The organism is Novosphingobium barchaimii LL02, from assembly GCF_001046635.1.
In the GTDB taxonomy this organism is placed as follows: domain Bacteria; phylum Pseudomonadota; class Alphaproteobacteria; order Sphingomonadales; family Sphingomonadaceae; genus Novosphingobium; species Novosphingobium barchaimii.
This window is the reverse complement of record NZ_KQ130462.1, coordinates 2,501-108,028: the sequence shown is the minus strand read 5'-3', so window position 1 is coordinate 108,028 and position 105,528 is coordinate 2,501. Positions and strand designations below refer to the sequence as shown.

81 protein-coding genes, 1 tRNA gene and 1 rRNA gene (1 of these 83 running past the window's edge) are annotated in these 105,528 nt (G+C 64.4%); 26 read left to right on the top strand and 57 right to left on the bottom strand.

Translation table 11 applies throughout. The annotated features are described in order from the left end of the window. Positions 1-3: 3 nt before the first annotated feature. The 6 genes from V474_RS24065 to V474_RS24040 form a co-directional block, all read right to left on the bottom strand. Positions 4-80: transfer RNA gene (locus tag V474_RS24065), tRNA-Ile, on the bottom strand. 185 nt (positions 81-265) lie between these two features. Beyond that, positions 266-1,754, bottom strand: a 16S ribosomal RNA gene (locus V474_RS24060). 375 nt (positions 1,755-2,129) lie between these two features. Next, on the bottom strand, positions 2,130-2,726 hold the full coding sequence (locus V474_RS24055) for a hypothetical protein (RefSeq protein WP_059153699.1): 597 nt from the start codon (positions 2,724-2,726) through the stop codon (positions 2,130-2,132). 74 nt (positions 2,727-2,800) lie between these two features. Continuing rightward, on the bottom strand, positions 2,801-3,001 hold the full coding sequence (locus V474_RS24050; protein ID WP_082057694.1) for a hypothetical protein: 201 nt from the start codon (positions 2,999-3,001) through the stop codon (positions 2,801-2,803). Between the two features lie 189 nt (positions 3,002-3,190). Next, positions 3,191-4,114: a fumarylacetoacetate hydrolase family protein gene (locus V474_RS24045; RefSeq protein WP_059153698.1), complete on the bottom strand. Its 924-nt coding sequence runs from the start codon at positions 4,112-4,114 to the stop codon at positions 3,191-3,193. A 44-nt stretch (positions 4,115-4,158) separates the two neighbouring features. Continuing rightward, the gene (locus V474_RS24040) at positions 4,159-5,292 is read right to left on the bottom strand and encodes a cupin domain-containing protein (RefSeq protein ID WP_059153697.1); all 1,134 of its coding nucleotides are present in this window, start codon (positions 5,290-5,292) and stop codon (positions 4,159-4,161) included. Between the two features lie 121 nt (positions 5,293-5,413). Between V474_RS24040 and V474_RS24035 the strand changes: the two genes are divergently transcribed. Together V474_RS24035 and V474_RS24030 are read left to right on the top strand one after the other, a co-directional pair. Continuing rightward, entirely contained in the window at positions 5,414-6,379 is a 966-nt protein-coding gene (locus tag V474_RS24035; protein ID WP_059153696.1) for a carbon-nitrogen hydrolase family protein, read from the top strand. 7 nt (positions 6,380-6,386) lie between these two features. Then, positions 6,387-7,022, top strand: coding sequence for a flavin reductase family protein (locus V474_RS24030; RefSeq protein WP_059153695.1), 636 nt, complete (start codon positions 6,387-6,389; stop codon positions 7,020-7,022). An 82-nt stretch (positions 7,023-7,104) separates the two neighbouring features. Here V474_RS24030 and V474_RS24025 read toward each other — a convergent pair whose 3' ends face one another. The 11 genes from V474_RS24025 to V474_RS23975 form a co-directional block, all read right to left on the bottom strand. Continuing rightward, positions 7,105-7,509, bottom strand: a complete 405-nt coding sequence (locus tag V474_RS24025; RefSeq protein ID WP_059153694.1) for a RidA family protein — start codon at positions 7,507-7,509, stop codon at positions 7,105-7,107. A 24-nt stretch (positions 7,510-7,533) separates the two neighbouring features. Then, a complete protein-coding gene (locus tag V474_RS24020; RefSeq protein ID WP_059153693.1) occupies positions 7,534-8,025 on the bottom strand; it encodes a VOC family protein in 492 nt (163 codons plus the stop codon). Positions 8,026-8,129: 104 nt separating this feature from the next. After that, the gene (locus V474_RS24015; RefSeq protein ID WP_059153692.1) at positions 8,130-9,554 is read right to left on the bottom strand and encodes an FAD-dependent oxidoreductase; all 1,425 of its coding nucleotides are present in this window, start codon (positions 9,552-9,554) and stop codon (positions 8,130-8,132) included. Beyond that, positions 9,551-9,853 (bottom strand): (2Fe-2S)-binding protein, encoded by a 303-nt coding sequence (locus V474_RS24010; protein ID WP_059153691.1) that lies wholly within the window; start codon positions 9,851-9,853, stop codon positions 9,551-9,553. Before V474_RS24010 ends, V474_RS24015 begins: the two co-directional genes overlap by 4 nt. Next, positions 9,850-11,061 (bottom strand): NAD(P)/FAD-dependent oxidoreductase, encoded by a 1,212-nt coding sequence (locus V474_RS24005; protein WP_059153710.1) that lies wholly within the window; start codon positions 11,059-11,061, stop codon positions 9,850-9,852. The genes V474_RS24010 and V474_RS24005 overlap by 4 nt, the downstream gene beginning before the upstream one ends. Before the next feature lie 2 nt (positions 11,062-11,063). Beyond that, positions 11,064-11,990 (bottom strand): dihydrodipicolinate synthase family protein, encoded by a 927-nt coding sequence (locus V474_RS24000; RefSeq protein WP_059153690.1) that lies wholly within the window; start codon positions 11,988-11,990, stop codon positions 11,064-11,066. Between the two features lie 230 nt (positions 11,991-12,220). Then, positions 12,221-13,672, bottom strand: coding sequence for a sodium:solute symporter family protein (locus V474_RS23995; RefSeq protein WP_059153689.1), 1,452 nt, complete (start codon positions 13,670-13,672; stop codon positions 12,221-12,223). After that, positions 13,669-13,899: a DUF3311 domain-containing protein gene (locus V474_RS23990; protein WP_059153688.1), complete on the bottom strand. Its 231-nt coding sequence runs from the start codon at positions 13,897-13,899 to the stop codon at positions 13,669-13,671. The genes V474_RS23995 and V474_RS23990 overlap by 4 nt, the downstream gene beginning before the upstream one ends. Before the next feature lie 122 nt (positions 13,900-14,021). Then, on the bottom strand, positions 14,022-14,933 hold the full coding sequence (locus V474_RS23985; RefSeq protein ID WP_236711425.1) for a LysR family transcriptional regulator: 912 nt from the start codon (positions 14,931-14,933) through the stop codon (positions 14,022-14,024). Between the two features lie 33 nt (positions 14,934-14,966). After that, positions 14,967-17,492: a glycoside hydrolase family 3 protein gene (locus tag V474_RS23980; protein WP_169795133.1), complete on the bottom strand. Its 2,526-nt coding sequence runs from the start codon at positions 17,490-17,492 to the stop codon at positions 14,967-14,969. Between the two features lie 116 nt (positions 17,493-17,608). Next, positions 17,609-19,837, bottom strand: a complete 2,229-nt coding sequence (locus V474_RS23975; RefSeq protein ID WP_059153685.1) for a TonB-dependent receptor — start codon at positions 19,835-19,837, stop codon at positions 17,609-17,611. 490 nt (positions 19,838-20,327) lie between these two features. On the opposite strand from V474_RS23975, the gene V474_RS23970 reads away from it, so the two are divergent. From V474_RS23970 to V474_RS23945, 6 genes are all read left to right on the top strand, one after another. Next, positions 20,328-20,996: a TetR/AcrR family transcriptional regulator gene (locus tag V474_RS23970; protein ID WP_059153684.1), complete on the top strand. Its 669-nt coding sequence runs from the start codon at positions 20,328-20,330 to the stop codon at positions 20,994-20,996. Positions 20,997-21,145: 149 nt separating this feature from the next. Then, entirely contained in the window at positions 21,146-23,626 is a 2,481-nt protein-coding gene (locus V474_RS23965) for a TonB-dependent receptor (RefSeq protein ID WP_059153683.1), read from the top strand. 47 nt (positions 23,627-23,673) lie between these two features. After that, entirely contained in the window at positions 23,674-24,213 is a 540-nt protein-coding gene (locus tag V474_RS23960; RefSeq protein ID WP_082700009.1) for a nuclear transport factor 2 family protein, read from the top strand. Positions 24,214-24,229: 16 nt separating this feature from the next. Next, the gene (locus V474_RS23955; protein WP_059153681.1) at positions 24,230-24,982 is read left to right on the top strand and encodes an SDR family NAD(P)-dependent oxidoreductase; all 753 of its coding nucleotides are present in this window, start codon (positions 24,230-24,232) and stop codon (positions 24,980-24,982) included. Then, entirely contained in the window at positions 24,979-25,314 is a 336-nt protein-coding gene (locus tag V474_RS23950; RefSeq protein WP_059153680.1) for a DMT family transporter, read from the top strand. The genes V474_RS23955 and V474_RS23950 overlap by 4 nt, the downstream gene beginning before the upstream one ends. 109 nt (positions 25,315-25,423) lie before the next feature. After that, positions 25,424-26,104: a TetR/AcrR family transcriptional regulator gene (locus V474_RS23945; protein ID WP_059153679.1), complete on the top strand. Its 681-nt coding sequence runs from the start codon at positions 25,424-25,426 to the stop codon at positions 26,102-26,104. Here V474_RS23945 and V474_RS23940 read toward each other — a convergent pair whose 3' ends face one another. The 3 genes from V474_RS23940 to V474_RS26365 all read right to left on the bottom strand — a co-directional run bounded on the left by V474_RS23940 (position 26,105) and on the right by V474_RS26365 (position 29,676). Then, the gene (locus V474_RS23940) at positions 26,105-26,917 is read right to left on the bottom strand and encodes an SDR family oxidoreductase (RefSeq protein WP_236711424.1); all 813 of its coding nucleotides are present in this window, start codon (positions 26,915-26,917) and stop codon (positions 26,105-26,107) included. 71 nt (positions 26,918-26,988) lie between these two features. After that, the gene (locus tag V474_RS23935; RefSeq protein ID WP_059153678.1) at positions 26,989-29,430 is read right to left on the bottom strand and encodes a TonB-dependent receptor; all 2,442 of its coding nucleotides are present in this window, start codon (positions 29,428-29,430) and stop codon (positions 26,989-26,991) included. 75 nt (positions 29,431-29,505) lie between these two features. After that, positions 29,506-29,676: a hypothetical protein gene (locus V474_RS26365; protein ID WP_169795132.1), complete on the bottom strand. Its 171-nt coding sequence runs from the start codon at positions 29,674-29,676 to the stop codon at positions 29,506-29,508. Positions 29,677-29,906: 230 nt separating this feature from the next. Between V474_RS26365 and V474_RS23930 the strand changes: the two genes are divergently transcribed. From V474_RS23930 to V474_RS23915, 4 genes are read left to right on the top strand one after another with little or no spacing between them, the layout of a single operon-like run. Next, a complete protein-coding gene (locus V474_RS23930) occupies positions 29,907-31,310 on the top strand; it encodes an FAD-dependent oxidoreductase (protein ID WP_059153677.1) in 1,404 nt (467 codons plus the stop codon). Next, the gene (locus V474_RS23925; protein ID WP_059153676.1) at positions 31,307-33,013 is read left to right on the top strand and encodes an FAD-dependent oxidoreductase; all 1,707 of its coding nucleotides are present in this window, start codon (positions 31,307-31,309) and stop codon (positions 33,011-33,013) included. Before V474_RS23930 ends, V474_RS23925 begins: the two co-directional genes overlap by 4 nt. Then, positions 33,010-34,617 carry a GMC family oxidoreductase gene (locus tag V474_RS23920; protein WP_059153675.1) on the top strand — a complete coding sequence of 536 codons (1,608 nt, stop codon included), beginning with the start codon at positions 33,010-33,012 and terminating at the stop codon, positions 34,615-34,617. Before V474_RS23925 ends, V474_RS23920 begins: the two co-directional genes overlap by 4 nt. 20 nt (positions 34,618-34,637) lie before the next feature. After that, entirely contained in the window at positions 34,638-35,192 is a 555-nt protein-coding gene (locus tag V474_RS23915) for a nuclear transport factor 2 family protein (RefSeq protein WP_059153674.1), read from the top strand. A gap of 418 nt (positions 35,193-35,610) precedes the next feature. Here the strand turns inward: V474_RS23915 and V474_RS23910 are convergent, their stop codons facing one another. Genes V474_RS23910 through V474_RS23900 form a run of 3 tightly spaced genes read right to left on the bottom strand, consistent with a single transcriptional unit; the run spans position 35,611 to position 37,914 of the window. Further along, on the bottom strand, positions 35,611-37,095 hold the full coding sequence (locus V474_RS23910) for a class I adenylate-forming enzyme family protein (protein ID WP_059153673.1): 1,485 nt from the start codon (positions 37,093-37,095) through the stop codon (positions 35,611-35,613). Continuing rightward, on the bottom strand, positions 37,058-37,468 hold the full coding sequence (locus V474_RS23905) for a hotdog family protein (RefSeq protein WP_082700008.1): 411 nt from the start codon (positions 37,466-37,468) through the stop codon (positions 37,058-37,060). The genes V474_RS23910 and V474_RS23905 overlap by 38 nt, the downstream gene beginning before the upstream one ends. Continuing rightward, entirely contained in the window at positions 37,465-37,914 is a 450-nt protein-coding gene (locus V474_RS23900; RefSeq protein ID WP_059153671.1) for a hypothetical protein, read from the bottom strand. The genes V474_RS23905 and V474_RS23900 overlap by 4 nt, the downstream gene beginning before the upstream one ends. A 127-nt stretch (positions 37,915-38,041) precedes the next feature. Here V474_RS23900 and V474_RS23895 point away from each other — a divergent pair, with 127 nt between their 5' ends. Further along, the gene (locus tag V474_RS23895) at positions 38,042-38,767 is read left to right on the top strand and encodes a TetR/AcrR family transcriptional regulator (RefSeq protein WP_082700007.1); all 726 of its coding nucleotides are present in this window, start codon (positions 38,042-38,044) and stop codon (positions 38,765-38,767) included. 1 nt (position 38,768) lies between these two features. On the opposite strand, the gene V474_RS23890 is transcribed toward V474_RS23895, so the two are convergent. Further along, positions 38,769-39,596 (bottom strand): sugar phosphate isomerase/epimerase family protein, encoded by an 828-nt coding sequence (locus tag V474_RS23890; protein WP_059153669.1) that lies wholly within the window; start codon positions 39,594-39,596, stop codon positions 38,769-38,771. A 154-nt stretch (positions 39,597-39,750) separates the two neighbouring features. Between V474_RS23890 and V474_RS23885 the strand changes: the two genes are divergently transcribed. Beyond that, positions 39,751-40,416: a TetR/AcrR family transcriptional regulator gene (locus V474_RS23885; protein ID WP_082700006.1), complete on the top strand. Its 666-nt coding sequence runs from the start codon at positions 39,751-39,753 to the stop codon at positions 40,414-40,416. Here V474_RS23885 and V474_RS23880 read toward each other — a convergent pair. Beyond that, positions 40,404-41,138 carry a ThuA domain-containing protein gene (locus tag V474_RS23880; protein ID WP_059153668.1) on the bottom strand — a complete coding sequence of 245 codons (735 nt, stop codon included), beginning with the start codon at positions 41,136-41,138 and terminating at the stop codon, positions 40,404-40,406. The genes V474_RS23885 and V474_RS23880 overlap by 13 nt on opposite strands. A gap of 83 nt (positions 41,139-41,221) precedes the next feature. On the opposite strand from V474_RS23880, the gene V474_RS23875 reads away from it, so the two are divergent. Genes V474_RS23875 through V474_RS23865 form a run of 3 tightly spaced genes read left to right on the top strand, consistent with a single transcriptional unit; the run spans position 41,222 to position 43,943 of the window. Then, positions 41,222-42,430, top strand: a complete 1,209-nt coding sequence (locus V474_RS23875) for a CaiB/BaiF CoA transferase family protein (protein WP_059153667.1) — start codon at positions 41,222-41,224, stop codon at positions 42,428-42,430. Continuing rightward, positions 42,427-42,789, top strand: a complete 363-nt coding sequence (locus V474_RS23870) for a Zn-ribbon domain-containing OB-fold protein (protein WP_059153666.1) — start codon at positions 42,427-42,429, stop codon at positions 42,787-42,789. The genes V474_RS23875 and V474_RS23870 overlap by 4 nt, the downstream gene beginning before the upstream one ends. A gap of 2 nt (positions 42,790-42,791) precedes the next feature. Then, positions 42,792-43,943: an acetyl-CoA acetyltransferase gene (locus tag V474_RS23865; protein ID WP_059153665.1), complete on the top strand. Its 1,152-nt coding sequence runs from the start codon at positions 42,792-42,794 to the stop codon at positions 43,941-43,943. A gap of 50 nt (positions 43,944-43,993) precedes the next feature. Here the strand turns inward: V474_RS23865 and V474_RS23860 are convergent, their stop codons facing one another. From V474_RS23860 to ectA, 7 genes are read right to left on the bottom strand one after another with little or no spacing between them, the layout of a single operon-like run. Continuing rightward, entirely contained in the window at positions 43,994-45,298 is a 1,305-nt protein-coding gene (locus V474_RS23860; RefSeq protein WP_059153664.1) for an MFS transporter, read from the bottom strand. Further along, a complete protein-coding gene (locus V474_RS23855; protein ID WP_059153663.1) occupies positions 45,295-46,527 on the bottom strand; it encodes an MFS transporter in 1,233 nt (410 codons plus the stop codon). The genes V474_RS23860 and V474_RS23855 overlap by 4 nt, the downstream gene beginning before the upstream one ends. A gap of 17 nt (positions 46,528-46,544) precedes the next feature. Further along, positions 46,545-47,999, bottom strand: coding sequence for an aspartate kinase (locus V474_RS23850; RefSeq protein WP_059153662.1), 1,455 nt, complete (start codon positions 47,997-47,999; stop codon positions 46,545-46,547). Beyond that, positions 47,996-48,934: an ectoine hydroxylase gene (thpD, locus tag V474_RS23845; protein WP_059153707.1), complete on the bottom strand. Its 939-nt coding sequence runs from the start codon at positions 48,932-48,934 to the stop codon at positions 47,996-47,998. Before thpD ends, V474_RS23850 begins: the two co-directional genes overlap by 4 nt. Before the next feature lie 19 nt (positions 48,935-48,953). Continuing rightward, entirely contained in the window at positions 48,954-49,379 is a 426-nt protein-coding gene (locus tag V474_RS23840) for an ectoine synthase (protein WP_059153661.1), read from the bottom strand. A 34-nt stretch (positions 49,380-49,413) separates the two neighbouring features. Beyond that, entirely contained in the window at positions 49,414-50,736 is a 1,323-nt protein-coding gene (gene ectB, locus V474_RS23835) for a diaminobutyrate--2-oxoglutarate transaminase (RefSeq protein WP_059153660.1), read from the bottom strand. A 16-nt stretch (positions 50,737-50,752) separates the two neighbouring features. Beyond that, complete coding sequence (gene ectA, locus V474_RS23830) at positions 50,753-51,262, bottom strand: diaminobutyrate acetyltransferase (protein WP_082700005.1); 510 nt, start codon at positions 51,260-51,262, stop codon at positions 50,753-50,755. Positions 51,263-51,527: 265 nt separating this feature from the next. Between ectA and V474_RS23825 the strand changes: the two genes are divergently transcribed. Next, on the top strand, positions 51,528-51,968 hold the full coding sequence (locus tag V474_RS23825; RefSeq protein WP_059153659.1) for a MarR family winged helix-turn-helix transcriptional regulator: 441 nt from the start codon (positions 51,528-51,530) through the stop codon (positions 51,966-51,968). A gap of 153 nt (positions 51,969-52,121) precedes the next feature. Here V474_RS23825 and rpoD read toward each other — a convergent pair whose 3' ends face one another. Beyond that, positions 52,122-54,146 (bottom strand): RNA polymerase sigma factor RpoD, encoded by a 2,025-nt coding sequence (gene rpoD, locus V474_RS23820; protein ID WP_059153658.1) that lies wholly within the window; start codon positions 54,144-54,146, stop codon positions 52,122-52,124. Between the two features lie 833 nt (positions 54,147-54,979). On the opposite strand from rpoD, the gene V474_RS26925 reads away from it, so the two are divergent. Continuing rightward, on the top strand, positions 54,980-55,696 hold the full coding sequence (locus V474_RS26925; RefSeq protein WP_059153657.1) for a cold-shock protein: 717 nt from the start codon (positions 54,980-54,982) through the stop codon (positions 55,694-55,696). Between the two features lie 434 nt (positions 55,697-56,130). On the opposite strand, the gene V474_RS23810 is transcribed toward V474_RS26925, so the two are convergent. Together V474_RS23810 and V474_RS23805 are read right to left on the bottom strand one after the other, a co-directional pair. Beyond that, a complete protein-coding gene (locus V474_RS23810; protein WP_236711423.1) occupies positions 56,131-58,545 on the bottom strand; it encodes an AMP-binding protein in 2,415 nt (804 codons plus the stop codon). A gap of 918 nt (positions 58,546-59,463) precedes the next feature. Then, on the bottom strand, positions 59,464-59,709 hold the full coding sequence (locus tag V474_RS23805) for a response regulator transcription factor (protein ID WP_059153656.1): 246 nt from the start codon (positions 59,707-59,709) through the stop codon (positions 59,464-59,466). A gap of 387 nt (positions 59,710-60,096) precedes the next feature. On the opposite strand from V474_RS23805, the gene V474_RS23800 reads away from it, so the two are divergent. After that, positions 60,097-61,878, top strand: a complete 1,782-nt coding sequence (locus tag V474_RS23800) for a catalase (RefSeq protein WP_456237696.1) — start codon at positions 60,097-60,099, stop codon at positions 61,876-61,878. A gap of 313 nt (positions 61,879-62,191) precedes the next feature. On the opposite strand, the gene V474_RS23795 is transcribed toward V474_RS23800, so the two are convergent. The 8 genes from V474_RS23795 to V474_RS23760 form a co-directional block, all read right to left on the bottom strand. Further along, positions 62,192-64,150 carry an MGH1-like glycoside hydrolase domain-containing protein gene (locus tag V474_RS23795; RefSeq protein ID WP_236711422.1) on the bottom strand — a complete coding sequence of 653 codons (1,959 nt, stop codon included), beginning with the start codon at positions 64,148-64,150 and terminating at the stop codon, positions 62,192-62,194. 229 nt (positions 64,151-64,379) lie between these two features. Further along, positions 64,380-67,280 (bottom strand): TonB-dependent receptor, encoded by a 2,901-nt coding sequence (locus tag V474_RS23790; RefSeq protein ID WP_059153655.1) that lies wholly within the window; start codon positions 67,278-67,280, stop codon positions 64,380-64,382. Between the two features lie 190 nt (positions 67,281-67,470). Continuing rightward, positions 67,471-68,901: a glycoside hydrolase family 43 protein gene (locus V474_RS23785; protein WP_059153654.1), complete on the bottom strand. Its 1,431-nt coding sequence runs from the start codon at positions 68,899-68,901 to the stop codon at positions 67,471-67,473. Between the two features lie 116 nt (positions 68,902-69,017). Further along, the gene (locus tag V474_RS23780) at positions 69,018-70,025 is read right to left on the bottom strand and encodes an arabinan endo-1,5-alpha-L-arabinosidase (protein ID WP_059153653.1); all 1,008 of its coding nucleotides are present in this window, start codon (positions 70,023-70,025) and stop codon (positions 69,018-69,020) included. Beyond that, positions 70,022-71,599 carry an alpha-N-arabinofuranosidase gene (locus tag V474_RS23775; RefSeq protein WP_059153652.1) on the bottom strand — a complete coding sequence of 526 codons (1,578 nt, stop codon included), beginning with the start codon at positions 71,597-71,599 and terminating at the stop codon, positions 70,022-70,024. Before V474_RS23775 ends, V474_RS23780 begins: the two co-directional genes overlap by 4 nt. A 23-nt stretch (positions 71,600-71,622) precedes the next feature. Continuing rightward, positions 71,623-72,549, bottom strand: a complete 927-nt coding sequence (locus V474_RS23770; RefSeq protein ID WP_059153651.1) for a Gfo/Idh/MocA family protein — start codon at positions 72,547-72,549, stop codon at positions 71,623-71,625. 3 nt (positions 72,550-72,552) lie between these two features. Then, the gene (araD1, locus tag V474_RS23765) at positions 72,553-73,548 is read right to left on the bottom strand and encodes an AraD1 family protein (RefSeq protein ID WP_059153650.1); all 996 of its coding nucleotides are present in this window, start codon (positions 73,546-73,548) and stop codon (positions 72,553-72,555) included. A 77-nt stretch (positions 73,549-73,625) separates the two neighbouring features. Next, the gene (locus tag V474_RS23760) at positions 73,626-75,152 is read right to left on the bottom strand and encodes an aldehyde dehydrogenase (NADP(+)) (RefSeq protein ID WP_059153649.1); all 1,527 of its coding nucleotides are present in this window, start codon (positions 75,150-75,152) and stop codon (positions 73,626-73,628) included. A gap of 130 nt (positions 75,153-75,282) precedes the next feature. On the opposite strand from V474_RS23760, the gene V474_RS23755 reads away from it, so the two are divergent. After that, a complete protein-coding gene (locus V474_RS23755) occupies positions 75,283-76,023 on the top strand; it encodes a FadR/GntR family transcriptional regulator (RefSeq protein WP_059153648.1) in 741 nt (246 codons plus the stop codon). Positions 76,024-76,376: 353 nt separating this feature from the next. On the opposite strand, the gene V474_RS23750 is transcribed toward V474_RS23755, so the two are convergent. Then, positions 76,377-77,687, bottom strand: a complete 1,311-nt coding sequence (locus tag V474_RS23750; RefSeq protein ID WP_059153647.1) for a sugar MFS transporter — start codon at positions 77,685-77,687, stop codon at positions 76,377-76,379. 179 nt (positions 77,688-77,866) lie between these two features. Here V474_RS23750 and V474_RS23745 point away from each other — a divergent pair, with 179 nt between their 5' ends. The 3 genes from V474_RS23745 to V474_RS23735 all read left to right on the top strand — a co-directional run bounded on the left by V474_RS23745 (position 77,867) and on the right by V474_RS23735 (position 81,820). Continuing rightward, positions 77,867-79,021, top strand: coding sequence for an aldose epimerase family protein (locus tag V474_RS23745; RefSeq protein WP_059153646.1), 1,155 nt, complete (start codon positions 77,867-77,869; stop codon positions 79,019-79,021). A gap of 59 nt (positions 79,022-79,080) precedes the next feature. Further along, positions 79,081-80,877, top strand: coding sequence for an IlvD/Edd family dehydratase (locus tag V474_RS23740; protein WP_059153645.1), 1,797 nt, complete (start codon positions 79,081-79,083; stop codon positions 80,875-80,877). 88 nt (positions 80,878-80,965) lie between these two features. Continuing rightward, complete coding sequence (locus V474_RS23735) at positions 80,966-81,820, top strand: SMP-30/gluconolactonase/LRE family protein (protein ID WP_059153644.1); 855 nt, start codon at positions 80,966-80,968, stop codon at positions 81,818-81,820. Between the two features lie 42 nt (positions 81,821-81,862). Here V474_RS23735 and V474_RS23730 read toward each other — a convergent pair whose 3' ends face one another. The 13 genes from V474_RS23730 to V474_RS23670 all read right to left on the bottom strand — a co-directional run bounded on the left by V474_RS23730 (position 81,863) and on the right by V474_RS23670 (position 103,446). Next, positions 81,863-85,195, bottom strand: a complete 3,333-nt coding sequence (locus V474_RS23730; RefSeq protein WP_059153643.1) for a glycosyltransferase — start codon at positions 85,193-85,195, stop codon at positions 81,863-81,865. 128 nt (positions 85,196-85,323) lie between these two features. After that, entirely contained in the window at positions 85,324-85,521 is a 198-nt protein-coding gene (locus tag V474_RS23725) for a hypothetical protein (RefSeq protein ID WP_059153642.1), read from the bottom strand. A gap of 2 nt (positions 85,522-85,523) precedes the next feature. Continuing rightward, positions 85,524-86,267 carry a virulence factor gene (locus V474_RS23720; RefSeq protein ID WP_236711421.1) on the bottom strand — a complete coding sequence of 248 codons (744 nt, stop codon included), beginning with the start codon at positions 86,265-86,267 and terminating at the stop codon, positions 85,524-85,526. A gap of 20 nt (positions 86,268-86,287) precedes the next feature. Beyond that, a complete protein-coding gene (mprF, locus tag V474_RS23715; protein ID WP_082700003.1) occupies positions 86,288-88,939 on the bottom strand; it encodes a bifunctional lysylphosphatidylglycerol flippase/synthetase MprF in 2,652 nt (883 codons plus the stop codon). Further along, positions 88,936-89,370: a DUF2147 domain-containing protein gene (locus V474_RS23710; protein WP_059153640.1), complete on the bottom strand. Its 435-nt coding sequence runs from the start codon at positions 89,368-89,370 to the stop codon at positions 88,936-88,938. Before V474_RS23710 ends, mprF begins: the two co-directional genes overlap by 4 nt. A 553-nt stretch (positions 89,371-89,923) precedes the next feature. Next, positions 89,924-91,534, bottom strand: coding sequence for a sensor histidine kinase (locus tag V474_RS23705; protein WP_059153702.1), 1,611 nt, complete (start codon positions 91,532-91,534; stop codon positions 89,924-89,926). Then, positions 91,531-92,271 carry a response regulator transcription factor gene (locus tag V474_RS23700; RefSeq protein WP_059153703.1) on the bottom strand — a complete coding sequence of 247 codons (741 nt, stop codon included), beginning with the start codon at positions 92,269-92,271 and terminating at the stop codon, positions 91,531-91,533. The genes V474_RS23705 and V474_RS23700 overlap by 4 nt, the downstream gene beginning before the upstream one ends. A 117-nt stretch (positions 92,272-92,388) precedes the next feature. Beyond that, the gene (locus V474_RS23695) at positions 92,389-93,453 is read right to left on the bottom strand and encodes an NAD(P)-dependent alcohol dehydrogenase (RefSeq protein WP_059153639.1); all 1,065 of its coding nucleotides are present in this window, start codon (positions 93,451-93,453) and stop codon (positions 92,389-92,391) included. Between the two features lie 217 nt (positions 93,454-93,670). Then, positions 93,671-96,496, bottom strand: coding sequence for a bifunctional diguanylate cyclase/phosphodiesterase (locus V474_RS23690; RefSeq protein WP_059153638.1), 2,826 nt, complete (start codon positions 96,494-96,496; stop codon positions 93,671-93,673). Positions 96,497-96,632: 136 nt separating this feature from the next. Beyond that, positions 96,633-97,229, bottom strand: coding sequence for a biliverdin-producing heme oxygenase (locus V474_RS23685; protein ID WP_059153637.1), 597 nt, complete (start codon positions 97,227-97,229; stop codon positions 96,633-96,635). Positions 97,230-97,713: 484 nt separating this feature from the next. Then, a complete protein-coding gene (locus V474_RS23680; protein WP_059153636.1) occupies positions 97,714-99,120 on the bottom strand; it encodes an efflux transporter outer membrane subunit in 1,407 nt (468 codons plus the stop codon). Continuing rightward, complete coding sequence (locus tag V474_RS23675; RefSeq protein ID WP_059153635.1) at positions 99,120-102,335, bottom strand: efflux RND transporter permease subunit; 3,216 nt, start codon at positions 102,333-102,335, stop codon at positions 99,120-99,122. The genes V474_RS23680 and V474_RS23675 overlap by 1 nt, the downstream gene beginning before the upstream one ends. 4 nt (positions 102,336-102,339) lie before the next feature. Continuing rightward, the gene (locus V474_RS23670) at positions 102,340-103,446 is read right to left on the bottom strand and encodes an efflux RND transporter periplasmic adaptor subunit (RefSeq protein WP_059153701.1); all 1,107 of its coding nucleotides are present in this window, start codon (positions 103,444-103,446) and stop codon (positions 102,340-102,342) included. 195 nt (positions 103,447-103,641) lie between these two features. Here V474_RS23670 and V474_RS23665 point away from each other — a divergent pair, with 195 nt between their 5' ends. Both V474_RS23665 and V474_RS23660 read left to right on the top strand, forming a co-directional pair. Then, entirely contained in the window at positions 103,642-104,388 is a 747-nt protein-coding gene (locus tag V474_RS23665; RefSeq protein ID WP_059153634.1) for a response regulator transcription factor, read from the top strand. A gap of 11 nt (positions 104,389-104,399) precedes the next feature. Further along, positions 104,400-105,528: the 5' portion of an ATP-binding protein gene (locus V474_RS23660; protein WP_059153700.1), read on the top strand. 254 nt of this gene lie beyond the right edge of the window; the window shows 1,129 of its 1,383 coding nt (coding positions 1-1,129); the start codon lies at positions 104,400-104,402; its stop codon lies beyond the right edge, outside the window.

The following is a 105,528-nucleotide window of genomic DNA, read 5'->3' as shown; positions in this document are numbered from 1 at the left end:
AAATGGTGGGCCTGAGTGGATTCGAACCACTGACCTCACCCTTATCAGGGGTGCGCTCTAACCAACTGAGCTACAGGCCCAACTTGCCAACCCAAACGGACCACTAATGGCCGCGGGCGGCGTGAGCCAGCTCAGGCAGTACAACATAACCAGGTGGCTATGTTGATCTCCAGGATGAAGGGACATGAGGACGACGGCAATGTTCTTTGAAAAGCTGTGAAGCTCTTCCGATGTCCAGCACCGGCGCTTTCGCAGCAATCCTTAGAAAGGAGGTGATCCAGCCGCAGGTTCCCCTACGGCTACCTTGTTACGACTTCACCCCAGTCGCTAAACCCACTGTGGTCGCCTGCCTCCCTTGCGGGTTAGCTCAACGCCTTCGAGTGAATCCAACTCCCATGGTGTGACGGGCGGTGTGTACAAGGCCTGGGAACGTATTCACCGCGGCATGCTGATCCGCGATTACTAGCGATTCCGCCTTCATGCTCTCGAGTTGCAGAGAACAATCCGAACTGAGACGGCTTTTGGAGATTAGCTCACACTCGCGTGCTTGCTGCCCACTGTCACCGCCATTGTAGCACGTGTGTAGCCCAGCGTGTAAGGGCCATGAGGACTTGACGTCATCCCCACCTTCCTCCGGCTTATCACCGGCAGTTTCCTTAGAGTGCCCAACTAAATGATGGCAACTAAGGACGAGGGTTGCGCTCGTTGCGGGACTTAACCCAACATCTCACGACACGAGCTGACGACAGCCATGCAGCACCTGTCACTCATCCAGCCGAACTGAAGGAAAAGATCTCTCTAATCCGCGATGAGGATGTCAAACGCTGGTAAGGTTCTGCGCGTTGCTTCGAATTAAACCACATGCTCCACCGCTTGTGCAGGCCCCCGTCAATTCCTTTGAGTTTTAATCTTGCGACCGTACTCCCCAGGCGGATAACTTAATGCGTTAGCTGCGCCACCCAAGTACCAAGTACCCGGACAGCTAGTTATCATCGTTTACGGCGTGGACTACCAGGGTATCTAATCCTGTTTGCTCCCCACGCTTTCGCACCTCAGCGTCAATACTTGTCCAGTCAGTCGCCTTCGCCACTGGTGTTCTTCCGAATATCTACGAATTTCACCTCTACACTCGGAATTCCACTGACCTCTCCAAGATTCTAGTTACCTAGTTTCAAAGGCAGTTCCGGGGTTGAGCCCCGGGCTTTCACCTCTGACTTGAGTAACCGCCTACGCGCGCTTTACGCCCAGTAATTCCGAACAACGCTAGCTCCCTCCGTATTACCGCGGCTGCTGGCACGGAGTTAGCCGGAGCTTATTCTCCAGGTACTGTCATTATCATCCCTGGTAAAAGAGCTTTACAACCCTAAGGCCTTCATCACTCACGCGGCATTGCTGGATCAGGCTTTCGCCCATTGTCCAATATTCCCCACTGCTGCCTCCCGTAGGAGTCTGGGCCGTGTCTCAGTCCCAGTGTGGCTGATCATCCTCTCAGACCAGCTAAGGATCGTCGGCTTGGTAGGCCATTACCCCACCAACTACCTAATCCTACGCGGGCTCATCCCTGGGCGATAAATCTTTGGTCCGAAGACATCATCCGGTATTAGCAGTAATTTCTCACTGTTATTCCGAACCCAAGGGCAGATTCCCACGCGTTACGCACCCGTGCGCCACTAGACCCGAAGGTCTCGTTCGACTTGCATGTGTTAGGCATGCCGCCAGCGTTCGTTCTGAGCCAGGATCAAACTCTCAAGTTTGGGTCCAATCTCACAACAGGACGAACCATAAAGGTCCGCCTCCTGACGTAAAATTAATTCAGGGATCATCACCCTGCACATATCTAAACGTATGGTTACGTAAGGACATGTAAAGGTAACGACTATTACTGCCACCCCGAGCCCTGAAGCCCCAGGAGCAGGCGCCGTCGCCCACATGTCCCTTCATCTAAAACCTACAATGTCAAAGATCCACCAGACAAAAAACCCGGACAACCAGCTCTCCCCGGCTTAACCTCGGAGAGCATGTTGCCCGTCAATGCTTGGCGACCGCTGCAAAACCAGGTGGTCCGCTGCGGTGAACAGCCCTCTAAGAGCCACCCGCGATTCGGTCAAACCCTAAATTCGAGAAACTTATCAACAACCCTTGGCTTGCTCGATCAGCCTGTAGGCACCGCCCATGAGGTTCGTCACCTCATCCTGGGCAAGCACATATTGCGGTTCATAGCTGAGCCCCAGACGGCGCGATCGGCGCCACTGGTCGACATAGAGCCCCTTGTCCTGCCCGAAGACCGAATGGACATGGCGCCCAAGTGCGGGAGGGCAATCGCTTGAATAAGCCGCACGGAAGATGGAGATATCGGCGACGTAACCTCCGACCATCACCCATAGGTGGCCTTGCCACTGAGGGTCTTCGTCCGTGAAGGCGTTTGCGGCGAGGGATGAAGGGTCATCTTCGTAGACCGGCTCACCGTCTACCGCCAGGGTCCCGGCAACGAGGTGGACGGGCGCCGAAAGGTGTCGTTCGAGATGAACGGCGAAGGCCGCACTCAAGAATGCGGATACGCCGGGTGCCTTGGGGAATACCTTCAGCAGATCGACGGCGCATCCTGCTATGCGGGTCCGGTCACCATCGCTCAGTTCGTAAGCCTTGAAAGCGCGGGCGGCGGGCCAGCCGTGGGTCGAGGCAACGAGCTTGCCAAACTGGAGGAGGTCTTCTGCTGCTGTCGTCAAAGGGGTTCACTCACGGGCCGGTGTGGAGGCAAGGCTGAGCCATAGGCCGGCCCGCCTCCATAGCCAAGCGGCGCTCAGGCCTTGGGCGTGACCCATACCTCTACCGGAGCCACGAACTTGCCCGGCGCCGGCTTGCCGACGTGGACACGATCTGCCGTTACCAGTTCGCCGGTTTCGAGGTTGAACGAGGCCCATGGCTTGGGCATGCGCCCAAAGGTCATCTTCTGGATGGGCTGGCCCGTGGCCGAATTCATGATGGTTGCGATGATGCTCATATAGGGCCGGTAGCCAGAGCGGCACTGCCTCGTCCATGCGTGGTCTGCGGTTTTCCACCAGCGTCACTGGCGCGGTGGAACCGGCGAAGATGCCGGGGTTCACCTGCCCGAAGCCGCTGAACGGCAGACAAAAAAATGGGGACCCGAAGGCCCCCATATAGTCAGGGTGTGTCTGTTAATTCCGAGAGTTCAAGCCTTGACGATGGGATGCGTCAGGGTGCCGATGCCGGCCACCGTCGCAACGATCGTGTCGCCGGGCCACAGCCATTCCTGCGGGTCCATGCCGGCGCCGACGCCTGCCGGGGTGCCGGTGGCGATGATGTCGCCCGGCTCGAGGGTGATGCCCTGCGAGATGTCAGCAACCAGTTCGTCGACCTTGAACAGCATGAAGGCGGTGTTGCTGGACTGCTTCGTCACGCCGTTGACGGTAAGGCTAAGGTCCAGCGTCTGCGGATCTGGGATTTCGTCTGCTGTGACAATGCACGGACCCATCGGCGCGAAGGTATCCTGGCCCTTGGAATAGATCCACTGGCCGGCGCGGCGGCAATCACGCGCGCTCATGTCGATGCAGACGGTATAGCCGAACACATAGGCCAACGCGTCCTCGCGGGCGACGCCCTTGGCCTTGGTGCCGATGATCGCGGCGAGTTCGACTTCCCAATCGAGCTGCTGAGTGATCTCGGCGTTGTGACGGATCGGCTCGCCGGGAGCGATGACGCTGGTCGGCGGCTTCGAGAAGATCACTGGCTGGCGCGGCAGTTCGGCCGAGGTGTCCAGCGACTTGGCGCTCTCCGCGACGTGTTCGGTGTAGTTGAGACCGATGCCGAAGATATTCTTGCGCGGACGCGGGATCGGCGCAAGCAGCGTGACATTGGCGAAGGGGATCGCGGTGCCCAGTGGGAACAGGCCGTCGGCGTCGGAGATCAGCGCCGTCGCAATGGCGATCGCCTGCGGGCCGAGGTCGATGAATTCGAGCATAGTGGCGGGGAAGGGGACGCCCATCTCTTCGCCGAACAGTTCGAGATCGAGGACATATTCGCCGCCGTGACCGGAGACGATCGCGCCGAGGCGACCTTCGGCTTCGACATTGGCGCGGTAGGTTACAAGACGCATGGGTGATCCCCTTTTAGGTAAGTCTAGGTGTCGTTAAGGCCGGTTTAAGTCGCGGTCAGGACGGGCTGATGACCGTCGTTCTCGCCAAATGCTTCCTCGCGGTAGAGACCGAGCGAGCGCATCACCGGAAGGTCGTTGAACGTGAACAGGCACGCATCCTCGCTGTCCGAGGCATTGGCGTGTTCGTGGTACATCCAGGCGGGGACCACGAAAATGTCGCGCTCCTGCCAGTCGAAGCGCTGGCCGTTGATGATCGACCAGCCCTTCCCCTTGGCGCACTGGTAGACGAAGCTGCCGGTCTGCCGGTGCGCCTTGGTACGCTCTCCGGGGCGTAGCAACTGCATCGACGCGCCGATGGTCTGCATAACCGGCCCGCCGGTATGCGGGTTGACGTACTCCATCATCACACCGTCGAAGGGCGACCCGTCGGTGGCTCGTGCATATTTCGTCAGCGCCTCGTAAGTGGGCGCCCATTCATACTTGAACAGCGGGGAATAGGGCTTGGACCAGGCCATGCCCGCCGGACGCAGGCCGGTTCCGGCCCAGGTCGCGGTGGAATCGTCGACGGTATAGGAAACGGCCTGCTGTAGTTCCGGGTGAACCTCGTAGAAGTTCGCCTCCAGCGCATTCATCAGCGGAATGTCGAGACCGTCCTGCCAGATGCAGGGCGTACCGTCCTCGGAAACGCCATGTTCGTGCCAGGTGCCGTTTGGCGTCAAGACGAAGTCATTGGCGCCCAGGGTCATCTTGTGACCATCGACATTGGTGAAGGCGCCCTGCCCCTCCATGATGAAGCGCAGCGCCGAAGCCGAGTGACGGTGGCTGGAGGCGACTTCGCCCGGCCCCATCACCTGCAGCCCGGAATAGAGCCAGCCCACGGCCGCAACCACGTCGGCGCGGCCTGGGTTCTCGAGATAGACGACGCGGCGGCCAGCCTTTTCCGGGGTCACCAGATCAAGCGCCTTCATCACATCGTCGCGCAGGTCCTTGTAGCGCCACAGGTAGGGGACGGAGGTGGAGATCGGCTCCCACGGCTCGATCTTGTTCGCAACGGTCCACAGCGCGCCGGTGCCCAGCTGCTTGAGCCGCTGGTAATAGGCAACGAGTTCGGGAGTATCCGCCACGTTCGCGCGGCCGATCATTTCCTCGCGGTACTGGTCGAAACTCTCAGTCGCCATGGCTTGCCTCCGGGTCGAGATATTACGGACCTAAAATAATTTGAATAAACTGTCAAATGCAACTATTGTCGCTAGGTGTAGCGCGCAGATTCCCTGCGGTTTCCCGGTTAAGGAGCGCCCCATGTCCCAGCCCGCCGTACCCCAGATTTCGCCCGCCCCGTTCAAGGCTGCGGTCATTCAGGCCGCTTCGATTCCCACCGATTCTCTCGCCGCAGCCGAGAAGGCGGCAGGTCTCGTCCACAAGGCGGCGGCCGGCGGCGCCAGCTTACTGGTGTTTCCCGAGGCATTCCTGGGCGGCTATCCCAAGGGCGCTTCTTTCGGCACACCCGTAGGCATGAGGAAGCCGCAGGGGCGCGAGGACTTCAGGGTCTACCACGAAGCCGCCATCGACCTCGACGGCCCTGAAGTTGAACTGCTGGCGCAGGCCACCGCCGAGACCGGTGTGTTTCTCGTCATCGGCGTGATCGAGCGGGACGGCGGCACCGTCTACTGCACGGCGCTGTTCTTCGACGGCAAGAAAGGCCTCATCGCCAAGCACCGCAAGCTGATGCCCACCGGCGCGGAACGCCTGATCTGGGGCTTCGGCGATGGCTCCACCCTGCCCGTGATCGACACGCCGATGGGCAGGATCGGCGCGGTGATCTGCTGGGAAAACTACATGCCGATGATGCGCATGGCGATGTACGACCAGGGCATCACCCTCTACTGCGCCCCCACCGCCGACGACCGCGACGGCTGGGCCTCCACCATGCAGCACGTCGCGCTGGAAGGCCGCTGCTTCGTGCTCTCCTCGTGCCAACACGTGACCCGCGGCGCCTATCCCGCCGATTTCGACTGCGCGCTGGGCGACGATCCGGAAACCGTACTGCTGCGCGGCGGCTCCATGATCATCGATCCGCTTGGCCAGGTACTTGCCGGCCCCGATTATTCAGGCGAAACGATCCTCTATGCCGATATAGACCCGGCGCAGGTAGTACGCGGCAAGTACGATTTCGATGTCGTCGGGCACTATGCGCGGGCCGACGTGTTCGAGCTTTCGGTCAATGTCGCACCGCGCCGTGCGGTGACGCGTACCGGCGGGGAGTGAATAGTAAGTGGAATTCGACTTTTCCAAGGTTGCGACTCCCGATCGTTACAAGCTGATGGGTTCGTCCATCACCCCGCGCCCGATCGCGTGGGTGACGACGATCTCCGGTGAGGGGCTGCGCAATGCGGCCCCCTACAGCTTCTTCAACATGATGGGCGCAGAGCCGCCGCTGATCGCGCTGGGCATGATGCGCCGCGCCGACGGCACCCACAAGGACAGCGCGGCGAATATCCTGGAAACGGGCGAGTTCGTGGTGAACCTCGTCTCCGAGACGGACAGTGCATCGATGAATTTCACCTGCATCGACGGCCCGCCCGATTTCGACGAACTGACCGCCGCCGGTCTGCAGACGTTCCCTTCCAGCGTGATCGGTGCGCCGCGCATCGCCAGCGCTCCGGTGGCGATGGAATGTCGCCTGTACCAGAGCATAGAGGCGGGCAAGACCACCATCGCACTGGGCGAGGTACTGCGCTTCCACATCGACGATGCCTTCATCGACGCTGAGCGTCTCCACGTCGATACGCTGGCGATGAACCTTGTTGCCCGCGTCCACGGTGCGGGCTGGTATGCGCGCACTACCGACCTGTTCCAGATGACCCGCCCGACTTTCGAGCAATGGGAGTCCGAACAGCAGGGCGCCTGACGATGACAAAAAAGGGCCCCGCCGCGATTTGCGGCGAGGCCCTTTTTCGTTGGAACTAAACTGCTGTTGTCCGGGAGGACGATTACCTTACCGTGGCGATCGCCTCGATCTCGATCAGGAACTCGGGCATCGCCAGCGACTGGACGCCGACCACGGTGTTCGCAGCCGGCAGCGCCTCGCCGTAGAACGCACCCAGTTCGGGGCCGATCGCGGCCAGCATCGAGACGTCATAGTTCACGATGAAAGTGCGCAGGCGCAGCACCTGCGCGGGCCCGATGCCGAGCGAATCGAGCACCGCCTTGATGTTGGCCAGCGCCTGCCGCGCCTGCATGCCGACGTCACCGGCGCCCACCACATTGTAGTCCTTGTCCCAGGCCACCTGGCCCGAGAGATGGACGGTGCCGGTCCCCTCATCCAGCGTGGCATGAGAAAAGCCGTACTGGACGCTGGGGTAGAGTGTTTCGGGATTGATGCGGGTGCTGGTCATGTCAGGCTCCGGGTTTGGTGCAGTTCAGTCGACGAGTTCGAGCTGATGGCCCCAGGGATCTTGGATATAGAGGTTCTTCTTGCCTGCGAGCGGGCCTTCGGTGATGTCGATGATCTCCATCGGCGTGCAGCCATGCGCGGCGAGATAGCGCGCCGCCTTCTCCACATCGTCGACCTTGAGGCCAAGGTGATGGCCGCCCCAGTCGCAGTTGCGCGGGAGGGTGGCGGTGCGGTCGGCGGGCTTGTCGTACTGGACGAGCTGGAAATTGAGGTTCGCGGTCAGCTTGAGCATGATGAGCGTCAAGCGGGCGCCAGGCACGTTGACGTGGCTGGCCATCCAGTCGCGCCCGTCCGCACCGGTGGGGATGTCGGCCGCATCGAGCGGTCCCATGCGGAACAGTTCGACCGCGCCGAAGACGTCGATGTAGAACTTCGCGACCGCATCGGCATCCTGGACGGTCCACGAAACATGGTCGGCCTCGATGAAAACAGGACGATCTGGGGCTGCGTCGGTCATGTACATCTCCGGGCTGGGAATTGCTGCCAGCCTACGCCGCGCATCGCCAGCGGCAATGGCGTGGACAATGCGAAGATGTTGCGCTGTGCGCAACGGATCGCCAGCTACCCGGCGTCTTCCAGCAAGTCCGCGATGGCGAGCGGGCGCGCCGGGAAACGCGGGCGGAAGCCTTCCACCTCTCCCTCACCGCAGCCCCGCGCAGCCGCGATACGGCGGACAAGGGCATGTTCGCAGCTACGTCCCTGACAAAGGCCCATGCCCGCCCGGCAGCGCAGCTTGATCGCGCTGGCGCCGAAGGATGGCCCGACGGAAAGGGCATCGGCGATGGCCCTGTCGACCGCGCCCGCCGCGATATCCTCGCAGCGGCACAGCAGTGTTTCTGCGCTCGCGGCAGGAAGCCAGGGACATGGATCCGCGACAGCGCGCAGCAGGCCGATAAAGCCCTGCATTGCCTTGCGGGCTGACCGAGGCCCGCGCATTGCCGTAGCGGCTTCGCGCTCGTTCAGGGCGCCCGCATCCTGTGCGATGGCGAGGCCGGCTATAGCGCCCTCGGCCATGGCGGCATCACTGCCCGCCACGCCCGTCGTTTCGCCCGCGACGTAAAGGCCGGGAACGGTGGAGCGCATGGCGCCATCGTGAACTGCCTCCCATCCTCCGGCGGGCCTTGACCAGCGCACGCCCGCACCCGCCTGACGCACGAGGTCCGCCTGCGGGAGGAAGCCGTAGCACATGGCGGCCAGGTCGCAGGCCAAGGCTTCCTCGCCGTTCGGCCCCGCGATCACCACCTGTTCGACACCGCCTTGCCCCTCGCCCTCGCATCGCAGCACCGGCGCGGCGTAGCGAATCCGGACACCGGCGCGGCGCAGCGCGGCCATTCCGCCCGCAGCTGCGATGAGCGGCGCGGGCGTGGCTATGGCACGCGGGAGATGGGCGAGCGCGGCCTTGGCCATCCGCTTGAGGGATTGGGCGAAGCACACCGCCTCGACTTGTCCGCCCGCCTCGATGATCTGCTTGGCCAGCACGATCATCAGCGGATGCGTGCCGAACAGGACGATGCGCTGGCCGGGAAGGACCTGCTGCGCCTTGACCAAGGTCTGCACCGCGCCTGCGCTCATCACGCCGGGCAAAGTCCAGCCCGGCAGCGCTACCGGCATGTCATAGCAGCCCCCCGCCACCAGCACACGCTTCGCCCGCACTTCGCTGACGCCGCCCATGGTGCCAGACAGGGCAAGGGTAAACCCGGTCTCGCCTGCGGGATCGGGTGTGATGCCCAGCACGGATTGCCCGCCCAGCCAGTGCAGCTTCGCATCGTCGCTCACGTTGGCCAGCAAGGCACGGCCCTTGCGATAGGGCGCCCCGGTAAGCCAGCCCGGCACCGAAAACGCACTCGGAGGCTGGCGCAGGATCTGACCGCCCGGTCGTTGCTGCTCGTCGATCACGCAAGTGGAAAGACCCGCCGCCAGCGTGCGCTCGGCAGCGGCGAGGCCTGCCGGTCCGCCGCCGACGATGGCGATGTCGAACACGGTCATGGCATGGCTTCCGGTTCGCGGGTGCTGATGCGCAGGCCCGGCTCTACAGGCATGAGGCACCCGCGCAGCCGGCGCCAGGGGCTTGTCCCGAGCGCGGCCCAGACCGTGCATTCGGAGCAAGTCCCCATGTTGCAGAACATCCCCCTCGCCGCGCCCGAGCGGTCATCGCGAAAACGCCGCGAGGCCGAGGCCAGCAACGCCACCGCAACTGTCTCGCCGGGATGCACCATCACCGATGCGCCGTCGATCTCGACCGCGATCGGCTCGGGGCGGGTCACGCCTTGCTCGATGCGCCTCATGGCAGCACCGCGAAGGCATCAAGATGCGCAAAACGGCGGGGCAGGAACATCGACAGTTCTTCCGGCGGGCTGCCCTCCACAATAGTGCGGGCGAGCAGCCGCGCCAGCACCGGGCCGAGCGTGAACAGCGAACCGCCCGCCGCCACGAACAGCCCCGGCGCTGCGGGAATTTCCCCGACAATGGGCAGTTGATCCGCCGAAATGCAGGTGGTCCCTGTCCATGTCCGCAGCAACGAACGCTGCGCGAGGCCCGGCATCACCCGCGCGGCAACCGCGAGGTTGGCGCGCAAATTCTTCATCTCCACTGTGGCGGGGCGGTCCAGATCGGGCGTCCCGTCCGCGCGCCGGGCAAGGCGCGAAGGCCAGCCGCCGCCGATCAGCAGGTTGCCGTCCTCGGTCTGCTTCATGGAAAGCCGCGCGCCGACGTGCTGGATTAGGTACGGCAGCACCGGCTCCGTGCGGTCGGTCACGCTCATCATCAGCGGCGCGGCGTAGAGCGGCACGTTCAGTCCCAGCATCCCGGCAAGGCGGGGCACCCAGTGGCCCGATGCGAGCAGCACGCGCGGGGTGCGGACCCGCATTTCGCCGTCGGGGCCGGAAAGCACCGCGCGGTACGTTCCATCGCGGGCCATCGAGAGGGCGGTCAGCGCGATGCCGGTGCGGATCTGAGCGCCTTGCTCCCCGGCGCCCTCGGCAAAGGCGTCCACAAGAATGCGCGGGTTGGCATGCCCTTCTTCCGCCAGCCAGGCAGCGCCCGCCAGATGCGGCGAGAGGGACGGCGCCCGCTCTCGCAGCTGCGCTCTATCCAGCACCTGCGTCGAAAGGCCCAGTTCGTTTTCCCGCGCCACCTTGAAGGCGAGCAGCGCCATCTGCTCTTCGGTCTCGGCCACCATCAGCCCGCCGTGCATGGCGACGTCGAGCGGTCGGGAGAGCATATCCTCGATCCCGCGCCATTCCTCGATCGCGAGGCGGTTGAGCGTGACGATGCGCGCGCCGTCTGCCGCAGCCTTTTCCCCTTGTTCGAGGAAGCGGCGCTCTATCTGGAAGTGCAGCGATCCGGCGTTCTGCCCTGAAGCACCGGCATTGAGATGACCGCGTTCAGCCACCAGCACCTTGAGGCCAAGCCTTGCAAGGTGCCAGGCCGAAGCGCAGCCGACGAGACCGCCACCGACGATCAGAATGTCGAAGTTGGAAGTCTCGCCCGTCATCATCACATCATATCGAGCTTTCGCAGGGTCTCGGCAATGCTTTCGCGGTCTGCCTCGCTGACACCCCGCAAAGGCTTGCGCACGGTGCCGCCCGGAAGGCCCATCGCGTCGAGCGCGGCCTTCAGGATCGCCGGGCCAGAGCCGAACTTGCCGACGAGTTCAGGCGTGTACCATTCCTCCATCAGCACGCGGTCCTTGAGGCCGCATTCGCGTGCGCCGTCGATATCACCGGCCCAGAGCTTGTCGTAGAAGCCGGTCTGGTTGCGGCCCAGCACGCCGCCCGCGCCCATCGTGCCGTCGCCGCCGTGGACCCGCAGCATGGTCAGGCCCAGTTCGTCCATCGGGAAGCCGAATACGCGGACCTGCTCACGCAGGGCGAAGAACGTCTCCGCGAAATGGGTGAAGCGCGGGGTCGACTGCTTGATGGCCACCACGGCGTCAATTTCGGCCAGGCGGCGCAGCAGTTCCAGCGGCATGTCGATGCCGGTGCCCGGAGGCCAGTTGTAGACGCAGATCGGCAGGTCGATGGCCGCGCCGACTTCTTCGTAGAAAGCCACGATCTCGTCCGCGCCGGGGCGCACGTAAGGCGGCGGCGTTATGAGCACTCCTTCGAAGCCGCACTGGCCGGCGTGTTGGGCATAAGCGATCGTCTCGCGCGCGGTGAAGCTGGAGCAGCCCGCGATCAGCGGCACGCGCTTGCCCATCTGTTCACCGGCAACGGTGAAGAGGCGGGCGCGCTCTTCGCGGCTCATGCTGGTCCACTCGCCGGTGGTGCCGGCCAGCACAAGGCCGTGCATACCCTGATCGACCAGCCATTCGAGGAGCAGGCCGATACCCTTTTCGTCGAGCGTGTCCTCGTCGATGAACGGCGTAGTGATGGCGGGAATGTACCCCTGCCAGTTGACCCGCGACCGCTTGCTGGCTGCCATGCTAACGTCCTTGTTCCTGAACTTTACGTTTTCCTGCTGCGGCAGCGTGGTCTGTGCCCGCTTCCCGCCTTGCCCTCGATCGATGCCAGCCGGTATGCTTTGCAACAATGGCGCGTACCGGGCGAATACGTTGCGCTGGATGCAACGAAGCTCAGGCGCCTGGCCGATACACAAACGCCGCGCCCGGACGAACCGGACGCGGCGCTGCGTTGGGAGCCTTGAACAGGGGGTCAGGCGGGTTGCAGGCTCAGCGCCTTGCGCGGGACGGCGAGCGACAGACCTACCGTGACCCCCGCATTGGCAAGGAGCGCGACAAGGCCCGCTTCCCAGTGCGGGAACCAGTCCGAGGCAAGGTTTGACAACGCCGGCACCCACATCACGGCATAGCCCGTCACCAATCCTGCGAGAACCGCCGCCGCACTGACGCGGCGCATCAGGAAAGCACAGTAGACGCCCGGCGCCAGCATGCCGATGGCGGCATAGGCGGACAGACCGATCTCGACCAGCGATCCGCTTGCCCCGAGCGTCAGGTAAAGCGCGATGGCGGCGAAGACGACCATCGCCAGCCGCGAAGCCAGCAGTTCGGTCCTGTCGGCGATCGAGGGCATCAGCGGGCGCACGATGTTGCGTCCGAAGATCGCGCCGCAAGTCAGCAGCAGCACTGAGCCGGGCACCAGCGCGAGCAGCGAGGCAGTGCCTGCCAGCACGCCAAGCATCCAGGCCGGATAGCGCTCACCCACGAAGGCCAGCAGCAGCGCGTTGGGATCGCTGCCGGGGGCCTGTGTCCCGGCAAGCAGCGCCGCGAAGCCGAGCAGGATGATGAAGAAATAGGACAGCGAGTAGATCGGCTGAAACACCGCATTGCGGCGGATCGTGTCACCGCTGTCGGCCGAGTAGCAGAGCTGAAACATATGAGGGAAGACGTATGTGCCCAACGCCACGTTAAGCGCCGAAGTAACAAGCCACGTCACATCGAGGCCGAGTTCCGGCTTGAGGCCGGGGAAGCGAACGGCTTCGGGAAAGCGGTCGCCCACGGTGCGGAACAGGCCGAGGACGGAGGTTTCGCCAACTACGCCCGCCACGGTCCAGGCCAGCGCGATCACCACGACCAGCATCAGGATGTCCTTGACACCCGCCGCAAAAGCAGCCGAGCGCAGGCCAGCCAGGAACACGAACATCAGCATCAGCGCCACGGCCACCAGCGCCGCTGCGCCCTGCCCGACGCCGGGTGCTGCAAGGCGCACCACCAGAGTCAGCGCGGTCACCTGGATCTGCACGTAGACCACCAGTGCGATCAGCCCGGCGGCGGCAATGCAGACCCCAAGCCAGCGCGAATTGTAGCGGTGGGCGAAGAAGTCTGCCTGAGTGACAAGCCTGTGCCTGCGCCCATAAGCGTGGATCAGCGGGGTCAGCCAGTAGCCGATCGCTGCGGAAAGCGAGACCGAGCAGAACGCGAGATAGGCAGGCGCGCCGTAAGCCCAGGCGAAACCCGAGATGCCAAGCACTGCGAAAGTCGTGTAGATCTCGCCTGCGTTGAGGAACCAGAACACCAGCGTGCCCAGCTTCCGGCCGCCCAGCGCCCACTCCTCCATGTTCTGCGCACGCTTCTGCTTACGGCGGCCGTAGAGCATGGAGCCGGCGACAGTGCCGCCGACGATCAGCAGGATGAGGGCAAGGATCATGCCGCGTCCTCCAGCTTGCGATCGAGTATGAAGCGCAGCGCCAGCACGGCGGTGGCGAACACGATCCCCGCCATCTGCCACACCATGCCGAACGGCAGGCCCAGCGGGTGCCACTCTACATCGTTAGCCCAGGGCGCGAAGCCCAGCTGCCATACGAACGGCAGCAAAAGCAGCAGGTCGGCCTTCTTGAGGCCGGGCGGGGTCTCGGTGTCGTCGGGATCGGTCATGGCTCGGCTCTCGGATAATGCAGCGGACAGCGTGAACGGGCGATGCGTTGCGTTCAATGACGAACTGGAGCCAGATACGTTGCGTTTTCGGGAACACCCCGCCTTTCGGCAGGCCCTTGCTCTCAGCGCTGGAAGGGGCGGTTCCATTGCCGCAGCTGCGCTTCGATGCGCTTGAGCAGGCGCAGCGGAGCGCCCTCCAGTTGGCGGCCGGAACGCAGGACGAGGCTGGTGGTCGTCTCCTCGATCTGGTCATCGGCAATGGGCACGCTGACCATCGCGCCTTCCATCAGTTCCGACCAGACCGATATCTGCGGCAGGATCGCCAGCGCAATGCCGGAACGCACCGCATCCTGCATGACGTGGATCGAATTCGATGTGATCGCGGGCTGGAGGTACGTCTTGGCATTCGCCTCGGCAGCGCTGAGGATCTGGCGGATGCGGAAATTCGCCGGCGGCAGGCATAGCGGCACCTGACCCAGTTCCGCGATGGTCACGCTGGCCTTCGAGGCAAAGGGATGGTCCGGCAGCATGATCGCCATAAGCGGCTGCGCGATCACCGAGCGGACATGGATCTTCATGTCGTTCGGGGTGGAGAAGACGAGGCCGAAATGCGCCTCGTCATCCGCGATCATGCGCAGGATTTCCTGCGTCGAGCCGGTCAGGATTTCCAGCGTGATCTGCGGGTTGGCTTCCGAAAACTGGCTGACGAGGCTGGTGAAGGCCTTGCCCGCAAAGCCCTCGCCTATGGCCGCCGTGACCTGCCCGGTACGGACCGAGCGCAGTTCCTCCAGCTTCGAGCGAAGCGCCTCTCGGTCCGCAAGCTGGTTGCGGTAGTGGGCAATGACGATCTCGCCCGCATGGGTCAGGCGCACGCCGCGCCGGCCCTTTTCGATGAGTGCAAGGCCGTACTGGCTCTCAAGCTGGGCGATCTGCCGGCTGATCGACGACGGGGCGACATTGAGCCGATCCCCCGCCGCCCGCATCGAGCCGGCATTGAGCGCTTCCAGCAGATATCGCATTCCGGCTTCGGACAACAGCGTGCTCCTTTAACGCCCTCCCCTAGCAGGTCAGCGCGCCGGATCGAAGTCCTTGCCCAGCGGCAGGTCACGCGAACTGGAACCGACCTGGACCCGGTACGTGCCCCTGGCCATACGCCAGTCTTTCGCCGTCTCGTCCCAGTAGGACAGCGCGCGGGTATCGAGCGGAAATTCCACCGTGACCGACTGGCCGGGCTGGAGGGAAACGCGCGCGAAACCCTTGAGCTGGCGCGGCGGTTCACCGGCAGCGGCGGGCATCGAGACGTATAGCTGTGCCACTTCGTCTCCGGCGACCTTGCCGGTGTTGCTGACCTTGGCGGTGACCGTCCAGCCCTGCTTGCCCCTGGCGACCTTCAGCTTGTCGTATCCGAAAGTGGTGTACGACAGGCCGTGGCCGAACGGGTAGAGCGGCGCGATGCCCTTGGCGTCATACCAGCGGTATCCCACGAGGATACCCTCGTCGTAGCGCGCAGTGGTGGCGATGCCGGGGTAGCGGACGAGCTGATCGGCAGGGCCGTTCACATCGTCGGCCGGGAACGTCACCGGCAGCTTGCCCGAGGGGTTGGCCTTGCCGGTCAGCAGCGCGGCGATGGAATCCGCCGCCTGCTCACCCGGATACCAGGCGGCAAGGATGCCGGCGACCTTGTCGCGCCACGGCATCAGCACCGGTCCTACCGTATGCAGCACGACGACCGTGTTGGGGTTGGCTGCGGCAACAGCCTCGATCAGGGCGTCCTGATCGCCCGGCAGGTTCAGGTCGGTGCGGTCCGCGCCTTCCGAAACGTGGTCGGCGACGAAGACCACGGCGACCTTGGCCTTCTTCGCCGCAGCGACGGCCTCGTCAATCAGCGTGCTGTCGGGGGCCTCCCAGCCCAGGCGCAGTTCGTTGGCTGAAAGCGTCGGTGCGTTGGAATAGGCGAGTTCGAGCGAAACGCGCTTGCCCGCTTCAAGCTGCACCGTGCCATGGGTGGCGAGGCGGAAGCTCTGCTTGGGGACGTAGGCGACGCGCTTGCCATCGATGTTGAGCGCGATCTCGCCGCCGCCGTTGAGCGAGAAGCGGTAGACGCCGGATTTGGCGGGCACGAAGCTGGCCGTCCAGCGGGCGGACCACAGCGCCGGCAGGCCGGTTACGCCGGCCTTCGGGCCGGCCTCGGCGTAATCAATCGTGGCTTCCTTGCGGACCGTGACCGGTTTGCCCTTCCAGTCGGGCGAGGCATAGTAGCTGGCCGTCAGGTCCTCAAAAGCGGCGGCGGGCATTGCCGGCAAGGGCAGGATGCCCAGCGTGCCGCGTGCATACGTGACCGATGTGTCCGGCCCCAGCGCGGCCTTGATGGCGTCGAGCGGGGTCTTGAGCGTACCTACGTCCTCGGTCTTCACGAAGCCGCCGTAGCGCTCGGAAGTCTGGACGTTGGCGCCGGCATCGTCCCCGATCACCGCCACGCTGGCCAGCTTGCCCGGCAGGAGCGGCAGCACGCCGCGCTCGTTGCGCAGCAGCACGGTGCCTTCCTCGGCGATCATCTCCGAGAGGATGAGGTGCGCGGGGCTGCGTACGTCAGCGGTTGCGTTTCCGGGAAGCGGTTTGTCGATAAGCCCAAGGCGGAGCATCGGGGTGACGATCCGCGAAACCATGCCGTCGATGTCGGCCTGCGTGATCTCCCCCTCGGCGCGCGCGGCCTTCAGTTCCTTCACGCCGTAAAACTCGGCAAAACCGAAAGGGCTGACCCCGCCAGGCATCGAGATATCCAGCCCGGACTTGACCGAAGCCACGGTGCTGCGGTGGGCAAAGTACCAGTCGGCAACCACGAACCCGTCGAAACCCCAGTCCTTGAGATGGCCCAGCGTCTCCGGGTTTTCGCAGGCATAGTGACCGTTGACGCGGTTGTACGCGCACATGATCGAGCCGGCCTTGGCCGTCTTCACCACCGCTTCAAACGCAGGGTAGTAGATTTCGCGCAGCGCCCGCTCGGGGATCACGGCGTCGACTGCCTCGTAGGCGGGGCCGTCGCCCAGACGCAGCCATTCCTGATTGTTGGCGACGAAGTGCTTTGGGGTCGCGATAAGGCCCAGCGACTGGATGCCGGCGGTGATCGCGGTGCCAAGCTGCGCGGTGAGGAACGGGTCTTCGCTGAGCGTCTCGGCGGCGCGGCCCCACTTGGGGGTGCGGATGATGTTGATCGTCGGGGCAAGCACGACATTGCGGCCCTTGCCCGCGTGTTCGGCGCCCAGCGCCTTGCCGTAGCCTTCCATCAGGTCGCGGTCAAAAGTCGCCGCGCCCATGATCGGGGCGGGGAACTGGGTCACGCCCTTCATGCCGTTGCCGACACCGGCGGGGCCATCGCCCATGCACAGGCCGGGAAGGCCCAAGCGCGCGATACCGCTGATGTGACCGACGCAGGCGTTGACTCCGGTGCCGTTCGCATCAAGTTCGGTATCGCCCTGAAGCAGACGCAGCTTCTCGTCGTCCGTCATCGCCGCGACCACCAGCTTTGCCCGCTCCTGCGGGCTGCGGGCAGCATCGAGCCAGGGCTTGTCCGCACCTGCTGCAAACGCCGGCATGGCCCATACCGAGGCAAGCGCAATCCCGGAGAGCAAAGCTCTCCGGGACGTTACGGCCTGATGCGACGCTCCGGTACGAAACCGCGGGGCGAACTTCGAGGCAGCTGCAGTCATGATCAGAACTTGACCATACCCGAAAGGCTGACCGTGCGCGGACGGTTCATGTAATAGCCCAATGGGTAAACGCCCGGGACGATCTCGTTGTAGTTGATCGTCGTCTGGTCGTTCAGCAGGTTGGTGACGTTGAGGTTCACCGACCACGGGCCCTTGTTGACGCCCGCATGCAGACCAACCAGCCAGTACGAACCGAGCGTCTGGTAGTTATCGATGGCCGGGTTGAACTTCGTAGCCATGCCGCCCTGGTAGCTGGCGTCCGCGCCGAACGAGGCTTCCACCCCAAGCGAGTCGATCGGGGCCGAGTAGTTGATGCTAGCCGATCCGGTGACCTTGGGCACGTAGGGGATACGATCACCCTTGTTGCCGGTGCCCGCGACGGGGTTGTCCTGCGCCAGCTTGGCGGTGTTGTAGTTGCCCGACAGGTTGATGTCGAGGCCGGGGATCGGACGCGCTTCGAGCGTCATTTCCACGCCCTTCACTTCCGCCTTGCCGCCGTTGCCGGTGTAGGCGAACGAAAGCGTCCCGTTGGTCGCCTGCTGCGAGACCTGGATGTCCGACCAGTCGATATAATAGAGGGCGCCGTTCAGGAACAGCTTGCGATCCATCAGCGTGGTCTTCACGCCCCATTCGTAGGACCACAGCGAGTCCGAGCCGTAGCCATCGGGGATGACGACGTTGGCGATGGCTGCCGCGGTCTGGTCGTTGGTGCCGCCCGAACGGTATCCCTGTGCGACCTGGATATAGGTGTTGACCTGATCGCTCAGCTTGTACGCCAGGTTGAAGCGGCCGATCAGGCCGTTGTCCTTGGTGTGCAGCGTGGGACCAACGCCTGCGCCGGGAGCGCCGCCAGCGCGCACAATCGCGTTGGAAACCTGCTCAAGCTTGAAGTCGAACAGACGGCCGCCGGCAGTGAAGGTCAGGTCAGGGACGATTTCGTAGCTGACTTCACCAAACAGCGCGCGCTCCTTGATCCGGGTGGACACTTCGCGGTCAAGCAGCAGGTCGGCGCTGGAGTTGGACAGGTTGCCGGTGCCGTCGGCCTTGGGCCAGGAGCTGCGATAGTCGCGGTTTTCGTTCTGGAAAAACCCGCCGACCAGGATCTGGAACGGGCCGCCGAAGTCGGAGGCGAAGCGAAGTTCGCCGCTGTCCACCCGGCGATGCTTGTCCTGCTTCAGCGCGCTGCGGCCGGTGGTGGCGTGGGGCAGGCCGAAGAAGGCCTGTGCCGCCAGCGAGGCATCGCGCACGAATTCGGTGTCACGCACGAAGCGCGAGACAGTGCCGGTGAAGGTGCCGAAGGGCTGCTTGTAGTTGACCGTGGCGTTGTAGATTTCGCTCTTGTCATTGTAGGGCGCACGCACTTCATCGGCCTGGTAGTTCGAAGGCAGCGTGTTGCCGTCGTAATCGACCTTGTTGTAGAAGTTCTTCGCGTCTTGATGGACGTCCTGATACATCGCGGTCAGGTCGACGGTCAGGTCGGGAGTGGCCTGCAGGCGGGCGGTAAGACGGCCGGCCTTGCTCTTTTCGGCATTGGCGCCGTTCTGGAAACGGTTGTCGATCCAGCCCGGCAGGTCGGCGTAGAAGCCCGATGCCCGCACGGCAAGAACACCGGGAATGATCGGCAAGTTGACGGCGCCGTCGGTCTGCATGCCCAGCGATGCGCCCTTGGTGGCGCGCAGGGCGGACTGGACATAGCCGTTCACGCCCGCGTCGGGATCAGCCTTCTTGGTGATGTAGCGGATCGTGCCGGCCATCGAGCTGGCGCCGAAGGTGGTGCCCTGCGGACCCTTGAGCACTTCCACGCGGTCGATGTCGAACAGCTTGATGTCGGGGGCCTGCCCGCCGCCGTCCTGCGAGTTCTCGCCGGTGATGACGGTTTCGTCGAGGTACATGCCAACAGTGCTGGCACCGGCCGAGTTGATGCCGCGGATCACGTAGCGCTTGTCGCCAGGACCCTCATCCTGAACCGAAAGCGCGGGGATTGCGTGGTAGAAGTCGGCGAAGTCGACTGCGCCCTTGTCCTTGAGCGCGTCGCCGCCCAGCGCCTGAACGGCGATCGGGGTGTCCTGAATGGTCGAGGAGGTCCGCTTGGATGCCGTGACGACGATGTCGCCGCCGGCCTCGCTTGCTGCACCGGCGTCCTGCGCCAGCGCGGGCACGGCGCAAAGCGCAGTGCCGGCCATGATGCCGGATACGAAAAGCCTCAGCGACCCGTTCTTCTTGATGTTCATGGAACCCCTTTCAACACTATGTGCTTTTAGCCGGCGCGACAGCAAGTGTCCCCGCATTCACCGGATGGAAGGAAAGTCCCACGCGTCCGGTTGCGCTTCAATGAAGCCAATCGGCGAACTTCGTTGCGATGAAGGCAACATTGGTGGTAACGATTTCATGAATGGCAGAACCAGGCACGCTCCATAAACGGCGCGAATCCATGGGTTTATCGCAGGAGAGGATGCCGAGAACTCGGGCTGCTTGTGGCTCACTGGCAGGCACGCATGTCAAGACGATGACGCACAAAGTTGCGGCCAGGCGGCAAGTCGCGCTGCCTCGCACCCCGATTCCACGCCTGGACCGCACGCTTCGTTGCGGGTGGAACTCCGGCGGCGGCGTAAACACCATGTGCCGCGAAACGCGGTGAAAGCCGTTTCCCGGCTTCGGTCCGGCAACAATCCGCACGAGCGCGTTTGATCTGACTCGACGCTTCATTCTAAGTAGGCGGCCATGGCTGCTGCTCCCCCTTCCCGCGACATCGAACCGCCCTTGCGCATACTTACGCCTCGTCAGCGCGAGAGGCGCGAACGCATTCAGGCGGCTACCTTCGAACTGCTTGCCCGCCACGGCGGCGACTTGCTGTCGATGAAGCTCATCGCCCAGACCGCCGGGGTGGCCGAACGCACGTTATTCAATATCTACGGATCTAAGGACCGCCTCTTCGCCTTCAGCGCCCGCGAACGCAGCGAGGACACCATCTCGGAAGCCCACCGGGCGGGCGGCATGGGCATCGGCTTCTTCACAACGCTCCCCGGCAAGCTGGCCGCCAAGACCTTCGAGGCCCCGGAACTTGCCCGCGCTTTCGCCCCGATTCTCGTCGAACATGCAGACATGGTGGGCCTGCCCGAGGTCTACGAACACTTCGCCGGCGGCGCACTGCGGGCGATGCGGGCGGGCGGGCAGGTCGCGGTGGACGATATCGCCTTCGTCTCGCGCCTGATCTGCATGAGGATGGTCGGCACCGTCGTCTTGTGGGCCAAGCGCGAGATCGTCGACGCCGCGCTGGAAACCCACCTGCGTCTCGCGATCTGTCAGGTGCTGCTGCCTTATGCAGAACCGCCGCTGGACGATACCCTGCGCGAACAGGCCCGCACGTACACCCGCGCGCTCTCCCGATAGGCAAGCGAGCGCCTAGCCTAAATTGCAGTCCACTGCATTTATTTCCCGGGGTAGTATAACGTCGACCTCAGAAAAGAGGCACCGGGGGGCGACCAAGTAGAAAAGGCCCTTTTGCCGGTTTAGGGGAAAGGATCATTTTCATGTCTTTAATGGCAGGACCAACCGCGCGCGCCGCACTTCTGGCCGGTGTCGTCATCTCAACTTTCGCTTTCACGCCGGCAAACGCCCAGGACACCGCGACTGGGGTACGGCCCGCATCGCAGGCCGCGCCGGCGCCGCAGGACCACGCCATCGAAGGGGGCCTTGGCGACATCGTCGTCACCGCCCGCCGCCGGGCGGAAAGCCTGCAGGACGTGCCGGTCGCGGTCACCGCGATCACCGCCGAGCAGCTTCAGAAATACGACATGACCAGCCTGGAGAAGATCTCCACCCAGACCCCGCAGTTCACCATCGGCCGCTCGTCGAACGGATCGGGTGCGCAGCTGACGCTTCGCGGTATCGGCTCGTCCTCCACCTCGATCGGCATCGAACAATCGGTCGCCGTGGTGGTCGACGGCGTCTATTACGGTCAGGGCCGCGTCATCAACGAAGGCTTCCTCGATCTTGACGGCGTCGAAGTGCTGAAAGGCCCGCAGTCGCTGTTCTTCGGCAAGAACGCGACCGCCGGCGTGATCTCGCTGCGCACCGCCAATCCTACTTCGACACCCGAATTCAAGGCGAAGATGGGCTATGAATTCCGCTCGAAGGAACTGGTCGGTGAATTCGTCGGCTCGGGCCCGATCACCGATACCCTTGGCGTGCGGGTCGCGCTGCGCGCCTCGAACATGTTCGGCGGCTACTTCAAGAACGGCGGCATCGACAAGACCTACAACACCTTCGACGTCGCCACCGGCGTCACCACTCCGCACTTTGCGCCTGCCTATGACGGCGACAACCCCGGCTCGCAGGAACTGCTGGGCCGCGTGACGCTGGTCTACGATCCGGGCAACGACTTCAAGTTCACCGTCAAGGCCAACGGTTCACGCTCCAAGGTCAACAACAACTCGTGGAACTACGTGCCTTACGGCTGCGCCAACGGGACCTATTCCACCAACCCGGCGATCGCCTGCAAGAAGGACTTCACGGTCTACCAGAACTACTTCCCGGAGGATCTCGCGGGCGCCAACCCGTGGTCGCGTGACGACGGCGCGCTTTACAACAAGTACAGTAGCTGGGCCGTCACCGGCACCGCCGAATACGCGTTCAAGGACGTCGACGTCACCTGGGTCAACAACTACAACCGTAACGTCAACCAGTGGGCCTGCGACTGCACATTCGTATCGAGCGACATTGCCGCCGCGCCTTCAACCGAACGCTCGATCTACCACGCCTTTTCCAGCGAACTGCGCGCACAGACCAAACTGGACGGGCCGGTCAACCTGCTTGCCGGCGCCTATTACCAGAAAACCCGCCGCTTCCACCAGCAGACCGGCTCCTTCGGCAATATCGAGGATTCTACCGCGCCCGAACAGTACCGCTACCTCGGCTACTACAAGCGCTCGGCCACCGATGGCGAGACGCTGTCCGCCTATGGCCAGGCGACGTGGAAGATCCTGCCTGTGCTCGAGGCGACGGCGGGCGTGCGCTATATCCATGAAACCAAGGACAGCTACCTCACCCAGCCTTACGTGAATGCGGCGCTGCAGGGGCTGTTCCTTGAAAACACGCCGATCCCCGGCAACCAGACGTTCAACAACTGGTCGCCCGAAGCAACGCTGAGCTGGAAACCGACCGACGACGTCACCGTCTACGGCGCCTACAAGACCGCCTACAAATCCGGCGGCTTCTCCAACTCGGGCTTCGTCAGCGCCACCACCGTGCCCAGCGACGTGGCATTCCGGCCCGAAAAGGCGCGTGGTTTCGAAGTGGGCATCAAGTCCAAGGTTCTGGACAATCAGCTGCGCCTCAACTTCGATGTCTACAGCTACAAGTACGTCGATTTGCAGGTCGACTTCTTCAACGCCCAGACCTTCGCCTTCGTGACCACCAATGCAGGGTCTGCGCGCACCAAGGGCGCCGAGCTGGAATTCGAATTCGCACCTTACGCGGTGCCGGGCCTGAACCTGCACGGCTCGATCAACTACAACAAGGCACGCTACGGCGCCTACATCGCCCCGTGCTACGGCGGCCAGTCGATCGAGCAGGGATGCAACACGACGTTCCAGGGCGCTCCAGGGCAAGACCTGAGCGGCGCACCCACGGCCGTTGCCCCCAAGTGGACCGGCTCGCTGGGCGTCGGTTACGAAACCGAGGTCGGCCAGGGCACCGTGTTCGGGGCAACGCTGGATAGCCGCTATTCCAGCTCCTACCTTGCCTCCAGCTTTGCCCACCCGCTCTCCGGTCAGGCGAAATACCTGACCCTTGACGGTACGCTGCGCCTCAAATTCAACGACGAGCGCTTCGAAATCGCGCTCATCGGCAAGAACCTGACGAACCAGTTCATCGTCGGCGGATCTGTCGACGGCCCCAACACCGGCGCGAACACGGGCGCAAGCCAGAACGCCGCGACCGGCGCCGCCGTCATCTCGGACGAGATCGGCTTCGTGAATCTGCCGCGCACGGTCCAGATCCAGGCCAGCGTGAGGTTCTGACGTGCCCGTGCTGGCGGAAGACCTCCTCCCGCCGGCCATCCTTCCTCATGAAAGGCTCCGGTATGACCGATCTTGCCACCCTGATCGCCAAGGACGCGATCCGCGATCTCGCTTCCCGTTACATGCGCGGCCAGGACCGTCTCGACCACGCGCTGCAACTGGCCACCTTCTGGCCGGATTCGACAACCGACTACGGCATCTTCAAAGGCAGCGGCCCTGCCTTCGTGGACTTCGCGCAAAAGCTGCTGACCGAACATCTCGCTAACCAGCACATCATCGGCCAGCACCTGATCGAGTTCGATCCCGCCAATCCCACGCGCGCTTATGGCGAGGTCTACTACTACGCGTTCCACCGCATCCTCGACGATGGCGCGCCCACCGACATGGTGATCGCAGGCCGCTACCTCGACCGTTACGAGCAACGAAACGAAGAGTGGCGCTTCGCCCACCGCTCCGAATTCGTCGACTGGGCCCGCAAGGAACCTGCCGCCGACGCCATCCTCACCGCCGATCTCGCGGCCTGCCTGATGGGCCGCCATGACATGCAGGACCGGTTTTACGACCGCACCTGGCTCGCCACCGCCTGAACCGGAGATATTCATCATGACCCAGAAAAGCATCATCGTCACCGGCGCCGCATCGGCAGGCGGCCTCGGCTTCGCGGCCGCCCGGCTGCTGGCCCGCGAAGGCCATGCCGTGACCCTCACCGACCTTGACGGCGACAACGCCGCCGACCGCGCTGAAGAACTGCGGGCCGAGGGCCTGACCGCCACCGGCCTTGCCCAGGACGTGACCGACGAAGCCGGCTGGGCCGCACTGGTGGATCGCGTGAAGAACGAGACCGGCCGCATCGACGGCCTCGTCAACAATGCCGGCATCGCGGTACTAAAGTGGACCGCCGACCTCGACGTGGACTCCTGGGACCGGCAGATCAACGTCAACCTCAAGAGCGTCTACCTTGGCTGCCGCGCCGTGTTGCCGGTGATGCAGGCGCAAGGATCGGGATCGATCGTGAACCTTTCTTCCATCGCCGGCCTCGTCGGCGTGCCCGGCGCGTCCGCCTATGCCGCCAGCAAAGGCGGGGTGCGGCTCTATTCCAAGGCGCTCGCCCTCGAAGTCGCCAAGCAGGGCATCCGCGTCAATTCGGTACACCCCGGCGTCATCTGGACCGACATGCAGAAAGTCGCGATCGAGGACAATCCCGACCAGTACGACGTCATCAACGCAGCGATTCCGATGGGCCGCATGGGCGAACCCGACGACATCGGCAACATGATCGCCTTCCTCATCTCCGACCGCGCCAGGTATGTGACCGGGGGCGAATTCGTCGTTGACGGCGGACTGACGGCACAATGACCGCCGCACTGTCACTGCGGGCCATCGTCCTGTTCGTCATCGTCGTCGCGGGGCAGATCGGCGGCAGCGTGCTGCTGGCGCGCACCGCGGGCTTCACCAGCCCGGGATGGTCGCTGCTGTGCGCCGCCGTCTACGCTGTATCGCTCTACTGCCTGGCGCTGCTGCTGCACGAAGGCGCGGCCCTCAGTCTGCTGATGCCGCTGATGGCCGCAGTGGTGCCGATGGGGGCCATCCTGCTTGCCGTGGTGCTGCTGGGCGAGGGTGCTTCCTGGGCCCGTCTTGGGCTGCTCACGCTGTCCTGCGCGGTCGTCGCAATGGCCAGCCGGGTGTAAATCTTCGGTAGCGGGGGCAGGCCCGAAACGACTTTACTATTGCCGGAACCCGCGAGTTGGTTGCAGGAGGGCATTCATTCCTGTCCTACCAGTCTTCCGGGAGCCCATTTTGGCCGTCAGTCCTGCCCCCAAGCGCGCGCCCCGCACCGCGCCGCGCGTAACGGTTGCCAATGCCGCCGCTCCCGAACTCGCCGAAAGCACCGCCCCCACGCGCCAGTCGCTCAAGAGCGCGCAGACGCGCGGGCGGCTGATCGAAGCGACTATCCAATGCCTCGTCAAGGTCGGCTATTCGGGCACGACCACCCCCCTCGTCGCGACCGAGGCAGGCCTTTCGCGCGGGGCGATGCTCCACCACTTCGAAAACAGTGCCACGCTGATCCGCGCCACCATCGTGGAACTGCACGAAAGGCGCCTGCGCGCATTCCGCCGTTCGTCGGAAGTGACGCACCACGATCCCTCGGCAATGGTCGGCGCCTATTGGCGGCAGGTCCAGAAGCCGGGCTTCATCGCATTTCAGGAACTGGCGCTGGCCGCGCGCACGAATGCCGATCTGGCGCAGATCATGCAGCCTTTGCAGGTCGAATACCGCGAACGCTTCCACGCCGAAGCCTTCACCCTGTTCCCCGAATGGCACTCCGCACCGGATCAGTTCGCGCAGGCCATCGCCCTGTCGCAGACGCTGATGGAAGGCATGGCGATGAGCCTGCTGACCGGCGCCCTCGACGAAGCCATGGTCCCCGCTTTGCTTGCCATGCTGGAAGAAAAGATCAGGGCCCTGCGGCCCGCCTGATCAACGCCCCGCCCGGTCGCCGTCCGCATCGAAGTAGGTGGCCGGCCTCGCGTAGTACGCAGAATCGAGCCGGCATTCCACCAGCCCGGCGTCGGGCGCGATCACCTGCCCGGTGACGTTGATCGCATCATCGCTGGCGAGGTAGGCGAAGGCTCCGGCGATCTCGTCCGCCTCGACCACCCGGCCCAGCGGATTGCGCGCCTGCGCCGCCTTGCGCATCGCCTCGGCATCGCCGTAAGCCAGTTCGGTCATTCGCGTGGGCACGTTGCCCGGCGCCACGGCATTCACGCGGATACCGTCGCCCGCCAGCTCCGCCGCGACCGACCGGGTCAGCCCGATCACCGCGTGTTTGGCCGCCGTATAGGCGTGCGGCCCCAGCGGCGCGAGGCCAGCCGCGCTGGAGGTGGAAAGGATCACCCCCTGCCCGCAGGGCCGCATCGCCTTCGCGGCATGCTTCATGCCATAGAAAACGCTGTCGAGGAGCACTGCCAGAGTGTCGTGCCAGGCCCGGTCCTCGATCTCCTCAACCCGGCCCACCGCGCCCAATTGTCCTGCATTGTTTATCATGCAATCGAGCCGGCCATGCACCTCGCTCGCCCGCGCGACAAGCGCCGCCACGTCCGCCTCGCGTGTCACGTCGCAAAGCATGAACTGCGCGCCCAGTGAGTCGGCCAGCGCAAGGCCCGCATCCTCGCGAATGTCGCCCAGCACCAGCAGCGCACCCTCGCGCGCAAAGCGCCGCGCAGTCGCCTCGCCGAGCCCGCTGGAGGCGCCGGTGATCACCGTGACCTTGCCGCCTAGCCGCATCGTCATCTCTCCACCTTTATATTCAATCGTGACTGTTCGCTAACTGACCTGGGCAGACGATCGGGGAAGGCCGTACCTCAGTAATGGTAGGTTACCTGCAACTGCACCGTACGCGGCGTATTGGCATAGCCGCGCTGGTCGCCCAGAACGCCGCCATCTGTGCCCGTGCCCCTGCCGGTGCCCGGAGAATCCAGCGCGCCCGAGATGACGAACTGGTTGGTCAGGTTCTTGCCGATGACGGCAAGGTCCCAGCCCGCATTCGACTTCAACGTCAGCGATGCATCGAGGTTCACGTACTTGGGCTGCGTCGCCAGCGGATTGGCGAAGGGCGAGGCATTGTAGCTGCCGGAATAGCGCGCATCCGCAGACAGCGCGAACGACATGCCCTGGCTGACATCCATCTCGTAGCTGGCGCCCACGGCGCCGGTCCAGCGCGGCGCATTGGCGGTGGGCTTGCCGCTCAGATCCTGCACGAACAGGCCACCGTAAGGACTGGCCGCCGTGGTGTTGCAACCCTGTGCGGGGGTCTGCCCGGTAACGCAAGGGGCGGTAAATTCGAGGTAGCGCGCCTTGTTGTAGTTGATCGCGCCGCGCAGAATCAGGCCCGGCATCGAATGCGGAGCGAACTCGGTCGAGACTTCGATCCCCTTGGTCCGCGCCGAGCCGGCATTGGTGGTGACATAACGGAATGTCTGGGCTTCGAAGAAGTCCACCTGAAGGTCGGTATACTTGTAACTGTAGATCGCCACGTCGAAGCGAAGCTGGTTATTCAAAAGCGTAGTCTTCACACCGCCCTCGAACCCCTTGGCACGCTCCGGTCCGAAAGCAAGGTCGCCCGGAGCCGAAGCCTGGGTGTACGAACTCTGGTTGGAGAAGCCGCCCGACTTGTAGCCGGTCTTGAAGCCGCCGTAGATATTGACGTTGGGCACCGGCTTGTACGACGCGGTAAGTTCCGGGCTCCAGTTGGTGAAGGTCTGGTCGGCATAGATCGGATCGTTCAGGCGGTTGATCTGGCCGGGACGGTTGACCGGGTGGACAAAGAAGCTGTCCTTGGTCTCATGCGTGTAGCGGATGCCGCCGCCCAGTTCGATTTCGGGAATGACCTTCCAGGTGACCTGCGCGAAAGGCGAGATCGTCTCGCCCTTGGTGTAGGAATCCTTGCCGAAGGCGACATATTCCCACTCCGGACGCTGCGTGCTGACGCGCACGTTGCCCGAATAGACATACTGGTCCGATTGCAGCTTGGTTTTCTGGTACAGTACGCCGACCATCATGTTGAGCGGCCCGTCGAGATTCGTCTGGGCACGCAGTTCCTCGGAAAACGCGGTCCACTTCTCACGCGATCCGACGTAGATCTGCGTTGCGCGCTGCTGATAGTCGCTGTCCGTCAGCCAGCGGTTGTTCTGGTGCTGGAAATTCGTGGCCGATGTCAGCGTCACGTCACCCAGTTTCCATTCCAGATTGTTGGTGGCCTGGAAGGAGCGATACTTGGTGTAGAGTTCGCCGTCATCGCGGGCGAAGGGGAAGTTCGCGGCGATCTCCTTGGGCATCTCGTTGTGGTAATACTTCCAGTCGCGCTTGCAGCGCACTGTGGGCTGCAAGGTGCTGAACCCGTTGGCGCAGGAAAACACGATGTTGTTCCAGGCCCCGTCGTTGGTCGTGCTCTGGTTGGCGGAAACCTTGAAGGTGTTGGTGATGTTGTCGGTCGGCTCCCACTTGAGCGTGACGCGGCCTACGAGTTCACCTTCCTTCGGACCCGTGCGATCGCCTGGCGCGGCGACGAGGTTCTGCACCGGTCCGCCCACCTGGTCGGTCACGGTGAAAGGCTGCGCGGTTGCATAATTGCGGGTATAGCCGCCGAACATCTTGGACCCGCGCAGCGCCACGCGAATGCCCAGCGTGTCGGTGATCGGGGTGGAAATCATCTGCTCGATATAGGGCCGCTTGGCACGGATTTCGTAGCCGACACGCGTCGAGGCCTCAAAACTGGAGCCGGGATCGGCGGTGGTGATGGAGATCACGCCGGCGGTGGCGTTCTTCCCGAAGAACAGCGCCTGCGGACCCTTCAGCACTTCGATCCGCGCAAGGTCGAAGAAGCCTTCGTTCAGGATCCTCCCGCTGGCGTAATAGATGCCGTCGACGATGATAGCGGTGGACGATTCGATGCCCAGCGCGCTGGCCGGCGTACCAATGCCGCGCAGCGAAATCTGCGCGCCCGATCCGGTGGTCGCGCGGCCGACCGTGAGGTTTGGCGTGGAGGCGGCGATACGCTCGATATTGGAGATATCCTGCCGCGCGATCTGCGCAGGCGAATAGGCGGTCACCGCGACCGGGATGTCCTGGAGCGACTCCGTGCGCTTGCGGGCGGTGACGACGATCTCCTCAAGGCCGCCGGCGGGCTGCGCCGCCTGCGGAGCCGCTTCCTGCGCCATGGCGCCGCCGGACAGGCCAAGCGTGGACGCAGAAGTCAGCAACCCGGCGGCCAGGCATGCGCGATCGAATTTTTTCAGGTCCTTCATCCTCTTCCTCCCGGTCACCTCCATACTGCGGAGGATGACTTATTTTAGAATTGAAGGCGGTGCCCTCGCCCGGATTCAATGCCGGATCGCAGGGCCTTGCCAGTCTTCACCCAGTCCCAGGGCGGCATGAACGGTTCGTCCCTTGCCGCGCCAACTTGTTTTCTGCGCCGCTTTATGGGCAGAACTGCTTATCTTGACAATAAAAAAGTCGAGCATGATTGCTTTTTTAATGGGTGGTGTTGCCACTTTGCCGGCCTTCTCTGCGGCGTGCGGCAAAGGTGCGGCCGAGCACACCGGATTTCAAACAATTGAGCTAGACTTATTAGCTATCCAAAGCCATGTTCAAGGCGACAGGCTGCACCGGCGCCCCGAAGCGCCCGTGCCTGCCCAAAGAGAACATGTATGGAGAGGCGAGCGATGCCCATTGAGGCTCGAATGAAACGCGGTGCGGCGCACAGCGCCCGGAAACTCCGCCGATGAGCATGACCGACTACGACGTGATCGTCATCGGCACCGGCGCGGCCGGGCTGAGCGCGGCGGCGCTGGCAGTCGACAACAGCGCCAGCGTGCTGATGGTGGAAGCGGCGGACCGCACCGGCGGATCGAGCGCGCTGTCGGGCGGGGTATTCTATGCCGCCGCCACCTCGCTCCAGCGCGAGGCGGGCATCGCGGACGACACCGCCGATGCGATGTACCAGTATTACATGACACTCAACCAGTACAAGCTGGAAGCCTCGCTGGTACGCACCTTGTGCGAGCAGTCGACCGAGGCGTTCGAGTGGCTTCGCGAAATCGGCGTCGGCTTTACCACCGACAACCTCTACGCGTCCGGCGTCGACAAGATTCGGCGCGGCCACCGCGCGACCGGTGACGGCGCGGGTATCGTCGAGGGGCTGGAAGGCTTCCTGTCCGGCAAGGCCGTCGATACCGTGCTGGAAACGCGGGTTGAAAGCCTGCTGGTGGAACGCGGCCGCGTCGCCGGCATCGTGGCGGACGGCCAGCCGGTGCGCAGCAATGCGGTGGTCCTTGCCACCGGCGGCTTCGGCGCCAATCCCGAGATGCTGGCCCGGCTCTATCCCGACGCCGCGCGCTACGGCGACCTGCACTGGTATATCGGCGCACCCACCTGCCGGGGCGATGGCATCAAGCTGGCGCAGCAGGTCGAAGGGCAGGTCAGCCAGCACAATCGCGGCTTGCTGCTCATCACGCCCGGCTTCGCGAAAGACCTGGAAAGCTACCTGCCCGGCTGGCTGATGATGGTGAACCGCGATGGCCGCCGCTTCGTGGACGAGACCATCGAATATTCGGTCCTCGCCGCCGTGCTGGATGAACAGCCGGGGCAGGATTGCTACGCCATATTCGACGAAGCCTCGCGCCTCGCCTCGCGCACCACCCGCTACCGCCCCGCGCCAAGCTGGACCGCCGAGCGCCTTGCCGAGCATGTCGAGGCCGGCACCCTGGTGCGCGGCGCCACTCTTGCAGAGCTTGCGGATACGCTGGGCCTCCCTGCAAAGCGGCTGGCCACCACGGCCGAGCGCTACAACGAATTTAACCAAATAGGTGTCGACCAAGACTTCTTCAAGCCTGCCGAAATGCTGCGCCCCGTCACCGAAGGGCCATTCTATGCCGCACACATCCGCCCCGGCATCATCTGCTGGACCGGCACCGGTATCCGCATCGACACCCAGGCCCGCGTGCTGGACGCGGCCGACCGGCCAGTGCCGGGCCTCTACGCTGCCGGTGAAACGACCGGCGGCATGTTCGGCCAGTGCTACGCGGCGGGCGGGGCCTCGATCGGCAACGCCGTGATCTTCGGCCGTATCGCCGGGCGGGGCGCTGCCCTTGAAAAGACTCGCACGACAAGGAGCGCACTCCCATGACGACCGAAACCAGGACCGTCGACGTGCTGATCGCCGGCAGCGGCGCGGCCGGCCTGACCGCCGCTGTCACCGCCCGCCGGGCCGGTCTGGACGTCCTCGTCGTCGAGAAGGAAGCCGTATTCGGCGGCACCACCGCCACCTCGGGCGGGGTTCTGTGGGTGCCCGGCAACCACTACTCCCCGGCGATGCAGCGCGCCACCGGCCAGAACGACGACATCGAAAATGCCCGCGCCTACCTGATCGAGGAAACCGGCAACTACATCGAGCCCGACCGGGTAGAGGCCTACCTCGACACCGCGCCGCGTATGGTGCGCTTTCTGGAGGAAAAGAGCCACGTCCGCTTCTACGGCATGGACTATCCCGACTATCATTCGGAAAGCGCGCATAGCTCGATCGTCCGTTCGATCGGCACCGTCGATTACGAGGCGCGGGCGCTGGGCAAGCACCTCAAGCACCTCAAGCAGCAGTTGCCGCAGACGCTGTTCCTCGGCTTCGCGGTAGGTTCGGGCGTGGAGATGATCCAGTTCATGAAGGCCGGCCGCTCGGTCAAGGCGCTTGGCTTCGTGGCGAAAAAGCTGATGAAGCACTTCGCCGATGTCCTGCGCTACGGCGAAGGACAGCAGGTGGTGCGCGGCCGTGCGCTGGTGGCGCGCCTTGCCCGCACGCTGTTCGACCTCGACGTGCCGATCTGGCTGTCCTCTCCCGTCGGCGCGCTGACCCGCAAGGACGGGCGTGTTACCGGGGCGGAGATTATCACGCCGAACGGCAAGGTTCTGGTCACCGCACGAAGGGGCGTGGTGCTGGCCTGCGGCGGCTATCCCAACGACCCCGACCGCCGCGCGGCGACCTTCCCCGCGCCCGCCGGCAACCGCGACCACCGCAATCCCACAAACCCCGGCAACACCGGCGACGGCATCCGCCTGGCCGAAAGTGCGGGCGGCGTGTTCAACGGCAACGTCTCTCACCCGGCGCCGTGGATGCCGGTTTCGGTGATCCCCGGCTCCCGCGACTTCACCGGAGTGTGGCCCCACCTGATCGACCGGCAAAAGCCCGGCTTCCTTGCCGTGCGCCCTGATGGCCGCCGTTTCGGCGACGAATCCAGCGCCTATCACGATTTCGTGCCGCAGATGATCCAGGCCAGCGAGGGCGATTCCAGCGCCTTCGCCTGGCTGATCGGAGACGCTGCGGCGGTGAAGAAATGGGGCATCGGCATGGTCCGCCCCTTCCCCATCCCTCACCGCAAGCACTTGCGCAGCGGCTACCTGAAGCGGGAGGATACGCTGGAGAAACTGGCGCAGGTCTGCGGCATCGCCCCCGCTGCACTGGCCGCCACGGTCTCCGCCTTCAACGCCAATGCGCAGGCCGGCGTCGATCCCGATTTCGGGCGCGGCGGGCGCGTCTACGATGTTTATCAGGGCGATCCCGAACACCGGCCCAACACCTGCCTGGGGCCGCTGACCAAGGGGCCGTTCTATGCCGTGCGGCTGGAGGCCGGGATCATCGGCACCTTCGCCGGCCTCAGGACCGACCGCCACGCCCGCGTTCTGAACGATGGCGGCGCCCCGGTGCAGGGCCTCTATGCCGTGGGCAACGACCAGGCCAACGTGTTCGCAGGCGCCTATCCCGGCGCGGGCGCGACGATCGGCCCGGCCATGACTTTCGCCTATATCGCCGGACGCCATCTTGCGGGGCAGGAGGCGTGAGCGAGGAGTTCGACTTCATCGTCAGCGGCGCGGGGTCCGCGGGCTGCGTAGTGGGCGCAAGGCTGAGCGAGAACGGCAGGTACACCGTCCTGCTGCTGGAGGCCGGCCCCGCCGACACCACGTTCTGGATCAGGCCGCCGATGGGCTATCCCATGCTGTTCTCCAACCCGAAGGTGAACTGGATGTTCGAAAGCGAGCCGGAAGCCCAGCTGAACGGCCGCCGCATGTACCAGCCGCGCGGCAAAGTGCTGGGCGGCACCAGTTCGATCAACGGCATGCTCTATATCCGGGGCAACGCGGCGGACTATGACCACTGGCGCCAGCTTGGCTGCGAGGGGTGGAGCTTTGCCGATGTCCTGCCCTTCTTCCGCAAGAGCGAGGACCAGCAGCGCGGGCCCAATGCCTATCACGGCACCGGCGGCCCGCTGACCGTTTCTGACCAGCCCGGCCGCTCCAAAATCGCCGACGCCATCGTCGAGGCTGCGCAGGAAGCAGGCATTCCCTATAACCCGGACTTCAACGGCGCCGAGCAGGAAGGCACCGGTTTCTTCCAGACCACCACCCGGGGCAACCGGCGCTGGAACACCTCGCAGGCCTACCTCAAACCGGCGCGGGGGCGCGCCAATCTCAAGGTCGAGACCGGCGCCCATGCCACCCGCGTGCTGATCGAGAACGGCCGCGCGGCGGGCATCGAGTACCGCACGAAAGCCGGTCTACAGATTGCACGGGCACGGCGCGAGGTGATCGTATCGGGCGGGGCTTTCGGATCACCGCAACTGCTCCAGCTTTCGGGCATCGGCCCGGCGGCGCACCTTAGCGAGCGCGGCATCGCCCCGCTGGTCGACCTGCCCGGCGTGGGCGAGAACCTGATGGACCACTTCTATATCTCGCTCATGTTCCGCTGCACGCAGCCGATCACCATCAACGAACTGGCCAACAGCCCCCTGCGCCAGCTCAAGGCGGGCATCGACTATGTCCTGTTCAAGCGCGGCCCTTTGGCCAGCAACGGCATCTTCGCCGGCATCTTTACCCGTACCGACGAGCGGCAGGCCCGCCCCAACCTTCAGGTCAACACCAACATCTGGACGGTGCAGAGCCGCACCGCCGCCGGCATGAAGGCCCACCCCTTCCCCGGTTTCACCATGAGCCCGGTGCACCTCAACCCCCGCGCCGCCGGCACCGTGCGCCTGCGCAGCGCGGACCCAATGGCCGATCCCGAAATCCGCCAGAACTTCCTGACCGAGCGGGTAGACGTGGACGCCATGATCGCTGCCATCAAGGTCGTGCGCGGCGTCGCCGCACAGCCCGCGCTGGCGCCTTACAACGCGGGCGAGATATCGCCCGGCGCCGATGCCCGCAGCGATGACGAGATCGAAGCCTACGTGCGCGCCAATGCCATCGCCAACCTGCACCCGGTCGGCTCGTGCCGCATGGGCGTGGGCGACGACGCCGTGGTCGATCCGCGCCTGCGCGTGCGCGGGGTCACGGGCCTGCGCGTGGCGGATGCCTCGATCATGCCCAGCCTGCCCGCCGGCAACACCAATGCCCCCTCGATCATGATCGGCGAAAAATGCGCCGCCATGATCCTGGAGGATGCCCGCTGACACTTACCGGAGAGAGAACCATGTCCAGCCTTGAAGACCGCATCGCCCGGCTCGAAGCCGAATCGCAGATCCGTCAGCTCATCGCGCGCTACTGCTTCACCATCGACGACCGCGACATCCCCAATATCCGCGCCCTGTTCGCTCCCGATGCCGTGCTGAAATCCGCGGACGGGGTTATGAATGCCACCGGCGTCGACGCGATCATGACGCAGTACGACGGGCGCTTCGACGTCCTCGGCCCCGGCCACCATTTCATGCACGACGTCCAGATTGACTTCGTGGGCGATGGTTCACAGGAAGCCACGGGCCGCGTGATCGGTCATGCGGAACTGTGGCGGAACGGAAAGATGATGGTCACCGCCATCCGCTACGACGACAAGTACCGCAAGACCGACGCAGGCTGGAAATTCGCCGAACGCACTATTGGCTTTCTCTATTACGTGCCGATCGAGGAATACCCCAACATCCTCGCCACCCCCTTGCGCAACCACGCCTATGCCGAGCCGAAACCGGCCGATTTCCCGGAAAACCTGCCGACCTGGGTCGCCTACGAAAAGTCGCGCGGCAGGGGCTAAGCTCTGTCCTCCCCAGTACGGGGAGGACAAGCAAAAACGCCCGCCGGCGAGCGCGGGGTAACGCCAGGGAAATTCAGCGGACGGGCTGCGGCCGGCGCTGGGTTTGGTCGCCAGCATCAGGCGACTAGTGCTGAGCCCTGCCTTTTGTCCGCGAACGGCTGGTAAGGGGCGTGACCTCGTGGGACTTCCAGCTCGACCCTGCGGTGCATGGGGGTGAGGGGGCGGGTTCGCACTCTTGCCCTCTTCCCTGAGGGCACACCCTCAAGTTCATCCACGCATCCCTGATTTGCGGCTTGTCCGGTCCGCACCGGACGCCGGCCGCGCCGGGCGCATGGAGTGTCAGCTACACACCCCCGACCCGTCACGTCGCAGCATATAACCTATATGGTTATAGATGTCAAGGCGAGTCCATCCGCACTCACCCTATCATCGTTTCCACCGCCTCGCGGATGATCTTGCCGCTGGCGCTGCGCGGGAAAGCCTCCATCGCGATGAAGCGTACATGCCGGGGCCGCTTGTACCCCGCCAGCGCATCGCGGCACAGCTGCAGCACCGCACCTTCGTCAAGCGAAGGATCGTTGCGGGCGATGACGGCCACCGGCACCTCGCCCCATTGCGGGTCGGGTTTGCGCACGACGATGGCATCGTTGACCCGCGCATCGGCGAACAGCACCCGCTCGATTTCGGCGGGGTAGATGTTCTCGCCGCCAGACTTGATGAGGTACTTCGAGCGCCCGACAAAATCGTACCCCTGCGGGGTGCGGCGGAACAGGTCGCCCATGTGAAACCAGCCGCCTGCAAAGCATTCGGCATTGGTGGAGGGCGCGTTCCAGTAGCCGCTGAACAGCGTGGACCCACGTACGCAGGCCTCGCCTGTCTCCCCATCCGCCACTTCGTTGCCCGCCCCGTCCAGCAGCCGCAGTTCCACCATCATGCTCAGCTTCTTTGGAAACGCATCGGGCATGGCGCCAACCGGGATGAGATCGGCCGACAGCGGCGGCATCCCGGTCTCGGTCGCGCCAAAGGAATTGAGGTACGGTGCGTTCAGCGCCCGCGTGATCGCCGCGATCGTCGCCGATGGGACAAGGTCGGCCATGCAGCCCACCGCCTTCACCCCGAGTACTTTCGCCTGCCGCGCGGCAAGCCGATCCAGCAGCGGTTCGATCGTGGCCGGCACCAGCATCAGCCAGCCGACCGGAAACTCTTCCAGCGCGTCGACAATCGCATCGGCATCAAAGCCGTCGATGATGACGCCGGTGCCGCCGCACATCAGGGTTGCCAGCAGGTGCTCGGTACCGCCCATGTGGAACATCGGCGCCCATGACACGTAGGCGTCGGTCATCTCCACCCCCATGTCGAGACGCATGGCGCACATGCGCGCGATTTCGGCACGGTGACTGATGACCGCCGCCTTGGGCAGGCCGGTGGTGCCACTGGTGTAGATGATGAGCAGGCCGTCCTCGCCCTGCGCCGCGCTTTGCGTTTCGCCCGCGGTGCCAAGCACGTCGATGGCCGCGACGGGGCGCCCCTTCGCCACAATGTCCGCTACGTTGCGATGACGCGGCGATGCCACCAGCAGCGACGGTTCGACCAGATCGACGCAATGATCCAGTTCCGCTTCGGCCAATCGCCAGTTGAGGCAGGCTGCGATCAGCCCCAGCTTCGCGCAGGCAAGCTGGGCCGCCGTATATTCGAAACGGTTTTCGGAAAGGATCGCAATGCGCTGCCCCCGCTCCAGCCCACGCGCGGCAAAATCGGCGGCAATAGCCTCCACTCGCGCCAGCAGCGCGGCATAGTTCAGCCGCAAATCCCGCTCGACGATCGCCAGCGCGTACGGGGTTGCTCGCGCCCGCATGGCGACAAGATCATAGACGCTGGCTGAAAACGCCTTCTCCATGGTCATCGCAATCTCTCCCGTTTTCTATTTTTATTCTTGCTTTGAGAACGACGTGCCCCGGCTCTACGGCCAGCTCAGTGTCGCAAGTCGTGCCGTCATCCTGCCATATCCCCTGTGCCCTCACGCCGTCTCCTGCCAGCACATTACCGATCAGTGCCGCATCCACGCAGCGCACCTGCGCGCCCGGCTGCGCCTCCATCACCATGTTGAGCAGGTAGGCCAGGTTCGTCGGCCCGGGATTGACGGTGCGCGGACCGAACCCCAGCGCCTCAGCGGCTGCGGGATCGACGTGAATGGCGTTGTCGTCGCCCAGCGTCTCGCACCACAGCGCCATGGCTTCGGCGGGGACCGAGGGGAGTTCCCAGCGGCTTGAGGTCATACCGGCGCCGGCATGATGGTGGTCAGCCGAACCCGCGCGCGCAGGCCTCCGCCCGCGCTGACGGTCATGCCCAGCGTGAGGTGATCGGCGGCGCCGAAACGGCGGCTGCCCTTGCGTTCCAGGGCGACGACGCTGGTCGCCACATCATAGCGCGTATCGACGGTCAGCGGCGCGTCGTAGTCGATCCGGCAGCGGCCCAGCACCGCGCCGCTGTCGAACGCCAGACCAAGGCCCCGGCACACATCGCCCACGCGGCTACCCATCCCGCCCAGCGCGGCAATGAACGCGAAGATCGGATGGGCCTGCTCCCCATCGCGCAGCGGCGCGGCGCAGGAGCGGCGGATAGCATCGTCAAGGCTGGCCGAAAGGTCGAACACGCCAGGCGGAATGACGAAGCCTTGCGCCATGAGGGCTGCCTTGCCGATAGGGTCTTTGGCGGCGGTCATGTCTCTCCGGGACGGGCTTGTCGATCGCCCGCTTGATACGTAGAGCCTGACTTGTTGCAAGTCGCTCGATTGCGCGTAAAGCTGCCGTTTGACCCGATGAGAGTCAACCGCAAATGAGGATAGTTCAATTACCATTCGAGGCCCTGCGATAAAGCCTGCCGAAGCCGAACAGCTCGCCTGGCGGCGGCGCAAGGACTTCCGTCCGCAGGAAATCCTCTCCGCCGCCCGGCGACTGATCGAAGAGGAAGGCGCCAAGGCTACCTCGATGGCCAAGATCGCCAAACTGGCGGGCGTGTCCGAAGCGACGGTCTACAAGTATTACGACAACAAGCAGGAACTGGTGAACCAGGTCCTGACCGACTGGGCCAGCCCTTTCGTAGAGCGGCTGACCGGAGAATTGCAGCACATCGCGGACCTGCGCACCCAGTTGACGCTGATCGCGGTGCGATTCCTGCGATCGATGGAGGAAACGCCCAAATTGCACCGCGTTTTCTACCAGGAACTGCGCTGGGCGGACTATCGCGGCACAACGCTTCACGCGCAGAACCACATCTTTGCGCAGACGGTGGTGGACGCCGTGAAACGCGCCAAGGCCGAGGGCCGGGCCCGGGCCGACGTAGACCCGGTGATGATCCGCGACATGCTGTTCGGCGGTCTGGAACACATTGCCATGCGCACCAGCTTCATCGGCCGCCCGCTGGACATCGACGCGGAGGCGACGCGCTTCGTCGACGTGCTGCTGGGCGGTGTACTCATGGCTCCGGCGGCTCCGGCGCAGATCCCCGACGTGGACCGGCTGGCCGGACTGGTGGACCGGATGGAGACGCTGCTGGACGCCCGGACGAAGGATTAAATCAGGCAAGCTCACCGGCCAGCGCCATGACCGCGCGGGTTGCGGCCACGGCGCGTTCTATCCGCGTGGCGGCGTCCATCCCCGCCTTGGCATCGTCGGCGCGGGGGACTTCGATTTCGATCACGGTGCCGCGCCGCAGCGCCTCGACCAGTTCGACCAGCGGCAGTTCGCCCTGCCCTGGCAAGGCCCGGACGCGGACCGCCTCGCCCCACCACTCCTCGCGCGGGCGGGAGAGCGGGCCGTCCGAAAGCTGGGCGTAGCCGACGATATCCACCTGCGCCGCAAGGTCAGCCACACTGCCGCCGTTACGGAACAGGTGCAGCGCATCGCACACCAGTTGCCCGTTCGCCCGCTCCGCCGCCCGCACGATCGCGGCGGCGGAGGCGATGTCGGCTACCCCGGTGAAAGCGTTGAATTCCAGCCCAGCCACGATCCCGTAAGGCGCTGCAAGGTCACAGAATGCAGCGAAGCGCGCGGCGGCTTCCTGCCGCCCCGACACATCGTGAACATGCGCGGTGGCTTTGGTCGCGCCCAACGCCGCACCGGTTTCCAGTGCCGCCGCGAAACCATCGAAATCCTCGCGCCCGTCGAGCGGGAACACTTCGAGGTTGCACAGGCTCACCCCTGCATCCGCCATGCGCGCGCGCAGATCCGGCACATCGGCGGCGGTGACCAGCGGGTAGCGGCCCCGCGCCGCCTCGGGCACGTATGTGAACAGGCAGACATGCGCGCACTCCGCCTGCCCCGCCAGTTCGACCAGCCGCGCGGGCGGCGCATCGAGCGCGGTAAGCTGGTGCAGCGACAGGGGAAAACGGTCCGCTCCGCTCATCTGGCCTCTCCTTCGGTGCGATCTGCACAGGTCCATGCGATTCGCTTGATTGTCCCTGTGAAGCATAACCATAAAAGGCATTCATGAATGTCTTTTTTTATGTCAATCCATGCGCTAGGAGATAGGTTTAGAGGCCATCGTGGGAGAGCGCCGCTTGCCTGTAAAACGCACGAGCGCCGACAGCACCCGGACCGGGCTGCCGGGCTCCGCCGACGAACCGACGCAGCAGGCGCTGAAAAGCGCCCAGACCCGCGCGCGGCTGATCGATGCGACCATCCGCGTGCTGGTGCGCAGCGGCTATGCCCGCACCACGACGCCGCAGGTCGCGATCGAGGCGGGGCTTTCGCGCGGGGCCATGCTGCACCATTTCGACAACGGCATTTCGCTCATCAAGGCGACCATCACCCACCTGCACGAACGGCGGCTACGCGCCTTTCGCCGCGCCGCGGAGCGCAGTGCGCTGGACCATAACGCGATGGTCCGCACATACTGGCGCCAGATCCAGAAACCCGCCTTCATCGCCTTTCACGAACTGGCGGTGGCGGCGCGAACGAACGCCGAACTGGCCGCCGTGCTGATGCCCTTGCAGGTGGAATTTCGCGAGCGGTTCAACCAGCTTGCGGTGCAGCTCTATCCCGAATGGCAGGCCAGCCCGCAGCGCTTCGCCCTTGCCATGGCCGTTTCCCAGGCGACCATGGAGGGCATGGCGGTCAACCTGCTGACCGGCGCGATGGATGCGGCATTGGTGGAGCCGCTGCTCGATTCGCTGGAGGAGCAGATGCACGCGCTGCGGCCTGCCTCGGAAGGTCAGGCCGCATGAGGCAGGCCCCACCCAATCGCGCGCCGCAGCAGTTCGTGGAACACCGGGTAATTCCACGCGCAGCGCTGCGGGTGCGGCCAGAACGCACTGACCGGCTGGAGATCGTAATGGCCCCGGCAGTGCCCCAGTGTGAGGTACAGCACCCGGCCTTCGCCCACCTTGCGCTCATAGAGCACGGGCACCTCGGCCTCGTCCCAGTCGGCATCGCGAAATTCGTCGCAGCGGCCGGTGAAGCTGGTGTGCAGCAGAACGTCGATCTCGGCGGTACGGTGGGTGAGGTAGAGTTCGTCCTCGACGCGAAAATCGCGCAGGCCCTGGGTGATCTCGTGGTCGCCGCGCGTGACGAAGACCTTGAACGGCGCGATCGGCGGGTGGCCCGCAAAACGTGTGCCCAGCATCCGGGTGAAGGCGGGAACTTCGTCGGGCGTATCGACCACGCCGTCGGCGCCGAAGCGCAACGTCGCATTGGTGCCGTGCAGCGCCAGCCAGCGCCCGCCGCGCGCCAGGAACGCCTCCAGCGCGGCAACCTGCTGGAGCCCGTCCGGCATCAGGTCGCAGGTGTAGGTTATCAGCAGGTCGGCGGCGGCAAGGCTGGCCAGATCGCCGTAATCGGCGGCAACCGAGGTGCGGATCTGCGGGCGCTCGGCCAGCAGCTTGAGCAATTCGAGACGGGCGAAATCGATGTCGTGGAATTTCCCCGCGGCGATCAGGTGGACCTTCATTTTGGCAAACTCCCCTCGTGCATGCGTAGCGCGCACACGAGGATAAGTTCGGGAAGAGACTTGGCAATGACCGGAGAATTTCGATGAGCGGACGCGGACAAGGACCGCTGGCGGGCGTGAAAGTCCTGGACCTCACCAGCGTGCTGATGGGGCCATACGCCACGCAGATCTTCGCGGATCTGGGCGCGGACGTAATCAAGGTGGAAAGCCCGTCCGGCGACACCACCCGCTTCATTCCGCCCGGCCCGGATGCATCACGCGGGGCGATGTTCCTCAACGTCAATCGCGGCAAGCGCAGCGTGGTGATGGACCTCAAGCAGCCGGAAGCGCGCGCCGCCCTGCTGCGCATGGCCGAAAGCGCCGACGTGTTCATCCACTCCATGCGCTCCAGCGCGATCGGGCGGCTGGGGCTGGACTATGCGGCGCTGCGGAATGCGAACCCGAAGATCGTCTACGCCAACCTCTACGGCTTTGCGCGAAACGGTCCCTACCGCGACTATCCCGCCTATGACGACATCGTGCAGGCCGCATCGGGCATCGTCGACTTGCAGGCGCGCCTTTCCGGCGGCGAGCCGACTTATGCCGCAACCGTGATCGCCGACAAGGTGGCCGGGCTGACCGGCGCCTACTCGGTAATCGCGGCCCTTTTCGCGCGGGAGAAAAACGGCGTCGGCCAGGAGATCGAGGTGCCGATGTTCGAAACGCTGGTGTCCTTCGCCATGGTGGAACATCTGTGCGGATCGCTGTTCGTGCCGCCCGAAGGTCCGCCCGAATACCCCCGCGCCACATCCGAAGCGCGGCGCCCCTATCGCACGGCGGACGGCTACATTGGCGTGATGATCTACAACGACAAGCACTGGCGCGCTTTCTTCGATGCGCTGGGCAATCCCGCATGGTCGCAGGACCCGATGTTCGCCTCGATGCGTTCGCGCACGCAGAATATCACGGCGGTGCTGGCCAAGGTCGCAGAGGTGATCGAAGGGCGCAGCACCGCCGAATGGGTGGACCTGCTGCGGCAGGCGCATATCCCGGCCACCGCGATCAAGAGCCTGACCGAACTGCTGGACGACCCCCATCTGGTCGAGACCGGCTTCTGGCAGGAACGCGAGACGGATCAGGGCACCCTGCGCTTCCCCGGCATTCCCACGACCTTTTCCGAAACCCCCGGCGCCATCGGCGACCCCGGCCCGGCGCTGGGCGGCGAGAGCGAAGCCGTACTGCGCGAGGCGGGGTTCTCTGGCGAGGAGATCGCCGATCTCATGGCGCGCGGCGCAGTGCAGGCGGCGGCATGACCAGCCCGGCAAGCCACTGGCGTGAGGCTTTGGCGCAGGGCCGGTTCCTGCTCCAGCGCGCGGGCGATGGCAGCGCGATCTTTCCGCCGCGCCTTGCCGCTCCGGGCAGCGGGACGGACGATCTGGAATGGATCGAGGCGTCCGGGCTGGGCACCGTCTACACCCTGTCATGGGTGCAGCGCAGACCGCCGGCGGAGCCTTACAACGTCGCGTTGATTGACCTCGACGAAGGCGCCCGGCTGATGAGCCGGGTGGAGGGTATGACGCCCGAAACCCTGCGCATCGGCCAGCGGGTATCCGCCTTCATCGACAGCAGCGGCGAACAACCCGTGCTGCTTTTCCGCGCCTGGGAGGATTGACCATGGGCGATATTTTCCCGCGCGGCCGCACTGCGATTGCCGGCCTCGCCACCTTCGGCGTGGGCGAGACACCGGGCTACAGCTCTATGGAATTGACCGCCAAGGCCGCCTTGCTGGCGGTGGCGGATGCCGGGCTGACCCTGCCCGAAGTCGACGCGCTGTTCATCTGCCAGCCCGACGACTTCTTCGCGGGCCTCTCCTTCGCCGAATATCTGGGCCTCCAGCCGCGCTATACCGACAACAACCGAACCGGTGGCTCTGCCTTCATGAGCCATATGGCCGTGGCGGCCCTGATGCTGGAAGCTGGCTATATCGACTGCGCGCTGATCGCCTATGGCTCCAACCAGCGCAGCAATGGCGGCAAGCTGGCGACGAAGATCACAAGCAACGCCTGGGACTCGCCTTATGCGCCGCTGTTCCCGCTGACCTCCTACGCGCTGGCGGCGGCGCGGCACATGCATGAATTCGGCACGACCCGCGAAGACCTTGCCGCCGTGGCAATGGCGGCGCGGGCCTGGGCGAACACCAACCCGGAAGCCTTCGCCAAGGGTCCGCTGACGATGGAGGACTGCCTTTCCGCGCGGATGATCAGCACGCCCATCTCGGTGCGCGACTGCTGCCTCGTCACCGACGGCGCGGCGGCGATCGTGATGACCCGCACCGACCGCGCGCGCGATCTGGCGGCGGCACCTGTGCCTCTGCTGGGCGCTGCGGCGGCGACGTGGTGGAATTCCATTGCCCAGTCGAAGGACGTGACCGTCACCGCCGCCAAGGAGTCCGGCGCGCGGGCAATGGCGATGGCGGGGGTCACGCCGCCGGATATCCAGACGGCGCAGCTCTACGATGCGTTCACGATCAACACGGTGCTGTTCCTCGAAGACCTCGGCTTCTGCCCCAAGGGCGAAGGCGGCCGCTTCGTGAGCAGCGGCGCCATCGCGCCGGGTGGCAGCCTGCCGGTCAACACCAATGGCGGCGGCCTGTCATGCTGCCATCCCGGCATGTACGGACTGTTCGCCGTGATCGAGGCCGCCCGGCAGATACGCGGGTCGGCCGCGAACCAGTTGCCCGGCATCGACCTCGCCTTGGCCCACGGCAATGGCGGCACCCTGTCCAGCCAGGCAACGGTGATACTGGGAAGCATGGCGACGGTTTAGAACCCGTCACCATGCTCGGATCGCCGATTTGAGCGCATCAGCTGCCGGCGTCAGCGGCCCTCGCTAAGTGGCTTGCCTGCCGTCTCGGGCGTGAAGCGCAGCGCCAGCAGGCCGACGAGGCAGGCTGCGATCATCACCCAGGCCGGCATCAGCGGGTTACCCGTCAGCTCGATCAGCGCCGAATTGACTGCCGGCGCCGTGCCGCCGAAAAGAGAGGTCGATACATTATAGGCCACAGCGAACCCGGCGAAACGCACGCTGGTGGGGAAAAATGCGGGAAACGTCGCCGATATCGTCGCCAGCTGGGGCACGTAGAGCATGCCCAGCAGTGCATAACCGATCACCGCGCCCGCCATGCCCAGCCCCATCAGGTGATAGAGCGGCACCACCGCCACGATCAGCCCGATCAGCGAAAAACGCCAAAGAGGCTTGCGCCCGATCCGGTCGGACAGCGCGCCCGCGAAGGGCAGCAGCAGCATCATGAACACCATCCCCGCGATCGGCACAGCCAGCGCCGCGTCGGTGGAAAGGCCCAGGCGGCGCTCCAGATAAGTCGGCATATAGCTCAGCAGCGTGTAGTTCACGACGTTGAGCGCCACCACCAGTCCGCCCATCGCCAGCAGCGCGATGCGGTGACGGGCGAACAGGTCGCGCAAAGGAGAAGCGCTGGCGGCGGCCTCCTCCCGCTTCTCGGCTTCGAGGAACAGCGGCGTCTCGGCCATGCGCGAACGCAGGTAAACGCCCACGAAGCCCAGCGGCCCGGCCAGCAGGAACGGCAGGCGCCAGGCCCAATCGCGCATCGCACCATCGCCCAGCAGCAGCGAGAAGCCCAGCATCAGCAGCGCTCCGCCGCAGAAACCCGCCAGCGTGCCGACTTCGAGGAAGCTGCCGTAAAACCCGCGTTTCGCATCGGGCGCATATTCGGCCATGAAGATCGCCGCGCCGCCGTATTCTCCGCCGGTCGAGAACCCCTGCACCATGCGCAGTATGATCAGCAACACCGGCGCCCACATTCCGATGGTAGCATAGGAAGGGATCAGCCCGACAGCCACCGTGGCGGCGGCCATCATCACGATGGTGATGCCCAGTACCGCCTTGCGCCCGTATCTGTCGCCCAGCGGACCCCAGAAAAACCCGCCCAGCGGACGCACCAGAAAGGAGATCGCGAACGTGGCGAGGGCGAACAGCGTTGCCTCGGACGTTTCGCCGGGGAACAGGGCTGCGGCAATGTAGCTCACGCCGTAGGCATAGATGCCATAATCGAACCACTCAGTCGCATTGCCGATAGCGGAGGCGGCGATGGCGCGGTGAAGGATGGCGGGAGACGTCCCGGATGGAGCATTGGAGGCAGTCATGGCGTGCTTTCTTCCGAGGCGACCGGATCGAGCGCGGCGGACATGGGCGTCGTGCGCGGAAGCACGACGTAGGTTTCCTGAAGATGGGCGGGCACCGGCTCGGAACTGACCTGCCGCCACAACCCGAAGGCTAGCGCCGCCCCGGCGCAGGCGGCCACGAACAGGAACAGCCCCGCCGTGCCGACCACGGTCATCGCCAGCGCGCCTAGCGATGGCCCGAGCGCGGCGCCCAGCGAATAGAGCAGCACCAGCCCGCCGCTGGCGGCGACCCGCTGCTCCGGCGAAAGGTGGTCGTTGGTATGGGCCACACACAGCGGATAAAGCGCGAAACTCAGCCCCCCAAACAGAGCGCCGAAGACCATCAGCGGCGCGGTGCCCGTGGTCAGCGCGATGGCAAGGCTGGCGGCAAGCGTCCCGGCGAAGCCGATGACGATGACCTTGCGCCGGTCCATTCTGTCCGACAGGCGGCCGAGCGGCCATTGCAAGGCAACGCCGCCCATGATCACGACACTGATGAACAGCGCGGTCCCCGCAAGGTCCAGCCCGGACCTGCGCGCATAGACCGCGCCCATCGCATAGAAAGCGCCCAGCATCACCCCGGTCATGAACGCGCCGACGATGCCCAGCGGGGAAACCGCGTAAAGCTCGCGGAACGATAGCGAGGTGGCTTCTCCCGGCGCTGGCGCGGCGATGCGGGTGAGCACTACCGGCACTGCCGCCAGCGAGATCAGGATCGAGCCCACCATCAGCGGCATCGTCGGCGAAGTCTCGCCCAGGTTGAGGGTGAACTGGCCAATCGCCTGCCCGCCGTAAAGGGCGATCATGTACCCCGCCAGCACGCTGCCCCGCCCCGCGCCCTCGGCCCTCTCGTTAAGCCAGCTTTCCAGGCAGACGTAGATCCCCGCAAGGCATATGCCATCGGCAAAGCGCAGGGCGCCCCAAAACAGGGCATCGCGGTGAATCGCATAAGCCAGAGTGCTGGCACTGAGCACCGCGACAAAGGCGGCAAAGGCGCGGATGTGGCCGATCCTGCGCAGCAGCGCAGGCGCGCGCAGCGATCCCGCCACCAGCCCGGCGAAATAGGCGGTGCCGACCAATCCGATCGCCAGCGTCCCGCTGCCCGCGCGTTCAAGCCGAACGCTCACCAACGTGTTCATGAAGCCGCCGCCCGCCATCAGGATGAAGATGGCGAGCAGCAGGCTGCGGACGGGAAGGATGGCGTTCAGCATGGCGCTCTGTCAAACGGTCAAGCCGCGACCAGTTCCTCGGCCTTCACGTCCGTGAGCGCGGCGCCTTCGACCAGAACCTTGTGGAGCACCCGCACGGCAGGATCGAAGTCCTCGACCGCGACGACGAACTGCACGTCGACGTTGCGGATCTGATGCTGCATCGCGGCCATGCCGATCCCTGCGCCGCCCAAGGCCATCAGCGCGCGGGGGACCAGCCCCGGCTCGGCCAGATCACTGCCGATCACCGAGACCATCGCCACCGGCTGCACCGTCACCGCAGCGCCGGGCCAATGCGCCTCTATGTCGGCGACGATGCCCGCCATCTGCGCGGAATCCGTGCCTGACAGGTAATGCGTGATGGTGTTGGCGTTTGAACTTTTGCTGACGATCCAGGCGCCATGCCGGGTCAGCGTGTCGAGGATCGCAGCGTCGTAGCCCTTCTCGCCCACCATGTCCTGCTCGAACACCTGCAACGCCTGAACCGAAGAAAGCCCGGTGACGATCTCCACGCGCGGATGCTCGGAAACATAGTCGCCGCAGATCAGCGTGCCGCCGTCGTGCCGGTCGAAGGTGTTTCGCACCCGCAGCGGAATGCCCGACTGGCGCAGGCCCCGCCCGGCACGCGGATGGATCGCCTCCATACCGAGGTTGGCGAGCTGATCGGCAACATCGTAGTTGGTGCGGCCGATCTTGCGGGCCACCGCCTCGCCCACAAGGCGCGGGTCGGCGCTGGAGAGGTGGAATTCCTTGTGAATGATCGCCTCGCGCGCCTGCGTCAGTACGGCGATGCGGGAAAACGTCATCTCCGAATAGCCGCGGGCATAGCGGCGCACCATCCCTCCCTCGCACCCGGCATAGCCGGTGACGATGGGCATCTGGCGTGCAAGGTCGATCGGCGCCAGCGCCTCGACGATCCGGTCGTCCAGGCTGCGCATGTCCTCGTTGTCCCACAAGGTCAGGTCGACGAACACCGCGTCGACGCCCCGGTCGCGCAGCATCAGCGCGGTGGAGTGCGCCGAATGGGCCTCGCCCAGCCCGGCCAGCATTTCGCGCACGGTGGTCATCTGCTCTTTCAGGCAGAAGCGGCCATGGGCGCGCAGCCGGTCCAGATCGTCGAGGCAGGTTTCCAGCGCGGCAATGCGCTTCGTCACGAAGGCATCCGCCTCGGCGCGGCTTTCGATGCGGGCGAACATCTCGGCGTTGCGCACCGTCATCGCGTCCATCACTTCGCCAAGCGCGGCGCGCCAGGCGCCGGGCGTCTCGTTGCGGATGAAATGGGCGTGGACCCCGGCGCGGCCGCTTTTCTTGTGCTCCAGCAGCAGATCCGTCATCCCGGCATAAGCGGAAACGACGAAGATGCGGTTGTAGAGGTCTGCCCCCTCCCGCCCCGCGACCAGCACGTTGTCGAAGACGGTGGAGGTGGCGGCCATCGAAGTGCCGCCGATCTTTTCCACGGAATGGGTCCGGGTCATGCGGCTACTCCTTCAAGGCTTTCGGGCGCTGCGGCGCAAATCTGGCCGGAAACGGGAACGACCCTCTCCGCTCCGCGCGCGGCGATGAATTCCGGGCGGGGCGTAGCGGCCGCGAAGGGCGCTGCCAGCCGGTTGCTCACCGCGTTGTAGACGAGGAAGGCATTGGCGCGCGGAAACGGCGTGATGTTGCCGTTGGAGCCGTGCATCGTGTTGCAGTCGAACACGATCACCGTGCCTGGCCTGCCGGTCGGTGCGACGATGCCCTGGCGGTGCGCCAGTTCGGCCAGCGTGTTCTCGTCCGGCACGCCGTATTCCTGGCGGCGTAGCGATGCCTTGTAGTGGTCGTCGGGCGTCTCGCCCACGCAGGCCACGAAGACATGCTGCGATCCGGGGATCACCATCAGCGGGCCATTGTTGGGCGTGTTCTCCGCCAGCAGCACCGACATCGACAGCGCGCGCATATGCGGCATCCCGTCCTCGGCGTGCCAGGTTTCGAAGTCGGAGTGCCAGTAGAACTCCTTGCCCTTGAACCCCGGCTTGTAGTTCAGCCGCGACTGGTGAAGGTAGACCTCGTCGTCCAGCAGATAGCCGGCGACCCCGGCCAGCCTTTCGTCCGAGGCAAGGCGCGCCATCAGCGGGCTTTGCGAATGAATCTCGAAGATCGAACGGATCTCACGGCTGCCGGGTTCGGCGATCACGGTTTCGTCCTTCAGCCCCGCCGGATCGCCCAGCAGACGTCCGGTTTCGGACTGGAGCACGGTCATCTCGGCTTCGGAGAACACATCCTCCCAAACGAGGTAGCCATCGCGGTCGAACTGCGCGATCTGCTCGGCGGAGAGCGGAGCACCGGGCTGCCATGCCCGCCGGGCGACAGGCTCGGCGCGGGCGAAAAGCTGCGGTTCGCCGGTGCGGCGGGTAGGATAATGGTCCTGCATCAAGTAGCCCCCTGCCTCCTTACCCCGCCAGCGCGGGTTGGCGCGCGTCAGTGGCATCGGTGCCGGTATCGGCGGGATAGGCGCCGCTTTCGTCATGCACTTCGCGCCCGGTGACCGGCGGGTTGAAGACGCAGGCGCACAGGATGTCCTCCGTCGGGCGGACGATGTGCTTGTCGTTGTTGTTGAGGGCATACATCACGCCTGCCTTCAGCTCGTGTGTCAGGCCGGTGCCGAGGTCCTCGATGGTTCCCGACCCCTTGAGCACCAGCACGGCTTCAAGGTGGTTCTGGTAGTGCATATGCAGTTCCTCGCCCGCGAACATCGTCGTGACGTGGAACGAGAAGCCCATATCGTCGTCCTTCAGCAGCAGGCGGTCGGAGTGCCAGCCCTTCGATTCGACGTGGGCGTCGGACTTGCGGATTTCCTTGAGTTGGCGAACGATCATATCATGTAATTCCTTGAATTGAGGGAGAGGTAGCTCAGGCGGCAACGCCGAGCTTGCGCTGGTCCGGCCTGACGACGGGCGCGATCGCTTCGGCGACCGCTTCCTCCAGGATGTCGAGTCCGGCTTCGAGGACGGCGTCCTCGATCGTCAGCGGCGCCAGCACCTTGACGATCTCGTCATGCGCACCGCTGGTCTCGATGATGAGGCCTTCGTCGAAACAGGCCGAAGTGATTTTCGACGCCACTTCACCGCTGCCCACGTCGATGCCGCGCATCATGCCCCGGCCGCGCGTGGAAAGCCCGTGGCGCTCGGCCATGCGTTCCAGTCGCCGTTCGAGAATACCGCCGCGCCGGGCGACCGCATCGGCAAAGGCCGGATCCGCCCAGAATTCACGCAGGGAGGCCGTAGCAGTGACGAAAGCGTGGTTGTTGCCCCGGAACGTACCGTTGTGCTCACCGGGCGACCAGATATCGAGGTCGGGCCGCATCAGCGTCAGCGCGAAAGGCAGGCCCATGCCCGAAAGCGACTTGGCCAGCGTGACGATATCCGGGGTGAAGCCCATGCCTTCGAAACTGAAGAAACCGCCGGCGCGCCCGCAACCGGCCTGGATGTCGTCGACGATCAACAGCGCGCCGTGCTTCTTCGCCAGCGCGGCGATGCGGCGCAGCCAATCGGGCCGGGCGGCGTTGAGGCCGCCCTCGCCCTGCACTGTCTCCACCAGGAAAGCCGCAGGGGCATCGAGCCCGCTGGAGGGATCGGCCAGGCGCTGCTCCAGCAGATCGGCGGTGTCCACCTCCTCGCCGTAATAGCCGTCGAACGGTTCGTGGCTGACATGGCTGAGCGGAACCCCGGCGCCGCCGCGCTTGCCGGCGTTGCCGGTGCAGGCCAGCGCGCCCAGCGTCATGCCGTGAAAACCATTGGTGAAGGCCACCACCAGTTCGCGCCCCGTCACCTTGCGCGCCAGCTTGATCGCCGCCTCGACGGCATTGGTGCCGGTCGGTCCGGTGAACATGACGCGGTAGTCCAGCCCGCGCGGCTCAAGGATCACGTCCTCAAACGTGCGCAGGAATGCCGACTTGGCATCGGTGTGCAGGTCAAGCGCATGAGTCACGCCGTCGGCGGCGATGTAGTCCATCAGCGCGGCCTTGAGCACCGGATGGTTATGGCCATAGTTCAGCGAGGAGCAGCCCGACAGGAAGTCGAGATAGCGCCCGCCTTCGCTATCGTGCAGCCACGGTCCTTGCGCCTTGCCGAACTGGCGCGGCATCGAACGCGAATACGTCCGTACCTGCGATTCGCGGCGGTCATAAATCTTCGTATCCGGCGCGGCGGCGCTCGGCATGGGGGTCGTCAGCATTTGGAAATTTCCCTGTTCAGGTAGTGGGGGCGGACGGACGCAGAGCGATGCTCGCCTGCCATTCCGTGTCGTGTGCCCCTGCGAAGTGCGCATCGCGCTCGAAGCGCCCGGATTTCGAGAGGCTGGCGCCGTGGCGGCGCGCGAAGGCGCCAAACAGCGCCCAGGAGGCCGGGTTGGCCTCGGTAATTGTTGTAGTCAGCGTTGTGGCGCCCTGAACGGCCGGACGCGCGGCCAGTTCGTCCAGCATCCGTCCGCCCAGACCTTCGCCGCGTGCCGAAGCGGCAACGGCAACCTGCCAGACAAAGATGCGCTCGGGGTGCGAAGGCGGGCGGTACCCCGAAATCCACCCGACGATGGCTCCGCCACGCTCGGCGACCACGCAGGTTTCGGCGAAATCGCTGCACTGAAGCAGGTTGCAATAGGCCGAATTGGGATCGAGCGGCGCAGAGGCCGCGATCAGCGCGGTGACGGCCGGGCCGTCTTCAGCAGTGGGCCGGCGCAAGGTCGGCGAGGTAGTGCGATTCACAGGATCAATGCCCTCGGAATATTCCCGAAGGCCGACTTCGTTTACTTCTGCATCTAAGATTACTTCACCCTCCGAAGCACTTTCGTGTGCTTGGCATTTGCCTGTTTGTGGTTGCTGCTGCTCAATATCATAAGGATAGTGCAGATTATTGCAACCTCCCGAGGCCATGGAGGTTCCCGCCGACTGCGCCAAAGATGTGATATTCTTCTATCTTGGAAGGATGTTGCAACTTGGCGCAACCCCGCAGGAAAGCTAGCTCTTGGGCATGGACACCGACTTAACGCCGGCCGCGCTTTCGGCCTTGAGAAAAATTCTCGACGCCGCCGAAATGGAAAACCGGAAAATGGCTGCGGCAACCGGCCTGACCCAGTCTCAGGCGCTGGTGCTGCGCCAGATCGGCGCGCATAACGGCATCACACCGGGCGCTGTCGCCGCCGCGCTACGTTTCGGGCAGGCGACGATCACCAACATCGTCGACAAGCTGGTCGATGCCGGGCTCGTTACCCGAACCCGCAGCGACAGCGACAAGCGTCAGATTCTGGTTCAGGCCACCCCCGAAGGCTCGCTCCGTTTGGCCGACCTGCCGTTTCCGTTGCAGATGCGCTTCACGCGCGGCTTCGGGGATATGGCGCGGTGGGAACAGGCGATGATGCTGGCAGCACTCGAGAAACTAGGCGACCTGATCACTGTCGACGACCATTTGTAGGTGTTTGATCTGAGTGGGAAGAAGCCAGCGTCGTCGAGCGAGCGCCGCAACTCGGCACGCAAAGCGATCATGCAAGCCAGGGCGTCGCCCGCACTGCGGACGCGCCCTGCTCAAACCCTTCAGCTACATTCTGCCAAGGTAGCGCCCGGCGATTTAGTCCAGGAAGGTACGCATGGTGCGCGAGCGGCTCGGGTGCTTGAGTTTCCTCAGTGCCTTCGCCTCGATCTGGCGGATACGCTCGCGGGTCACCGAGAACTGCTGGCCGACTTCCTCGAGCGTATGATCGGTATTCATGCCGATGCCGAAACGCATGCGCAGCACGCGTTCTTCGCGCGGGGTCAGGCTGGCAAGAGTGCGGGTGATCATTTCCTTCAGGTTTGACTCGATCGCGGCATCCACCGGAATAACCGCATTCGAATCCTGAATGAAGTCTCCAAGATGGCTGTCTTCCTCGTCGCCGACCGGCGTTTCGAGGGAGATCGGCTCCTTGGCGATTTTCAGCACCCGCTTCACCTTTTCGAGCGGCATGGACAGACGCTCGGCCATTTCCTCGGGCGTGGGCTCACGGCCATGATCGTGGAGGAACCGGCGGTTGGTGCGGACCAGCTTGTTGATCGTCTCGATCATGTGGACCGGGATGCGGATCGTGCGGGCCTGGTCGGCAATCGAGCGGGTGATCGCCTGCCTGATCCACCAGGTGGCGTAAGTCGAGAACTTGTAGCCGCGGCGGTACTCGAACTTGTCGACGGCCTTCATCAGGCCGATGTTGCCCTCCTGGATGAGATCCAGGAACTGCAGGCCGCGGTTCATGTACTTCTTGGCGATCGAGATCACCAGACGCAGGTTCGCCTCGACCATTTCCTTCTTGGCGATGCGCGCCTCGCGCTCCGCCTTCTGGACCATGTTCACAATGCGACGGAACTCAGGCAGCGCCATGCCGGTGGCGGCGGCGATGTCCGAAACCTCAAGGCGGATGCGCTCGGCCGGATCGGCTTCGGCGGCTGCGAAAGCCGCCCACTTCTTGTCCTTCTTCGCGACTTCATCGAGCCAGGTGTCGTCCAGCTCGCGGCCGACGTAGTTTTCCAGGAAGTCTGCACGCTTCACCTTGTGACGCTCTACCAGGCGGAGCATCTGCCCACCCAGCGTCGTCAGGCGGCGATTGAACGCGTAAAGATTATCGACAAGATATTCGATCTTCGCCGCGTGAAACTTCACCGATTCCACCTGCGCGGTGAGGTCTTCGCGCAGCTGCTGGTACTGTTCTTCCTTGGCAACCGGGAAATCGATGCCGAGCGCCAGCGCGTCAAGGCGATCGGACTGGAGACGCTCGAACGTGCGGAACAGCTCGGTGATGAGCAGGAACTTCTCAAGCGCTTCAGGCTTGAGGGCGGCTTCCATCTGCGCGAGGCTGATGGTGTTGCCTTCTTCCTCGTCCTCGACTTCGCGCTTGGGGATCGGATTTCCGTCCTCGTCGACTTCGTTCGCCGATTCCTCTTCGACGTCGTCGTCCTCCTTGAACGAAGGGCCGGCGGTCTTTTCGCTGATCTCGCCGTCGTCCTCGCCGTCCTCGTTCAGGCTTTCGGGCGCGGGCTCCTTGGTCAGCATCGCGTCGAGATCGAGAATCTCGCGCAGTTGCATTTCACCGGCGTTAAGCGCTTCGGACCACTGGATGATGGCGTGGAACGTCAGCGGGCTCTCGCACAGGCCCTGAATCATCATGTCCCGGCCAGCTTCGATGCGTTTCGCAATGGCCGCTTCACCGGCGCGGCTGAGCATTTCCACCGCACCCATTTCGCGCAGATACATGCGAACAGGGTCATCGGTACGGCCGAGGCTTTCGGCTTTTTTGCTGTCGGGCACGCGGCGCTGGGAAATTTCGCTGTCGTCGCCAGCTTCGTCTTCCGATTCGCGGTCGTCTTCGTTCTGCGAATCGATCTGGGAATCGCCTTCGTCGCCTTCATCGTCGTTTTCGACGATCTTGACGCCCATCTCCGAGATCGCGGACATGACGTCCTCGATCTGGTCGGTGGTCATCTGATCCTGAGGCAAGGCAGCGTTCAATTCGCTCACGGTTATCGTCCCGCGGCGCTTGGCGCGGGCGATGAACTGCGCAACCGAGCCCCTGTTACCGTCAATAAGCGGTGCGTCGAAATCCGCAGCGTCGTCGTTTTTGCTCATACGTATGCCGTTGTCTCATGTGCGCAGCCCATGACGGTCGCTTCGCCAGGACAAAAATTGAATCTGACGGCGCCCTTGCCCGACATAGCCTGTAAATTCCAGCGATCTCTCTGCATATTGCGATTGGAACTCCTTCTGGCCTGGATTGCGCAGCTGAAAGGCATGCCGGTTTTCGCAATCGCGAGGCCTAAGCAATAAAAATAGGACGCCGGATCGCAATTACTAGGGAAGCGCCGCAGCGCACGGCTCTCTCGATCCGTTCGGCGGCTGCTTATGCCATACCTGACATCTTGAGGCGGCGGCGCCTTGCGGAAGGTGGACCGCTGCTCCGCGCTGCCGGAGCCCGCATCATATCGGGACCAGGCGGGTTTGGGAACGTGCCGCAGCAATAGCCTGTGCAGTTTGCCGCTAATCGAACGGTGTACCTTCCAGGACTTCGAGATGCTCCCCAGGAGCCGGGGCATTGAACACGGCTGGCACGAGCAAACCAACATGCGTCCCGCATAAGGATTCTAAAGAAACAATATCCGTTGCAACGCGGCTTTTTAATCGCCCCGATCCAGCTACCGAATCGCTGCCAGTCGCATTGAATCAGGCTCTTAGCTGCAGGAGTTACCCCTTTGCCGGCGCCGATCTGGCTGGCAAAGTGTGCTCGGACGTTGGATCCGATCGATCCGCAACGCGATCTAAGGTTGATCTTGACACTTTTTCAGGCATGGTTGTGCTGCAAGAGTGCATTGGCTTTTTTTCAGCTACCTCTTCTTGTGTCCGGCGTGCTGCGGCCACGCGCACGGATTGCTAGTGTGAGCCGCAGCGAAGGTACGTTCTGAGTCATGGGTTTTGATAGAGGCAATCGCGGCAGGGGCCGCGACAAGTGGGATCGCTTTGGAGACGGCGATTCCAGTTCGTTCGGCGGAGGACAGGACCGATTCGGCGGCGGTGATCGCTTCGGCGGCGGCGGCGACCGTTTCGGCGGCGACCAGCGCGGCGGCGGTGGCTTCGGCGGCGGACGTAGCGGCGGCGGATTTGGCGGCGGCGCTCCCCGAGGTGGTGGCGCACCGTCGACTGTGGTCGGTCAGGGCCGCGGTGTCGTGAAGTTCTTCAACTCGGACAAGGGCTTCGGCTTCATTCAGCCTGAGAGCGGCAGCGAAGACATCTTCGTTCACATCAGTGCGGTGCAGCGTGCCGGGCTTGATGGCCTGGCTGAAGGTCAGCAGCTGGAGTATCAGCTTGTCGATCGGGGCGGAAAGGTTTCTGCCTCGGATCTTTCGGTCGTCGGAGATGTGATCGCTGTCACCAAGCGGGAAGCGCCCGCCCAGCAGCAGCGTGAACTGACCGGCGAGAAGGCTACCGGCACGGTCAAGTTCTTCAATTCGATGAAGGGCTTCGGTTTCATCAACCGCGATGATGGGCAGCCTGATGCATTCGTGCACATCAGCGCCGTCGAGCGTGCTGGTCTCCACGGTTTGAACGAAGGCGATAAGCTGGAGTTCGAGATCGAGGTTGATCGTCGGGGCAAGAGCTCGGCCGTCAATCTGGTTCTGCGTTAAGATGGTGTGAAGCGACCGAGCGGCACCAGTTGCTCGGTCGCTTAATGCAGGTTGTAGCTTTTAGCTCTGCATCATGGCTATCATGACGCTGCCCGAAAGATCCCTGCAAATTTGCTCGTCGAGTAGCTGTTCATATCGAACAATTACTCTTCGCCTGACAAATTTGCGCAGAAACGGCCCGAAGGCCGATCAGGCTTGTGCCTGGTAGCTTGCTGGTCCGGTCACGGGGCAAGCGCCGATCTGCCGGCCTCTGTGATCCGCTCTGCCTTTTTGCCTTATCTGGCGGCTTTGTCCGGATCCATACTCCTCATTCCATTTAACTGGCCGGCCACCATCGGATTATTCCAGTGGCTATAGCGCGGCGGGTCCATGACATAAGTTCGCATCGATTTGCGATCGAGAGGGCCATTTCCCGCCTCAAGGGCATGCTTAGCCTATGAATGTATAGCATGGGCAGGCTGATTGCCGACTGCTCGTTTCCGCCCCTCTATACTCCGCTCGTGCAGATGAGCGTCCGGAAGAGTGCCTGCGGCCCCCTCCTCGCCACGGCTAATCAAGAACGCCCGCACCTTGCGTTCGATCCAGTGGTACGAGTGTGCAAAGACAATTCCGACCCCGATCGCAACATTCAAAGCAATCCACGGCCTTGGACCGTGAAACAGCCGCATAACCAGCGACCAGACCTGACAATGGCTCAGATACATGAACATCGATGAGCCAGCGATCTCAGATATCATCAATTTTGCCGCAGAAGGCACCCTAATCGAAGTCCCAAAAAGCAGTAGTGCCGAGCCACCCGATATATAGGCGCTAGCCGAGGTGAACCCATGATGTTCTACAACAGCAACGCTGACAATCGCCATAGCCAGAACACGGCTTCTCACATCGTGCGCGCTCGCCATCAACATACCGGCGGCTACCGTCCAAAGATACCAGATAGGTGTCCGATGATAGATGTAAGTCGTATCCCAAATTTTTTCGCTTACCGCGCTTACTACAGTTGCCGAAACTAGAAAGATGACACAGAAAGTGATAGGATTTATTTTGATAAATTTTCTTATGGCAGGAAATGAAATTATTGCAGAAACAATGATGATTAATTGTATATATATTTCCGCAAAATAATAATATGCCACTTGGTATTGATGCGGATCAAACCAATTGGATATAAGAAGTAATGGTTTTAGCTCAAAAGTCCTGGACCAAATCTGCATTGCGCCAGTCACCAGCACAGTTGGAATAGCAACATTCAGTGCGGTCCCAAATATCGTGCTGACTTTCCCGGTCCGGCTGATTTCAGGCCACTGAAAACGCATGATGCTGTAGCCACAAAGCATGAACAGGAAGTACGCGGCTCCCCAATTCTTGCTATAAACAAACGTATCAAAGTGTAGAGCAACTATACAAATCATAAAGAAAGCGCGCGTCAATATGGCCGCATCCAGATTGAGCCAGCCCCCTTTTTGACCAATTCCTGGACTGTCTTCCAATTGCTCGATCGTCAGTGATTCCCATCCTCCTGGCAGGGTGCCAAAGCGCCCCTCAAACCCAAGCGAAAACTGGATGTAGCTGAGGGAATCCCCTCCCATGCTTTCAAAGCTGTCGCTTCTGCGGATACGCCGTCCGGGAAAAAATTCCCGGAAAAAGTTCTCGACGTCACAAGGCCATGCCTCAACCGCCCGATCCGCCGCAGTCCCAACCCCAGCGGCTTTAGACTCCTCGATAAATTCATCGGTCAGGACGCGCCGCATTGGTTTGCCAGTGGCCGTCCGTTTAAGCGTCGAGAGGACCCTGACGTGCAGCGCGTCGCCCACAACTACCCCAAACTCTTTCAGAGCCTCTGCCGAAGCGGAATAAAGCTGATTGACGCTAAGGGCAGCCACGTCTGTCGCAACCAGAATACCTTCACCACGAAGCGTATCGGGCACCTTGGTAACCACGATCCTGCCAGCTTGGTCCAGAAGTTCGCCAATACGCGCCTCAAGCATGTCAGGGTTAATCTTCACGCCTCCAGTGTTGATCAGGTCGTCCGCCCTGCCGTCATAATAAAGATAGCCGTCTTTGATGTGTCCCACGTCACCGGTTTCCAACCAGCCATCGGGATCGCACATGCCGATCAACGCATCGGCGCCCACACGCCAACGGGCAACGTGTGGGCCACGAATACGGATCTTCCCCTCAGCCGATATGGCCACCTCGCCCGCGCCGACAGTAACGCCGACGGACTCGAGAACTTCATCGTCCGCTTCTGATATTTGCAGAAAGGTACTACGGGAGGCTTCCGTGAGGCCGTAGTGCTGAACGATCCGCGCGTTGGGGAAAAGTTCGCGAATGCCGCGCTTCTCGGCACCCGTCATGTGTTGCGAACCGATTTCCAGCCATCGGAGATTCTTGCCGGCATCTCCGATGACCGCCCGCGCTTTCAGTAATATCCGCAGAAGCGTAGGGACCGCAGACAAGGCGTTGACCTCACCTGATCCTAGCATTCGTGAAAGCTCAAGAGGGTCGAACCCACGTGGCGGCAGATATGATCGACCTCCTACCGCGCTGACTGCACGGACACGGCCAATACCAAAACTGTAGGTAACCGGTACGCCGATATACTCGCGGACATCGGCGGTCAGCTCCATTTGACTGATGATCCGCTCCACTGCATCCGCAATATTAGCGTAAGTGAGAACGATGCCTTTAGGCTTTCCCTCTGTACCCGATGTGTACGTGACTTGAGCTGGCATTTCGTCGTGGATCAACGCGTGATTTTCAGCAAACCACCCACTTCCCTCATCCGGAGAAATACAACGCTCGACATCCAGCCCGGTCAACGCATTCGCGTAATCATCATCAGGCACGTTTACAAATGGCTTACGTGCTTCGTTAAGCGCAAATACGTGTTCTAGATAGGATAGAGAGTTCCGCGTAACGAGTGCTACGGATTTCAACTTTTGTTGCCGCACTATGAAGCCCCGTGTTGATCGCCACTGGGACGATTGCGATGAATACGGCACGAATCAGCCATTGGGATAATGCGCGACCATGCAGCACTCCCAAGAGTATTTCTGCTCATGATCTCAAGCAAGTAGTGAGAAATGCCCACCGAGAAGCTTGGTCGGACGATCGAGACGCATGGAGGCCTGCTGCAACGGCCGCAGCTTTCGGTTGTATTCACCGACGGGCTGTCAATCACGCCAGACTGGGGGAGGCCTCTCGGCCATCGGTCTCTTGGGCGGCCACTAAGAGACCGTTTGAAAATGCGCAGAAGAGCGCATTTTGAATGCGGAACCAGCCCATTCCCAAACGGTCGCTAACACTATGGGATCTATACCAACGAGCGTTGATCAGAAAGCATGCGCCCATTTGCGCAGACCTACGCACATGATGCGCCCGGGGGTGCTCGACGAGCATGTTCCAGGCAAAGCAGCAATGATCGGCGATGTCCTTAGGATCTTAAAGATGCAATTCGACTGCGGTGGCCTCGCCTGAGACAGTCATCGCCTGCCGGTTCCACGCCGCGATCATAGTATGATGAACACCATGCTTGCCCGCTAATCGCGCCAGCGTCAGATCGCTTCCAACGCCACCTTCGCCTCGAAGTCTGCAGAATACCGCTGTCTCGTCGTCTTCATTCCCGTCCGTTCCTCACGTCGGGATTGGCTTCGCATCCTGTCCAGGAAACCGGGACCACCTCACAAATGATTATTCTCAGTCCGAGCCACAATCGATGAAATGGTTGATGCAATGCACAACGAGGTTCTGCGAGATGCTTGAGTTCAGGCCACCTTCGCGATGGACGGCGCTTCACTCGAAAGCATGCCGTTCTGAAGCACATGGGCAATCATGTGAACCCGATTACGCGTCTGGGTCTTGAGCCGGACATTTTCCACGTGCCGTTCGACTGTGCAAGGCGCTATCGCTAATGTCAGCGCAACTTCCTTGGCCGACAATCCGCGAGCAACAAGTGTGACGACTTCGGCTTCCCGGCTTGTAAGCCGGAGACTTTCAGAAACACCAAACATAGAAATCCCCTGCTCTGCTGGCCGCCAGATGCGGCCTAATCCTTCTTTTCTTGCGAGCGCCCCGAGTCGATGTGTTTAATGATATTCCCATTTTTATTAAGTACAATGTCTTATCACTTTGACCCTGTGTCAGAACAGGATTCGATCTCCCCAGCCTCATGATTCACCGCTCATAGTCAGAAGATCACGGCTGCTGCCAACGTGAGTGCGGAGAAGAAGGCGGCAGGGCTCGGGTGTTTGCACGCACGACCCGAATGGGCTCGGCTACATTTCGACCAAATTGCATAAGGGGTTCAGGTCATTCTTCTCGCCCCGATTATCCAGTCCAAAGAAAGAACAGGCGAAGGCGGCTCTCGGCAGGCACTTCGATAACCCGCAGCGCCGCGCATGACCACCTGGTATGAGCGGCTGACGGCTCGCGGCCGAGTGGCCACGAATCGGCGAACAAGGGCATCGGCAGAAGTCAGCTTCCCAAAACGACTGCCCGGCAGGGGGGAACAGTTGGGCTACGAGCGCCGTTATACATTCGTCACGCATACAGACATGCCGAAGGTACCGAAAATGACCGACGAAAAATCCGCTCCGCGCACCACCAACGATGCCGGCATACCGGTTCAGAGCGACGAACATTCGCTTTCGATCGGGCGGGACGGTCCGATCGTTTTGAACGATCATTACCTGATCGAGCAGATGGCCAACTTCAACCGTGAACGCATTCCGGAGCGGCAGCCGCACGCGAAGGGCAGCGGCGCGTTCGGCCATTTCGAGGTGACGGCGGACCTTACCAAATACACCAAGGCAAAATTTCTGCAGCCCGGCGCGAAAGTGGAAACCGCCATGCGCTTCTCCACCGTCGCAGGTGAGCGCGGAAGTCCCGACACCTGGCGCGATCCGCGTGGGTTCTCGGTGAAGTTTTACACCGAGGACGGCAATTTCGACATGGTGGGCAACAACACCCCCATCTTCTTCATCCGCGACCCGATGAAGTTCCAGCACTTCATCCGCAGCCAAAAGCGCCGCGCCGACAATGGTCTACGCGACCACGACATGCAGTGGGATTTCTGGACTTTGAGTCCCGAAAGCGCCCATCAGGTCACCTACCTGATGGGTGATCGCGGCGTGCCCAAGAACTGGCGGGAAATGAACGGCTATTCCAGCCACACCTACATGCTCATCAACGCGGCGGGTGAAAAGTTTTGGGTCAAATGGCACTTCCACACCGATCTGGGCGATGGAAATGCGCACCTCACGCAGGACGCAGCCGACAAGATGGCCGGGCAAGACGGCGACTACCATCGCCGCGACTTGTTTAATCACATCGCCAAGGGTGAATTCCCCACCTGGACGTTGAAATTCCAGATCATGCCTTTCGAGGATGCCAAGACCTACCGGATCAATCCGTTCGACCTGACCAAGACTTGGCCGCACGACGATTATCCGCTGATTGAAGTAGGCAAGTTGACGCTCGACACCAACCCGGTGGACTGGGACACGCAGATCGAGCAACTTGCATTCGAGCCTAACAACATGGTGCCCGGTATTGGACTCAGCCCGGACAAGATGCTGCTGGCACGCGGATTTTCCTATTCGGATGCCCATCGCGCCAGGCTGGGAGTGAACTACAAGCAGATCCCGGTCAATCAGGCCAAGGCGGCGCAGGTCAATTCCTATTCGCGCGCGGGCCAGGGGCGGACGGTGAATGCGGTCGATCCGGTTTATGCTCCCAATTCCTACGGCGGCCCGGGCGCGCAGCCGGAAGTCGGAGGAGAAGCGACATGGATGGCCGACGGCGACATGGTTCGCGCAGCCTACACCTTGCGCCAGGATGACGACGACTGGAGCCAGCCTGGAGCGCTTGTCCGCGAGGTAATGGATGATGCGCAGCGCGAACGCTTCGTCGACAACGTGGCTGGACATCTCGCGGACGGCGTCAGCGAACCGATTCTCAAGCGCGCCTTCGATTATTGGCGCAATGTCGATAAAGATATTGGCGACCGCATCGAGAAAGCGACCCGCGATCTGATCGGGGGTACCTCTGAGGCTCCTGGCATGGCAAGCGCCGAATCAATTTCCGGCTATCAGGGTATTCCCGCCACGGCGTCGATCGCCAAGGACGAAGGGCGCAAGAACGCAGTCGCCGGCAATTACCAGTCCGCGCCTCCTAAATGACGGGGTTTTCCAGCTGATCGGGATCGACGCGCATCCGCCGCCCCTGTGACGACAGTTGCGCTCTTTCCTTATCCATGGATCGTCGCGAAAAGCCAGGTCATGCGATGGAGCAGCGTCAGCCTGACGTCCTGAAGAATTGTCAGACCTGGTTCGAGCGTCTCGTACCTCTCGAACCGGAATTTGCGAATCTTCATCGACGGACCCCTGGGCGGCGAGAGGCACGACGCAAAGCCACGGCCGTTGCTCGAAAAGCAAGGGCCGGTCACGCGGCTACATGCGTCAACGGCGCGAGTTCGAGAGGGCCACACTGTCTTTAGCGGGCGAAAGCCTTCAGTTCCGCCAATCGGATAGCCCGGCCCGGCTGCGGCGTCATGGTCACGCGGATACGGTCGGTGCCCAGCGCCGGCCAGCGGACGTGCGTGATACCGTTTGCGAGCACCGCCGCCGCCAAGCCGAGCTTGGTCCAGCGGCCGTCTCGCCATGCCTCCACCGTGACGGTGCGCGGCGCCGCGAACTGCTTGCCGTCCGCGAAAAAGGCCAGTTCTGCTCGGCCCAGCGTGACCGTTTTGCCGAAATCGAGCGCATACCACTGCGGCCCGCGCGAACCGGCCGAATCCCACCCGTTGGGCAGTTCAGGGTAGAACCAGGCGCGGCCGTCGACGGCATCGTGCAGTTTCTCAGGATCGGTGCCGGACGAGGCGCTGGGCTTGGGGAAGCCGCTGCGCACCAGTTGTACCGCAAGGTTCTCCTCGCGCGCGACAGGCGCATTGGCCTTGCGCGCGACCGCGACCTCGAGGCGGCCGAGATCGGCGCGGCGGGCGACTTCCCGGCCGTCCACTTCAATGGCGAGGCCCTTGCCCCGGCCGTAATGCGCGCCGTCCATGTCCCACGTCACCGAAACTTCGTGGCCGTGATAAGGCACACGCTCGGCTCGGAACCAGGCCAGCGCCTGCGGGTCGCCGGCGGCGGGGAGCAGCGGGTTTACTTCCAGCACGTCGTCCGCGCGAGGGCGGATGCCCACGAGGCCGGACAGGACCAGGTCGTTGTAGCCCGAATGGAAATAGTGGTGACTGCGGTCCAGCCCGACGATCGGCTTGCCGGTTTCGGGATCGTAGTCCTCTTCCAGATCGAGGCGGTCTCCCTGATAATGCATCTGCGTGTAGAGGCGCAGCTCCCGCATCCAGTCGCTACGGGTGACGGGGCCACGCTCGTCGTAGTGGTCGAGCAGGTTGGCCATGCCGGTCAGCACCTGCGTGGTCTGGTAAGGCCAGATCGGCCCGTTCCACTGGCATTCGCGGGCATCGCCCAAATAGCGGTACTGGCGCATGTAGTATTCGTAATTCTTTTCCACCGTACGCATCCCGGCCTTGCCGGCAAGCGACTGTGGATCGAGCAGGTGGTTCCACGCCTTCGAATACTTCGCCTCGTCCGGGACAAGGTCGAACATCCACGGCAGATAACCGACCAGTTCGCGATTGCGGACCGGGTCCCAGTATTTGACGTGCTCGTTGGTGATCTGGTGGCGGTCGGTGAAGTGGCCCAGCCCCGGGTTCCACAAGTCGGCCAGAACACGGGTGCGCAGCGCCTCGGCGCGGGCGGCATATTCCTTAGCCATCGCCGCGTCGCCCGCCATTTGCGCCATGCGCGACAGCGCGCGGGCATTGGCGAACATGTAGCTGTTGACGGAAGGGCGGAATGCATCTCCGCCGCGGAAGCCGTCCTTGCCGCCCGATGCGTCGATCGAAGATACGGTGTACTCGGTCGCGTCCAGCAGCGGCTCGACGAAGTATAGCCCTTTGTCGAAGTCGAACTTCTCGTCCCACAGGCGGTAGATGTGGCGCATCGTCTTGAGATGCGCGAGCAGTGCATCGCGGTCGCCGTCGACGAGGTAGCGGCCCCAGACCGAGTCCGCCATGTGGTCGGTGAAGTGGCGATCGTTGCCGCCCTCGTACATGAAATTCACGTAGTCGTCGGTGAAACGCCGGTCGTTCAGCCAGCGTCCCTCGGCGATGTGAAAACCGCTGGCGTCGTTGAGGCTGGCGTAAGGTTCGCGCTGCCAGTCGACATCGTCGGCGAATTCAGTGGTGACGTATCCCTGCGCGCCGAGATCACGCTGGTGGGCGCGAAACAGGCCCCAGCGGTAGTAATAAACGGCGTCGATCTTCGCATCAGCAGATTCGAAGAAGGGGATGCGGCCTTCATACCACGGCGCGTCGTTGCCGTAGCGCGCCTTGGCAATGGCGGGGATATCGAGCGCGGCGTGCTTTGCCACTGCGGGCGCTCTTTCGGACGCGGAAACGGGCGGACTGCCCGCCGTTCCAAGAAGCGCGGCGACGGCAAGATATTTCCGCATTTTTCCGCGCATCATTACCCCTTCAGGTGAGCGGCGAGAGTGGGGCGGCCGGCCCCGGGGGTGTTGGGAGAGGAAGGAACCCCGAAGAAACGGCCGCCCATGGGTCAGGCTGCAAACGGAATGGCAATAACGCCGCAGCCTGCCCCGATCAGTCGAACTTGAAGCGCACGCCCACCGCGAAAGTGCGGTCGATCAGCAGCGTGCTGGAATTGAACTGCTGCGGGTTACCGACATCGCCGAACTTGTAGTAGTTCTGCTGCTTCGCCTTGGTGAGGTTCACCGCGTCGAAGGTGATGCCGATATCGTCGTTGACGTTCAGGGTAAGCTGAAGGTCAAGGCTCTTTTCAGGCGCGCGCCAGAAGCCGATCGGGTTCGCGAAGGAGCGGCCCTCGTTGCTCTGGAGGAAGCCCTTGCGCCACACATACGACAGGCGGGCGCCGATCGGGCCGTTATCGTAAGCGAGCGTAGCGTTGTACGAGAGCTTCGACACGCCGAAGAACGCCGACTTGGTCGATCCGGTGATCGCGCCATTGGTGTCGACGACCGGGATCGTCTGTTCGGAGTCGAGGATCGTGGCGCTGCCGACGAAGCCGAGGCCGTTGAGCGGGCCAGGCAGATACGTCGGGAAGTAAGTCAGGCCCAGTTCCACACCCTTCAACACACCGTCCGAAGCATTCACCGGACGGGTGATGTTGAAGATCTCGGTATAGGTCTCGTTACGCGGCAGGTAGTTGTTGGGAATGATCTCACGCGCGGTAAGCGGCACGACCAGACCGTTGATCTCGCGGCGGAAGGCCGTCGCGTAGATCGCGCTGTTGCGTTCGAAGTACCATTCAACGGCAACGTCGATGTTCTTCGAATGCGTTGCGCTCAGGTTTGCGTTGCCCGCGCTGCCCGAACCGAAGCCGATGCGCGACAGATCGCCCGTGAGCGAGACGTTCGGGTTCAGGTCGCCGAAGGCCGGACGGCGCAGCGTCTCGCCATAGTTGAAGCGGATACGCAGGTTGTCGGTGATGCCATAGCGCGCGGTGAACGACGGCAGCCACTTGGACGAGCCGGTCGAGACGGTGGTGCGGGCGAAGTTGTTGCCGCGATCGAAGTAGTCGTAATCGGTATCGATCGCCACATAGCGCACGCCTGCCTGCAGCTGCAGCGGACGGCCGAAGAGTTCGATCTCGCCATCGGCCATGATGTAGGCGGCGGTGTTGATCTCGCCGATGCCGAAGACGTGGCCGAAGGTCAGCTGGTTCGAAAGCAGCAGGCCCGGATTCACCGACTGGTACAGGGTGCGAACAGCATCCTTATCCATGCTGCGCGGATCGGCCAAAACCCAGCTGGTGGGGATATCCGCGCGTCCATCGAAGAAGCCGCTGTTGGTGAAGGGCGTGCCCTGACCGAACTGCGCCAGCGTCACGCCCGGCAAACCGCCGGCGCCCTGATCGCGCACATAGTTGTCGGCCTTGCGGTCATCGTAGCGGAAGCCCGCCTTGATGCGGCGCAGGAAGCCTTCGTCCCATTCGTACTCGCCGTCGAGCATCACCGTCAGCGCGCTGCCGGTGTTCTTCGTGCCGCTGTCGAACAGGTTGCCCACGCTCCATGCCGAAGCGTCGGTCAGGACGCCCTGGTTGGCGAAATTGTAAGAGGGCAGGCCGCCACCGGCGTTGAAATCCACATTGATGTCGAGCGGGGCGCGATCGGTGCGGATGGCGAAGAACGAGGTTTCGTTCTTGCTGTCCTGATAAGCGACGTCGGCGACGATCTTGCCGCGATCCGCCACGTCCCACTTGGCGTTGAAGGCGTAGACGTAGCTGTCGGTCTTGTTGGTGGAATAGTCGCCGCTGTTGAAGCCCGCAACCTGTCCGACCTGGCGCGATTTGATGATGTTGGTGCCGTCATACAGCTCGAAGCTGTTCGCCGCATCGGCAGGCAGGTTGCCCCACCAATCGACGAAGCTGAAGTTCAGGCTGTTGTACGTTTTGCCGCGAAAGCCGGTGTAGAACACTTCGGCAGTGTAGACCGAACGCTCATTGGGCGCCCACTGCAGCGCGGCGTTCACTGCCGGGCGGGTGCGCTTGCCGTAAAGGTCGGACGCGATCACCGCATCGCGCGAGAGGTAGTAAGGAACCTCGACGCCGTTGATGTTCAGCGTGGAGCCAGCCTTGGCCGGAAGACCGGCATCAAGGCCGGGCGTCCACAGATTGCCCTGCGGGTTGCCGGCCGTGACCGCGCGGCAGTCAGTGGTGAACAGGCGCTCCAGCGCACCGAAAGGGGCGCCGCCCGGGCATGCGCCGGGCATGTTGCTGGTGGTGACCGCAGGCCGCGCGCCATCGGTGGTCAGGAAAGGCACCATCGCGCCTGCCTGCAGGTTCTGGTTGCGGTATTCGGCGCGGGTGTAGCTGGCGTTCACCAGGAAACCGATCTCGCCGATGCCGGTGTCCCACTTGTCCGCCACGAGCAGCGCGACGTTGGGGTTCGCCTTGTCGGCCAGCTCGGAATAGACGCCGCGCGCCAGACCCGAAATGGTGAAGCCGTCGAAGTCGAGCGGGCGGCGGGTCTGCACGTCGATCTGGCCGGCAAGGCCGGTTTCGATCTGGTCGGCAGAGCGCGTCTTGTAGACGTCGATCTTTTTGACGAGGTTTGCCGAGATATCCTGCAGCGCGAACGAAGTGCCGGCTGCGGTGAAGATGTTGCGGCCGTTCAGCGTGGTCAGCGGATCGGTCAGGCCGCGAATAGTGATCGTTGCAGCTTCACCGCCGGCACGATCCGTCACCTGAATGCCGGTGACGCGTTGCAGCGCCTCGACCACGTTGTTGTCGGGCAGCTTGCCGACGTCCTCGGCCACGATCGAGTCGACGATCTGGACGTTGTTCTTGCGGGCATTGATGGCGCCCACGATCGAGGCACGCACACCCGTGACGATGATATCTTCAGCCGACGCGGTGCCGTCTCCGACCGAGTCCTGCGGCGCGGTGTCCTGCGCATGGGCGATGCCTGACAGAGCCAGAGCAAAAACGGATGCAGTGCAGAATGCGAATGGCTTGAGCGCCATGTTTCAACCCTCCCAATGGGGCTGGCCGATACCATGCCCCTCCAATTACTCGGACTAGTTATTAGTCGGACTAATTCGTTGCAAGGGAAAAAGCGTCGAAGCTGTCAAATTGCTCTCAGGAGTGTTGCCATTTCGCCGCAGGACCGCCCGGAAACACTATGTTTCTGGCGGTTTCGGCGGATTTATCAGGTTAGTCCGGCAGCCATGCGCTTGAGGCGTCGGTTGCATTTGCGAGTCGTACATTGTCTGAGGAATGGGCGAGCGCCCTGCCCGTGTAGGCCTGCGATACGAACCGGACGGACCCGCCTTTCGCTTCCTCGCGGCGGAAGCGGTCGGCGCCGGGTGCAGCGCCGGTCGCGGCGGCGGGGGCCAAGGCTACAGACCCGTCCGCAGCGGCAACAAGGACATGATCCGGCTTCAGGATCGGCGAAAGCTGCACCGTGCCATCCTCGGCAGGCAGCGAGCGGAACTGGGTCTGCGCGATCGGCGCATTGCCGACGGTCAGGCGGTCTCCCTCATGCGAGAGGTGTGCGCCGCGCCGCACGGCAGGGGCAAAACGTTCGGGCAGCGGGCCGTTTCCGACCGGCACGCCGAAGTCGGGATTGCCGGCCGCATCGAAATAGAGGCGCTGGATGCGGGTGTGGCGATCCGGGTTGTAAAGCGGATCGCCTTCGATCGCCTCGTAATCGCGGCCATGGTAGACGAGGATGGGGTTGCCCTTTTCGTCCACGGTAAAGCTGTTGTGGCCCGGCCCGTAGACCGAAGTTTCGCGGCAGGTGACGAAGACCGGCTCCTGCGATTTTGTCCAGGCGCGCGGGTCCATCAGGTTCGCGTTCTCGTCGATCGTCAGCAGGCCCATGCAGTACCGCGCGTCGGTGGCGCTGGCGGAATAGGTCATGAACAGGCGGCCATTGTGGCCGATGAAGGCGGACCCTTCGTTGACCTTGTACCCGCGCACTTCCCAGTCGAGCGTCGGCACCGTCAGGCGCGCAGGCGCGGCCGCCAGTGTCAGCGCATCCTTCATTGGCGCGATGTAGACGTTGGAATTGGTGTCGATCCCCGCCTCGCGCTGCGCCCAGGAGAAGTAGCGCACGCCGCGGTGCGTAAAGATCGTCGAGTCGAGGTTGAAGCTGTCCCACGGCGCCTTGAACTGGCCGAGCACGGACCAGTTGCCGGTCATCGGATCGGGTCCGTCACAGACCACGGCGAAAGTGCGGATGCGGAACACGTCCTCGCCGCCGCCGCTGGGGCCGGCTGCGAAATAGACGATCCAGCGGCCATCGACGAAGTGCAGTTCCGGCGCCCAGAGGAAGCCTGACATCGGACCGCTGGCTTCATGGCGCCACAGCACCCGCTCCTCGGCGGTGGCCAGGCCGGCCAGCGTTTTTGCGCGGCGCAGGGCAAGGCGGTCGTACTCGGGCACGGAACCCATCAGATAGTACCAGCCATCGGTGTGCAGGAAAATCTGCGTATCGGCGCGCTGACGCACCAGCGGGTTGCTCGGCATGGGAGCGGGCGCGGCCGTCGGCGTGTTCAAAGCAGTCTTGCCGGGGGCCGTGCAGGCGAGCGGAAGCAGCGAGGTGGCGGCGGCGAAAGCGCGGCGCGAAAGAAGCATCGTCATGTCGTCCTCTCCGGGTGTTCTTGTTCGGTCAGGTGGCTTTAAGCGTCGTTCAGGTACGACCCGAAAAAAGGCGCCCCGGCCGGGCCGAGACCCGGCCGGGGCGCCGTCAGGTGGGTTCAGTATTCAGCCGTGGGCCAGCCGTCCGCATCCCAGCGGATCGGCGCGATGCGCAGTTTCGGCGCACCGTCGGCCTGCTTGTCGTAGGCGTGATAGACGACGTACGTCGTGCCGTCGCTGTCGGTGAATGCGCCGGCGTGGCCCGGTCCGCGAAAGCGCTGCTGCTCCTGCAGATCGGCACGCAGGAAGATCGTGCCGCCGCCCTGCATCATCTCGCTCCCGTCCTTGCCGAGGTAGGGCCCAGTGACCTTCTTCGCGCGGCCTACAACCGTGTAATACGTGCTGTTCACACCCTTGCAGCAGTAGTCGTAGGACGCGAGCAGGTAGTACCAGCCGCCATGCGGGATGATGAACGGCGCCTCCACCGGAGCGGGCCCGCCCGCCGGAGCAAGGCGGCGGGCGATCGAATAAGGCTCGGTACCAGGGGCGACCTTGCCGGTCTTCGCATCGAGCGGGAACAGCTTCAGGCCGCTCCAGAAACTGCCCAGCGACAGCCACTGGCGGCCCTGCGCATCGACCACGAAGTTCGGGTCGATGGCGTTGAAGTCGTCCTCCTTCGTGGACATGACGACAAGGCCGTGATCCTTCCACTTCGCCTTCGCGCCCAGCGCGGGGCTGGTGGCGAGACCGATGGCGGAACGGTTCGAGCCGAAGGTCGAAACCGAATAATAGAGCCGGTATTCACCGTTCACGTAGGAAATGTCGGGCGCCCAGATGCCTTCGGTGCCGGGCACGGCTTCCTTGGTCCACGCCGGCATCTGCGCAAAGACCGAACCGGCGTCGGTCCAGGTCTTCAGGTCCTTCGAGGTCTTGATGCCGATGTATTTGCCCACGGTGCTGAACACGTAATAGGTGTCACCCTCGCGGATGATGACCGGATCGTGCACGGTGAGATCGCCGGAAAGCTGGGAGTTCAGGGACTTTCCGGCGTCCTGGCCCCCTACTACCTGAGCAGGCGCCGCGCCGGGAAGTCCCAGCGCGGCAAGAGCGAGAATCCAGCCCTTCATTTCAGTTCGAGCACGACGACCGACTTGGCCGGAAGTGTCACGACAAGCTGGCCGCCCTGCACGCTGGCGCCGGTGAAGGCCGCAGGCTTGACCACTTCGGGCGCATCGAAGGTGTTGTGCGAATTGATCGCGGAGGCTGTCAGAATACGTCCCGTCACCGCCGAAGCGCTCACGCCGTCCAGCTTGATCGTCACCGTGTTGGGCTGGTTGGGGTCGAGGTTTGAGAGGCCGACGTGAATCGTGCCGTCCTTGGCCTTCACCGCCGAGCCGCTCACCGCCGGCATTGTGAACTCGTCCTTGGCATACCAGGGGGACTTGATCTCGATCGGCAACACGGTGGCATCCTGCCACGGCTTGTACATCTCGAAGACGTGATAGGTGGGCGTCAACACCATCTTGTCGCCGTCCGTGAAGATCATCGCCTGAAGCACGTTCACCATCTGCGCGATGGCGGTCATGCGCACGCGGTCGGCGTGCTTGGCGAAGATGTCGAGGTGGATCGAGGCGATCAGCGCATCGCGCAAGGTGTTCTGCTGCCGCAGGAATCCGGGGTGCGTGCCCTCGTCCTGCGCATACCACGAACCCCATTCGTCCACGGCCAGGAAGACCCGCTTTTCGGGGTCGTACTTGTCCATGATCGCCGAGTGCTTGGTGATCAGCTCGTCCATCTTGCGCGCGCCGTTCAGCGCATCGGCCCAGCCGTGCTCGTCGAACGCGACGGCAGGCGCGCGCGGCGGCCAGCCACCGGCGGGGTGGACGTAATAGTGCAGCGAAACGCCGTCGAGCTGGCCTGCAGCGACACGCATCATCGTGTCGGTCCAAGTGTAGTCGTCGACGTTGGCGCCGGCGGCGATCTTCTGGATCTTGGTGCCGGCGGGCGCCTTGATGAAGGTGGCATAGCGGCGCGTTTCGTCCGCCGCGAATTCGGGACGCATGTTGCCGCCGCAGCCCCACAGCTCGTTGCCGACACCGAAGAACTCGACCTTCCACGGCGCCTTGTGGCCATTCTTGGCGCGCTCGTCAGCAAGGCTGCCGGCGGGCGAGGTCATGTATTCGACCCATTCCGCCATCTCGCGCGGGGTGCCGTTGCCGACGTTGCCCGCGACATAGGCCTCTGCGCCGACCTGGCGGATCAGCTCGAAGAACTCGTGCGTGCCCACGGTGTTCGGCTCGGTGACGCCGCCCCAGTGCGTGTTGATCTTCACCGGACGCTTGTTCTGCGGGCCGATGCCTTCACGCCAGTTGTACTCGTCGGCGAAGCAGCCGCCCGGCCAGCGGATCACCGGTACCGAAAGGTCGCGCAGGGCCTGCACCACGTCGTTGCGGAAGCCGTTGGTATTGGGGATCTTGCTGTTCTTGCCGACCCACAGGCCGCCATAGATACCCGTGCCAAGATGCTCGGCGAACTGGGTGAAGATTTCCTTGTGGTAGACCGGACCGGGCTTGTCCGCTTCGATCGTCGCGGTGGTCGGCTGGCCGCCCGTATCGGCATTGGCGGTCGTAGCCAATGGGCCGGTGAGCGCGGCCCCGCCCAGCAGCAGGGCCAGTGTCGTGCGGCTAAATGCTTTCATCATGGTGTGTCCCCTCCCAGGGAAAATCAATCGTGGAATGCGTCGACGGTCTGGCGATTGCCGCGCAGGAACGCGTCGGCGACAAGGCGCAGGGGCGCGATATCGACATCGCTGCGCCCGCCCCGGATGAGGTTGGCGAAGCGGGCGTAGAGGCCGGGATACTCCAGGTCCTCACTATGCTCCGCGCCGGTGGGCAGGGTGAGGACCGCGCCGCCATTGGAGAGTTTCAGCGTACCCGCGTCGGTCTCGACCACGATATCCCAGGACTGCGGGCCGGTCTGGCGCCAGTCGAGGTCCATGTGGATCGGCGCGCCTGCCGTGTCGCGGAACTGGATGTCCGCAGCGATCGGCGCGGCGCGGTTGGCGGGGATTTCCAGCGTCGCGGTCTTCAGGAAGACCGGGCGCGGCAGGATGTGGGTCAGGATCGAAAGGGCGTTGATGCCCGGATCGAACACGCCGAGCCCGCCCGGCTCCCAGATCCATGCCTGACCCGGATGCCAGACGCGCACGTCCTCGCGCCAGACGATCTTCACGCTCTCGATCCGGCGCTCTGCCAGCCACGCGCGGGCAGGCGCCACGCCCGCCGCAAAGCGCGAGTGCCAGGCCGCGAACAGCGTCGTGCCGACCTTTTCGGCGCGGCTGGACAGTGCGACGCATTCCGACAGGGTCGCCCCCGGCGGCTTCTCAAGGAAGACATGCATCCCCTTGTTCAGCGCCTGCACCGCAAGATCATAGCGGACCTGCGGCGGCGTGCAGAGCGCCACCGCATCGACCGCCGGGCCGTTTTCGATCAGCTCGTCGAGGCTCTTGTGGTGGGACACGCCCTCCACGCCTGCGTCATGCGGGCTGACCGTGGCCGCAAGGCTGAACGCCTTGTTCCCGGCAATCGCCGGCAAGTGCTGGTCGCGGGCGATCTTGCCCACGCCCACCACCGCGATCCGGATCGGGTCCATCGATCAGAGCGCCTTGACGGTAGCAGTCTGGACTTCGGCGCGCGCCAGCGGGTTGGATACCGGCAGCGTGAAGGGCGCTGCAGAAATCTCGAACACGTCGCCTTCTTCGGTCTGCACAGCGTCGCTGAACGAGAGCGTGGCGGTGCCGAAGAAGTGAACGTGCACATCGCCCGCGCGGCGGAACAAGTCGTACTTGAAGTGGTGATGCTCAAGGTTGTCGAAGCTGTGCGACATGTTGCCCTCACCCGAAAGGAAGGGCTTTTCCCAGATCGTCTCGCCCGCGCGCACGATCTTGCTCGTGCCTTCGATGTGGGTGGGCGGAGTGCCGATCAGCAGCTCAGGGCCAAGCGCTGCCTGGCGCAGCTTGGAGTGGGCCAGCCACAGGTAGTTGTGGCGCTCGGTGACGTGGTCCGAAAACTCGTTGGCGAGCGCGAGCCCGAGGCGGTAAACAGTGCCGTCTTCGCCCACGAGGTAAATCCCAGCCAGTTCCGGCTCCTCGCCGCCGTCCTGCGAGAAGGCAGGCATGGTCAACGTATCGCCCGGGCCGACGAGCTGCGAGCCGTCGCCCTTGTAGAACCACTCAGGCTGCTGGCCGACTTCGCCGGCTGCCGGCTTGCCGCCTTCGAGGCCTTCGAGGAACATGCGCATGGAATCGGTCTGCTGCTCGTTCGCGATGGCAGCTGCATGCATCTTGTCGCGGCCTTCGGCGGAGCCGAGGTGGGTGAGCCCAGTGCCCGTCATCAGCAGGTGCGCGGGATCTTCATGGTCGATCGGCGCGATCAGGCGGCCGGCTGCATGTTCGGCGGCGATGTCGATCGCTTCGCCCTGCCCGCAGGCCCTGGCGGCATCGGCCAGCGACACGCCGTCAGCGATGGCGCGCAGCGCGAGTTCGCGGATCGAAGTGACGCCGGGCAGGACGTGAGCGGCATCGCCCTCGGCCAGGATGACGGAACGTGCGCCATCGGCGGCGCGGTGCTGGAGCAGGCGAAGGTAGGTCATGGGGTCTCTCCCAGAGAGTTTTTGCGCTGCCGCGGCGCACCTTCTTGTGAGGCGCGCCGCGGGGGATCGGTGCAGGATCAGTTGAGGGTAAGCGTACCGTCGATCAGGCGCGGGGCGCCGTCACCGAAAGCATCGTCACGCAGTTCGGGCGGAAGCAGGCCCTGCGCGAGGTTCTGGTAGCTGACCGGACGAAGGAAACGGTCGATGGCAAGGCTGCCGACCGACGTGGTGCGCGGGTCGGTGGTGGACGGGAACGGGCCGCCGTGAACCATCGCGTGGCACACTTCGACGCCGGTCGGCCAGCCGTTGACCAGAATGCGGCCAACCTTGCGCTCCAGCACGGGCAGGATACGGGCAGCGGCGCCCTCGTCCGCATCGTCCATGTGGATCGTGGCGGTGAGCTGGCCTTCCAGGCCTTCGAGGAGGAGAGCGAGTTCCGCCTCGTCCTTGCAGCGCACCAGGATCGAGGCCGCACCAAACACTTCGTCGCCAGCAGCCTTGTCAGCCAGGAACTGCGCGGCGGTGGTCTGGAACAGCACGGCACCGCCCGTGGTACGGCTGCCTTCCTCACCCTTGGCGAGCGTTTCAACGCCCGGCAGGCCGGTCAGCGTCTCGACGCCCTTGGCATAGGCGGCGGCGATGCCGGTGGTCAGCATGGTCTGCGGCTTGGCAGCGCCGACGCCGGTGCTGGCGGCAGCAACGAACGCGTCGAGACCTTCACCCTCGATCGCCAGCAGCAGGCCAGGGTTGGTGCAGAACTGGCCTGCGCCCATCGTCAGCGAACCGACGAAAGCCGTGCCCAGCGCTTCGCCGCGCGCCTTCAGCGCTTCGGGCAGGAGCAGGACGGGGTTGATGCTCGACATTTCGGCATAGACCGGGATCGGCACTTCGCGCGCCTGCGCCAGCTTGACGAGGGCAAGGCCGCCGCCGCGCGAGCCGGTGAAACCGACCGCCGCGATGCGCGGGTCCTGCACGAGCGCCGCGCCCAGTTCGTTCGACGGGCCGGCAAGGTGCTGGAACACGCCTTCCGGCAGGCCCGCATCCTTGACAGCCTTGGCAATGGCGCCGGCGATCAGACCGCCGGTGATCGGGTGCGCCGGGTGGCCCTTAACGACGACCGGGCAACCAGCGGCCAGCGCCGATGCGGTGTCACCGCCGGCAGTCGAGAAGGCGAGCGGGAAGTTCGAGGCACCGAACACGGCAACCGGGCCGACCGGGATCATGCGCAGGCGCAGATCGGGGCGGGGAAGCGCACGCTCGGGCAGGGCGGGGTCGATGCGCAGCTGCTGCCACTGGCCCTTGCGCACGACGTCGGCGAAGAGACGCAACTGGCCCATGGTACGGCCACGCTCGCCTTCGCTGCGACCACGCGGCAAACCGCTTTCGGCCGTGTAGGCGTCGAGCAGCGAATCGCCGATCGCGAGGATTTCGTCAGCGATTCGCTCAAGGAACGATGCGCGCTCCTCGCGGCTGGTCGCGCGGTAGGTGTCGAATGCGGCAGCTGCGGCAGCGCAGGCCGCGGCGACATCTGCGGGGGTGCTGACAGCAAGCGGCTCGCCCTGAGGCTCGCCGGTTGCAGCGACGATGGAACGAAATTCAGTCATTCGGGGTCTCCCTATTTACTCCGACATATTAGGAGCGGACGCGAAACGCAATGTTTGTCGTTCCTTCTGGCAAGAAGGACTGTTAGTTTCAGATCAGGAGGAGCCCATAGCAGTGCCAGAAGCCGGTTTTATGAATGAAGACGCCATTGCCAAATCCGGCGACGAGGCTCGCGGACCCGGAAGACGCCTCCACGGAGCCATCGCCCACAAGCTCGGCACAGCCATCTTGTCAGGCAAATATGTACCGGGCGACATCCTTTCAGGCGAAGTTGCCTTCGCCGAGGAACTACAGGTCTCACGCAGCGCCTACCGCGAAGCGATACAGGTGCTTACCGCCAAGGGCCTCGTCGCAAGCCGCCCCAAAGCTGGCACCCGCGTCCTCCCCCGCGACCGCTGGAACCTGCTCGACCCTGAAGTGTTGGGCTGGGCCTTCGCCGGCGAACCAGACATCGAATTCGTGCGCAGCCTGTTCGAACTGCGCGCCATCGTCGAACCCGCCGCCGCCCGCCTCGCCGCCCAGCGCCGCGACAAGGAAGACCTCAAGACGATGAAAGACGCCCTCGCCGCCATGCGCCGCCACACCCTCACCACCGAGGCTGGGCGCGCGGCAGACCGAGACTTTCACAAAGCCATCCTCCAGGCCACCCGCAACGACGCCCTGCTGGTCCTGAGCGCCTCGATCGGCGCCGCAGTGAACTGGACCACCCAGTTCAAACAACGCGCCCGAGCCCTGCCGCGCAATCCTATCCCCGATCATGTGCGGGTGTACGATGCGATTGCCGCCGGTGATGCCGCAGGAGCTGCGGAGGCGATGAACGTGCTGGTCGATCTGGCGCTTGAGGATACGCACAGTTCCATGGTGGCAAAATAAAGGAAAGACCTGGGCCCAGCGCCCCAGACCCCTTTACCTTGGCGCGGTTCGTGCAGCTTGGTTGCGAGTCTTGGGAAGCCACATGGCTTGCGAGATGCTTGGCATTTCGACGCGGACTATATTCCATGCCGTCACCCTGAACTTGTTTCAGGGTCCATTTCGCCATTCTAACCGCCGCCAGATCGGATAAATGGATCCTGAAACAAGTTCAGGATGACGATGTCTGCGCGGTAGAACCTGCGCTTTAAGGATTCCGGGGCGATGGCCCCAGGTCTCCCCTCCCTCCCCTTCAAACACAAAAAAGCCCCGGAGACTAATCTCCGAGGCCCTGTTGTTTCGTCTGAGAACCGTTATTAGAAAACGACTTTGGGGTCCGCTTCCGCGTGGGTCACCTTGCTCCCCCACAGTGCGTAGAACAGCACGTAGAGTTCGCATGCCGCCGTCAGCAGGAACGAGGTTTGCAGGCCATAGTTGTCCGCAATCCAGCCCTGGACGATCACCAATGCGCCGCCGGCGATGGCCATGACCAGCAGGCCCGAGCCTTCTTCGGTCAGCGGGCCGAGACCCTTGATGCCCAGCGTGAAGATCGTGGGGAACATGATCGAGTGGAACAGGCCGACGAGGATCAGCGACCACATGGCGATCGGGCCGTGGGCGAAGACGGTGATCATCATCACGATGAAGGCGCCGATGGAGAACAGGGCGAGCACCTTGCTGGCATCGAAGCGTTGCATCACGGCGGAGCCGACGAAGCGGCCGACCATCATGCCGCCCCACAGGAAGGCAAGGTAGCGGCCTGCCTGCTCGTGCGTGGTATTGGCGATGTCGGGCTGGCTGACGAAGTTCACGAAGAGGTTGGCGACGCCGATTTCCGCAATCAGGTAGATGAAGATCGCGGGAATGCCGAAGACCAGGTTGCGGTGGTTCCACAGCGACAGGTTCTTGCGGTCCGCCTTGGCCACGCGCGATCCGGCAGAGCCCATGGCGGGCAGCGGGAACTTGGCGATGACCACGGCGAGGATGACCAGCACCGCCGCGACGAGCGCATAGGGCAGGATCACGGAGTGCGCGTCGGCAATGCGCTCTGCGTCGGTGAGGACGGTGCCGGCGGCGGACGTGCCGCTCTTGGACCGGCCCAGGATCAGGTAGGCACCGAACAGGGGCGCCAGCATGGTGCCGGCCGAGTTCAGCGCCTGCACGAGGTTGAGGCGTGAAGATGCGGTAGCCGGGTTGCCGACGACGGCGACATAGGGGTTGGCCGCGACCTGCAGCAGGGTGATGCCGCTGGCGATGACGAAGAGCATCACCAGGGTCACGCCGTAGGACGGGATGCTGGCGGCCAGCATCATGCCCAGCGCGCCGGCAGCCATGATGAGCAGGCCCACGACAAGCGACTTCTGATAGCCGACCCGTTCGATCAGCTTTGCCGAGGGGATCGAGGCCACGAAGTAGGCGATGAACCACACCGATTCGATCAGTGTCGTCTGGGTGTAACTAAGGTCGAACACACTGCGCAGATGCGGCAGCAGCGTATTGTTGATGACGGTGATGAAACCCCACATGAAGAACAGGCTGGCAAGCAGCGTGAGCGCGGGGCCGTAGCGCACGCCATCGGGCGTTGCGTGAACCACGGGGGTATCTCCAGACGAGACCACTGGCGGCATGACTATCCTCTCAAAGCAAATACCGGCCCCTCAAACCGGAACCGACCCGGACCTTTGTGGCAAACCGGCTTGCACTGTTTCTATTTGTCGGACTATATGCGCTGAACGATGTCGTCAATGGTCAGCGACCCAGGCATCTTACAGAAACGACACCCACACAAGAGAGGCGGGATCAGGGCATGAGGAATTCGGGCAAAGGCATCTTGGCCACGGCAGCATCCGTGCTGGCAGTCGTACTTGCCGCAAATCCGGCGTTGGCCGCCGATGCGTCGCAGGCGCCTGCGGGCAAGCTGACCGATGGCAGGCAGGTCGATGCGGTTACGCTCAAGGCCGCCAACGGCGTTTCGGCGACGATCCTGACTTACGGCGCCACGCTGTGGAAGCTGATGGCCCCCGACCGCGACGGCAAGGTCGCCGACGTCCTGCTCGCCTATGACGACCTCGCCTCCTTCGAGAAGACCCCGAACTTCTGGGGCGCGACCATCGGCCGTTACGGCAACCGCATCGCCGACGGCAAGTTCACGCTGGACGGCAAGACCTACCAGCTTCGCCAGAACGACCACGGCCAGTCGCTACACGGCGGCGGCAAGGGTTTCGACGTCCAGAACTGGAAGCTCGAATCGATCAAGTCGGGCAAGGTCGCGACGGCGGTGTTCTCGCTCGTCAGCCCTGACGGCGATTCGGGTTACCCCGGCACGGTGAAGACCAAGGTCACCTACTCGCTGGACGAAGCAGGCAACCTGCAGATCGTGTTCGACGCGGTGACCGACAAGCCGACCGTGCTCAACATGACCAACCACGCCATCTTCAACATGGCCGGCGAAGGCTCGCCCCGCGACGCCACGCAGAATGTGCTGACGATCCCGGCCAGCCGCTATACCCCCGTGAACGAGAAGCTGATCCCCACCGGCGAACTGCGCGCGGTCGAAGGCACCCCGTTCGACTTTCGCAAGCCCAAGGCGCTTGCCGGCGACATCCGCGACGGACGTGACCAGCAGATCCTCTACGGCCGCGGTTTCGATCACAACTTCGCGCTCGACAAGGGCCAGACCAAGACCCCGGAACTTGCCGCAAGACTGGAAGACCCGGTTTCGGGCCGCGTACTGGAACTGCTGACGACCGAGCCGGGCGTTCAGTTCTATTCCGGCAACTTCCTCGACGGGACGTTCCTGGGCAAGCAGGGCCATCTTTACCGTATGGGCGACGGCATCGCGCTGGAACCGCAGAAGTTCCCCGATTCGCCCAACCAGCCCAGCTTCCCCTCGACCCGCGTCGATCCCGGCAAGGCCTACAGGCATGTCATGATCTACCGCCTCACCACTTCGCCGCGCTGATCGCCGACCCTTCACGCTGGCCGCCATTCTTCGCTGAACGAACGAAACGAAACCGCTCCATGACCGAAAACACTACTCCGAAGCTGCGTTCACGCGCCTGGTTCGACAATCCCGACAACATCGACATGACCTCGCTCTATCTGGAGCGATACCTGAACTTCGGCCTCAGCCTTGAGGAACTGCGTTCGGGCAAGCCGATCATCGGTATCGCCCAGACCGGCAGTGACCTGTCGCCGTGCAACCGCCACCATCTGGTGCTGGCCGAGCGTATCCGAGAAGGCATCCGCGAACAGGGCGGCATCGCGCTGGAATTCCCGGTCCACCCGATCCAGGAAACCGGCAAGCGCCCCACCGCGGGCCTCGACCGCAACCTGGCCTACCTCGCGCTGGTCGAGGCGATCTACGGCTACCCGCTCGACGGCGTGGTGCTGACGACCGGCTGCGACAAGACCACCCCGGCGCTGCTGATGGCGGCCGCCACGGTGAACATCCCGGCGATCGCCCTGTCGGTCGGCCCGATGCTCAACGGCTGGCACAAGGGCGAGCGTACCGGTTCGGGCACGATCGTGTGGAAGGGCCGCCAGATGATGGCGGCGGGCGAACTGGACGCGGACGGCTTCATCAAGCTCGTCGCGTCCTCGGCGCCTTCGACCGGCTATTGCAACACGATGGGCACGGCGACGACGATGAACTCGCTGGCCGAAGCGCTGGGCATGATGCTGCCCGGCTCCGCCGCGATCCCCGCGCCCTACCGCGATCGCCAGGAATGTGCATGGCGCACCGGCAAGCGCATCGTCGACATGGTGCACGAGGACCTCAAGCCCTCGGACATCCTGACGCTGGATGCGTTCCACAACGCCATCGTCGTCAACGCCGCCATCGGCGGGTCGACCAACGCGCCGATCCACCTTGCCGCGATCGCCCGCCACATCGGCGTCGACCTCCCGCTCAAGGACTGGGAACGCCTTGGCCACAAGGTGCCGCTGCTGGTGAACCTGCAGCCCGCCGGTGAATATCTGGGCGAGGATTACTACCGTGCGGGCGGCGTACCCGCCGTGGTCGCGCAGCTGATCGGCCAAGGGCTGATCGCCGAGAGCGCGATGACCGTCAACGGCCTGACCATCGGCGACAACTGCCGCGATGCGACCATTGAGGACGACAAGGTCATCAAGACCTTCGACCAGCCTCTGGTGGAGGAAGCCGGCTTCCTGGTCCTGTCGGGCAACCTGTTCGACGCGGCGATCATGAAGACCAGCGTGATCTCGGATGAGTTTCGCGCGCGTTACCTCTCCAATCCCGACGATCCCGAGGCTTTCGAAGGCCCCGCCGTGGTGTTCGACGGTCCCGAAGACTACCACCACCGGATCGACGATCCCTCGGTGGGCATCACGCCTGAAACGCTGATGTTCATGCGCGGCGCGGGCCCGATCGGCTATCCGGGCGCGGCGGAAGTGGTGAACATGCGTCCGCCTTCGTACCTCATCACCGAAGGCGTGAGCGCCCTTCCCTGCATCGGCGACGGCCGCCAGTCCGGTACTTCGGGCAGCCCCTCGATCCTCAACGCCTCGCCCGAAGCGGCGGCGATGGGGGGCCTGGCGCTGCTGCAAACCGGCGACCGCGTGCGCATGGACCTCAAGAAGGGCACTGTCGACGTGCTCATCTCGGACGAGGAACTGGCCGCACGCCGCGCCGATCTGGAAGCCAAGGGCGGCTACCCCTACCCGGCCTCGCAGACCCCTTGGCAGGAAATCCAGCGCGCCCTCGTGGGCCAGATGGATACCGGCGCGATCCTGGAAGGTTCGGAAAAGTATCAGCGGATCGCCCAGACCATGGGCTTGCCGCGCGACAACCACTAAGCGCACTACACCCGTCATTCCCGCGCAAGCGGGGATGACGGCATTGCACGAAGGGACCCCGGCGGTCCCCAAAAACGGGAGAGAAGCGATGACGCTTTGGCGCAAGATCGAACGCGGCGTCCGCGATACTCTGGGCGAAGGCGCCCTGTGGTGCGAACGCGATGCGGCGTTCTACTGGGTCGACATCCTCGCACCCGCCCTCAACCGCATGACGCTGGCCGACGGCGAGATCACGCGGTGGGATATGCCGGCCCCGCTCGGCTGGGTCGCGCAGCGTGCCTCGGGCGGGCTGATCGGCGGCTTTCGCGATGGTGTAGCCGCCATCTCGCTCGATCCGCTGGACATCGCCCCGCGTCATGACCCCGAGCCCCATCTGCCCGGCAACCGCATGAACGACGGCAAGGCGGACCACCACGGCGCGATCTGGTGCGGCACCATGGAAATGGCCGAAGAGAACGCCACAGGTTCGTTCTACCGGCTTTCGCCGGAGGGCGATTGGCAGGTGATCGACACCGGCTATACCGTGACCAACGGCCCCGCGTTTTCGCCTTGCGGGAACTGGCTGTACCACACCGATTCCGGCCGCCGCACGATCTACCGCTTTCCGTTCGATGCGAACGGCGTAGGCCCGCGCGAGGAGTTCATCCGCTTCTCCGACGAAGATGGCTATCCCGACGGAATGACCACCGACGCGGAAGGCTTTCTCTGGGTCGCGCACTGGGACGGCGGGCGGATCAGCCGCTTCGCCCCGGACGGCACGCGCGAACGCTCGATCGAACTGCCGGCCCGGCGGATCACCAACATCGCCTTCGCCGGCGAGAAGCTGGACCGCATGTTCGTGACTTCGGCATCGAAGGGACTGCCGGAATCGGAGTTCGACGGCGCCCTGTTCGAGGTGGATGCCGGCGTGGTCGGCAACCCCGCTGGCACTTACCTGGGCTGAACCGATCGCCGCCCCGGATCAGATCCGGGACGGCGATTGATCTCACGCCGGATGCGGCGATGTCACGCGGCCCGTGCGCTCCAGCTTGCCCCAGCCGACCACCCAGCCCGCCACGGCGGAAGCGATCGCGCGCAGCACCACCCAATACATGATCTGCCGGTAGACCAGCCGCTGGGCCACCAGCAGGTGAGCCGGATAAGGCACCTTGTGCCCGTCGAGACGGTAGGCGACCCAGCCGCACAGCACGTCGATCGCGGTGAAGACCGTCCAGTAGACCGCCATCGTGCCCACATCGCCGCGCGTCTGCGCCCAGCCGTGGGCAGCGACACGCAACGCCGTCCCGATGATCGACAGCACCAGCGCCAGATCGATCAGGGGCGAGATCGCCGCGAAGCCGATCTGGAACAGCCACGCCTGCGGCAGACCCACAAGGCCCAGCCCGGAAGGCTTGCGGCGCGAGATCACCTCGCGGTGCTTCCACAGGCATTGCAGCGTCCCGAAGGCCCAGCGGAAGCGCTGCTTGGCCAGAGCGGCGAAGGTTTCAGGCGCCTCGGTCCAGGCGACGGCGCGTGGATCGTACGTGACGCGCCAGCCCGCGCGCTGGATGGCGATGGTGAGATCCTGGTCCTCCGCCAGCGTGTCTTCAGGATAGCCGCCGACTGAATCCAGCGCCGCGCGCCGCCATGCACCCACTGCGCCCGGCACCACGGTCATCGCATCGAAACCGGCAAGAGCGCGGCGTTCGAGGTTCTGCGCGGTGATGTATTCCACGGCCTGCCAGCGGGTGACGAGGTTTACCCGGTTGCCCACCCGCGCATCGCCGGCAACCGCGCCGATCTCGGGGTCGGCGAACCAGCGGGCGAGGCGGCGGATCGTCTCCGGCTCGAACTGTGTGTCGGCGTCCAGCGCGATGACGACATCGCCGGTGGCATCCTTCAGCGCCCGGTTCAGCGCCGCAGCCTTGCCGCCGTTGCGCAGCGTCAGCAACGTCACGCGCGGGTCATCGCCGAATATCTCGCGCACGATCGTGCTGGTGGCGTCCTTGGAGCCATCGTCGGCAACGATCACCTGCAAGGCAGGGCCCCCCTGACCGGAATAGTCGCTCGCCAGGACCCGCGCGATCGAACCGGCGATCACCCGCTCCTCGTTGAAGGCGGGGATGATGACCGAGACGGTGGGCTCGTAATGCGGCGGCTCGGCGCGCTGGCGGCGGCTCTGGAACCAGGCGAGACCGGCCATGATGACAGCGCGCGCCATGCCCAGCGAGATCGCGACATAGAACACCCAGGCCAGGATCGCGGCCACCGTCATCAGCAGGACGAAGGCCGCAACGTCGACCCGCACCGCGGCCAGATCGGGGGATGAGATCACCGGCATCGCGCGGGCCTGCGGAATGCCGACCAGCTGCGAGGCGGTGACGAAGCTGTACCCTTCACCCTTGAGCGTCTCGATGATGCGCGGCAGCGCCGCCACCGTCTCGGCCCGGTTGCCGCCGCCATCGTGGAGGAGGATCACGTTCATCGCGTTGGTACTCGACGCGGAATGGACCTGATCGAGGACCTGCCGGATGATCGACTCGGTTCCCGGCCGCTGCCAGTCGTTCGGATCCACGTGGAGGCCGACGACGGTATAGCCCGCCTTCTGCGCTTCCAGTGCCGGCCCCAGTTCGTCGGGCGTGGTCGGCTCGGCGTCCCCGAAATAGGGGGCGCGGAACAAGGTCATGCTGCGCCCGGTATAGGCTTCGACCAAACGCTGCGTGGCGTTCAGCTCAAGGCGCGTCTGCCCGCCGCCGGCATTGGCGAGGTTCGGGTGCGTGTACGTGTGGTTGCCCAGTTCGTCCCCGTCGGCGACGATGCGCTTGAGCAGTCCGGGGCTGCCAAGCGCGTTCTCTCCGATGACGAAGAAAGTGCCGGGGACGTGCGCTGCTTCCAGTTCCTTCAGGATCAAAGGGGTCCATGTGGGATCGGGTCCATCGTCGAAGGTCAGCGCCAGCACCTTGGGGTTGGAGCCGCCGGCGCGCTGGACGACGTAAGGCGTGGGCAGGGACTGGTACTGTTCGTCCCGGATCATGCCATCGGCGTCGAACCGGACGGCGCGGTGGCCGTCGCGCGGCGTGGCGGTGATGCGCAGGATTTCGCCCGAGCCTTCGATGTCCGCGCTGCTGAGCGCCTTGGGGGTGGAGAGGTCCGGCGTGCCGCCCTTGCGGAATGCGGCAAGGTCGGCCCAGAAACCCGAATCTTCGGTGCCCAGCCGCCACATCGCCATGTCCTGGATGCCCAGCCGCTTCAGGGCGGCCAGTTCGTTCCAGTTGGTGGCGGCGTCCAGCATCCAGATCGTGTGATGTCCTCCTCCCCCGGTGCCCGCGTCATCGTCATAAGCGAAGGCCGCGTTGCCGCTGGCGGGATCGAAAGAAACCTTCGCGCCGCTATCATGCGCGGCCAGCCATGCGTCCTCGATCGAGAGGGCGTCCGTGTCGTCGCCGTGCCAGTCGTAGGCATAGCTGCCCAGCGCCACCACGATCCGGTCGGGGCCGATGCGCTTCAGGGCGCCCTGCACTTCGCGCAGGAACCAGTCCTGCGGCGCGATCGGACCAGCCTCGCCGCCTTCCCAGTGCTGGTCGTAAGCCATGAAGATGAGCTTGTCGGAAACCTTCGCCAGCGCTTCGAGCGGCCAACCTTCGGTATCCGCAGGCACCGTCACCGCCAGATGCGAGCCTTGCGGCAGGGCGGCGCGAAGTTCGCTCAGGAAGGCGACATAGTCCGGCATGGCGCTGGTGGGCAGCGCCTCGAAGTCCATGACAAGCCCCTTCTCGCCGCGCTGGGCGACCATTGCGCCCATGCTTTGTTCGAAAGCGCGGCGCTGGACCTTGTCGTGCATCAGCGAGGCGGCGCCTGCACCGTCCCACTCGGCCTGCCCGAAGTTCTGGACCATCGGCAGCACCTTGAAGCGATGCGCCTCCCCGACGACGAGGTGGTCGAAGCGGGCATCGCTTTCGATCTGCACATCGTGGGTTGGCCCGGACACACTGACCACCGCCGGCACCACCCAGTCGAGGTCGTTGCCGTGGTGGACCAGCGAAAGGAAGCTGGCATCGTTGTTCGGTACGTAGAAGCCGATGCTCAGCGGTTTCTGCTGCCCGGCGGGGTGCAGTTTGGGCAGCCACGATGTCAGCCGGTGCTTGAGCGGCGACCCATGCAGGGTGGAGGCGTGCAGGCGCTGAAGGGGCAGTTCAAGCTCGCGCTGGACCGGCACCGCGACCAGCGTGGTCGCAAAGGCCACCGCGCCGATGATGACTGCCATGAGCAGCAGCGACAGGACACGCCGCGCCCAGCGGCTGCGGCGTCCGGTGGGATCGTAGAAGATGGGCTTGGACATGACGGCTTTCCGGCGATGCGCGAGGGATTACGACCTGCCGGATAGGCCCCTCGTCATGAGGGCGACCTGAGCGCCGCCTTAAATTTTCGTCATGTTCAGCCCGCCCCGTTCCCCGGCACGCCGCAGGATCAGCCCATCATGCCGGAACGGAACCAGCGCCGCAGCGAGGGCAGGCGCCGCAATTGGCAGCCGCAGACCCGGCAGCGGCAGCTCTGGATGCCCGAGGCGTCGACCGTGATCTTCGAAGCAGCGACGTGGCGTTCGGCCCGGCAGTCTACCAGGGTTCCCTGCGCGCGGCGGGCGGGGCGGGCGGGATTGCTCGCCATGCTCAGATCTCCGCTTCGGGCACGGCGGCCCGCAGCGCGCCAAGCGTTGCGGCGATGACGCCCGCGCGGTCGTGGTCAAGGTGATGGTTGCCGGGCAGACCGATGACGCGGGCGCCAGAGCCTGTCATGCCGGGGCAGAGGCTGTCCGTCTCCTCGCGCCCGTAGACGCAGACCACCGGGGCCCAGCGCACTCCTCGTAATGCCTGCAGCGGGCGGGCATCGGGGGTGCCCAGGTAGGCCAGTGTGCTGGGATCGGCGCGGAAGTAGACGTCCTGCGCGGGCACCGTCAGGTCGATTGCCAGGATGCGCGCGCGAAGGTCCGGCGGCAGGTCGGGCGCGGCGGTGGCGATGATGTCCGCTCCGTAGGACTGGCCCATCAGCAATATCCGCTCGGCTCCGGTGCGGGAAAGCGCAAGGCGGATCGCACCGGCGACGACGGCCTGCGCCTCTCCCCGTGAATGATGACGGGCGAAGACGACGGGGGAGCTGATCCCGACGACGGGTATCCCCCTGTCCGCAACGGCCTGCGCGATGGGGGCGCTCATGCCGAAGTTGAAACCCATGTCGCCCGAGAGGAACACCGCCGCCAGCCGGGGACGCCCCGCACGTACAGGCCCCGACGCCGCGAACATCCTGACCGGCTCGGACCCCAGCAAGTGAAGCGCCGGAGCATTTGTCACCGCGATGGCCAACGCCGCCAGCACCAGCAGCCACAGCAGCAGGCAGCGATGGAGCGGGCGCGCCAAGAGGCGGGAAAACGGATTTGTCATGCCGGCAGCATTCTTTCGAGGGGGCGGGTGTGAACTGGAAAGGATACGGACACCTGCGCCGCGTGCCGTACGGCGGCGGGCCCGGCGGCAGGGCCGCTGCCGATCAGGCGCGATACGTCATGCAGGCCCTGGATCAGGCCGATGCCGTGCGGCCCGGCGACGTAGCGAGGCTCCCAGCGAGGCGCGAACTTCTCCTTGTAGCCGCGTAGGCCGCGAAAGCCGTAGAAGCTCTCGCCATGCCGGAAGACAAGCGCGGCGGCCTTGGCCCAGGCGGGCGCGAGGTGGCGCCCGTCGATCCCCGACAAAGGCACCTGGCCCAGCGTGAAGCGCCGATATCCACGCGCCTTGGCCCAGACCAGCAGGTTGGCGAAAAGAAAGTCCATGGTCCCGCGCGGGGCATCGGCGCGGTGGCGCATGAGGTCGACCGAGGCTTCGGCCTTGTCCCGCGTCAGCCAAAGGTTGGCGAAGGCGACGATGCGGCCCTCCACCATGACCAGCGCCACGTCGAAGTTGCACAAGTATTCGCGCTCGAAACTGCCGAGGCTGAAGCCTTTTTCGCGGTGGCCCTTGGCGGCCATCCACTCTGCCGAAATGGCTTCCAGTTCATCGAGGATCACCGGCACGGCGCCGGCGGGAACCACGCGCAGGGTTGCCCCGGCCTTGGCGGCGACGCGCTCGGACTTGCGCACGCTGCGCAGCTGCGGCGTGCCCAGTTCGAAAGCGGGGAGATCGACGATCGCTTCCTCGCCGTATTTCACGATCTGCAGGCCCATGCCGATCGCAAGGTCGAGTGCGGCGGGCGATACTTCATACAGCATCAACCGGCCCTGCTGGCGGTGCGACAGGTCGCGGATCGCCCAGAGCAGTTCGCCCCAGGATTGCTCCGCGCCGACCGGATCGCCCATGACGACCCAGCTCGATCCCTTGACCTGATACATGATGAAGGCATCGCGGGCGGCGGAAACCAGGAACCGCTTGTCGCCGGTCAGCGCCAGCATCGCTTCGGTCCGACCGCTGGTGGCCATGATGGCGCGGATCGCCGGCCCCGCCTCCTCCACGCTTTCGCCGTGAGGGCGCGAGGCTGAAGGCGCGAATAGCCGCCACAGGGCAAACCCGGCGAGGAACACGGCGCAGGCCAGCGCGGCGCGCAAGTAGCGCGGGGCATTGGCCTGCAGCGCGAACTTCCACCACAGGTCGTCGTCGTAGGGAATGTGGCGGTAGGCGAACATCCCGGCCCAGAGCGCCAGTCCGCCGACCATCCCGACCGCGGCCAGCCAGCCGGCCGTCAACGGTGTCTCGGTCAGCGCGGTGCGGCGATAGAAGGCGCCGCGCGTCAGCTGGAGCAGGCCGGCAAGGCCAAGGCAGGCCGCCGCCTCCTCATAGTCGATACCCTTGGTCAGCGAGAAGAAGGCCCCCGCCACCAGCAGCAGCCGCGTCGCCAGGCAGGCTCCGTCCAGCCGGCGGTAAAGCCCCGGCGCCAGCAGCAGCAGCGCCGTGCCCACAAGACTGGCGGCGATGTGGCTCGCCTCGATGAAGGGCAGCGGCAGGAAATCGGCAAGCAGGCCCATCCGCGCGTGGATCGCGGGCAGCGAGCCCGACAGCAGCAGCATCCCGCCGCCCAGGAATGCCGAGCAGCTCAGCAGCAGCGGCGACAGGCTGGTGGCCAACGTCTGCATGCCGCCCACCAGTTGAGCGAGCCGGCGGCTGCGGCGGCTCTCGTGCCAAGCGAGCAGCAATGCCGCCAGCACCAGGGGCAGCAGGTAATAGACGAGGCGATAGGCGATGAGAGCTGCGAACAGCGCCGTGCGGTCTCCCGGCACGATGGCAAGGACCACTGCCTCAAACACGCCCAGCCCGCCGGGGACGTGGCTTATCAGCGCAACGACGATGCCCAGCGCATAAGCAAGCACGAAGGCGGGCAGAAGTGCCGGAGCAGCGCCGGGCAGCAGCACGAACAGCGCCGCCGCCGCGCAGGACAAGTCGACGAAGCCGATACCGATCTGCGCCATGATCTGGCCCGGACGCGGCACCGGCAGGCTTATGCCCAGAACCCGCAGCGGGCCTTTCGCCCGCGCCGCCGCGATCACCAGCGCCGCCATGAACGCCATCATCGCCGCTCCGGCAAGGTGAGTCGGGCCCGCCCCCAGCGACACGCCGGGCAGGTCCAGCCTGCCGGGGTGGAGCAGCATGGCAGCGCCCGCGATGGTGATGATACCGGCCCAGAAATTGCCCGCCGCCAGCGCGACCACCCGCGCGACATCCGGCCCGTCAAGCCCCGCCGCGACGTAGATGCGATAACGGGCCGAGCCGCCGGTCAACAGCGAAAGGCCCAGATTGTGGCTGAGGGTATAGCTGGTGAACGAGGCCAGTGCCGCCGTCCGCCAGGGCAGCGGGCGCCCGACGATGCGCAGCGCAAGGTAATCGTAGAATGTCAGCGCAAGGTAGCTTGCGGCGGTGAACCCCAGCGCCAGTACGATCTGCGCGGGTGTCAGCGCATGGACTGCGGCGCGAACCTGCGAATAGCGGATCTCGTGCGTCAGGGCATCGAGCGCCGCAAAGCCCAGCGCGATCACCGCCAGCACCACGCCCAGCGTAACCAGCCGCCGCCGCCGTTCGATCAGGCCAACAAGGCCGCGCAGGGGTTTCATGCCGGCACTTGCCCGATACGGGTCCAGACCTGCGACTTGCACAGGAGCCCGCCCAGAATGCAGCCCTTGACCTTCAACTGCGTGGGCGAAAGCTGGTCGATCTCGGAAGTGAAACGGCGGCCCATGTCGGGCACGAACACGGTGCCACTCCAGGTGCCATGGCCGCGAAAGCGGTAGTCCTCGAGGATTTCAGTGCCGAGCAGACGGGGCACATCGCTATCACGCGCATCGGCCTGGGCCTGGGTACTGGCCCACACGATGCGGCCGCACAGGCTTTGCGTCCGGTTCTGTGCGCAAACGTCGGTATGAACGGCGACGGTGTGTTTCGGGTTCAACCAGATGCCTTCGGCATCGGCCGCGGCATGTCCCTCGCTCGCGAAGGCAGGCGCGGCCAAGGCGACGAGGAGGGGGATGAACAGGGCATATCGCATGGCGGACTCCGTGGGGTTACCATCGCAGTACGCATGCCTGGATTGCACCGCCCTCACGGGCAGATGAAATATCGGCAATGTCAGGGTAACGCGTTGAAGCACGGGATCGATGCGGCGGTTTTCTTCGCACCTTGATGCCGCCCGGAGAGGGCGAAAAGGGCAAGCCTCAACCTCCGCGGGCGAGTGCGGAGAGTACGCCGATGGAAAAACCTGGCGGACGGGTATGGCCGGCGCTGGGGCCGCCAGCATCAGGCGACATGCTTATGGATCTGCCTGTAAATCGCGAACGGCCGGAGAGGGGCAAACCTCAAGGTACTCACCGACTCGGCCCTGTGGTGCGCGGGGATGGCGGGTCGGGCTCGCTCCCCTGCCGCCGGTCCTGAGGGCACACCCTCATGTTCATCCACGCATCCGGTATTGCGGCTTGTCCGGTCCAGTACCGGGCGCCGACCATGCACGGGAAAGCGAAAAGCGTCAGCTACGCGCTTCCCGTCCCGCCGCTTTTGCCGATCGAAATCGACGGTGCAGCATGTAACCTATATGGTTATATTTGTCAAAGCATATTTGCCGAATACTCCATTGCCCTGGGGCACAGCACGCGAAAATGCGCGCCATTCGGCGAGCGCAGCAGTTCCAGTACGCCGCCATAGGCATCCAGCAGCGAGCGGGCGATGGCGAGGCCCAGCCCCGTGCCGCCTGCCTCGCGCTTGCTGGTGAAGAAAGGGGCGAACACGCGTTCCCGGTCGCCTTCAGGAATGCCCGGCCCGTCGTCGACAAGATCGAGGCGCACCCAGTCGTCATCCTGCACCGTCAATGTCACCTCCAGCCGGGATGCCCCTGCCTGCCGGGCGTTCTCGGCCAGCGTGGTCAGGACCGCCTCCAGCGCGCCGGGGTCCATGGCAACCGCCGGAACCAGAGCCGAGGATGCCTCGGACAGCAAGAGGTTCACGCGGAACCGATCCCGCGTCATGGCATCGGCCATGGAGGCGAGGATACCGTGAACCGGGGCGCTGGCACCGGGCTCTCCCACCAGAACGTCGGCCCGCGCGAGTTCCATCAGCCGCCCGACAAGGCGAGAGAGGCGGCGCGCATCGGCGGCCATGTTGGCGAGGAACCGCTCGCGGTCGGCCGAGGCCATGTCGCCGCCGTGGTCCTGCAGCAGTTCGATGGCACCCGACATCGCGGCCAGCGGGGTCTTGAACTCATGGCTGACTGAGGCCGCGAAATCGCGCAGATAGCGCGAGCGTTTCTCGATGCTGTCGGCCATCTGCTCGAAATCGTGGAACAGGGCCCTGATCTCAACCACCTGAAGCGAGGACTGCCGCGCCGTGACCCGCCTGCCCGAGGCCAGCTCGCGCGTCGCCTGGCTAAGCCGCTCCACCGGCCGTACGATCGCGCGCGACAGCACCGCCGTCAGCGCGAACAGCAGCCCCAGGATCACCACCCCGCCCAGCGCGATCTTGCCCCGGTCCTCGTAGATGCCGAGGAACAGGGCGCGCGGCGAGCGTGATAACAGCAGCACGCCCACCACCTTGCCGTCGACCATGATCGGGCGTGCATGGTGCAGGCGGATCTGCGCCGCCCGGCTCAGCCATTCCAGCGGATAGCGCCGCACATAGCCTTCGTTCTTGCGCAGCACCGTCACCGCGCTGCCACCCAGCGCGATACGCACTTCCGGCAGCATGGCAAAGCTGCGCCCGCCGGCCTGCCCGTTGAGCAGCACCCCGTGCCGGTCGAGCATCAGGATCGCGGCAAGCGTGGTGACTTTGGTTTCCCGGAACGCAGGCATCATCTGGCGCGCCAGCACCAGTGCCGCCGGGTCCGGCAGCCTGTTGGTGATGGCCGCGCGCGGCCGGGGCGGCAGGATCGGGGATGAGCGCAAGTCCACCTCGGTCTTGCGCTCGTGATAGCGCTGGGTGTCCTCCAGCGGCACGGCCTGCATCGGAATGCCCCGCGCCACGATCGCAGCGCTGGCGGCCAGCGCGGCGCCCTGCGCCACAAGTTCCGCCTCGGTCCGGCGCACCAGCGCGTTTTCGTAGACGCGCAGGAAGATCGCGCCAAGGCCAGGCAAGGCCGCCACGAACAGCAGCGTGCCTAGCAGGAAGGTGCGCAGGCGCAGGACCGGCCAGAACCGGCCGACCAGGCCCTTGAGGCGAGGAATCATGAAGAGGCCGCCGCTCCGGCACATGCGCCCATGCGGTAGCCGATGCCGGCGCGTGTCTCGATCACGTCGCTGCCGCCCAGGTCGGCGAACTTGCGCCGCAGGTTGCGCACGTGGCTGTCCACGGTCCGATCCGTCATCGCGAAGCCCGGCCCCCGGAAACGGTCGATCATCTGGTCGCGCGAGAATATCCGCGCGGGCGCTTCCAGCAAGGTGCGCAGGATGGTGAACTCGGTGGCGGTCAGGCTCACCTCCTGCCCCTGCCACCGCGCGGTCCAGCTTTCGGGATCGAGGCTGAGCAGGCCCTGGCGCAGCACCCCGGCGCTTTGCGCCGCCGCCGACTTTTCGGTTTCCGACCCGGCTTGCGCAGGCCGGGCGGCGGTGCGCCGCAGGATCGCCATCGCGCGGGCCACCACTTCACGCGGGGAGAACGGCTTCACCACATAATCGTCGCCGCCCAGTTCGATGCCGAGCACGCGGTCGCTCTCGTCATCGCGCGAGGAGAGGAAGAAGATCGGCACATCGCCGCCCGCCCGCAGGCGGCGGCACACTTCCAGCCCGTCCATGCGCGGCATGTTGATGTCGAGGATGACAAGGTCCGGGCCGTGGCCCTCCACCTTTTCCAGCGCTTCCTCGCCGTCGCCGGCTTCGATCGTGGCAAACCCCGCCTTGGTGAAGGCAAAGACCAGAAGCTGGCGTATGTGAGGGTCGTCGTCGACGATCAGGATCGTGGCAGGCATGGCCCCCATGATCATCTCCCGCTCGCTCCTGTCAATGCAGAGAGCAAAAGGGAGCAGAACAAGCGGCGTCCCCGCCGTAGCGGGAACGCCGGTATCTACTTTAAAGGCGCGGCAGCCTCAGGCCGCCACGTCCTTTGCAAGCGAAGCGCTGTCGATCACGAAGCGGTAGCGTACGTCGCTGCGAAGCATTCGGTCGTAAGCCTCGTCGATCTGCTGCATTTCGATCATCTCGACGTCCGAGACGATCCCGTGCTCGGCGCAGAAATCCAGCATCTCCTGCGTTTCGGCGATGCCGCCGATCAGCGAGCCGGCGATGGTCTTGCGCCCGAAGATCAGGCCGCCGACGTTGGGGGTCGGGTGCGGCTGGTCGGGAACGCCCAGCAGGACCAGCGTGCCGTCGCGCTGCAGCAGGTCGACGTACGTGTCGAGGCTGTGGCTTGCCGCGACCGTGTCGATGATCAGGTCGAAGCTGCCGGTATGGGCCGCCATCTCGGCCTCGTCGCGCGAAACCACAGCTTCATCGGCGCCAAGATCCCTGGCGTCCTGCCGCTTGCCCGGGGTCGAGGTGAAGGCGACGACATGCGCGCCCATGGCATGGGCGATCTTGATCGCCATGTGGCCAAGCCCGCCGATGCCGACGACGCCAACCTTCTTGCCGGGGCCCGCATTCCAGTGGCGCAGCGGCGAATATGTGGTGATGCCCGCGCAGAGCAGCGGCGCAACGGCGGCGAGCTGTTCCTTGGGGTGGCTGATGGTCAGGACGAAATGCTCGTCGACGACAATGGCGTGCGAATAACCGCCCAGCGTATGACCCGGCGCATCCGGCGTTGGGGCGCCGTAAGTGCCCGTCCATCCGTTGGTGCAGTAGTTTTCGAGGTCTTCCTTGCACGAACCGCAGTGCCCGCAGCTATCGACGAGGCAGCCCACGCCGACGGTATCGCCGACCTTGAAGCGCGTAACTTCGTCGCCCACGGCGCTGACGGTGCCGACGATTTCATGGCCCGGTACGCAAGGGTAAGGCGTCTCACCCCATTCACCGCGCGCGGTGTGCAGGTCCGAGTGGCAGACGCCGCAATAGCTGATGTCGATCGCGACATCGCGCGCGCCTGTTTCACGGCGTTCGATCAGCAGCGGTTCGAGCGGACGGGCATTGGCGGCAACGCCATAGGCTTTGACTTGCATGGATGATCCTCGGGATGGCTGAAACGGACAGGCACGGCGATAGCCGTGTTGCACATGCGAGATAGTGCATGAACACGGCTATCGTCAGGTCACCAGGATTGCACGCAGCGGTGAGCAATGCTCACCATCGTCGGCGCACCGGATTCGGGGCCCAACATGCTCTCCCGCACTACCCTACCTCGCTGCCCCCGGTGCCGGATGTCCGGCGTCGCCCCGGTCAAGCTGCCGAGGCGGCTCTCAGCAGCTCGTCGGCGGATCCGGTTATCACGACATGCCCGATAGACAGGCTCGGCGAGGCGCCGGGCCGTCCGAAATAGTATCCTTGCGCTTCGTCGCAGCCCTGTTCCTTGAGCAGCGCGACCTGGTCGAGCGTCTCGACGCCTTCGGCCAGGACCGGCACGTTGAGGCTTTGCCCAAGAGCGAGGACCGCCTTGATGATCGCTCGCGCCTGACTGCTGGTCTGCGAGCGCAGAAGGAACGACTTGTCGATCTTGATCTTGTCGAACGGGAAGGAATGGAGCGTATCGAGCGAGGAATAGCCGGTGCCGAAATCGTCCATCGCGATGCTGATGCCCAGCGCCTTGATCTGGCGCAGCAGATGCAGCGCGCGCAGCTTGTCGCCGATGATCGCGGTTTCGGTGATCTCCAGTTCAAGCCGCCGGGGCGATAGTCCGGTCTCGATCAGGATGCCGTGCACCACCTGAACCAGATCGCTTTGCGAAAGCTGGACGGCGGAAAGGTTCACGGCGATCTTCAGGTCATTGGCCCAGGCCATTGCCTCGGTGCAGGCTTCGCGCAGCACCCATTCGCCGATGCGGAAGATTTCGCCGGTTTCCTCGGCGATGGGGATAAAATCGTCGGGCGCGATGAAGCCGCGCGTCGGGTGTTCCCAGCGCAAAAGCGCCTCGTACCCGGTCATCTCCCCGGTCGCCAGGCCATGCTGCGGCTGATAGACGAGCGTCAGTTCGTTGCGATCGAGGGCATGGCGAAGGTCGTTGGCGATCTGGCGGCGCGCACGCGCCGTTTCATCCATTTCCGGCTCGTAGTAGGCAAGCCGCTCGCCGACGTTGGCCTTGGCCCGGTACATCGCAAGATCCGCGTTGTTGAGCAGCTGTTCGCGCTGATCGCCGTCCTGCGGGAACACGGCCACGCCTATGCTGGCGCCCAGGTAGAAGCTGTTGTCTTCAGGTCCGAACGGGGTCGCGAAGCAGTTTTCCAGACGGCCCAGGAACCCAGCCAGTTCGGCCTTGTCCTTGAAGCGCTTGGCGGCAGCGAACTCGTCTCCGCCGAGTCGGGCGACGACCTCACCCTCGGTCAGCACGTCGAGCAGGCGCTTCGAAAGGTGTTGCAGCGCCGCATCGCCGGCACCGTGGCCGCGCGTGTCGTTGATTTCCTTGAAGCGGTCGAGGTCGATCATCACCGAGGTCAACTGGTGACCGAAGTGCCGGGCCTGCTCCAGCTCCGCGTCGATCCAGTGTGCGAAGCTGGAACGGTTGGGCAGGCCGGTAAGGCTGTCATGCATCGCCATATGCGCGATCTTGGCATCGGAGCGGCGACGCTCTGTAATGTCTTCGAAGGTCGTCACCCAGCCACCGCCGGGCATGGCGCGGCTGACCATCGACACGACCAGCGTATCGCCAAACTCAAGTATTTCGGGCGTGGAACCGGCATCGGCGGCTGGCCGCGCGAAAAGGCGGCGCATCTCTTCGATCGGACGCTGCGCCCCGGCAGGGCAGGTCACGCCGTTCAGCGCGGTGCGGGCAACCTGTTCGATCGTCATGCCTGGCAGGTGCACGTCGAAGTCGATCTTCCAGATTTCCGTGAAGCGGGCGTTGACCAGCAGCAGGCGCTTGTCCGCGCCGAACAGGCACAGGCCCTGGTGCATGTTGCCCAGCGCCGCGTCGAGGTGCCCGGTCATTTCCTTCAAGCGGTCGGCGTCTTCCTTGAAGCGGTCCATGTCGCGGGTGATCTTGGCGAAACCGATGTGCTCGCCGTGCTCGTCGGCAATCTTCTCGATCGTGACGTGGGCCCAGAAACGGGTTCCGTCTCGGCGCATCCGCCAGCCCTCGCCGCTGTACTTGCCGGTTCGCATCGCGGTTGTCATCGCCCGCTCTGGCAGGCCTTCGGCGCGGTCCTCCGGCGTGTAGAAGCGTTGCAGCGGCATGCCGATGACTTCGCTCGCCGCGTAACCCTTGAGGCGCTGGGCGCCCGCGTTCCAGTTGGCGACCTTGCCGTCGCGGTCCAGCATGTAGATGGCGCAGTCGGTGATGCCCTTCACCAGGATGGACATGTCACGCTCGGTCGCATGAAGGGTAAGCCGCGCGCGGCGGGCCATGGCCAGCACCGCGATGCAGGTAGTGAGCAGGCAGAGCGAGCCTGCCGTGATCATCGTCGCCATGCTGTCGCGCGAAAGCAGCACGCCGGTGCGCAGGTCCAGCGGGGTCGGCACCAGTTCAACCGCGGTCATGCCGATGAAGTGGAGCAGCACGACCGACAGCGTCAACAGCACGCCAGCGGCGACGCCGCCGCGTACGGTGCGCCCCCGCACCGCAAGCACCAGCGCCGGGTAAGTCGGCATAACCACAGCGATAAACGAGGCGATCACATATCCGCTGCGCCAGTGGATTTGCGCTGGAAGTTCCAGCGCCGACATGCCCAGATAATGCATTGCCGCGATGCCGCCACCGCCGAGCAGGCTGGCCACCGCCAGTCCGCTGACGTTAGGCCGGGCCATGGCGATGGCGAAGGACATCGTCGTCATCGCGATCGCCACGATCAGCGAAAGCGCTGTCGCCGGGATCTGGTATCCGGCGATGACGCCAGGGTCATAGCCAAGCATCGCCACGAAGTGAGTCGCCCAGATGCCGAAGCCGATGGCCAGACCCGCGCCCGTGATCCACCGTGCGGCAGCCTTGCCGGAAAGGTGGCGAGCGTGGCGGATAAGCTGGACCGCGCTCATCGTGGAAATGATGCAGATCACGGCAGCGAGCAGGACAAACCACTCATTGTGCTGGTCATGAATGCACAGCAGAACGTCGAACATCGAATCTAGCGCCCCTAGGATTAACGGGGCGAAGTTAGCTGCCACTGGTTAACGCGGACCTAAGGCTCTTGAGCGATTGCTTTTTTTCGAAAAACGGGCGTGACGGACAATCCCTTTCGCGCCCGTCTAAACGCCTTTACGCGGCTTCCACCAAGCCGTGAACGCGGCGGAAAGCCGCCCTTGCGCCGTCAGCCAGTCGCAGTTCCTCGTCTTTGTCCAGTACCAGAGCATCGAGCGCGCCGGTAAACGCGCGCCAATGCTGGGCGCGGCCGTCCGGGTGCCCTGCCAGATGGCTGGCGCCGCGATTCTCGTCGAGGCCCAGCGCCCGCGCCATCTTGAACAAAAAGGCGGCGCCCAGATTCGATCCTTCGGCCACGTAAAGCCAGCCCAGCGCCGTGGGCAGGTCGACCGATTCGCCGGCCGCGAAAGCCACTTCGCCATTCGATTCCGGCAGCGGCAGGCCAATATCCTCGATATCCTGGCGGATCTGGTCGAGACGGCGGCGCTCGGCGAGGTCGGGCAGCAGCGCGCGCAGCTGCGCATCGCCATAAAGCGCGTCGATATCGCGGTGGAACTGATACTGCACGCTCAGGAACAGGCCGTAATTCTCGACGCTGGCGAAAGGTTCGGCGGCCATTATGCGCTTGTCGAGCCGGTCGTGCGTGTCGTTCGTCGCCGCCTTCAGCCTCTTGGCGCGGCTGGCTTCGAGCGGGGCCTGAAGGGTGGTATCCATGGAAAATACGGTCCTTTGAATAGATGCCCGGAAGCGGGCACCGGATGCCCGCCCCGCGTACCGGCCGTTAGTACGACAGGATCATCGATGCCTTTCAGGTCCGTCCCGGCTGGCTGTAGCAAAGCTGCGGTACGGTGAAGCTGTCAGGAATATCGAGGGTGTTGTAATACGTCTTGTCGAGCAGGTTGTACACGCCGCCCGGCAGGCGAAGGCCGCCGAACCGGTCGGCTTCACCCAGGCGGTGACATCGACGATGCCGCAGCTGCCCCGAAGCGTTCCTGCTTGAAGCCCGCCCCGGCGATACCGCGCAGCGGCGGGATGGAATTGGGGGTAGGCGTCCTCGTCGGTATCCCTGCCGTGGGTGTTTGTCATTGAACGCCCTCTACGCGTCGGCTTCAGTGCGGTAGATGCACACATCGCCGCGGTTAACGCAGTTCAATCGGCCACCACTTCGCGCGAGAATCGCGACTTTCGAAGCAGGCTCTCAGTCGAACGGGCGGGCGCCCTCTCCCAGCGATTCGTCGGCACCGATGGCGCTGTAGACGGCGACTCTATTTGTCAGGTCCGCCAGCACGGTCGCCACCCGGGTCTGCTGGTAGGCGTAGAGCGAGCGCTGGGCGACAAGGGCGTTGATGAAGGTATCGGTGCCCGCGCGGTACTGCGCATCGGCCAGATTGTAGCTTTTCCGGGCGGCGGCGACGAGGCGCTCCTGTGCGCCCCGCTGGTCGGTGATCGTGCCGCGCCGGGCAAGCGCATCGGCCACGTCCCTGAAGGCCGACTGCACCGTGCCCCGGTAGCTGGCGAGGTAGTATTCGCGCTGCGCCCTGGCGTATTCCAGATTGCCCTTGTTGGCCCCTCCCAGCAGCGGCAGGCTGGCGCTCGCCGTGCCGCTGGCACTGAAGGCATCCCCGGTGAACAGGCTGGCAAGCGCGGTGCTGGCAAGCCCCAGCGCAGAAGTCAGCGATATCTGCGGGAAAAATGCTGCCCGCGCCGCGCCGATCTGGGCGTATGTGGCCTGCAGCTCATGCTCTGCCTCGACCACGTCGGGCCGTTGCAGCAGCACCTGCGACGATAGCCCCGCCGGCACTTGCCCGATGCCCGTCTCCAGCTGCGCCATGGAGGTGGGCAGCTGCGCATCCGCAACCGGAGCGCCAACAAGCAGTTCCAGCGCATTGCGGTCCTGCGCTACCAGAGTCGTCTGGGAGGCGACGTCGGAGTTGGCCTGCTCCAGCACCGTCCGCGCCGAAGCCACGTCTCCGGCAGCGGCCAGTCCCGCCTTGAAAAGCGACTGCGTCAGGTCGACCGAGCGCTGGCCGCTGGCCCGGGTCTGTTCGGCAATCGCCAGCAGATCGCGGTCGGCGGCCAGCGTGACGTAAGCCGTGGCCGCATTTGCGACCAGAGTCAGCCGGGCAGACCGATAGCCGGACTCGGTGGCGAGATAGGTTTCGAGCTGCTCGCGGCTCTGGTTCTTGAGGCGGCCGAACAGGTCCAGTTCGAACGCACTGAAGCCGGCGTTGGCGCTGTAGCTCTGCGTATCGCCCACCGAGGACTTGAGGCCCCGCACCGCGCTGGCATCAGCGCCTGCGGCTATGGTTGGCAACTGGTACGAGCGCTCGACATGGTACTGAGCCCGCGCCGAGGCGACATTGGCCAGGCTGGCCGCAAGGTTCTGGTTGTTCGCCAGCGCCGTCTCGATCACCGCCTGAAGGCGCGGATCGGCGAACAAGGTACGCCAGGGCATCCCCGCCTCCCCCGCTTCAGCCGGGGCATAAGCTGCACCTTGCGGCCATGCCGCCGGGGCGGCCGCTTCGGGACGGATGTATTTGGGCGCCATGTTGCAGCCGGCAAGGGCAACGGCGAGCGCTGTGAGAGAGATCAGGGAACGGCGCATCAGGCGTTGTCCTCGGGCATGGTGGGAGCAGCCGTCTTGCCATCGCCAAGATGGAACACGCGGGCGACGATGACGAAGAACAGCGGCACGTAGAAGATGGCGAGCACCGTGGCGGTCAGCATCCCGCCCAGCACCGCGGTGCCGATGGCGATACGTCCCTGTGCGCCCGCCCCGCTCGCGATCGCCAGCGGCACGACGCCGGCGATAAAGGCGATCGAGGTCATCATGATCGGCCTGAGGCGCACGCGGGCAGCCTCAAGCGCGGCCTCGATCATGTCGCGCCCGTCCCGCCGGGCCATTTCGGCGAATTCGACGATGAGGATCGCGTTTTTCGCGGCAAGGCCGATGGTGGTGAGCAGGCCGACCTGGAAGTAGATGTCGTTCTCCAGCCCGCGCACCGCCACCGCCAGCACCGCGCCGATCACGCCCAGCGGGATCACCAGCAGCACCGCCAGCGGCACCGACCAGCTTTCATAAAGCGCGGCAAGGCACAGGAACACGACGGCGACCGAGAGGATATAAAGGTACAGCGCCTGCCCGCTGGACTGGTTCTGCTGGTAGGACAGCCCGCTCCAGGCATAGCCCGCGCCGGGCGCGATCTTCTGCTGGAGCGCGATCATTGCCTTCATCGCATCGCCCGAACTGTAGCCCGAACCGGCGTCGCCCTGCAGTTCGAAGGACGAGCGTCCGTTGAAGCGCGAAAGGCTGCTGGGCCCCGTCTCCCAGTTCATCGCGGTGAACGCCGAGAACGGCACCATCTTGCCCGTGCCATCGGCATTCGTCGCCGAAGTGGAGCGCACGAACCACTTGTCGAGGTCGCTAGGCAGCATTCGCGAGGACGCCTCGCCTTGCATGTAGACCTTCTTCACGCGGCCCCGGTCGATGAAGTCGTTGACGTATGTACCGCCCCAAGCCGAACTGAGCGTGTCGGTGGCATTTGCCACGGTAAGGCCCAGGACGGATAGCTTGGCATCTTCGAACGTGATGTCGAACTGCGGCGTATCCGGCAGGCTCGACGCGCGGACCTGCGAGAGCGCGGCGTCGCCATTGGCGGCGGCGATCAGCTTGTCGCGCAGTTCCACGAACTTCGTGCGGTCCATGTTGTTTGCATTGAGCAGCTGGAAGGTGAAGCCGTTAGACTGGCCCAGCCCCTGGATCGCCGGCGGCGTCATGACGAAGACCTGCGCGTCGCGGATCTTCGACAGCTTGCCCATCAGCCGCCCGGAAATGGCCGTGGCGGACTGATCGGAAGAAGAACGCTCCTCGAACGGAGCAAGGCTGGCAAAACCCATGCCCGCGTTCTGCCCCGAACCGTTGAAGCTGAAGCCGGCAACGGTGAAAAGATGGGCCACGTTGGCGCCTTCGCTCCTGAACGCGGCCTCGATCTCGCTGCGGACCTTCTCGGTGCGCTCGGCCGTGGCGCCTGCGGGCAGCTGGTAGACGATCATCACCTCGCCCTGGTCCTCGGTGGGCAGGAAGCCGGTGGGCAGGCGCACGAACAGCACGACCACGGCGGCAATGATGACGCCGTAGACCGCCAGCCACAGCCGCCGCCGCGCGATGACCCTGGCGGTCGCATCGACGTAGCGCTCGGTCATGCGGTCGAACCAGCGGTTGAAGGCGCCGAACCAGCCATCGAGCCGGGTCTTGAGCCGCTGTCCCGCGCCGCGCAGGCCGGTTGCCGGCGGCGCATCATGACCGTCATGGTCGCGGGCTTTGAGCAGCGTGGAACACAGCGCGGGCGAGAGGATCAGCGCGGTCAGCACCGACAGCGCCATGGCCACCACGATGGTGACGGAGAACTGGCGGTAGATGACGCCGGTGGACCCGCCGAAGAAGGCCATCGGCAGCAGCACGGCGGAAAGCACCAGCGCGATGCCGACAAGCGCCGAGCCGATCTCCTCCATCGAACGCACGGTGGCGCGGTAGGGGCTCAGCTTGTCATCATGCATCAGGCGCTCGACGTTCTCGACCACGACGATGGCGTCGTCGACGAGCAGGCCGATCGCCAGCACCATTGCGAACAGCGTCAATGTGTTGATCGAATAGCCCAGCACCGCCAACATGCCGAACGTGCCGAGCAGCACCACCGGAACCGCGATCGCGGGCACCAGAGTTGCCCGCCAGCTTTGCAGGAAGGCGTACATCACCAGCACGACGAGCAGGATCGCGATGACCAGCGTTTCGATCACTTCGTGGATGGAAAGTTTCACGAACTCGCTGGTGTCGCGCGGATAGGCGATCTTGTAACCGGCGGGCAGGCTCCTGGATATCTGCTCGACCTGCGCCTTCACCAGTGCGACCGTCTTGAGCGCATCCGCGCCCGACGCCAGCTCGATGGCGATGCCGGCGCCGGGGTGGCCGTCCATGCGGCCGGACACGTCGTAGCTTTCCTGGCCCATTTCGACCGTCGCGACATCGGAAAGCCGCACCACCGAACCATCGCTGAGCGATTTGACGACGATGGCGCGGAACTGGTCCGGGGTCTGCAGGCGCGACTTCGCTTTCACCACGGCATTCAGCATCTGTCCCTTGGCCAGCGGCTGCGCGCCAAGCTGACCGGCGGAAAGATCGACGTTCTGCGAGGAAATCGCGCTTTCCACATCCGATGGCATCAGCTGGCGCGCCATCAGGCGGGCCGGGTCCAGCCAGATGCGCATGGCATATTGCGAACCCAGCACCCGCACGCCGCCCACGCCGTTTACGCGGGCCAGGTCGTCCTGGAAATTCGAGACGAAGTAATCGGCAACATCGCTGGCGCTGGTCCTGTCGGTTTCGTCGTAAAGGCCGACGACCATCAGCATGTCCGCGCCCGCCTTGGTGACGGTCAGGCCCTGCTGCTGCACTTCGGTGGGTAGGCGCGAATTGGCCTGCTGCACCTTGTTCTGCACCTGCACCTGCGCCACGTCGGGATCGGTGCCCTTGGCGAATGTCGCGGTGACCGAGGCCGAGCCGGAGCTGTCCGAACTGGATGAGAAGTAAAGCAGGTTGTCGATACCGGTCAGTTGCTGCTCGATCACCTGCGTGACCGAATTCTCCAGCGTCTGCGCCGAGGCGCCCGGATAAGTGGCGCTGATCGTCACCGATGGCGGGGCGACATCGGGGTACTGCGCAACGGGAAGGCTCAGGATACCGGCGATGCCGGCCATCATGACGATGATCGAAAGGACCCAGGCGAAGATCGGCCGGTCGACGAAATAGCGGCTAAGGTTCATGAGATCAGTCGCCCAGCTTTGCCGCGACGGCCTTGACCCTGGCGCCGACGCGGGCCTTGTCGGTGCCCTCCACGATCAGCCGGTCGCCCGCCTTGAGCCCGCTGGTGATGAGCCACTTGCTGCCCACTGCCTGCCCGGTGACCACCGTGCGCTGCTCCACCTTGCCCTGCGCATCGACGACCAGCGCCGTCCCATTGCCCTTGGCATCGCGGGAGATACCCTGCTGGGGCGCAAGCACGCCGCGCTGGATCACGCCCTGCGGCGCATCGACATTCACGAACATGCCGGGCAGCAGCAGGCCGTCCGGGTTGGGAAACCTGGCCCGGATGGTGACGGTCCCGGCTTCAGGATCGACGTTGACTTCGCTGAACTCGATGGTGCCGGGGGCCGGGTATTTCGTCCCGTCCTCCAGCCTCAGGGTCACGGCGGTGCTGGCGGGCACCATGGCGCCCCGGGCCAGCGCGCTGCGCAGGCGCAGCAGGTCGGCGGAGGACTGGGTGATGTCCACGAAGATCGGATCAAGCTGCTGGATCGTCGCCATCGCGTCTGTCTGGCTGGCCGTGACCAGCGCGCCCCGGGTGACGGACGAGCGCCCGATGCGCCCGCCGATCGGCGCGAAGACACGGGTGAAACCCAGGTTGACCTGCGCGCTGCGGGTGGCGGCCTGATACTGGTGGACGGCAGCCTTGGCGGCGCGGGCGGCGGCGATGGTTTCGTCCATGTCCTGCCCGCTCACCGCCTGGCTGTCGCCCAGCGTGCGATAGCGGCGCGCCTTGGCCTCGGCGCTGTAGAGGTCCGCCCGTGCGTTCTCCAACTGCGCCTGCGAGGTATCCAGAGAGGCCTTATAAAGGCGCTGGTCGATCTGGTAGAGCGGCTGCCCGGCCCGCACCAGCGAACCTTCGGCAAACAGGCGGGACTGAACAATCCCATCCACCTGCGGCCGCACTTCGGCGACGGCAGTGGCGGCAGTACGGCCCGATAGCGAAGTGGAAACCGTCACCGGCTCAGCCTTGAGCGTAACCACGCCGACCTCGACGTCCCTTGCCTGCATGGCTGGTTGCTGCCCGCACCCGGCGGCCGTGACGCTGGCAAGCGCAAGCACCGAGACCATGGCGAAATGATGAATGGTAAGGCGCAAAGCCAAGTATCCTTCTGCACGGAAGTACGTGATTGGGAGCCGCTTTGTGCGGTGCAACATCGGGCGGCAAGGAACGTCCGGTATCCCTGCGTTGCCGCGTGAAGCAGGGTGTTTCGTTGTGTATCAACGGGGAAGACTTGGCCCTGCTGTGCGAGTATGTCCTGTGCCATGACCGCGCCGGAAACCGCCCCCGATGGGCGCATCGTCGTCCTTGAGGACGACCCAGACATTCGTGAACTCATCACCGCGCAGCTTTCGCGCGAACCGCAGCGCGTGGACCCCGTAGGCACCATCGCGCAGCTTCGTGCCAGCATTGCCCTCGGCCCGGTGGATCTCCTCATCCTCGACCTCAACCTGCCCGACGGCGACGGCCTCGACCTGTGCCGCGAACTGCGGGCAGCCGGCCACGAAGGCGCGATCATGATGGTGACCGCGCGCGAAGGCCCGATCGACCGCGTGCTGGGCCTCGAACTGGGCGCGGACGATTATCTGACAAAGCCTTTCGAGCCGCGTGAACTGCTGGCTCGGGTACGCAACCTCCTGCGCCGATCGCGGGTGTTCGATCAGGCTCCCGGACAACCGCAGAGCCGCCCCCGCGTCGCCCGCTTCGCGCGCGTCGGCCCATGGCGGCTGGACCTGCACCAACGCCGGCTGGTAACTGCTGACGAGCGACTGGTGATGCTCTCCTCGGCCGAATACCGCCTGCTCACCCGCTTCATCGAGGCCCCCAACCAAGTGCTGTCGCGCGAGGAACTGCTACCCGAACGCAGCGCCACGGTTGCCTTCGATCGCACCATCGACATCCAGATCAGCCGCCTGCGCCACAAACTGGCGAGCGAGCCGGGCGGCGATGATCTGATCCTGACAGTCCGCAGCGAAGGTTACGTGCTGCCCGGCCCCGTAAAGTTCGAATGACCGTGCCGGAAATGGCCGCCGAGCCAAAGCGCGGCATACTGAAACGCCTGCGCGATTATCCGCGCTCGCTCGCCGGGCGGCTCACCCTAGTTCTATCGCTTGGCATGGCGATCTCGGCCTTGCTGGCGCTGCAGGCATCGGACGCCCTGCGCAGTCATGTCTTCCGCAAGGAGCAAACCGAAGCCGCCCTCAAGAGCGCTGTCGATATCGCCCATCGCTATGAACGACAGCCCGGCAGCACCGAGGCCGTCCTTTCCGACGGTCTGGTCCTCGGCGCCCACCGCGCCGATGCCAATTGGCGAATGACCGCCCCCGATGCGCAATTCTCGCGCCTGCTCACCGAACGGCTCGGCCATCCGGCGCAGGTCATGCCGCTCTCGAACGTGGAGTGTTTCTCGCGGTTTGCCCGCTATCCTCATGCTGCCGGAATGAACACCAATCCCCTACCGGATTGCTGGTTCATTCAGTACGCGCAAAGGCCCGGCGCCCAGCGCCGCTTCGTGGTGGACCTGTGGCCGGATCGTTCGCTGCATCACCCGGCGGTTGGCCCGCCGTATTTTGAACTTATCATCATCGCGGGCGCCCTGCTCGGCCTGCTCGCCGCCAGCCTTGCCACCGCCCCGCTGCGCCGGATGGAGCGTGCCGCGCGTGCCTTCTCTCTGGTTGGCGACTTCGAACCGATCCCGGTCACCGGCCCAAGCGAAGTGCGCGCCGCGATCACTACGCTGAACCTCGCGCAGGAACGCGTTCGCGAAGGCCTGCGTGAGCGCACGCAGATCCTCGCCTCGGTAACGCACGATCTGCAAACCCCCCTCACCCGCCTGCGCCTGCGCCTCGAACAGGTCGAGGACGAAGACCTGCGCGACCGCCTGGTCGCCGACCTGCAAATAACCCAGCAGATGGTTCGAGACGGCCTCGATCTGGCTCGCAGTAGCGAACTGCGCGAGCCATGGTCCGTGATCGACATCGACTCGATCCTCTCCAGCATGGCCGAGGACGCCGCCGAATTCGGTCACCGCGTTGCTTTCACCCAAGGCTGCGCCATTCAGGCGCGGGTGAAGCCCAATGCACTGGCACGTGTGCTCGGAAACCTGGTCGATAACGCACTCAAATACGGCGGCAGCGCCGATCTTAGTTGCC

Excerpts from the sequence above, each read along its gene's own strand:
- V474_RS24050 (WP_082057694.1), bottom strand. The coding sequence starts at position 3,001 with ATGAGCATCATCGCAACCATCATGAATTCGGCCACGGGCCAGCCCATC.
- V474_RS24045 (WP_059153698.1), bottom strand. The coding sequence starts at position 4,114 with ATGCGTCTTGTAACCTACCGCGCCAATGTCGAAGCCGAAGGTCGCCTC.
- V474_RS24040 (WP_059153697.1), bottom strand. The coding sequence starts at position 5,292 with ATGGCGACTGAGAGTTTCGACCAGTACCGCGAGGAAATGATCGGCCGC.
- V474_RS24035 (WP_059153696.1), top strand. The coding sequence starts at position 5,414 with ATGTCCCAGCCCGCCGTACCCCAGATTTCGCCCGCCCCGTTCAAGGCT.
- V474_RS24025 (WP_059153694.1), bottom strand. The coding sequence starts at position 7,509 with ATGACCAGCACCCGCATCAATCCCGAAACACTCTACCCCAGCGTCCAG.
- V474_RS24020 (WP_059153693.1), bottom strand. The coding sequence starts at position 8,025 with ATGACCGACGCAGCCCCAGATCGTCCTGTTTTCATCGAGGCCGACCAT.
- V474_RS24015 (WP_059153692.1), bottom strand. The coding sequence starts at position 9,554 with ATGACCGTGTTCGACATCGCCATCGTCGGCGGCGGACCGGCAGGCCTC.
- V474_RS24010 (WP_059153691.1), bottom strand. The coding sequence starts at position 9,853 with ATGAGGCGCATCGAGCAAGGCGTGACCCGCCCCGAGCCGATCGCGGTC.
- V474_RS24005 (WP_059153710.1), bottom strand. The coding sequence starts at position 11,061 with ATGACGGGCGAGACTTCCAACTTCGACATTCTGATCGTCGGTGGCGGT.
- V474_RS24000 (WP_059153690.1), bottom strand. The coding sequence starts at position 11,990 with ATGGCAGCCAGCAAGCGGTCGCGGGTCAACTGGCAGGGGTACATTCCC.
- V474_RS23995 (WP_059153689.1), bottom strand. The coding sequence starts at position 13,672 with ATGATCCTTGCCCTCATCCTGCTGATCGTCGGCGGCACTGTCGCCGGC.
- V474_RS23990 (WP_059153688.1), bottom strand. The coding sequence starts at position 13,899 with ATGACCGATCCCGACGACACCGAGACCCCGCCCGGCCTCAAGAAGGCC.
- V474_RS23980 (WP_169795133.1), bottom strand. The coding sequence starts at position 17,492 with ATGCCGGCGTTTGCAGCAGGTGCGGACAAGCCCTGGCTCGATGCTGCC.
- V474_RS23975 (WP_059153685.1), bottom strand. The coding sequence starts at position 19,837 with ATGAACATCAAGAAGAACGGGTCGCTGAGGCTTTTCGTATCCGGCATC.
- V474_RS23970 (WP_059153684.1), top strand. The coding sequence starts at position 20,328 with ATGGCTGCTGCTCCCCCTTCCCGCGACATCGAACCGCCCTTGCGCATA.
- V474_RS23965 (WP_059153683.1), top strand. The coding sequence starts at position 21,146 with ATGGCAGGACCAACCGCGCGCGCCGCACTTCTGGCCGGTGTCGTCATC.
- V474_RS23960 (WP_082700009.1), top strand. The coding sequence starts at position 23,674 with ATGAAAGGCTCCGGTATGACCGATCTTGCCACCCTGATCGCCAAGGAC.
- V474_RS23955 (WP_059153681.1), top strand. The coding sequence starts at position 24,230 with ATGACCCAGAAAAGCATCATCGTCACCGGCGCCGCATCGGCAGGCGGC.
- V474_RS23950 (WP_059153680.1), top strand. The coding sequence starts at position 24,979 with ATGACCGCCGCACTGTCACTGCGGGCCATCGTCCTGTTCGTCATCGTC.
- V474_RS23940 (WP_236711424.1), bottom strand. The coding sequence starts at position 26,917 with ATGACGATGCGGCTAGGCGGCAAGGTCACGGTGATCACCGGCGCCTCC.
- V474_RS23935 (WP_059153678.1), bottom strand. The coding sequence starts at position 29,430 with ATGAAGGACCTGAAAAAATTCGATCGCGCATGCCTGGCCGCCGGGTTG.
- V474_RS23930 (WP_059153677.1), top strand. The coding sequence starts at position 29,907 with ATGAGCATGACCGACTACGACGTGATCGTCATCGGCACCGGCGCGGCC.
- V474_RS23925 (WP_059153676.1), top strand. The coding sequence starts at position 31,307 with ATGACGACCGAAACCAGGACCGTCGACGTGCTGATCGCCGGCAGCGGC.
- V474_RS23915 (WP_059153674.1), top strand. The coding sequence starts at position 34,638 with ATGTCCAGCCTTGAAGACCGCATCGCCCGGCTCGAAGCCGAATCGCAG.
- V474_RS23910 (WP_059153673.1), bottom strand. The coding sequence starts at position 37,095 with ATGACCATGGAGAAGGCGTTTTCAGCCAGCGTCTATGATCTTGTCGCC.
- V474_RS23905 (WP_082700008.1), bottom strand. The coding sequence starts at position 37,468 with ATGACCTCAAGCCGCTGGGAACTCCCCTCGGTCCCCGCCGAAGCCATG.
- V474_RS23900 (WP_059153671.1), bottom strand. The coding sequence starts at position 37,914 with ATGACCGCCGCCAAAGACCCTATCGGCAAGGCAGCCCTCATGGCGCAA.
- V474_RS23890 (WP_059153669.1), bottom strand. The coding sequence starts at position 39,596 with ATGAGCGGAGCGGACCGTTTTCCCCTGTCGCTGCACCAGCTTACCGCG.
- V474_RS23880 (WP_059153668.1), bottom strand. The coding sequence starts at position 41,138 with ATGAAGGTCCACCTGATCGCCGCGGGGAAATTCCACGACATCGATTTC.
- V474_RS23875 (WP_059153667.1), top strand. The coding sequence starts at position 41,222 with ATGAGCGGACGCGGACAAGGACCGCTGGCGGGCGTGAAAGTCCTGGAC.
- V474_RS23870 (WP_059153666.1), top strand. The coding sequence starts at position 42,427 with ATGACCAGCCCGGCAAGCCACTGGCGTGAGGCTTTGGCGCAGGGCCGG.
- V474_RS23865 (WP_059153665.1), top strand. The coding sequence starts at position 42,792 with ATGGGCGATATTTTCCCGCGCGGCCGCACTGCGATTGCCGGCCTCGCC.
- V474_RS23860 (WP_059153664.1), bottom strand. The coding sequence starts at position 45,298 with ATGACTGCCTCCAATGCTCCATCCGGGACGTCTCCCGCCATCCTTCAC.
- V474_RS23855 (WP_059153663.1), bottom strand. The coding sequence starts at position 46,527 with ATGCTGAACGCCATCCTTCCCGTCCGCAGCCTGCTGCTCGCCATCTTC.
- V474_RS23850 (WP_059153662.1), bottom strand. The coding sequence starts at position 47,999 with ATGACCCGGACCCATTCCGTGGAAAAGATCGGCGGCACTTCGATGGCC.
- thpD (WP_059153707.1), bottom strand. The coding sequence starts at position 48,934 with ATGCAGGACCATTATCCTACCCGCCGCACCGGCGAACCGCAGCTTTTC.
- V474_RS23840 (WP_059153661.1), bottom strand. The coding sequence starts at position 49,379 with ATGATCGTTCGCCAACTCAAGGAAATCCGCAAGTCCGACGCCCACGTC.
- ectB (WP_059153660.1), bottom strand. The coding sequence starts at position 50,736 with ATGCTGACGACCCCCATGCCGAGCGCCGCCGCGCCGGATACGAAGATT.
- V474_RS23825 (WP_059153659.1), top strand. The coding sequence starts at position 51,528 with ATGGACACCGACTTAACGCCGGCCGCGCTTTCGGCCTTGAGAAAAATT.
- rpoD (WP_059153658.1), bottom strand. The coding sequence starts at position 54,146 with ATGAGCAAAAACGACGACGCTGCGGATTTCGACGCACCGCTTATTGAC.
- V474_RS26925 (WP_059153657.1), top strand. The coding sequence starts at position 54,980 with ATGGGTTTTGATAGAGGCAATCGCGGCAGGGGCCGCGACAAGTGGGAT.
- V474_RS23805 (WP_059153656.1), bottom strand. The coding sequence starts at position 59,709 with ATGTTTGGTGTTTCTGAAAGTCTCCGGCTTACAAGCCGGGAAGCCGAA.
- V474_RS23800 (WP_456237696.1), top strand. The coding sequence starts at position 60,097 with ATGACCACCTGGTATGAGCGGCTGACGGCTCGCGGCCGAGTGGCCACG.
- V474_RS23790 (WP_059153655.1), bottom strand. The coding sequence starts at position 67,280 with ATGGCGCTCAAGCCATTCGCATTCTGCACTGCATCCGTTTTTGCTCTG.
- V474_RS23785 (WP_059153654.1), bottom strand. The coding sequence starts at position 68,901 with ATGACGATGCTTCTTTCGCGCCGCGCTTTCGCCGCCGCCACCTCGCTG.
- V474_RS23780 (WP_059153653.1), bottom strand. The coding sequence starts at position 70,025 with ATGAAGGGCTGGATTCTCGCTCTTGCCGCGCTGGGACTTCCCGGCGCG.
- V474_RS23775 (WP_059153652.1), bottom strand. The coding sequence starts at position 71,599 with ATGATGAAAGCATTTAGCCGCACGACACTGGCCCTGCTGCTGGGCGGG.
- V474_RS23770 (WP_059153651.1), bottom strand. The coding sequence starts at position 72,549 with ATGGACCCGATCCGGATCGCGGTGGTGGGCGTGGGCAAGATCGCCCGC.
- araD1 (WP_059153650.1), bottom strand. The coding sequence starts at position 73,548 with ATGACCTACCTTCGCCTGCTCCAGCACCGCGCCGCCGATGGCGCACGT.
- V474_RS23760 (WP_059153649.1), bottom strand. The coding sequence starts at position 75,152 with ATGACTGAATTTCGTTCCATCGTCGCTGCAACCGGCGAGCCTCAGGGC.
- V474_RS23755 (WP_059153648.1), top strand. The coding sequence starts at position 75,283 with ATGAATGAAGACGCCATTGCCAAATCCGGCGACGAGGCTCGCGGACCC.
- V474_RS23750 (WP_059153647.1), bottom strand. The coding sequence starts at position 77,687 with ATGCCGCCAGTGGTCTCGTCTGGAGATACCCCCGTGGTTCACGCAACG.
- V474_RS23745 (WP_059153646.1), top strand. The coding sequence starts at position 77,867 with ATGAGGAATTCGGGCAAAGGCATCTTGGCCACGGCAGCATCCGTGCTG.
- V474_RS23740 (WP_059153645.1), top strand. The coding sequence starts at position 79,081 with ATGACCGAAAACACTACTCCGAAGCTGCGTTCACGCGCCTGGTTCGAC.
- V474_RS23735 (WP_059153644.1), top strand. The coding sequence starts at position 80,966 with ATGACGCTTTGGCGCAAGATCGAACGCGGCGTCCGCGATACTCTGGGC.
- V474_RS23730 (WP_059153643.1), bottom strand. The coding sequence starts at position 85,195 with ATGTCCAAGCCCATCTTCTACGATCCCACCGGACGCCGCAGCCGCTGG.
- V474_RS23725 (WP_059153642.1), bottom strand. The coding sequence starts at position 85,521 with ATGGCGAGCAATCCCGCCCGCCCCGCCCGCCGCGCGCAGGGAACCCTG.
- mprF (WP_082700003.1), bottom strand. The coding sequence starts at position 88,939 with ATGAAACCCCTGCGCGGCCTTGTTGGCCTGATCGAACGGCGGCGGCGG.
- V474_RS23710 (WP_059153640.1), bottom strand. The coding sequence starts at position 89,370 with ATGCGATATGCCCTGTTCATCCCCCTCCTCGTCGCCTTGGCCGCGCCT.
- V474_RS23705 (WP_059153702.1), bottom strand. The coding sequence starts at position 91,534 with ATGATTCCTCGCCTCAAGGGCCTGGTCGGCCGGTTCTGGCCGGTCCTG.
- V474_RS23700 (WP_059153703.1), bottom strand. The coding sequence starts at position 92,271 with ATGCCTGCCACGATCCTGATCGTCGACGACGACCCTCACATACGCCAG.
- V474_RS23695 (WP_059153639.1), bottom strand. The coding sequence starts at position 93,453 with ATGCAAGTCAAAGCCTATGGCGTTGCCGCCAATGCCCGTCCGCTCGAA.
- V474_RS23690 (WP_059153638.1), bottom strand. The coding sequence starts at position 96,496 with ATGTTCGACGTTCTGCTGTGCATTCATGACCAGCACAATGAGTGGTTT.
- V474_RS23685 (WP_059153637.1), bottom strand. The coding sequence starts at position 97,229 with ATGGATACCACCCTTCAGGCCCCGCTCGAAGCCAGCCGCGCCAAGAGG.
- V474_RS23680 (WP_059153636.1), bottom strand. The coding sequence starts at position 99,120 with ATGCGCCGTTCCCTGATCTCTCTCACAGCGCTCGCCGTTGCCCTTGCC.
- V474_RS23675 (WP_059153635.1), bottom strand. The coding sequence starts at position 102,335 with ATGAACCTTAGCCGCTATTTCGTCGACCGGCCGATCTTCGCCTGGGTC.
- V474_RS23670 (WP_059153701.1), bottom strand. The coding sequence starts at position 103,446 with ATGGTCTCGGTGCTTGCGCTTGCCAGCGTCACGGCCGCCGGGTGCGGG.
- V474_RS23665 (WP_059153634.1), top strand. The coding sequence starts at position 103,642 with ATGACCGCGCCGGAAACCGCCCCCGATGGGCGCATCGTCGTCCTTGAG.